The organism is Paracoccus sp. SSJ (assembly GCF_030234105.1).
Classification (GTDB): Bacteria; Pseudomonadota; Alphaproteobacteria; order Rhodobacterales; family Rhodobacteraceae; genus Paracoccus; species Paracoccus denitrificans.
Genome location: NZ_JASSPE010000011.1, coordinates 54,129 through 142,171, shown reverse-complemented (window position 1 = coordinate 142,171; position 88,043 = coordinate 54,129). Strand labels below are relative to the sequence as shown.

Genomic DNA, 88,043 nt, shown 5'->3' with positions numbered 1-88,043 from the left:
CGCGTCGTTATAGGATTTCCAGTTGGTCGTACGGTAGCGGGCAGGTTCGGGCTTGCTCATGGCAGGCTCTTAACCCACCGGATTCACGCCGTGAATCCCGGAAGCTCATGAGTTCTGCAACAACGCTCATCGGGAAGGACAAAAATTCCAAAAACGACTTCCAGCCCAAGGAAGATCGCGAAATGGAAAACCCACAGGAACGTGGTTTCACGAACGGGCAATCTGGGCCCATCGAACAGCGAAACACTCCATTCGCCCAGAAACGTCGCGATGAACGATGTCAGCAGGACCATCCAGATCGTATGGACGCTGCGAATGCCAAGCCGGCCGCCGAATTTCCCCGCAAGCGAGAAAAGCAGGAAATACAGGGCAAGGACGACCACCCCCATGGAAAATATTATCGAAACGGACTGCCATTTATCCAGTTCGGCATGGGCCCGATAGGGGCGCATCAAGACAAGCAGGACCATGCAGAAAATGGCAAAGATCTGGAACCTGCAATTCCTGACAATGGCGCGGATGAACAGGGGGCAAGGCGTTACGGACGAGCCGTTGCAAAACGTGACAACGGTTTTTGGGGATACCTCCATGTTCCTCTCCAATCATTAACAACTCACCGTCAACCTTGAACCTGGCAAGTTCTACCCAATACTATGTGGGCACAGGATACTGTCTGGTTAACACCCTGCGCGATTCCATCGCACTCAACCCTTGCGGTCGACAGTCATGCCGGATCGCTTTTTTCAGGTGGCGGTCGGCGGCCGGGCCCTTGCCTGGCTCTCCAACCGTTTCCGCAACTGGCGATCCGTCCTTGCCGACAGTTCAGGCATGAACTGCATCTTCGGACAGTGCCGCGATACGCGTATTGCCCACATCGCGCACGCCTATAGGTATGTGCAATCTCCCAGCCGAGGCGTGAGTCTTGAGCGTCCCGTTTGTTGTCACGAATCGCCATTCATGTGTCATGAAATGCGATTCGCAGCAATACTGCGCGGCCCGGGATCGCGCGCAGGTGGAGGCCGGGCAAGACGCGCGGAAGGTTCCCCGCCCCCGGGGCCTGCCGCCTTGGCCCGGCAACGGCGGTTGGCCCGGGCAGCCATCCCGGCTAAAACCCCCGCGCGACGGATTCGGAAAGGAAAGCGCGCATGTCCGCGACCGAGAAGATCGCCTTCGGCAGCATCGTCGTCGGCCTGATCGTGCTGGCGCTCAAGGCGCTGGCCTGGTGGCTGACCGGCTCGGTCGCGCTGCTTTCGGATGCGCTGGAAAGCACGGTGAACGTGGCCACCGCCGTCGCCGCGCTGATCGCCATCCGCGTCGCCGCCAAGCCCGCCGACAGGGACCATCCCTATGGCCATCACAAGGCGGAATTCTTCAGCGCCGTGCTGGAGGGGGTGATGATCATCGTCGCCGCGCTGCTGATCCTGCGCGAAGCCTGGCACGGTTTCCAGAACCCGCGCATGCTGGACGCGCCGCTGGAGGGGCTGCTGGTCAACGGCCTGGCCAGCGTGCTGAACGGGCTGTGGTGCTGGGTGCTGATCACCCGCGGCCGCCGGCTGAGATCGCCGGCGCTGGTCGCGGATGGGCGTCACCTGCTGTCGGACGTGATCTCGTCCGTGGGCGTGGTGGCCGGCGTGACGCTGGCGGTCGTGACCGGCTGGGCGGTGCTGGACCCTGCGCTGGCGGCGCTGGTCGCGCTCAACATCCTGTGGTCGGGCTGGAAGGTGATGGCCAGCTCGCTGTCGGGGCTGATGGACGAGGCGGTGTCCGAGGACACGCTGGCCGATATCCGCGCCACCATCTCGGACGCCGCCGCCGGCGCCATCGAGGCGCATGACCTGCGCACCCGCCATGCCGGGCCGCGCACCTTCATCGACTTCCACCTGGTGGTGGACGGCCAGACCACGGTCGATGCGGCCCACGACATCTGCGACCGGATCGAGCAGGCGCTGAAGCGCAAGCTGCCCGGCGCGCTGATCACCATCCATGTCGAGCCCGAGCACAAGGCCAAGCATTCGGGCGTGGTGGTGATCTAGCGCAGCCGCCGGCCCTCGGCGTCGAAGTGAAAGGCGCGGTTCGGCTCGAAGCCCAGTCCCACCACCTCGTCCACGGCATAGTCCTGCTCGCCGAACAGCCGCACGGTCAGAAGCCCGTGGTCGTCCGAGGAAAGATAGACCAGCGTCTCGCCGCCCAGCTTCTCGACATGGCTGACGCGGCCGCTGATCTGGCCGCCGCCGGGCACCAGATGCTCGGGGCGGATGCCCAGCCTGTCCGAGCGCAGGCCCAACTTGCCGGCATCGAGGAAATTCATCTGCGGGCTGCCGATGAAACCGGCGACGAAGGTGTTGTCCGGGTCGTTGTAGAGGTCCATCGGCCGGCCGACCTGCTCGACCACGCCGCCGCGCAGGACGACGATCTTGTCGGCAAGCGTCATCGCCTCGACCTGGTCGTGGGTGACGTAGATCATCGTCGCGCCCAATTCGCGATGCAGCCGGGCGATCTCGATGCGGGTCTGCACGCGCAGCGCGGCGTCAAGGTTCGACAGCGGCTCGTCGAACAGGAACAGCTTGGGCCGCCGCACGATGGCGCGGCCGATGGCGACGCGCTGGCGCTGGCCGCCCGACAGCTCGGCCGGGCGCCGCTCCAGCAGATGCGCCAGCGCCAGCATCTCGGCCGCCTTCTCGGTCGCCTGCAGGATCTGCGCCCGGGGCGTGCCGGCCTGCTTCAGCGCCAGCCCCATGTTGTCGCGCACGGTCAGGTGCGGGTAGAGCGCATAGCTCTGGAACACCATGGCGATCTCGCGCCGGGCCGGGGCCAGGTCGTTGACGCGCGCGCCGTCGATGGTCACGTCGCCCGAGGTCACGTCCTCGAGCCCGGCGATCATGCGCAGAAGCGTGGACTTGCCGCAACCCGAGGGACCGACGAAGACGCAGAACTCGCCATCCTCGACATTCAGGTCGACGCCCTTGATGACCTGGGTGGTGCCGAAGGACTTGGTGACTTGGTTAAGGGTCAGGGCTCCCATCGGGATCACTCCTTGTTGGCGTTCATGTCGATGGCCGTCATTTCACCGCGCCGGCGGTGATGCCGCGGATGAGCTGGCGCGAGAAGATCAGGTAGAGCACCAGCACCGGCAGGATGGCGAGGCTCAGCGCCGCCAGCACAGCGTTCCAGTTGGTGACGAACTGGCCGATGAAGACCTGGCTGCCCAGCGTGATGGTCTTGGTCGCCTCGCTGGGCGCCAGGATCAGCGGAAACCACAGGTCGTTCCAGATCGGGATCATGGTGAATACGGCAACGGTGGCCATGGCGGGGCGCACCAAGGGCAGGACCAGCCGGAAGAAGATGGTGTATTCCGAAAGCCCGTCGATGCGGCCGGCATTCTTCAGGTCGTCCGAGACGCCGCGCATGAATTCCGACAGGATGAACACCGCGAGCGGCAGCCCCTGCGCCGTATAGACCAGCACCAGCGCCGTCAGCGTATTCACCAGCCCCGATGCCACCATCATCTGCAGGATGGCGACGGTGCCCAGCCGGATCGGGATCATGATCCCCAGCGCGAGATACAGCCCCATCAGCATGTTGCCGCGAAAGCGGTATTCCGACAGGGCGAATGCCGCCATGGCGCCGAACAGCAGCACGAAGAACAGGCTGGCCACGGTCACGATCAGCGAGTTCTGGAAATAAAGGACGAAATCCCCCTGCGCCAGCACCGTGCGATAGCCGACCAGGTCGAAGCTTTCGGCCGTCGGCACGGCCAGCGGATCGGCGAATATCGCGCGGCGGTTCTTGAAGCTGTTGATGACCACGACGAAGACCGGGAACAGCGCGATCACCGTGTAAAGGATCAGCACGGCATGGGCGGCCAGGCTGCGTGCGGTGGAATGGCGGGCTTGGCTCATGGTCTCACCTCAGAACTGATAGCGGCGCAGCCGGCGCTGGATGGCGAACAGGTAGAAGCTGACACCCAGCAGGATGATGCCGAACATGGCGGTGGCGATGGTCGCGCCCATATGCGGATCGCCGATCTGCAACTGGAAGCCGAAGAAGGTGCGGTAAAGGAACGTCCCCAGGATGTCGGTCGAGAAATTCGGCCCCGCCAAGGCCCCTTGGGTGACGTAGATCAGGTCGAAGGCGTTGAAGTTGCCGACGAAGGTCAGGATCGAGATGATGCCGATCGAGGGCAGAATCAGCGGCAGCTTGATCTTCCAGAACTGCGACCAGCCGGTGACGCCGTCCATCTCGGCCGCCTCGATCACCTCGTCGGGGATCGACAGCAGCGCGGCATAGATCAGCATCATCGGGATGCCGACGAACTGCCAGACCGAGATCAGCGCCAGCGTGGTCAACGCCGTGCCTTCGCGGCCCAGCCAGGGCGCGAACAGCCCCTTCAGCCCGACGGCATCCAGCATCCCCGGCGCAATGCCCCAGATCGGCGACAGGATCAGCTTCCAGACGAAGCCGACGATGACGAAGGACAGGATGGTCGGGATGAAGATGGCGGTGCGATAAAACGCCGCCCCCCGCAGCCGCGGCGAGCTCAGCAGCGCCGCCAGCGCCACGCCGACCGGGTTCTGCACCAGCATGTGAACCAGGAAGAACCAGGCGTTGTTGCCCAGCGCGTTCCAGAAACTCGCCGACCAGCGCGGATCGCCGAACAGCGTGGCAAAGTTCCGCAGGCCCACGAAGACCCGCCCTTCCTCGCCCGTATTGAACAGCGACAGGTTCAGCGTCCCGAACAGCGGAACGATCATGATGGCGGTATAGACCAGCACCGCAGGCGCAAGAAACACCGCGATATGCCAGCGAAACGCTTTCCGCTGCGCCATGACGCCCTCCTTTTTCCGTTTGAAAAATACCCTCGGGGGGTGCGGGGGGCGGAAAGCCCCCCGCCATCGCCGGGCCGTCAGGCCCGGCCAGGCGTCACTTCTGCTGCGGCGCGTACCACGCGGCCAGGCCCTGTTGCAGCCTCTCGGCCGCGGCCTCGGGCGTCTCGGCGCCGGTGATCACGTTGGCCGAGGCGGTCCAGGTCTCGTTCTCCAGGTTCGGCGTGCCGCGCGACAGGATCTGGTAGGTCGAGCGGATGGTGGGCTCACAGGTCTCGCGCCAGCCGACGAATTCCCTGGCCAGCGGATCCTCCATCTCGACCGGGGCCGAGTTCAGCGAGAAGAAGCCCGGCAGCGCATTGGCGTAAAGCGAGGCGAATTCCGACGAGCCGACCCATTCCAGGAATTTCCGCGCCTCTTCCGGGTGCTTCGTCGCGGCATTCAGCCCCAGTGCGATGTCGGTATGGTCGCTGATATAGCAGGTGTCGCCCTCGGCCGGGACGGGGGGCGGAAAGGCGCCCATCTCGAAGGCGCCGCCGATCTGCGGGCCGAAGACGCCGATCTCCCACGAGCCAGCCGGATAGATCGCGGCGCGGCCCAGCGTGAACAGGTTCTGGCTGTCGGGATAGGTCTGCGCCTCGAACCCGTCGCCCAGGTAGTCCTTCCACTTCGCCAGTTGGCGGAAGGGCGCGACCCAGCCATCGTCGGTCAGGCTCGACGTGCCCTCGATCAGCGCCTTGCGGCCCTCCTCGCCATGCCAGTAGTTCGGGCCGATGTTCTGATAGCCCATGGTCGCGGCTTCCCACTGGTCGGCCGTGCCCATGGCCATCGGGATATAGGTGCCGTCTTCCTTGATCTTGTCGAGCAGCGCAAAGAACTCCGCCTCGGTCTTGGGCGGGGTCAGGCCCAGTTCGTCGAAGGCGGTCTTGTTGTAGATGAAGCCATGGATCACCGAGGCCATCGGCACGCAGAAGGTCTGGGCGCCGTCATCGGTCTGCCAGGCCGATTTGGCCACGTCCGAGAAATTGGCCATCGCCACCAGGTCGCTCAGATCGGCCAGCTTGCCCTTCTTGAACAGTTCCAGCGAGGCGTCGAAGGGCCGGCAGGTGATCAGGTCGCCGGCCGAGCCCGCATCCAGCTTGGAATTCAGCACCGCGTTGTATTCCGGCGGCGCCGAGGGCGCGAAATTGATCTTGATGCCGGGATTGGCGGCCTCGAAGGCCGGGATGATCTTTTCCTGCCAGATGGCGAGATCGTCGTTGCGCCAGCTCTCGATGGTCAGCGTGACGTCCTGGGCCCAGGCGGCGCCGGTCAGCAGGGTGCTGGTCAGCAGTGCCAGGCGGATGGTCTTGGTCATGGTCTTCTCCCTTCGGCATCGGGTCTCTCGCGGACCCTCTGGTTGAAATCAGATCAGCGGGGCCAGCAGGCCCCCGGTTTCGGCCAGCCGCGCCTCGGCCGTGTCAGACGCCATGCCGCGCGCGACCAGGATCGCGGGCTTGACCGCGCCGCCGGTGCGCGACAGCGCGACCTCGGCCTCGTCGCGGGTCACGCCCGCCACGGCGGCGACGATGCGGGCGGCGCGGTCCACCAGCTTGATGTTGTCGGCCACCAGGTTGACCATGTAGCCGTCATGGACATGGCCCAGCCGGATCGCGACCAGCACCGAGAGCATGTTCAGCGCCACCTTTTGCGCCGTGGCAGCCCCCATGCGGGTCGAGCCCGAGACGACCTCGGCCCCGGTCTCGATCAGCACTGGAATGTCGGCGCGTTCCAGCAGGGCCGAGCCCGCCACATTGGCAAAGCCGGCCACGGTCACGCCGCGCTCCTGCGCAGCCGTGGTGATCGCCAGCGCATAGGGCGTGCGCCCCGAGGCCGAGAGGCACAAGATCACATCCCCCGCCGCAAGCCCGGCCCGGTCCAGATCGGCCAGCGCCAGCGCCGGATCGTCCTCGACGCTGCCCTTCAGATGCAAAAGCGCCTCGGCCCCGCCGGCGAACATCATGGGCGTGCGTTCGGGCGCGATGCCGAAGGTGCCGGCCAGTTCCAGGCAATCCGCCAGCGCCATCAACCCCGAGGAACCGGCCCCGGCATAGCCGAGCTTGCCGCCCCGGCGCAGCGCAGCGCCGGCGGCCTCGGCCGCGCGCTCAAGCGCCGGCAGCGCGGCTTCCAGCGCGCCCAGCGCCGAGACCTGCGCCTGAAGCAGGATGCCCAGCACATCGCTGCCGGAGCGCGCGTGAAGCCCTGTCGATGCCGGATGCCTTGCCTCGGTGCCGGATGCGGTCATGTGATTCCCCCTGTTCCGTTGATAATGCCAAAACAATACCAATTGTAAAGACCCTTCTTGAAAATCTGCATAGAATGGCGTTTTCTGGGGATAATCAAAATACCCCTTCCCTTTTGGTATTGTTTTGGTATCGTCATCCCAAAGGAGTCGCCATGTCATATTTCCTGGGCATAGACGGAGGGGGGACCGGCTGTCGCGCCGCCATCGCGGATGGCGAGGGCCGGATCATCGGCCAGGGCGCGGCAGGGCCGGCCAATATCTCGGTCGAGACCGAGGGGGCCTGCGCCAATATCCTCGCCGCCGCCCGCGCCGCGCTCCAGGACGCCGGGCACGGCCATCTGGACGAGCTGACCGCGGTGCTGGGCCTTGCCGGCGCCAATGTCACCGCCGCCGCCCGCAGCCTTCGGGCCATGCTGCCCTTTCGCCGCACGCGCATCGTCACCGATGCGGTGACCGCCGCCACCGGCGCGCTGGGGGGCGGGGACGGCATCGTCGCCGCCATGGGCACCGGCTCGGTCTTTGCCGTCCAGATCGGCGGCGAGATGCGGCAATATGGCGGGCGCGGCTTCGTCTTGGGCGACGAGGGCAGCGGCGCGGTGCTGGGCCGGGCGCTGCTGGCCGAGGCCCTGCGCGCCGAGGACGGCTTCGCGCCGATGAGCCCGCTCTTGCAGGCGGTGCTGGACGAGTTGGGCGGGATCGAAGGGGTGATCTCATTCGGCTTTCGCGCCCGGCCCGCCGAATTCGCCGGTTTCGCGCCGCGCATCGTCACCGGCGACGATCCGGCGGCCGAGCGCATCTTTGCCGGTGCCGTCGCCGAAATCCGCGGCATGATCGACACGCTGCAAGCCGGTCGCGACCTGCCGGTGGTGTTCCTGGGCGGGCTGGGCACGCATTACGCCGCCCGCCTGCAAGGGCTGTGGCGGGTCCGGCCGCCCAAGGGCTCGGGCCTCGACGGGGCGCTGCACCTGGCCCGGCAGGAGGCGTGATGGGCGAGCTTTTCACACCCGAGGCTTTCGAGGAAACCGGCGGCGGACCGCTTTACCTGCAACTGCACCGGCTGATCGCCGAGGCCATCGCCTCGGGGCGGCTGCAACCCGGCGACAGCCTGCCGTCCGAGCGCGAACTGGCGGCGATGACCGGCCTGTCGCGCGTCACCGTGCGCAAGGGGGTGGCGGAACTGGTCGCCTCGGGGCAGTTGGTGCAAAAGCGCGGCTCGGGCACCTTCGTCGCGCCCCGGGTCGAAAAGCTGGAACAGGCGCTGTCGCTGCTGACCTCGTTCACCGAGGACATGGCCCGGCGCGGCCGCAGCGTCGAAAGCCGCTGGATCGCCCGCGGCCTGCACGCCCCCGCCCCGGAAGAGGTGATGGCGCTGGGGCTGGGCGTCGGCGAAAAGGTGGCGCGGCTGGAACGGGTGCGCAGTTCGGACGGGGTGCCGTTGGCCATCGAGCGCGCCTCGCTGTCGCAGGCCATCCTGCCCGATCCCGATTGTGTCACCGATTCGCTTTATGCGGTGCTGCAAGACCGCGGGCTGCGGCCGGTGCGGGCGGTGCAGCGCATTTCGGCCGCGAACCTGAACGCCAAGGACGCCGAGCTTCTGGGCGTCCCCCCCGGCGTGGCCGGGCTGCGGATCGAACGCATCTCCTACCTGCCCTCGGGCAAGGTGGTCGAGTTCACCCGCTCGCTCTATCGCGGCGATGCCTACGACTTCGCCGTGGAACTGAAACTTGCCCCGGAAGGCGAAAGGAACCCGTGATGAGCCAGACGCATATGGCGCGCGAAGTGGCCGAGATCCCCGAAGCCGCCGCCCGCTTCCTCGAACGCTCGCGCGACGCAGTGCTGGATGCCGCGGCCGCCCTGCGCCGCAAGGACCCCGACCTTGTGGTCACCGTGGCGCGCGGGTCGTCGGACCATGCCGCGACCTATCTGAAATACGCCATCGAGCTCGAGGCCGGGGTGCCGGTCGCCTCGGTCGGCCCCTCCATCGCCTCGATCTATCGCCGGCCCTTGCGGCTGGGCAAGGCGGCCTGCATCGGCATCTCGCAATCCGGCCGCAGCCCGGACGGGGTCGAGATGATGCGCGCCTCGGGCCAGGGCGGCGCGCTGTCGATCGCCATCACCAACGTCGAGGACAGCCCGATGGCGCAGGTCTCGGCCCATTGCCTGCCCTTGCAGGCGGGCGAGGAGAAAAGCGTGGCCGCGACCAAGACCTTCGTCTGCTCGGTGCTGGCCGGCCTGTCGCTGCTGGCGGAATGGCGCGAGGACCACGCCTTGCAGGATGCCGTCGCCGCCCTGCCCGATGCGTTCGGACAGGCCGTGGGGCTGGACTGGTCGCCCCTTTCGGCGCGGCTGGCGCGGGCATCCTCGGCCTTCGTGCTCGGCCGCGGCCCCAGCTTTGCCATCGCCTGCGAATCGGCGCTGAAGTTCAAGGAAACCTCGGGCATCCATGCCGAGGCCTATTCGGCCGCCGAGGTGCTGCACGGCCCCGCCGCCATCGTGCAGGCCGGCTTTCCGGTGCTGGCGCTGGGGATCGAGGACGCCGCCCTGCCGCAACTCAAGGCCACGGCCGAGCGGCTGGCGGCGCAGGGTGCGGATGTGTTCATCACCGGCACCGAGGTCGGCGGCGCGGTCACCCTGCCCTCGGTCCCCGGCCTGCATCCGCTGGTGGCGCCGCTGGTCACCATCGCCGGCTTCTACGCCTTCATCGAAGGGCTGGCGCGGCGGCGCGGCTTCGATCCCGACACGCCGCCGCATCTGCGCAAGGTGACGGAGACGGTGTGATGGCCGAGGTTCTGACCGGCGCGCGGATCTTCGACGGCGCGCGTTTCCTCGACGGCCATGCGCTGGTGATCGAGGCGGGCGAGATCGCCGCGATCCTGCCCGAGGCCGAGGCCCCGGCCAAGGGGCGGCGGGCGGTGCCGGGCATCCTGGCCCCGGCCTTTCTGGACTTGCAGGTGAATGGCGGCGGAGGGCTGATGCTGGACGGCACGACCGATCTGGACGGTCTGCGCCGCATCTGCGCCGCGCATCGCGCGCTTGGCACGGCGGGCGTGCTGCCGACGCTGATCACCGACACGCCAAAAGCCACCGCCCATGTCATCGCACTGGGGATCGCGGCGGCCGAAGCGCAGGTGCCGGGCTTTCTGGGCCTGCACCTTGAGGGGCCGCATCTGGATCCGCGTCGCAAGGGCGCACATGACCCGGCGCTGATCCGGCCGATGACCGACGAGGATCTGGCCCGGCTTTGCGACGCCGCCCGCCGGCTGCCGGCGCTGATGGTAACGCTGGCGCCCGAAGCGGCAAGCCCGCAGCAGATCGCCGCCCTTGCCGGGGCGGGCGCCGTGGTCAGCCTGGGCCACAGCGATTGCAGCCATGACGAGGCGCAGGCCGCCTTTGCCGCCGGCGCCCGCTGCGCCACGCATCTTTTCAATGCCATGAGCCAGATCGGCAACCGCGCGCCGGGGCTGGCCGGGGCGGTGCTGGCCGGCAAGCCGGGCGCCGGGCTGATCGCCGACGGCATCCATGTGCATCCGGCAGTGATGCGGCTGGCGCTGGGCGCACGGCCCGAGGGCATCTTCCTGGTCACCGATTGCATGGCCTTTGCCGGCACCGACCTGACCGAGATGGAACTGGGCGGCCGCAAGGTTCTGCGCCGCGACGGGCGGCTGACGCTGGCCGACGGCACCTTGGCCGGGGCCGACCTGACCCTGCCGCAGGCCATCGCCGTGCTGGTCCGTCAGGTCGGCATCGCGCCCGAACGCGCGCTGCGCATGGCCTCGGCCATCCCCGCGGCATTGCTGGGCTTGCAGGACCGATATGGCACGCTGGCCCCCGGCCGTCCCGCCGACCTGGTGCTGCTGGACGAGGACTTCGCCCTGCGCGAGCATCGGCTTTCGCCCTGAACGCCCGGAAATGCCGAGTGGAACGCACGGTCTTTTCCTTGTGCGCCGCTCGTGCCACACTCGGGCCGCGCGAAACCAAGGATGAGGCTCCGATGAACGCCCCCCTGCCCGAGGCGGTGAAGAAGTCCGTTCTGCTGAACGGACTGACCCCCGAGATGCGCGACAAGCTGCTGAAGGACGCCCAGCGCCGCAGCTATCGCGAGGGCGAGACCATCTTTTTGCAGGGCGATCCGGCGCGGGCGGTGTTCATCGTCCTGAACGGCTTCATCAAGCTGTCGCGGCTGACGCCGAACGGTTCCGAGGCGGTGGTGGCGATCCTGGGCCGCAACCGCAGCTTTGCCGAGGCGATGGTGCTGCGCGGCACGCCCTATCCGGTCTCGGCCGAGGCGATCTCGGACTGCACGGTCCTGCAGATCGACGGGGCGCGGCTGCGGCAGTTCCTGCTGGAAAACCAGGAATTCGCCATCGGGCTTCTGGCCTCGACCTTCGTGCATCTGCAAGGGCTGGTGGACCAGATCGAAAGGCTCAAGGCCCATACCGGAGTGCAGCGCGTGGCGCAGTTCCTGGCCGACCTCTCCGATGCCGTGGCCGGCCCGGCCGAGGTGCGCCTGCCCTATAACAAGCGGCTGATCGCAGGGCATCTGGGCATGCAGCCCGAAAGCCTGTCGCGCGCCTTTGCCCGGCTGCGCAAGCATGGGGTCGAGATCGAGGCCGACAAGGCCATGATCGCCGATATCGCCGAATTGCGCATGATGGCCATGGATTGATCCGGCCCTGCCGGGTGCATCCGAAAACAGCACCGGCAAGGCAGGTTCTCAACGACATTTCAGTCGATCCATGAACCACTGGTCGACCTGTCGCACGAGACGGTCCGAACCCAGCAAAAACCGCTGTTCGTCAAGACCGGGGTCCACAGCCGGACCCGGCTTGTCAGCCTGGGCTCCGGGCGGCGATCCGGCCCTCATATGACATGCAACCCCCAGATCAGCACCAGCCAGATCGTCAGCGGCACGACGAAGGCAGCCCACCAGCCTGATCCGCGCTCCAGATGCAGAAAGCCGCCCAGGATTGCGCGGGCCTTGAACAGCGCCACCGCCAGCAGCGCCGCCGCGGCGGCCGGGCCGGGAACGAAGGCCAGCGCCGTGGTCGCGCCGGTCAGGCCCAGCAGGATCAGCCAGATGCGCGTCAGATCCATCCCCTACCCCAGCAGATAGACGGGCGGCAGGAGCAGCACCCAGACCAGATCGACCATGTGCCAGAAGGCCGCGCCCGCCTGCACCTCTTCGGTGCGCAGCCGGATCGCCACCAGTGCCAGCACGCCGATGCCGAACAGGACATGCGCGGCGTGAAAGCCGGTCAGCAGGTAGTAGAAGGTGAAGAACGGATGACTCTCCATGCCCAGGCCGGCCCGCAGGTCGCCGGCATATTCGACCGCCTTCACCGCCAGGAAGCCCGCGCCCCCCAGCGCCGCCAGCGCCAGCCCGACGCGCGCCCCGCGCCGGTCGCCCCGGCGGCAGGCACGCTCGGCCCGGGCGGCAAAGAAGCCCGAGGTGACCAGGATCGCGGTGTTCAGCGCCGCCATCCAGCCATGCAACTGCGCCTGCGCCGCGGCAAAGCCCGCCGGGTCGGTCAGCCGCACCCCGGCCATGGCGGTGATGCCCGCGGCAAAGACCAGCAGTTCCGAGGCGATGAGCACCCACATGATCGGCTCGCCCGGCAGATCCTGGAGACGCATCACGCCACCAGTTGCCGATAGATCACCGGCAGCGCCGCCAGCAGCCGGTCGGGATGCGGGATCAGCGAAAAGCCGCCCTGGCCGAAGATGCGGGGAAACCAGCTTTTCGCGTCGCGATCCACGGTGATGCCATGCACGGCATGGCCGGCCCGTCGCGCCTCGCGCACCGCCATGGCGCTGTCCTCGATGCCGTGGCGGCCCTCGTAATGATCCAGGTCGTTGGGCTTGCCGTCGGTGATGACCAGAAGCAGCCGCCGGCTGCTGGCCTGCGCAGAAAGCCCGGCCGAGGCATGGCGGATGCCCGCGCCAAGCCGGGTATAGAAGCGCGGCCGCAGCCCGGCGATGCGCCGTTCGATCGCGGCACCCATCGGCTCGTCGAAATCCTTGCAGGCGCTGAGGAACACCCGGTCGCGTTTCAGCGAGGAAAAGGCGTTGATCGCGAAACGGTCCCCGCAGGCGTCCAGCCCCCAGGCCAGCGCCGCCAGCGCCTCGCGCTCGATCTCGATCACCGCCCGCCCCGTCACCGCGCTTTCGGTCGAGCGCGACACGTCGAGCAGGATCGACACTGCAAGGTTGCGCGCCAAGGGCCGGGACTGGCGCCAGATGCGGTCGCTGCCCTGGCCGGTGGCGCGCAGGTCGGCGGCGGCGCGGACGGTCAGTTCGGCATCCAGCTCGTCCCCGTCGCGGTGGCCGGTGGTGATGAGGCGACCGGGGCGCAGCGCCTCGAACTGGCGGCGCACGGCGCGAATGCGGGTTTGCGCGCGGGGATCCGGGGTCAGCGCCTCGTCATGTTCGGGCGCACGGTTTTCCAGCACGCGCACATGATGGGCAAGGTAGCGGCCGCGCCGCGCATCCCATTCGGGATAGGTGCGAATGCCGGCGACCGCCTCAAGATCCGCATCCTCGGGCGCAAGGTCGAGATGCAGGCGCAGGCGCGTCGCCGGTGCCTTGGACACCTGGCCAAGGCCCAGTTCTTCCTGGTCCTCGGCCGCCTTCTTCGCATCGTCCTGATCGTCATCGTCGACATGCCGGTTGAGGTTCATCAGGTCGGCCCAGCTCAGCAGGGCCTCGAACTTGTGCAGGATCAGGCTGTCGCGGCGCTGCGGCTGGTCGCTTTGGCGGCGGCGGGCGCGGAACATGCGGGCGTTGGCCGGATCGGCCGCAATGCCGTCGGGCGCATCGCCCGGTGCGGCGGCCAGCGTCGTTTCGGGCAGCGCCAGGTCGGGCCAAAGCGGCACCGGCCGCATCGGGCGATAGTCGCGGGGTGCCTTTACCTGCGGGTCGTCCAGCATCGCCAGCCAGTCGCGGGCCAGGGGCGGCAACGGCGCCGGATCGCCCAGCAGATGACGGGCCAGCGCCTCGACCACGGCCTCGGCCGGGGGCAGAGGGGCGACGGGACGCAAGGACAGCACCAGCTCGGCAAGGTCGTCGTAAAGCCCGGTCAGGCCCGGCGCATCCTGCAACGTGGCCTCGACGGCCCGCTGTGCCGCGCCCAGCCGTGCCAGGTCGCGGCACAGTGGGTCGCCCTGCGCCGGCGCCAGACTGCCATGCGCGGCGCAAGCCGCAAGCCACAGGAAAAGCGCCCCGTTCGCCTGCCGCGAGGGCAGCACCGACAGCCGTTCCGGCAGGCGCAGGATCTCGCCGTCGAAACTGGCATGCGGCACCGTCTCGGCCGGGGTGCCCAACCGGCGCAGCCAGCCGATGCGATGGTGCGACGCCTGGACGGCGGCGGGCCGGATCTCGACCGCCGCGCCGCCGCCCAGGGCCCGGAACAGCACCGCGAGCCGTCCCGAGACCTCGGAAAGCGCCACCGCCTGATCCTCGAACTCCTGCGGCGCGCCGAAGCTGCTGGCCCAGACGTGCCAGATCTTGCCGACGGTTTCCTCGGGCTCCCAGGGTTCCAGGTCCAGACCCATGGCGCTTCCCCTCAGCCGAAGATCGCGGCGGCAAGGTCGCGCAGACCGCGCTTGACCTCGGCATCGTCGGTCAGGGGCTCGATCATCGCCGCCTCGATGGCGCGGTCCAAGTTCATGCCGCGCCGGGTCAGGCTTGCGGCATAGACCACCAGCCGGGTCGAGACGCCCTCTTCCAGATCCTGGCCCTTGAGGCCGCGGATCTTGCCCGCCAGCCGCACCAGCCCCAGGGTACGGTCGCGGTCGAGCCCGCTTTCGCGGGCCACGATCTCGACCTCGCGCGCGGGTTCGGGAAAGTCGAACTCCATGGCCACGAAACGCTGCCGGGTCGAGGGTTTCAGCGTCTTGAGGATGTTCTGATAGCCGGGGTTGTAGGATGCCACCAGCATGAAGCCCGGTGCCGCCTCGATTTCCTCGCCGGTGCGGTCGATGGGCAGGATGCGGCGGTCGTCGGTCAGCGGGTGCAGCACCACGGTCACGTCCTTGCGCGCCTCGACCACCTCGTCGAGATAGCAGATCGCGCCCTCGCGCACCGCGCGGGTCAGGGGGCCGTCGGTCCAGACCGTCTCGCCGCCCTTGAGCAGATAGCGCCCGATCAGGTCGGCGGCCGACAGGTCGTCGTGGCAGGCCACGGTATAAAGCGGCCGGCCCAGCCGCGCCGCCATATGGGCGACGAAGCGGGTCTTGCCGCAGCCGGTCGGGCCTTTCAGCAGCACCGGCAGGTCGTTCGCGGCGGCAGCCTCGAAGACGGCGACCTCGTCGCCCTGCGGCAGGTAGAAGGGGGCGTCGACCGCCCCGTTCCCTTGGGTTTTCACATGCGCGTTCATGGCTTACTCCGCAGCCTCCAGATGACCGTCCTTGTGCGCCTGCACCGGGCCGGCCTTGACCACCTCGCGGCGCGGGAACAGCACGGCATAGATGAACAGCAGCGCCCCCAGCACGACGGCCACGCCCGAGCCGAAGCGCATCCAGTAGAACAGTGCCAGCCCGTCCTGCACGTCCATGAAGAACCCGCCCTCGACGCGTTGCAGATGGGTCTGCACCGTGCCGGCGAAGGTCAGCGTCACCGTCATGAACACCATGCCCGAGGACATCAGCCAGAACGAGGCCATGTTCAGCACCTGGTTGTAGGGGTCGCGGTTCTTCATCAGCGGCATGCAATAGGTCACCAGCGCCAGCACCAGGCAGACATAGGCGCCATAGAAGGCCAGGTGGCCGTGCGCGGCGGTGATCTGCGTGCCGTGGGTGTAGTAGTTCACCCCGTGCAGCGTGTGCAGGAAGCCCCAGACCCCGGCGCCGAAGAAGGCCAGCACGGTGCAGCCCAGGCTCCAGACCAGCGCGGCCTTGTTCGGATGGTCGCGCCGGCCCTTCCAGACCATGACGAAGGCGAATGACATCATGGCGAAGAAGGGCACGATCTCGAAGCTCGAGAAGATCGAGCCGATCCACTGCCAGTAAGCCGGCAGGCCGATCCAGTAGTAGTGGTGCCCGGTGCCCAGGATGCCCGAGAACAGCGCCGTGGCGACGATGACGTAAAGCCATTTCTCGACCACCTCGCGGTCCACGCCGGTCAGCTTGAGCATCAGGAAGGCGAGGATGGCGGCCATGATCAGCTCCCACACGCCCTCGACCCACAGATGGATGACCCACCACCAGTATTGCTTGTCGAGAACCAGGTTCGCCGGGTTGTAGAAGGCAAAGAGCCACAGCAGCACCAGGCCCCAAAGGCCCATCAGCAGCACGTTGGTCACCGCCGTCCGCCGCCCCTTCAGCGCGGTCATGCTGACGTTGTACATGAAGATCACCGCGGCGACGGCGATGCCGACCTTGACCCATTTCGGCTGTTCCAGGAACTCGCGCCCCTCCTTGCCCAGCAGCCAGTGGCCGTGGAACAGGTCGAACAGATAGGTCACGACCACGCCCGCCGTGCCAAGCACGAAGATGCCCAGCTGGATCCAGGCCAGCAGCGGCGAATGGATCTCGCGCTCGGCCTCTTCGGGCAGGATGTAGTAGGTCGCGCCGAAAAAGCCCAGGAGCAGCCAGACGACCAGGCTGTTGGTGTGCAGCATCCGGGCGATGTTGAAGGGCAGGAGCTCGGACAGGAAGTTCGGGCTGACATAGATCCAGCCCATGATCAGGCCGATCGTGACCTGCACGGCGAAAAGCACCATGGCCACAAGGAAATAGGCATAGGCGATGCGTTGCGAATGATATCTCATTGTCGTGTCCCCCTCAGCCCGCGTCGTTCGGTGGCCAGTTCTGGGTGTTGATCGTTCCCGTCCACAGCAGGAAGTCGCTCAGCGCCCGGAACTCCTCGTCCGTCAGATCGAAGCGGGGCATCTGCCGGCGGCCCTCGATCCCGGTGGGCATGGATTCCATCCAGCCCTTCAGCGTCTCGAAGGCCGAGTCGGGATCGTCCTGCACGCCCCAGCGTTTCATGACATTGCCAAGCTCGGGCGCGAAATAGGCGCCTTCGCCCAGAAGCGTGTGGCAGTCGATGCAGGCGTTGCGTTCCCATATATGCTTGCCCTCGACGACCGAGGGGGTGAGCTGGCTTTCATCCACGGCCTTGGTGCGGGCGTAGATATGGCTGTGCACGGTCAATGCGCCAAAGATCAGAATGAAGAATATGGACCCGCCATAGAAGACGTTCCGGGCCATGTTCTTGGTCATGATTTCGCTCATGACGCGGGTCCCCTATCTGTTATTTCCGATAAGACCTCACTGTCCGGCAAGCGCGAGTCGCTCATTGATGAAAGTCAAGCGAAGCAAAAGCTGGACATTTTGTCCGGAAATTCCGCGTCCTGCGCGGCGATCGCCAGCTCGATCCGGCAGCCCGGCAGACGTGCCAGCGCGGCGCAGGCGGCCTTGGGCGGCATCAGGCAAAGCGCGGTCGAAAGCCCGTCCGCCAGCGCCGCGCTGTCCGCACTGACCGAGATCGTGTCCCAAAGCGGTACCCCGCCGCCCGGTGCGACGATATGCGGCAGGCCATGCGGCCCGATCAGCGTGCCGCCGGGCGAAGATGTCGCCACCGCACGGTCGTGCAACCGGATGCGGCGGTGCTCGCACCCTGCGGCATCGGCCAGCCCCACGCGCCAGTCCCGCACGCCCAGCGCCCGGATCTCGCCCGCGTCGATCAGAAGCTCGGCCAGGTCGTGGCGCACGGCCGCCTCGGCCAGCCGGTCGGCGGCCCAGCCCTGCGCGAGGCCGTTGAAGGTCAGCGCCATGCCGGGACGGGTCAGCCGGACCTCGGCCTGCGACCAGTCGACCGCCTGCCAGCCTGCCAGGGCGCGGGCCGTGGCCTCGTCCTCGCCCCGCGCCCGCGCCAGCCACAGCGGCTGCACGGTCGGGTCGAATGCGCCGCCGGTGGCGCGGTGCAGCCGGTCGGACAGGGCCAGCAGCTCGATCATGCCGGCGGCGGGAAAACGCAGCCGCCCGTCGCGGTTCAGCCGCACGAGGTCCGAATCGCGATGCAGCGAGAACAGGTTCTCGACATGGGCCAGCAGCCGCGCCGCCTCGGCAAAGAAGCCGCGCGCCTGCACCGGGCTCGCGCCATGTAGCCGCAACGTGACATCGGCCCCCATGGCGCGGCCCTGCCATTCCTCGGTCGCGGCCCGTGCCGTGCCGGGCAGCGCGGCACAGGCGGTCAGCAGCAGGAAGCGGCGGCGGTTCATGGCGCATCTCCGGTCGGGGCGGCGCTGCGGGCGCGGCGCTTCAGCACCGGGCAGGTGCCAGGGTCGTTCATCACCACCTGGCAGCGCAGGCACAGCACGCATTCGTTGGGATTGATCCGGCCCAGGGGGTCGATGGCGCCGACAGTGCATTTCGTCTCGCACAGCCGGCATTCGCGGCCGCATTGCGGGCGGCGGCGCAGCCAGTCGAAGATCTTCAGCTTGGCCGGGATCGCCAGCCCCGCCCCCAGAGGGCACAGGTAGCGGCAATAGAACCGCTCGATGAACAATCCGCCCGCCAGCACCGCCAAGGCGAACAGCACGAAGGGCCAGGCGCGCAGGAAGCGCATCGAGATCACCGTCTTGAACGGCTCGACCTCGGCCAGGATCAGCGCCTGTTCCATGCTGTAGAAGCTGAGCGCGACGATGGCGACGAAAAGCGTGTATTTGATCACCCAGAGCCGTTCGTGCAGGGCCTGCGGCACGGCGATCTGCCGCACCCCCAGCCGCTGCGCAGCGGCATTGGCCAGCTCTTGCAGCGCGCCAAAGGGGCACAGCCAGCCGCAGAACACGCCGCGGCCCCAGAACAGCAGGCCCAAGGCGACGGCGGACCAGATCAGGAAGATGATCGGCTCGATCAGGAACGTCTCCCAGCGAAAGCCGGACAACAGCGCGTTCAGGAAGGCCACCACCTGCACCACCGAAAGCTGGCCGTTCAGCCCCCAGCCCAGCACCACCAGCGTCGTGGCCAGAAAGCCCAGCCGCACCCGCCGCCACAGCATCGGCCGGCGCACCAGCGCCTCTTGCCCGAACAGGATCAGCGCCAGCAGGAACAGCATGGCCGCGACCACGGCGATGCCGGGGATCTTCTTCAGCCAGAACTCCTGCCACAGCGGAACGGCGGGGGCCTCGGCGACGGCATAGGCTTCGGGCAGGCGGATGGTGGCGCGGATGGGCAGCGCGGCCTCGTCCCCCGCGGCAAGCGGCCGGGTCGCGGTCACCACCAGGTCGAAGGGCCGGCGCGGGTCGATGCCGCCGGCCAGGGGGTCGATGTTCAGCCGAAACAGGCTGATTTCCTTGAAGGCCGGCGCATCGGGCAGGGCAAGCTTCTCGACCATGACGAAATCGCCGTCGTCCGGTTCGATCCGCAACGCGCCCTGTTCGAAGGCGATGCGCTCGAACCGGCCCGAGCGGCGCCATTCCGTGCCGCGCGGGCTGTAAAGGCCGCGCGACAGCACCGCGACCAGCGCCTGACCGGGTTGCAGCGCGCCTGCCGCGGCGGTGAAGTCCTGCGCGCCCAACAGGTTGCGGCCGACGGTCGGCGGGTCGATCAGCCCGGCGTAAAGGTCCAGGAACGGCGCGTCCGAAGGCTCGACCGGCACCTTGGCACCCGCGAAGGCGCGCGCCGCATCGGCCATCGAGACCAACGCATGGCCGAATGCCCCCTCGGCCAGCAGATCGGCCCATGTCGCGGGGCGATAGCCGACCCGGTCGATGCCGCCGCCACCCAGCCCCTGCGCCTGCGCCAGCACCCGGGCGCTGCGCAGGATGCCGTCGCGGATCACCCCGGTCGAAACCGTGGCGCGCGAGATGACGTCGGGCAGCGCCCGGCCCGGCCCTTCGCCCTGCGACAGATCGACGCCGCGAAACCCGTCCACATAGGCGGCGATATGCGCTTCGGAAATGCCAAGGCTCAGCACCGGCTCGGTCTGGCGCACCAGTCTGGCGCCGGCGATCACGCCCTGCGGCGTGACCGCGACCAGCACGTCCAGCGGCTTGCCGGAATAGCCGGTGGTCGCCGCGATCTCCCAGGTCGAGCCGATCACGCCCAGCATCCGGCCGTCGCGGCTGACCCCCCAGCCCGGCACCGGCGTTTCGCGGCGGTCCAGCACCACCGGCCCGTCCGCGCCGAACAGCGCCCGCGCCAGTGCCGCATCGGGGGCGGCAAGCGGCTCGGGCCGCGCCGGCAGGGCCAGCAGGATCAGTGCCAGCAGCGCCAGCAGCAGGCAGCTAGGCGCATGAGAGGATTTTCCGGGCATTGCCATCCGCGTCCCAGGGTTCGTCCCGCTGATCGCGCAAATGCCGCACCTCGGCCTTAACAAAGGTCAAAGCCCCGCACACGGATTGCGCCCAGGAACGGCGTGAACGCGCGCCAGCAAATAGGAAAGCCAGATGAGACAAAGGACCCCATTCGCCAGACCCGGCCTACTGGCCTCGGCAGCCCTGGCCCTTGTCCTTGGGCCGCTTGCGGTCGCCGCACAGGAGCAGGCCGCCCCGCCAAAGGATCCTGCCGCCGCACTCGAGGATCACAAGACCAAGACGGACAACCGCTATGAGCCCTCGCTGGACAACCTTGCACAGCAGGACGTAGCGGCGCCAGGCGCGCCCGAGGGCATCCCGGCCCTGTCCGACGCCCAATACAACGAAGCCAACAAGATCTATTTCGAACGCTGCGCCGGTTGCCACGGCGTCCTGCGCAAGGGCGCGACCGGCAAGGCGCTGACCCCCGACCTGACCCGCGACCTGGGCTTCGACTACCTGCAAAGCTTCATCACCTACGGCTCGCCGGCGGGGATGCCGAACTGGGGCACCTCGGGCGAGTTGACCGCCGAGCAGGTCGACCTGATGGCGAACTACCTGCTTCTGGACCCGGCCGCGCCACCCGAATTCGGCATGAAGGAGATGCGCGAATCCTGGCAGGTCCATGTGGCGCCGGAAGACCGGCCGACCCAGCAGGAAAACGACTGGGATCTGGAAAACCTGTTCAGCGTCACGCTGCGCGACGCCGGCCAGATCGCGCTGATCGACGGCACCACCTATGAGATCAAGTCGGTCCTCGACACCGGCTATGCGGTGCATATCAGCCGCATGTCCGCCTCGGGCCGCTACCTGTTCGTCATCGGCCGCGACGGCAAGGTCAACATGATCGACCTGTGGATGAAGGAACCCGCCACCGTGGCCGAGATCAAGATCGGCTCGGAAGCGCGTTCCATCGAGACCTCGAAGATGGAGGGCTGGGAGGACAAATACGCCATTGCCGGCGCCTATTGGCCGCCGCAATACGTCATCATGGACGGCGAGACGCTGGAGCCGATGAAGATCCAGTCCACGCGCGGCATGATCTACGACGAGCAGGAATACCACCCCGAGCCGCGCGTGGCGGCGATCCTGGCCAGCCATTACCGGCCCGAGTTCATCGTGAACGTCAAGGAAACGGGCAAGATCCTGCTGGTCGACTACACCGACCTCAAGAACCTCAAGACCACCGAGATCGAGGCAGAACGCTTCCTGCACGACGGCGGCCTGGACGGCTCGCACCGCTACTTCATCACCGCCGCCAATGCCCGCAACAAGCTGGTGGTGATCGACACCAAGGAAGGCAAGCTGGTCGCGATCGAGGATACCGGCGGCCAGACCCCGCATCCGGGCCGCGGCGCGAACTTCGTCCACCCGACCTTCGGGCCGGTCTGGGCGACCTCGCACATGGGCGACGATTCGGTGGCGCTGATCGGCACCGATCCCGAGGGCCATCCCGACAATGCCTGGAAGATCCTGGACAGCTTCCCGGCGCTGGGCGGTGGCTCGCTCTTCATCAAGACGCATCCGAATTCGCAATATCTCTATGTCGACGCCACGCTGAACCCCGAGGCCGAGATCTCGGGCTCGGTCGCGGTCTTCGATACCAAGGCGATGACGGGCGACGGTTCGGACCCGGAGTTCAAGACGCTGCCGATCGCCGAATGGGCCGGCATCGCCGAGGGCCAGCCCCGCGTCGTGCAGGGCGAGTTCAACAAGGACGGCACCGAGGTCTGGTTCAGCGTCTGGAACGGCAAGGACCAGGAATCGGCGCTGGTCGTGGTGGACGACAAGACCCTGGAGTTGAAGCACGTCATCAAGGACGAGCGGCTGGTGACCCCCACCGGCAAGTTCAACGTCTACAACACCATGACCGACACCTATTGAGTCGAACGGTTGCAACCCAGGTGGGGGCGTTCGCGCCCCCGCCCCGGCAGTATTTCAATGGGGGTTCGGACATGGCCGGCAAGACGGTGACGAACGGGGCCGCGCAAGGAAAGGCCGCGCGCAGCGGCGCGGACGGCGCGGTGCGGGGCAAGGCGGGGATGGGCAGGGTCGATCTGATCGGCGCAGGCCCGGGCGACCCGGAATTGCTGACGCTGCGGGCTTTGCGGCTTTTGCAGCAGGCGGATGTGGTGGTGCATGACCGGCTGGTCTCGGACGAGGTGATGGCCTGCGTCCCTGCCCATGTCCGGCGCATCCCGGTGGGCAAGGCGGCGGGCTTCCATCCGGTGCCGCAGGAACAGATCAACGCCCTGCTGGTCGAGCTGGGCCTTTCCGGCCTGACCGTGGCGCGGCTCAAGGGCGGCGACCCGACGATCTTCGGCCGCGGCGGCGAGGAGTTCGAGGCCGTGACCCGAGCCGGCATCCCCTGCGACTATGTGCCCGGCATCACCGCGGCGCAGGGGGCGGCGATCTCGGCCCGCTTTCCGCTGACGCATCGCGGGCTCGCGACCGGGCTGCGCCACGTCACCGGCCATCGGGCGCGGGACGCGGCGCTGGATCTGGACTGGGCCTCGCTCGCCGATCCGCAGACCACGCTGGCCGTCTATATGGGCGCCGCGAACATGGCCGAGATCGCGCGCGAGCTGATCCGCCACGGCATGCCGGCCGACCTGCCGGTGCTGGCCGTGTCGCAGGCCAGCACCCCGCAAGAGCAGCGGCTGCACGCGACGCTTCAGGACATCGCCGCCGCCCTTGCGGGCAAGCCGCTGCCGGCGCCGGTGCTGTTCATCGTGGGCCATGTCGCGGCGATGGCCGAGGATTGCGCCCTGCCCCAAGAGCTTTACCGCCCGGAATGGCGGCTGGTGGCGCATGGCTAGGCTGGCGCTCCTGCTGGTGCTTCTGGCGGGGACCACGGTTGCGGGACCGCCCGATGCCGCGCGGCAGGACGAATTGCGCCATCTGGTGCGCCAGGATTGCGGCTCCTGCCACGGCTTGCGGATGACCGGCGGGCTGGGCCGCCCGATCACGGCGGCGGCACTGGCCGGGCGCGACGTCGAGGACCTGAGCGACGTGATCCTGGACGGCATGCCCGGCACCGCCATGCCCGGCTGGCGCCCGCTGCTGACCGAGGACGATGCGCGCTGGATCGCCGATTACCTTCTGAAGACGGAGACGGAATGATGTTCAAGGCAACTCTCGCCGCCCTCCTGCTGATCGCCGCCCCGGCGCTGGCCGACGAATTGCGCGGCACCGGCGACCTGGGCCTGATCGTCGAGCGCGAGGCGGGCTCGCTGCTGGTCGTGGACCGCAGCGAACGCGCAGCCCTCGGCCGGATCGAGGGCCTGGGCGATCTGTCCCATGCCAGCCTCGTCTATTCCCCCGACGAACGCTTCGCCTATGTCTTCGGCCGCGACGGCGGCTTGACCAAGGTGGACATCCTGACCCGTCAGGTGGTCCACCGCGTGGTGCAGGCCGGCAACTCCATCGGCGGCGCCATCTCGGACGACGGCCGGCTGGTCGCGGTCGCGAATTACGAGCCGGGCGGCGTCAAGGTCTTCGACGCCGAGACGCTGGAGCCAGTGGCGGACGTGCCGATGGGCTCGAAAACCGTGGGCATCGCCGATGCGCCGGGCTCGCGCTTCGTCGTCGCCACCTGGGACACGGGCGAGGTCTGGATCCTCGACCATTCCGCCGATCCCGCGCAGCCGGCGATCACCAGGCTGGAGGGCATCGGCGCCAACCCCTATGACGCGCTGCTGACCGGCGACGGGCGCCACTATATCGTCGGGCTTTTCGGCGAAAAGGGGCTGACGCAGGTCGATCTGTGGCAGGATCCGCCCAAGGTCACGCGCTTCCTGCCCGATTACGGCAAGGACCAGCCCGACCTGCCGGTCTACAAGATGCCGCATCTGCAGGGCTGGACGCTGGCCGACGGGGTCTTTGCCCTGCCCGCCGTGGGGCTGCACCAATTGCTTTGGGTCGATGCCGACGGGCTGGCCGAGATCGCCCGCACCGACCTGGCCGGCCAGCCGGTCTTTGCGCTGGCCCGTCCCGACAAGCGTGAGGTCTGGGTGAATTTCGCCCCGCCCGACAACGACAAGCTGCAGGTGGTCGATGTGCTGACCCATGAGGTCCTGGACACGCTGACCCCCGGCAAGGGCGTGCTGCACATGGAATTCGCCCCGCGCGGCCGCGAGGTCTGGCTGTCGGTCCGCGACGAGAACCGGATCGAGATCCGCGACACCCGCACCCGCGAGGTGCTGGGCGAGATCGAGGCGCGCGCGCCCTCGGGGATCTTCTTCACCGACCGCGCGCATCGGACGGGGCTATGACGATGGACGACCTGGACCTGCGCCTGCTCGACGGCTTCCAGCGCGACCTGCCGCTGGAGCCCCGGCCCTTTGCCGCCATGGCCACGCGCCTTGGCACCGGCGAAGCCGAGGTGATCGCCCGTCTCGTGCGCCTGCGCGACGAGGGTATCGTTTCGCGCATCGGCGCCACCTGCCGGCCGAACACCGCCGGCGCCTCGACGCTGGCCGCGCTGCGGGTGCCCGCCCCGCGCGTGGACAAGATCGCAGCGCTGGTCGGGGCCGAGCCGGGCGTCAACCACTCCTATCTGCGCGAGGGCGACTGGAACCTGTGGTTCGTCGCCACCGCCCCCGATGCGGCGGCGCTGGCCGAAAGCCTTGCCCGGATCGAGGCGGCGACGGGGCTTGCCGTGCTGTCCCTGCCGCTTGTGCGCGCCTTCAACATCGACCTGGGCTTTCCGCTGATCGGCCCGCGCCGCGCCATGGCATTGGACCGGCCCGCCGACCTGGATGCCCTGCGCCCACGCGACAAGGCGCTGATGCAGGCGCTTTCCTCCGGGCTGGCGCTGGTCCCGCGCCCCTTCGTCGCGCTGGGACAGGCGCTGCACCGCAGCGAGGCCGAGGTGATCTCGCGCATCCGCGCGCTGGCCGAGGCGCGCATCCTGACCCGCGTCGGCGTGATCGTGAAGCACCGCGCGCTTGGCTGGACCCAGAACGCCATGGTGGTCTGGCGCCTGCCCGAAGCGGCCGTCGAGGCGGCCGGCACCGCGCTGGCCGGGGTTCCCGGCGTGACGCTGTGCTATCAGCGCCGCTGCGTGCCCGGGTTGTGGGACTGGCCGCTGTTCTGCATGATCCACGCCCGCTCGCGCGCCGAGGCGATGGATGTGCTGACCCAAGCCCGCGCCTTGCCGGAGTTGCAGGAGGTCCCGCATCGCATCCTGTTTTCGACGCGTTGCTTTCGCCAGCGCGGCGCCACCATCGCCGAGGTAGCCGCATGAGACGCCAGACCCTGCCGCCCGAGGCGCTGGACGACACCGACCGCGCCATCCTGAACAACCTGCAAGAGGGGTTTCCGCTGACCCCCCGCCCCTTCGACGACGCCGGCGCGGCGCTCGGCCTGACCGGAACCGCACTGATCGGGCGGCTGGAACGGCTGCGCGAGATCGGCGCCATCACCCGCTTCGGCCCCTTCTACGACGCGGCGGCGATGGGCGGGGCCTTCTGCCTTTGCGCGCTCTCCGCGCCCGAGGCGGATTTCGACCGCATCGCCGATCTGGTCAACGCCCATCCCGAGGTCGCGCACAACTATGCTCGCGACCATGCGCTGAACATGTGGTTCGTGCTCGCCACCGCCACGCCCGAAGGCATCGCCGAGACCGCCCGGCGGATCGAGGCCGAGACCGGGCTGACCGTCTGGCGCTTTCCCAAACTGCGGGAATTCTTCATCGGCTTTAGGGTGGCGGCATGACGGCGCCGGACGATACCGACCGCCGGCTGATCGCCGCGACGCAAGCCGGGTTGCCGCTGGTCGAGGCGCCCTATGCCCGCATCGCCGCCGATCTGGGCCTGTCCGAGGCGCAGGTCATCGCCCGGCTGTCGGCCCTGAATGCGCAGGGCGTGATCCGCCGCATCGCCATCGCGCCCAATCATTACGCGCTGGGAATGACCGCGAATGGCATGAGCGTCTGGGACGTGGACGACGCGCAGGCGGAAGCCCTGGGCGAAAAGGTCGGCGCGCTGGATTTCGTGACGCATTGCTATCTGCGCCCGCGCGCGCCGGTCTGGCGCTACAACCTGTTCGCCATGCTGCACGGCCAAAGCCGGGCCGAGGTCGAGGAAAAGCGCGCGCAGGTCCGCACCCTGTTCGGCCCCGCCTGCCGGGCCGACGACATCCTCTATTCCACCCGGATCCTGAAAAAGACCGGCCTGCGCCTGAAGGACGGCTAAGAAAGGCAAAGCCATGTTCCGCCTGACCCAATATATGCAGCAGCTTCTGGACCCCTCGCCGCCGCGCCGCCGGACACGGCCGGGTACGGTCCGCCCGGTGGTAATCTGGAACCTGACGCGCAGCTGCAACCTGAAATGCCGCCATTGCTATACCGTCTCGGCCGACCGGCCGTTTCCGGGCGAGCTGACGCATGAGCAGGCCATGGCCGTGCTGCGCGACCTGTCGGATTTCCGTATCCCGGCCCTGATCCTGTCGGGGGGCGAGCCGATGTCGCGCTTCGACTTCTGGGAACTGGCCGAGGAGGCGCGGAGGCTCGATTTCCGCCACCTGTCGCTGTCCACCAACGGCACCAGGATCAATGCCCAGAACGTGGACCGGCTGGCCGGGCTGGGCTTCGACTATGTCGGCATCTCGCTGGATGGGATCGGCGCGGTGAACGACTGGTTCCGCGGCGTCGAGGGGGCCTTCGACCAGGCGCTGGCCGGCGTGCGGGCCTGCAAGGCGCAAGGCGTCAAGGTCGGCCTGCGCTTTACCATCACCGAGGGCAACGCCCATCACCTGCCCGCCATGCTGGACCTGTGCCGCGACGAGGGCGTGGACAAGTTCTATCTGTCGCATCTGGTCTATGCCGGCCGCGGCGACAAGCACCGGGGCGAGGATACCGAACATGCCCGCACCCGCCGCGCCATGGACCTGCTGATCGCCCGCGCCTGGGAGGCGGTGGAGCGGGCCGAACCGCTGGAGGTCGTGACCGGCAACAACGATGCCGATGCGGTCTATTTCCTGCGCTGGGCCGAGACGCGCTTTCCGCCGGCAGCCGTCGCCCATCTGCGCGCGCATCTGGAGGCGTGGGGCGGCAACTCCTCGGGCCTGGGCGTCGGCAATATCGACCCGCAGGGCAAGGTCCATCCCGACACCTACTGGTCGGACTACACGCTGGGCTCGGTCAAGGAGCGGCCGTTCTCGGCGATCTGGACCGGGGACGACCCGATCCTGGCCACGCTGCGCACCCGGCCGCGGCCGCTGAAGGGGCGCTGCGGCGCCTGCGCCTATCAGGCGGTCTGCGGCGGCAATACCCGCATCCGGGCGCTGCAACTGACCGGCGATCCATGGGCCGAGGATCCGGCCTGCTATCTCTCGGGCTCCGAGATCGGCGCAGAAGGTGCCGACCTGGACCGCCTTGCCGTCACGCCTTTCCGGGGAAAAAGCCATGATCCGGCCCACCGCTTTCTTTAGCCTGCTGCTCGCCCTGCCGCTGACGGCCCATGCCGACCCGGCCGCCGACTATGCCGAGCATTGCGCCGCCTGCCATGGCGAGGACCGCTTGGGCGGCACCGGCCCGGCGCTGATCCCCGAAACGCTGGGCCGGGTGCGAGGCATCGACACGGTGATCGCCCAGGGCCGGGTCTCGACCCAGATGGAGGGCTTTGCCGACCGGCTTTCGCCGGAATCCATCGCCGCACTGGTGGATTACGTCACCGCGCCGCTGGACCACCGCCCGGACTGGAGCGCCGAGCAGATCGCCGCCAGCCGCGAGATGAATCCCGACTACCAGTCGGCGGAAAAGCCGGTCTTTGCCGCCGATCCGCTGAATATCACGCTGGTGGTGGAGACGGGCGACCATCACGTCAGCGTGCTGGACGGCGACACGTTCGAGGTGCTGGCCCGCTTCGCCACCCCCTTTGCTGTGCATGGCGGGCCGAAATTCAGCCCCGACGGGCGCTTCGTCTACATCATGTCGCGCGACGGCTGGGTGCAGAAATACGATATCTGGTCGCTGGCCGAAGTCGGCCGCATCCGCGCCGCGCTGAACAGCCGCAACATCGCCATCAGCCCGGACGGCCAGCGCATCGCGGTGGCGAACTATCTGCCGGAAAGCCTGACCATCCTCGATTCGGACCTGAACCCGCTGCGACTGATCGCCACGCAGGTCGACGGCATCCCCAGCCGGGTCAGCGCCGTCTATCAGGCGCCGCAGCGCCACAGCTTCGTGCTGGCGCTGAAGGACGCGCCCGAGATCTGGGAGGTCGCGACGACCGACCTGTCCATCCGCCGCATCCCCATCGACGAGCCGCTGGACGATTTCTTCTTCTCGCCCGACTACCGGCAGTTGATCGGCGCCAACCGCGACGGCGACAAGGGCGTGGCAATCGACCTGGACGACGGGCACAAGGTGGCGGAACTGCCCCTGCCCGGCATGCCGCATCTGGGCTCGGGCATCACCTGGGAGAGAGACGGCCGCCGCGTCATGGCCACCCCGCATCTGGGCGAGGGCGTGCTTTCGGTCATCGACATGCAGGACTGGAGCCTGGTCAAGCAGATCAAGACGAGCGGCCCCGGCTTTTTCCTGCGCGGCCATGCCACCAGCCCCTATGTCTGGGCGGATGTGTTCTTTGGCCCGCACAAGGACGAGATGCACGTCATCGACAAGCAGACGCTCGAGATCGTCAAGACGCTCGCGCCCTTTCCCGGCCAGACATTCGCCCATAGCGAATTCACCCGCGACGGCAGCCATGTGCTGGTTTCGCTTTGGGAGGACGAGGGCGCTGTCGTGATCTATGATGCGAAAACGCTGGACGAGGTGAAGCGGCTGCCGATGCGCAAGCCTTCGGGGAAATACAATGTCTGGAACAAGATCACCTTCGAGGACGGAACCAGCCACTGACGGCTGGCCGGTCTGGAAACTGGCGCTGCTGTTCTATCCCTTCGCGGCGGCGGCGGTCTGGATCAACCTGTTCATGCTGTCGCTGCTGGCCAGCTGGATCGGCCTGCCGGTGCTGGCGCCCATCCGGGCGGCCGGTGCCGCGCTGGTGCTGGGCGTGCCGGCGGCCTGGGCCTCGGGCCGCTGGATCCGCGGCCTGATGGACCGCGCCCGGCCGCGCAACTGACCTCTTTCGCCGACCCAAAAGGCCCGTGCATTCCACCGGCACAAGGGCTGCGGACAGGTCGCTTCATATCATAATTAGAAATTATCATTCAAATTAAAATTTATAAATTACAATAATTCAGAAAGCTGTTAGAACCTGTCGCAAGAGGATATGCAGATTCGCAGGGGCCACACGCTGCGGTTGCATGACAGCCACATTCCGCACCCGGTATCTGCGTCGCCCCCGGTGACGCGACCCAGCAAAAGGAGAGCTATCATGGACGGAAACGATATCAGGAGCACCGGCAAATGCCCGGTGATGCATGGCGGTAACACCGCGATGGGCAGCTCGGTCACGGCCTGGTGGCCCAATGCGCTGAACCTCGACATCCTGCACCAGCACGACAGCAAGACCAATCCGCTGGGCCAGGACTTCAACTATAGCGAAGAGCTGAAAAAGCTGGACGTCGAGGCGCTGAAGGCCGACCTGCGCGCGCTGATGACCGACAGCCAGGACTGGTGGCCGGCCGATTGGGGCAGCTATGTCGGCATGTTCGCCCGCACCGCCTGGCACATGGCCGGTTCCTACCGGACCAGCGACGGCCGTGGCGGCGCCAATACCGGCAACCAGCGCTTTGCGCCGCTGAACAGCTGGCCGGACAACGTCAACACCGACAAGGGCCGCCGCCTGCTGTGGCCGATCAAGAAGAAATACGGCAACAAGATCTCCTGGGCCGACCTGATCGTGCTGGCCGGCACCGTCGCCTATGAAGCCGCGGGCCTCAAGACCTATGGCTTCGCCTTCGGCCGCGAAGATATCTGGCACCCTGAAAAGGACACCTACTGGGGCGAGGAAAAGGAATGGCTGGCCCCCAGCGACAGCCGCTATGGCGACGTGACCAAGGCCGAAACGCTGGCCAACCCGCTGGCCGCCGTGCAGATGGGCCTGATCTACGTCAATCCCGAGGGGGTGAACGGCAAGTCCGACCCGCAGGCCACCGCCTACCAGATGCGCGAGACCTTTGCCCGCATGGGCATGAACGATGAGGAAACCGTCGCGCTGACCGCCGGCGGCCACACCGTCGGCAAGTGCCACGGCAACGGCAATGTCACCGACCTCAGCCCCGATCCCGAGGCCGCCGGGCCGGAGTTCCAGGGCCTGGGCTGGATGAACACCAAGGGCCGCGGCATCGGGCGCAACACCATGGTCTCGGGCCTGGAAGGCGCCTGGACGACCCACCCGACGCAATGGGACAACGGCTTCTTCGAAATGCTGTTCAAGCATGAATGGACGCTGACCCACAGCCCGGCGGGCGCCTCGCAATGGGAACCGATCACCATTGCCGAAGAGGACAAGCCGGTCGATGTCGAGGATCCCTCGATCCGCCACATGCCGATGATGACCGATGCCGACATGGCGCTGAAGGTGGACCCGATCTATCGCGAGATCTCGCTGCGCTTCATGAACGACTTCGAGGCGTTCAGCGACGCCTTCGCCCGCGCCTGGTTCAAGCTGACCCATCGCGACATGGGGCCGAAAGCGCGCTACCTGGGCCCGGACGTCCCGGCCGAGGACCTGGTCTGGCAAGACCCGATCCCCGCCGGCCGCAGCGACTACGACGTGGCGGCGGTCAAGGCCCGGATCGCGGCTTCGGGGCTCAGCGCCTCGGATCTGGTCGCCACCGCCTGGGACAGCGCGCGGACCTATCGCGGCTCGGACCATCGCGGCGGCGCCAACGGCGCGCGCATCCGCCTGGCCCCGCAGAAGGACTGGGAAGGCAACGAGCCCCAGCGCCTGGCCCGCGTGCTGTCGGTGCTTGAACCCATCGCGGCCGAGACCGGCGCAAGCCTTGCCGACGTCATCGTGCTGGGCGGCAACCTGGGCGTGGAGCAGGCCGCGAAAGCCGCCGGCTTCGACATCGAGGTGCCCTTCGCACCGGGTCGCGGCGATTCGACGGCCGAGCAGACCGATGCCGCGTCCTTCGACGTGCTCGAACCGCTGGCCGACGGTTTCCGCAACTGGCAGAAGCAGGACTATGTCGTCAGCCCCGAAGAAATGCTGCTGGACCGCGCCCAGCTCATGGGCCTGACCGCCCCCGAGATGACCACGCTGGTCGGCGGGCTGCGGGTGATCGGCACCAACCATGGCGGCACCAAGCATGGCGTGTTCACCCAGCGCGAGGGCGCGCTGACGAACGACTTCTTCGTGACGCTGACCGACATGGCCAACAACTGGGTGCCGGTGGGCAACAACCTCTATGAGATCCGCGACCGCAAGACCGGGGCGACCAGATACACCGCGACCCGCGTGGACCTGGTGTTCGGCTCGAACTCGATCCTGCGCGCCTATGCCGAGGTCTATGCCCAGGACGACAATGCCGGGAAATTCGTGCGCGATTTCGTGGCAGCCTGGACCAAGGTGATGAACGCCGACCGCTTCGACCTGGCGGCCTGATCGGGTTTCCTGTCCCCGTGGGCGAGGGATCGCCCCGGGGAGACCAGTTGTGGTAACGATTGCTGCCCGTGGACCGGAAACGGTTCACGGGCGTTTTGCCGTCGGATGGCCCGCCTGCCGCGGGGCCGGCCGGGATCAGAGAAAGCTTTGCGGATCGATATCCACCGCCAGCCGCAGGTTGCTGGGCGGTTTGGGTGCCGACGCCAGCCATTCGGCGATCGCGCCCTGCACCGGCGCCTGGCGCGGCGCACGGATCAGCATCCGCACCCGATAGCGCGCGCGGATGCGGGCGATGGGTGCGGGGGCCGGGCCGAACAGCTCGGCGCCGATGGCGCGCAGGGGCTCGGCGCGGCGAGCCAGTTCGCGGGCGTAATCCTCGACCACCGGCTGGTCGGGATGCGACAGGATGATCCCCGCCAGCCGGCCAAAGGGCGGCATGCCCGCCGCCTGGCGCGCCGCGGCCTCGGCATCCCAGAACGCCTCGTCCTCGCCCGACAGGATGGCGCGGATCACCGGATGGTCGGGCTGATGGGTCTGGAGCAGCGCCAGCCCCCGCGCATCGCCGCCCTCGCGCCCGGCCCGTCCCGCCACCTGCCGCATCAGCTGGAAGCTGCGCTCGGCCGCGCGCAGGTCGGCGCCCTGCAGGCCAAGGTCGGCGTCGATCACGCCCACCAGCGTCAGGCGGGGGAAATTGTGCCCCTTGGCGACGATCTGCGTGCCGATGATGATGTCGGTGCTGCCCGCCCCGATCTCGGCGATCGCCTCTTTCAGCGCGCGGGCCGAATGGAACAGGTCCGAGGACAGGACCGTCGCCTTCGCCTCGGGGAACCGCTCGGCCACCTCCTCGGCCAGCCGCTCCACCCCCGGCCCGATGGCGGTCATCTTGCCCTCGACCCCGCAGCTTGGGCAGGCGTTCGGGATCGGCTTGGTCGCGCCGCATTGATGGCAGACCAGGCGGTTCTGGAAGCGATGCTCGACCATGCGAGCGTCGCAATGGTCGCAGCCGATCTGCTGGCCGCAGGCCCGGCAGGCAGTGATCGGCGCATAGCCGCGCCGGTTCAGGAACAACAGCGACTGCTCCCCGCGTTCCTTGCGCGCGCGGATCTCGGCGGCAAGGCGGGGACTGATCCAGCGGCCCTTCTCCATCTCCTGCTGGCGCAGGTCGATGGTGCCCATCTCGGGCAGGTCGGCCGTGCCATAGCGCGCCCGCAGGTCGAGGCGGCGGTATTTCCCCGATCCCGCATTCACCCAGCTTTCGACCGAGGGCGTGGCCGAGGCCAGCACCACCTGCGCAGCTTCGACGCTGGCGCGCAGCACCGCCATGTCGCGGGCGCTGTAATAGACCGCATCCTCCTGCTTGTAGCTGGAATCGTGTTCCTCATCGACGACGATCAGGCCCAGGTCGGCAAAGGGCAGGAACAGCGCCGAACGCGCGCCCACCACCAGCCCGACATGGTTTTGCGCCGCCATGGTCCACAGCCGCCGGCGTTCCGTGCGGGTGATGCCCGAATGCCATTCGCCGGGCCGGGCACCGAAGCGCGCCTCGACCCGGTCGAGGAACTCGGCCGACAGCGCGATCTCGGGCAGCAGCACCAGCGCCTGCCGACCCTGGCGCAGGCATTCCGCGACGGCCTCAAGATAAACCTCGGTCTTGCCCGAGCCGGTAACGCCGCGCAGCAACGTAGTGCCATAGGCGTGGCTCTTCAGCGCATCGCGCAGGGTCTCCGCCGCCTCGGCCTGATCCTCGGCCAGCGGCTTGCCCGGCAGGCCGGGGTCCAGTCGCGGATAGGGCACATCGCGCGGCGCCAGCACCTCGGCCAGCGTGCCGGCCTTGACCAGCCCCTGCACCACCGATGCGCTGACCCCGGCCAGCTGCGCCAGCTCGCCCGGCGCGAAACCGGCGCCGCCGTGATCCTCGATTACCCGCAGCACGGCGGCGCGGGCATCGGTCATGCGCGCGGGCGGCGGCCCCGCGCGATGGATGATGCGCCGGGCCGAGGGCGGCTGGTCCAGGTCCGGTGCCCGCGTCGCCATGCGCAAAAGCGACGGCAGCGGCGTCAGCGTGTATTCGCCCATGCGGATCAGGAACTCGATCATCCCCGGCGTCAGCGGCGGCGCGTCGATCAGCCGCGCCACCGGCCGCAGCCTCGCCGCATCGAAATCGCCGATCCCCGGCCCCCAGACCGCGCCCATCACCCGGCGCGGACCCAGCGGCACGACGACAAGCTGGCCCAGACGCACGCCCCCCTCGGGCGCAAGATAGTCGAGCACCCCGACCACCTCTTGCGTCAGCACCGCGATCCGCGCGCCATGGGGATAGAAAAGCGGCGGGGACATCTCAGAGCGGCAGCGAAGCCCAGCCGATCAGCAGCAGCAGCGGCCAGTTGCCGACCAGGAACGGACCGGCGGCCAGGGCCGGCAGCAGGGCGACGAGATCGGGCTGAAAGGCTTCCAAGGCATTTCTCCTGCAACGATGGCGGATAAACGTGCCCCCAGGGGCCCGCCACTAGTGGCATGGCGGCGCACCGCCCCGCAAGTCGGCGCCGCCATGCCGCGCGGCCCGGACTTCACGCGCCGGCTGTTATGCGCTAAACCCACGGCAAAACCGCAAGAAGGGCTTCCCCGCATGAAATTCTTTGTCGATACCGCCGACGTCGCCGCCATCCGCGAGCTGAACGACCTTGGAATGGTGGACGGCGTCACCACCAACCCGTCGCTGATCCTGAAATCGGGCCGCGACATCCTTGAGGTCACCAAGGAAATCTGCGACATCGTCGAGGGCCCGGTCAGCGCCGAAGTCGTCGCAAGCAAGGCCGAGGACATGATCCGCGAGGGCGAGCATCTGGTGAAGATCGCCCCGAACATCACCGTCAAGGTGCCGCTGACCTGGGACGGGCTCAGGGCCTGCAAGGTGCTGTCGTCGCAGGGACACAAGGTCAACGTGACGCTGTGCTTCTCGGCCGCGCAGGCGATCCTGGCCGCCAAGGCCGGCGCCACCTTCATCAGCCCCTTCATCGGCCGGCTCGACGACATCAACTTCGACGGCATGGAACTGATCGCCCAGATCCGCGAGATCTATGACAATTACGACTTCCAGACCCAGATCCTGGCGGCCTCGATCCGCTCGGTGAACCACATCACCGACGCCGCCCGCATCGGCGCCGACGTGATTACCGCGCCGCCCGCCGTCATCAAGGCGATGGCGAATCACGTGCTGACCGACAAGGGCCTGGAACAGTTCAACGCAGACTGGGCCAAGACCGGGCAGAAGATCGTCTGATGAGCCAGGAGCCCGCGGCCGAACTGACCGAGGAGATCCGCGCCCGGCTGCTTGCCCGGCCCGAGCTCATCCTCTCCGACCGCGACCTGATGCGCGCGCTGATCGGCGCGCGCGAGGCCGAGGTGGGCGAGAACGTCATCGACATCCGCGGCCGCGCCATGCAGGCGCTGGAATCGCGGCTCGACCGGCTGGAGGCCGCGCATGAATCGGTGATCTCGGCCGCCTATGACAACCAGTCGGGGATGAACACCATCCACCGCGCCGTGCTGTCCCTGCTGGAACCGATGGATTTCGAGGAGTTCCTGGAAAACCTCGACATCGCGGTCGCGCCGATCCTGCGGGTGGAAACCTTGCGGCTGGTGATGGAATCGGGCGGTGCGATACCCGAGCCGGAAGACGGCGGCCCGCTGGTGATCGCCCCCGCCGGCACGGTGGCCGGGCTGATCTCGGGCGGGCGGCGGATGCCGCGCGGCGACGACATCGTGCTGCGCCGCGCCGTGCCCGAGACCCTGCCCTTTCATGGCGAGGCCCGGGCCCCGATCCGCTCCGAGGCGCTCTTGCCCATCGACCTCGGCCCCGGCCGCTTCCCGGCGCTGCTGCTCATGGGTTCGGCCGATATCGGGCGCTTCAACCCCGCCCAGGGCACGGATCTCCTGCGCTTCTTCGGCCAGGCGTTCCGGCTGGTGCTGATTTCCTGGCTCAGGAAATGACCGGCGGGGCCGAGCTTTTGGCGCTGGCCCCGGCCATGGCCGACAATCTCGAGCGTTGGCTGGCCAGCGAGCGGGCGGCGCGCGACCGCTCGGACCACACGATCCGCGCCTATCAGGCCGACCTGCTGGCCTTCCTGACCTTCCTCGGCAGCTATCACGGCACGCCCGCCCTGCCCGCGACGCTGGCCGGGCTGACGCAGACCGACATGCGCGCCTTTGCCGCCGCCGAGCGCGGGCGGGGGCTTTCGGCCCGCTCGCTCGCGCGGAGGCTCTCGGCCACACGCAGCTTCATCCGCTGGATGTCGGACCGGCACGGCTTCGACGCTTCCAGGGCGCTCGCCTCGCGCGGGCCGAAATACACCCGCTCGCTGCCTCGCCCGCTGGCGCCGGAACAGGCGCAGGACGTGCTGGAAATCGCCGGCAGCACCCATCCCGAAGCCTGGATCGCGGCCCGCGACGCGGCGGTGCTGACGCTGCTCTGGGGCTGCGGGCTGCGCATCTCCGAGGCGCTGGGGCTGAACGGCGCCGACTGGCCGCTGCGCGAGGCGCTGACCATCCGCGGCAAGGGCGGGCGCGAAAGGCAGGTGCCGGTCCTGCCCATCGCGCGCGAGGCCATCGCCGATTACCTGCGCCTCTGCCCCTATCCGCTGCAAGCCAAGGCCCCGCTGTTTCGCGGCGCCCGCGGCGGCCGGCTCAGCCCGACGCTGATCTCGGGCGCGATGCGACAGGCGAGACAGGTGCTGGGCCTGCCGCCGACCGCGACCCCGCATGCGCTGCGCCACTCCTTCGCCACGCATCTGCTGGCCGCAGGGGGCGATCTGCGCACGATCCAGGAACTCCTGGGCCATGCCAGCTTGTCCACGACCCAGGTCTATACCGGCGTGGACGACGCCCACCTGCTGGCAGTCTATCGCGCCGCCCACCCCCGCGCCTGAGCGCCTTCACCGTTTCCCCAATACCCATGCGGCACCCATGCAGCCGCGCGACCGGCACAGGCCGCGCCAGCCTCTCGCCAAGGTTTCTTCGTTCCCCAAATACTCATGCGACCCCACCGCCCGGGCCGGCTTTACATTTCCCGCACGGCCCCGCAAAGGGGCGGCATGTTCGAACTCTCCCTCGACCTCGTGCTGCTGCTGGCCGGCGCCGCATTCGCCGCCGGCTTCGTCGATGCCATCGCCGGCGGAGGCGGGTTGATCACCGTCCCCGCCCTGATGCTGGCCGGCCTGCCCCCGGCGCAGGCGCTGGCCACCAACAAGGTGCAGGGCGTCTTCGGTGCGGCGACTGCGGCGATCTCCTATGCCCGGCGCGGGTTGGTGGACCTGCGCCAGCAGACCGGCGCGGCGGCGGTGGCATTCGCGGCCGGGCTTTGCGGCGCGCTGCTGGTGACATGGCTCCCGGCGCAGGTGTTGCGCTATGGCTTGCCGGTGGTGCTGATCGGCATCGCCGCGTTCTTCGCCCTGCGACCGGGACTGGACGATACCGACCGCGTGCGCCGCATCGCCCCCGCGGCCTTTACCGCCACGGTCGTTCCCATCGTCGCCTTTTACGACGGGCTGGTCGGGCCGGGCACGGGTTCCTTCTTCATGCTGGGCTTCGTCATGCTGGCGGGCTACGGCATCCTCAAGGCAACGGCGCATACGAAGCTGCTGAACTTCGCCTCGAACCTGGGCGGGCTGGTCGCCTTTGCCGCTGTGGGCAAGCCGCTCTGGCTGGTCGGCGCAGTCATGGCACTGGCGCAGATCGGCGGCGCCATGCTGGGCGCACGACTGGCGATGCGAACCGGAGCGCGGGTCATCAAGCCGCTGCTGGTCGTGACCTCGACCGCACTGGCACTGCGGCTGATCTGGCAGCTTCTGTAAAGGACGAAACCTGGCCCAAGCCGCAACGGCCGCGTCTCAGCTTGGAAAACCCCCGGCGCGGCGCAGCTCGCCCGTGGCCAGCCCGCGCCAGTTGCGCAAGGGTCCGGTCAGGTATTTCTGCACCACCGGATGGCCTTCCTCCAGCAGCCCCAGATGCACCATCAGCGCGGTGATCGCCGCTTCGGCACCGCGCGTGCCGCCATCCGCGACCTTCAGCGCGATCCCCAGCCCCCGCTCGGGAACGATGCCGACAAAGACCGCCTCGGCCCCGGTCTTGACCGCGGCGCGACCCTTCATGGCGCGCATCAGCTCGGTGCAGGCCCGCCCTTCGCCGGCGACCAGATCTGGATGGGCCAGCATCGCCTCGACCAGGCGCCGCTGCGCGCGGCCCCGCACCCCGGCCCCCGGCTGGGCGAAGCCGGCCATGGCATGGGACAGCCCCTCGATCGTGCAGGCGAAATTCGGCGCCGAGCAACCGTCGATGCCCCAGCCGGTGGCGGTCTCGCCGGTCACCTCCTCGAAGGCGCGGCGCACGGCGCGCTGCACGGGATGATCGATCTCGACATATTCCGGGCCGGCCTTCATGTGCCGCTTGAGCGTCAGGAAGCCGGCATGCTTGCCCGAGCAGTTGTTGTGGATCTGGCAGGGGTTTTCGTCCGAACAGGTCAGCCGCTTGCGCTCGGCCGGGTCGTTGGGCATATGCGCGCCGCAGCGCAGGTCCTCCTCATCCAGCCCCAGGCCGGACAGCCAGGCCGCGACCCGCTCGGTATGGATGCGGGCGCCGTTATGGCTGGCGCAGGCCAGCGCCAGATGCTCGCTTCCCAGCCCCGCCGCATCGGCCGCGCCGCTCTCGACCAGCGGCAGCGCCTGCACCATCTTGCAGGACGAGCGCGGATAGATCACCGCACCCGGATCGCCCCAGGCCTCGACGATGCCGTTCGCATCCGAAATCACCACATGGCCCAGATGGGTGCTCTCGCGCATGCCGCCACGCCACAATTCGATGAGTCTGGCTGCGGTCATGGTCGCTTTTCCTCTGACAATCGCGCGATTTTCCGCGAACGGGGGTTTTTCACGGCTTCCTTTTCGCATTATCTTGCCGCCAGATGGTTGAAAACACCACCGTCATCGGCAACAAGCCGGAACAAACCGGACCATGGCAGGAGGCCAGAGCATGTTGAAATTCGCGCCGCGCGCCGCAGCGGCAGCCGCCGCACTCGCGATCGCCGCGTCTTCGCCGGTCCTGGCCCAGGACTCGACGAATGTAGTCGGGACCGAGGGCGACTGGACCGTCTTCTCGGCGAACAGCCCCAAGGAATGCTGGGCCGTGTCGGCACCGAAATCCACCCAGAACCTTGACGCGAGCGGCAAGCCCAAGGAGGTGACGCGCGGCGACATCCGGCTTTATGTCGCCTATCGCCCCGGCCAGTCGGGCGAGGTCTCGTTCTCGGGCGGCTATCCCTTCGCCCCGGATTCGGCGGTCGAGGTGAATATCGGCGGCAACGTCTTCAAGCTGTTCACCGAGGGCGAAAGCGCCTGGACCGGCTCGCCGGCCGACGACGCCAAGCTGGTCTCGGCGCTGCGCGCGGGCTCTTCGGCCGTGATCACCGGCCGCTCGGCGCGGGGCACGGTGACCAAGGACACCTTCAGCCTGTCCGGCATCACCGCCGCGACCAACAAGGCGCAGGCCGCCTGCAAATAGGCCGCACCTGCCGGAACCGATACGAACAGGGGCGCGAGCCCCTGTTTTCTTTTGGGCCGTCTTGCCCTATATAGGCCCATTGCCCCCTCGCCCGGACATCCAGCCATGAACGCCGCCCCGATCACCCAGGACCTGCTGACCATCCCGCGCAAGCTGCCCGAGACGGCAGGCAGGAACCTCGTCGGCCTGACCCGCGAGCAGCTGCACGAGGCGCTGATCCAGGCCGGCACGCCGGAAAGGCAGGCCAGGATGCGCGTGGGCCAGATCTGGCAATGGATCTATCACTGGGGCGTGCGCGATTTCGCGCAGATGACCAACCTGGCCAAGGACTATCGCGCCCTGCTGGCGGAAAACTTCGAGATCGCGCTGCCCGAGATCGTCACCCGCCAGATCAGCGCCGACGGCACCCGCAAATACCTGCTGCGCATCAGCGGCGGGCACGAGGTCGAGACCGTCTATATCCCCGAGGAGAACCGCGGCACGCTTTGCATCTCGTCCCAGGTGGGTTGCACGCTGACCTGCTCGTTCTGCCACACCGGCACGCAGAAGCTGGTGCGCAACCTGACGGCGGGCGAGATCGTCGGCCAGGTCATGGTCGCCCGCGACGACCTGGGCGAATGGCCCAAGCCCGGCGCGCCCAAGGACGAGACGCGACTGGTCTCGAACGTGGTGCTGATGGGCATGGGCGAGCCGCTCTACAATTTCGACAATGTCCGCGACGCGATGAAGGTGGTGATGGACGGCGAGGGCATCAGCCTGTCGCGCCGCCGGATCACGCTGTCGACCAGCGGCATCGTCCCCGAGATCGCCAAGACCGCCGAGGAGATCGGCTGCCTTCTGGCCGTCAGCTTCCACGCCACCACCGACGAGACCCGCGACAAGCTGGTTCCGGTGAACCGCAAGTGGAACATCGAGACACTGCTCAATGCGCTGCGCGAATATCCGCGCCTGTCGAACTCGGAACGCATCACCTTCGAATATGTCATGCTGGACGGGGTGAACGACAGCGACGAGGATGCGCGGCGGCTGGTCCGGCTGATCCGCGGCATCCCAGCCAAGGTGAACCTGATCCCCTTCAACGAATGGCCCGGCTCGCCCTATCGCCGCTCCGGCTGGGAGCGGATCGAGGCTTTCGCCGACATCGTCCACAAGGCCGGCTATGCCTCGCCCATCCGCACCCCGCGCGGCGAGGACATCATGGCCGCCTGCGGCCAGCTGAAATCCGCGACCGAGCGCGGCCGCAAGACCGCCGCCCAGATCGCCGCCGAGGCCCGCGCCTGAGGCTTTTCTGCAGGTGCTTGCGGCTTGGTCGCATGAGTATTTGAAGAACGAAGAAGCGTGGACGCGCGCCGAATGAAGCTTCTTCGTTCCACAAATACTCATGCAACGGCGCCACAAGCGGCACGCTGCGCCTTCACGAATCCGCCAGAACCCGTGGCGACCTTGCCCCGCGCGCCCCGCAGTCGTAGAAGCGTCGCGACCCGCGAAAGAGGTGCCGCATGACCCGCCCGAAACCCGTCGTCCTTTGCATCCTCGATGGCTGGGGCATTTCCTCGCGCCCCGAGCAGAGCGCGCCCGACCAGGCCAGGACGCCGAATTTCGACCGCCTGATGCGCGGCTGCCCGCATGGGACGCTGGTGACCTTCGGCCCGGATGTCGGATTGCCCAAGGGCCAGATGGGCAATTCCGAGGTCGGCCACACCAATATCGGCGCCGGCCGCATCGTGGCCATGGACTTGGGCCAGATCGACTTGGCCATCGAGGACGGCAGCTTCTACGAAAACGCCGCGCTGGGTGAGTTCATCCGCAAGCTCAAGGCCAGCGGCGGCACGGCGCATCTGATGGGCGTCGTCTCGGACGGCGGCGTACATGGCCATATCCAGCATGTCATCGCCGCCGCGCGTGCGGTGACCGACAAGGGCGTGCCGGTGGTGATCCATGTCGTCACCGACGGCCGCGACGTCCCGCCGCAATCGGCGATGGGCTTCGTCACCGAACTTCTGGGCGAATTGCCCGAGGCCGCGCGTATCGGCACCGTCGTCGGCCGCTATTACGCCATGGACCGCGACAACCGCTGGGAGCGCGTCGCCCGCGCCTATGCCGCCATGGTTCGCGCCGAAGGGCTGCCCGCCCCGGATGCGGCGCAGGCGGTGGCCGACGCCTATGCCCGCGGCGAGACCGACGAGTTCATCCAGCCCACCGTGGTCGAGGGCTATGCCGGCGCGAAGGATGGCGACGGCTTCTTCTGCCTCAATTTCCGCGCCGACCGCGCGCGCGAAATCCTGGCCGCCATCGGCCAGCCGGATTTCTCTGCCTTCGACACCGGCAGGCGGCCGGAATGGGCGGCGCTTCTGGGCATGGTCGATTACTCGACCAGCCATGACGAATACATGCAGGCCGCCTATCCCAAGCGGCAGGTGGTCAACACGCTGGGCGCCTGGGTCGCCGCCAGGGGCCTGCGCCAGTTCCGCCTGGCCGAGACCGAGAAATACCCGCATGTCACCTTCTTCCTGAACGGCGGCAAGGAGACCCCGGAAGAGGGCGAGGATCGCTTCATGCCGGCCAGCCCCAAGGTCGCCACCTATGACCTGGCGCCGGAGATGGCCGCGCCCGAGGTCAGCGCAAAACTGGTCGAGGCCATCGAGGCGGGCTACGACCTGATCGTGGTGAACTATGCCAACCCCGACATGGTCGGGCATACCGGCAGCCTGCCCGCCGCCATCCGCGCCTGCGAGGCGGTGGACAAGGGGCTGGGCATGATGCTGGAGGCATTGGAAAAGGCCGGCGGCGCCGCGGTGGTCATCGCCGATCACGGCAATTGCGAAACCACCATCGACCCCGAGACCGGCGGGCCGCATACCGCCCACACCACCAACCCGGTGCCGGTGATCGTCTTCGGCGGGCCCGAGGGTGCCAAGCTGCGCAACGGCCGGCTGGCCGATGTGGCGCCGACGGTGCTGGACCTGATGGGGCTGGACCTGCCGCCCGAAATGACCGGCACCTCGCTGATCGGGCGCGCATGAAACCCAGGCTGCTCCTGCCGGTGCTGGTGGCCTTTGCCATCGGCTCGATGGCCCCGGCCCAGCCGGCAGCGCCCGCGCAGGACGATTCGTCGCTGGGCCAGGCCGCGCAGGAGGCTGCCAGGGCCGCCGACATGCTGCGCGAGGCGGTGGGCCAGCTGGACGAGGCGCTGACCGAGGACGATCAGGTCGCCTCGCTGACCCGGATGATCCGTGCCTATGAACAGGGCATGGCGGCGCTGCGCGAAGGGCTGCGCCGCGCCGGCATCCGCGAGCAGGAGATCCGCGCCGAATTCGACGCCCGGCGCGAGCGGCTGGGCCGGGTGCTGGGGGTGATGACCTCGATGCAGAAATCGCCCGAGACCATGTTGCTCCTGCATCCCTCGGGGCCGGAATCCTCGGCCCGGGCGGGGATGATCCTGTCCTCGGTCGCGCCGGGGCTCGAAACCGAGGCGCGGGAGATGCAGCAGAAGCTGGAGGAGATCCGCACCGTGCGCGCGATCCAGCTGAGCGCGGCGAATACGCTGGCGCAGGGGCTGGACCAAGTGCAGGAGGCGCGGCGCCTGCTGGCCTCGGCGGTGACCGACCGCTCCAGCCTGCCGGTGCGTTTCGGCGAAGACCCGAAGGAGTTGACCGCGCTGGTGCAATCGGCCGACACGCTGGACGCCTTTGCCTCGGGCATCGTCGGCATGGAGCAGGATGTCGGCCCGCCCATGGCCGATTTCGAGGGCGCGCAGGGCAGCCTGGCGCTGCCGGTGCTGGGCCGCGTGCTGCGCCGCTATGACGAACCCGATGCCGCGGGGGTGCGCCGGCCGGGAATGGTGATCGCCACCTCGCCCGCCGCGCTGGTCACCACGCCCTGGCCGGCGACGATCCGCTATCGCGGCCCGCTGCTCGATTACGGCAATGTGATGATCGTTGAGCCCGCGCGCGGGTATCTGATGATATTTGCCGGACTGGCGCAGGTCTTCGGCGAGACGGGCGACGTGCTGGCCCTGGGCGAGCCGGTCGGGCTGATGGGCGGGCAGGAGCCGCCGGCGCAGGAGTTCGGCGCCGAGTTCGTCGCCAATGCCGCAGCCGGAGGCGGTGCTGGACAGACCGAGACACTCTATGTTGAACTCCGCAAGGGCAAGGAAACACTGGACCCGGCAGAATGGTTCGTGATGAATCCCATTGTCGGAGAGGCCACGGACGGGACAGGCCGCAACGCAACCGGGCAGGACGGAACTGAATGAAACATTATCTTCTGGCAGGGGCGATCGGCACGCTTGCGGGCATCACCGTCGCCACCCAATTCGCCGGCCCCTTGGTCGCGCAGGAAACGGGCAAGAACGCCTCGGTCTACGAACAGCTGGACCTGTTCGGCAACGTGTTCGAGCGCGTGCGCGCCGATTACGTCGAGCAGGTGGACGACAAGAAGCTGATCGAGGCGGCGATCAACGGCATGCTGACCTCGCTTGACCCGCACAGCTCGTTCCTGTCGGCCAAGGATTACGACGACATGCAGACCCAGACCCGCGGCAGCTTCGGCGGGCTGGGGATCGAGGTCGGGCAAGAGGACGGGCTGGTCAAGGTGATCTCGCCCATCGACGACACGCCCGCCGCCGAGGCCGGCGTGAAGGCCGGCGACTACATCACCCATGTGAACGGCGAATCGCTGATGGGCCTGACGCTGGACGAGGCGGTCGAGAAGATGCGCGGCCCGGTCGGCTCGGAAATCAAGATCACCATCCTGCGCGAGGGCGAGAAAGAGCCCTTCGACCTGACCATCACCCGCGACACGATCAAGCTGACCGTGGTCAAGACCCGGATCGAGGGTCATGCCGTGGTGCTGCGGATCTCCACCTTCAACGACGAAACCATGCAGACGCTGAAGACCGAGATGGCCAAGGCGATCAAGGACGCGGGCGGCATCGACAAGGTGACGGGCTTCGTGGTGGACCTGCGCAACAACCCGGGCGGGCTGTTGAACCAGGCCATCGAGGTGTCGGACGCCTTCCTCGACAAGGGCGAGATCGTCTCGACCCGCGGCCGCAAGCCCGAGGAAAGCGAACGCTGGAACGCCAAGACCGGCGATCTGGCGCAGGGCAAGCCGATGGTGGTGCTGATCAACGGCGGTTCTGCCTCGGCATCCGAGATCGTCACCGGCGCGTTGCAGGACCACCGCCGCGCCATCGTCGTCGGCACCAAGAGCTTCGGCAAGGGCTCGGTCCAGACGGTGATGCCGGTCACCTCCGACAGCGCCATCCGGCTGACCACGGCGCGCTATTACACGCCCTCGGGCCGCTCGATCCAGTCTCTGGGCATCCAGCCCGACATCATCGTCGAGCAGCCCACGCCGAAGCCGCAGGAGGAGGACGAGGCCGGCAAGCCCCGGACCGAATCGAAATTCCTGAACTCCGAGGCCGATCTGCGCGGCGCGCTGAACAACGATTCGATCAGCGACGAAGAGCGCAAGCAGATCGAGGAGGAGGCCAAGCAGGTCGAGGCCACCGCCAAGCTGCGCGAAGAGGATTATCAGCTGGCCTATGCCGTGGACATCCTCAAGGGCCTGGCGGCGGTGGATTACCACGCCCAGGCGGTGCCGGAGGCCGCGAAACCCGCCAATACCGGCGAGGACGCGGCCCAGGGGGCGCAGGCGGAATGAGCGCGGATCTGCTGGGCCCCTCGGGCCTGCCTTACCGGCCTTGCGCCGGGGTGGTGCTGATCAACCCGGTGGGGCTGGTCTTTGCCGGGCAGCGCATCGACAATCCCGGCCCGGCCTGGCAGATGCCGCAAGGCGGCATCGACCGGGGCGAAAGCCCGCGCGAGGCGGCCCTGCGCGAACTGGTCGAGGAGACCGGCGTCACCCCCGACCTGGTCGATGTGCTGGCCGAGACGCCCGGCTGGGTGACCTATGACCTGCCGCCGGAACTGCTGGGCAAGGTCTGGAAGGGACGCTATGGTGGCCAGAAGCAGAAATGGTTCGCCATGCGCTTCCTGGGCGAGGATTCGGCAGTGCGGATCGCCACCGAGCACCCGGAATTCGAGCGTTGGCAATGGATGCGGGCGGCGGATCTGATCGACGGCATCGTGCCCTTCAAGCGCGATGTCTATGCCCGGGTTCTGAGCGATTTCCGCGAGATCCTGGCCTGAACGGCCGACGCCGCGCCTCGTGGCACGGGCGGAATGGGTATTTGGAAAACGGAAAGAGAGGCGGGGCGGCTATCGGGCCGCCCCCTTGTCTTAGCCGCGCAGCATGGCCAGCAGGCGGGTATCGGCATAGCCGTCGGGCGTCACGCCGCGCGAGCGCTGGAAGGCCCGGATCGCCTCGGTCGACTGGCTGCCCAGCTTGCCGTCCACCCCGCCGGTATCGAAGCCGCGCGCCATCAGCAGGCGCTGGATCTCGGCCTTTTCGTTGTTCGACAGCGTGCGATCGCCGCGCGGCCAGTTGCCCTGGATGCCGCGGCGGCCGGCGATGGCCTCGCCCAGATAGGCGACGGCCAGGGCATAGCTGTCGGAGGCGTTGTATTTCAGGATGGCGCGGAAGTTGTCGGTGATGAGGAAGGCCGGACCCCGCGCCCCCGCCGGGGCCAGGATGGAGCCCGAAGGCACCGGCGCGCCGCTGATCGTGCGCACCCCCATCGCCGCCCATTGGCTGCCTGAATGCTGCACCGACTTGCCGGACCGGTTGAAGTCGAAGCCCGGCGGCAGGATCACCTCGGCTCCCCAGGGCTGGCCGGGGCGCCAGCCGTTCTGGCGCAGGTAGCTGGCGGTCGAGGCCAGTGCATCGGTCGGATCGTTCGACCAGATGTCGCGGCGGCCGTCGCCGTTGAAGTCCACGGCATGGCTGAGGAAGGACGACGGCATGAATTGCGTATGCCCCATGGCCCCGGCCCAACTGCCGACCATATGGGCGCTGTCCACATCGCCGGACTGGATGATGCGCAGCGCCGCCACCAGCTCGCCGGCAAAGAATTCGCCGCGGCGGCCGTCATAGGCCAGCGTCGCCAGCGCCGGCACGATCCGGGTGTTGCCGCGATTGGCGCCGAAATTCGATTCCATGCCCCAGACCGCCAGCACGATCTCGCGCGGGACGCCGTAGCGCGCCTCGATGGCCGAGAGCGTGCCGGCATATTGCGCGGCCTTGGCGCGACCGGTTGCCCCGCGCGTGCCGATGGCACCGTCGAGGTATTCCCAGATCGGCTTGGTGAATTCGCTTTGCTTGCGGTCCAGCGCGACGATGCTGGGCTGGTAGTGCGCCCCGGCCATGGCGCTGTCGAACGTGCCGGGCGAGACGCCGGCCGCCAGTGCGCGCGGGCGGAAGCTTTGCACCCAGTTCTGGAAGCCCGCCTCGGAGCCCTGCCCGCCCGCCGTGGGCAATCCGCCGAAATTGCCGCCGCCGACGGCGCCCGGCGTGTGGTTCAGCGACACGCCGCAGCCTGCCAGGGCGATGGTCAGCACGGCCGAGGTCGCGATGCGGGAAATGCGTCTGGTCATTCTGCCTGTCCGTTCCGTTGCTCGTTTTGGGCTTTTGTTCTGGTTGCAGCCAGTCTAGCCCAGCATGGCGCGGCTGGATAGGGGCGGATCAGCCGTCCTCATCACCGTAAAGCGGCTCCATCTGGGCAACGATCACCGCGTTCTCCTCCAGCGCGCGGTCCATCAGGGCGCGCTCTTCCTCGGGGATCTCGTGGCCCTCGGCCAGCCGCTCGTCGATGCTGCCATGGCCGGTGACCTCGATGGGCGCAAGGCCGGCCTGCTTCAGGATGGCGACGGTTTCGCGCACCGCCTCTTCCTCGTCCTTGCCCGAGGCATAGCAGACCAGCGCCGCGCCGGTAGCGCCGTGGGGCAGGCCGTCATCGGCCGCGCGGCCGACTTCGACCAGAAGCGTATAGACCTGTTGCATGGCTTTCCCTTCGCCGCGATTTGGCGTCATATCGCCCGAAACGGACGGAGGTGACAATGAGCAAGAGCTTGCGCCGCGTGCAATCGGCGCTGGAGGCCGCGGGCCTCGCCGCACTGATCCGCGAGACCGACGACAGCGCGCGCACCGCCGAGGGCGCAGCGGCGGCGGTCGGCTGCGCGGTCGACCAGATCGCCAAGTCGATCATCTTTCGCGGCGAGGAATCCGGCCATGTCGTGCTGTTCCTGACCGCGGGCGGCAATCGCGTCGATCCGGCCAAGGCGACCGGGGTGGCGGGGCAGCGGTTAGGCAAGGCCGATGCGGACCTGATCCGGGCCGAGACTGGCTTTGCCATCGGCGGCGTCGCGCCGGTCGGGCATCTGCGCCCGATCGAGGCCTGGCTGGACCCGCGCCTGCTGGAATTCGACACGGTCTGGGCGGCGGCAGGCACCCCGCACCATGTCTTTGCCATCGCGCCCAGCGATCTGATTCGCATTACCGGCGCCCGCCAGGCGGATTTCACCGCCTGAACCGCCGGGCGGCAAAAGGGGCGGGAAAACCCGCCCCGGCTTCGCTATCCTGCCACTGCCCGGTAAAGCCAGATCAGCACCACCGCGCCGATCAGCCCGGCCACGCCCTGCGCCAGCCAACTGCCCGCCTGCGCATTCAGCCCGACGAGGCCCAGGAGCGCATTGCCGACCACCGCACCGACGATGCCGAGGATGACATTGAGGAAAATCCCCGTATCGGCCTTCATGATGCTGCTGGCGATCCAGCCCGCCAACCCGCCGACGACGATCGCGGCCAGCCAACCCAAACCCTGCATGTGAACCCTCCGATTGCAAGACGACATGCGGGGTGAACGCGCAAACGCGCCTTCGGTTCACGGCCGCATCACGCCCAGCTGCGCTGATGCGGCCATGCAACGGTTCAGTCGCGCAAAAGCTCGTTGATCGAGGTCTTGGAACGGGTCTGCGCATCGACGCGCTTGACGATCACCGCACAATACAGGTTCACACCGTTCTTCGAGGGCATCGAGCCGGCGACGACCACCGAACCCGCCGGAACCTCGCCATACATGACCTCGCCGGTCTCGCGGTCCACGATCTTGGTCGATTTTCCGATGAAGACGCCCATGCCCAGGACCGAGCCCTCGCGCACGATGCAGCCCTCGACCACCTCGGAACGGGCGCCGATGAAGCAATTGTCCTCGATGATGGTCGGGCCGGCCTGCATCGGCTCCAGCACGCCGCCGATGCCGACACCGCCCGACAGGTGCACGTTCTTGCCGATCTGCGCGCAAGAGCCGACGGTGGCCCAGGTATCAACCATGGTGCCCTCGTCGACATAGGCGCCCAGGTTCACGAAGCTGGGCATCAGCACCACGCCCTTGGCGATATAGGCCGAGCGGCGCACGACGCAGTTCGGCACGGCACGAAAGCCGGCGGCCTGCCATTGCGCCTCGCCCCAATGGGCGAACTTGCTGTCCACCTTGTCCCACCAGGTGCCGCCTTGCGGCCCGCCCATGTGGACCTCCATGTCCTTGAGGCGAAAGCCCAGCAGCACGGCCTTTTTCGCCCATTGGTTCACATGCCAGTCGCTGCCGCGCTTTTCGGCGACGCGCAGCACACCCTTGTCCAGCGCCTCCAGCGTGGCCTCGACGGCATCGCGCACCTCGCCCCTGGTGGCGGGGGTGATCTGGTCGCGGATCTCCCAGGCGGATTCGATGGCGGCTTCAAGGGCGTCATTCGACATGGTCTGGCCTCTCTCGGGTGGAAACTCTTGCCCAAGGGCTATAAGCCGAGGGGTGCGGCCGCGCAATGCGGCGGTTTCTGCCAGAGGATCGGATGACGGAACTTGACGAGCGCAGCCACCCGTTTCGCGACAGCCATCAGGACGTGGAGGCGGCGCGGACCATCCCCGACACGGCCCAGACGCGCGCGCCGGCCTATCGGCTGGCCTTTACCGATTCCGAATTCCTGCTGCGCGAGGAACTGCGCCCGGTGCGGTTGCAGCTCGAACTGCTGAAGCCGCAGATGATCATGGATGCGCGAGGCATCCGCTCGACCGTGGTGATGTTCGGCGGCGCCCGCATCCCCTCGCCCGACCGGCGCGAGGGCGCGCGCACGCCGGCGCTGGCCGCCCTGTCGCATTACTATGACGAGGCCCGGCGCTTTGCCCGGCTGATGACCGAACGCAGTCTGAAAAGCTATGGCGCCGAGGACGTGATCTGCACCGGCGGCGGTCCGGGGGTGATGGAGGCCGGCAACCTGGGCGCGCACGAAGCCGGGGGCGCCTCGATCGGCCTGTCCATCGTGCTGCCGCATGAACAGACGCCGAACGCCTATGTGACGCCGGACCTGTGCTTCAATTTCCACTATTTCGCCATTCGCAAGATGCATTTCCTGATGCGGGCCAAGGCGGTTACGGTCTTTCCGGGCGGCTTCGGCACCATGGACGAGATGTTCGAGGCGCTGACCCTGATCCAGACCGGCCGCATGAGGCGCATCCCCTTCATCCTGTTCGGGCCGGAATTCTGGCACAAGGTCATCAACTGGGAGGCGCTGGCCGAGGCCGGCACGATCAGCCCCGAAGATCTGGAGCTGATCAGCTTCGTCGAAAGCGCCGACGAGGCGGTCGAGATCATCGATAATTGGGTCGTACCCTGCCCCTGAGCGGGGCAGGCGCCGTTCTGGTGAGCGGGGCGAGGCGGCTCTGGACGAAGCTCCGGCCCCAGCCATTCCCCGCTCTGCCCATGCGCGGCGGTGTTTTGCGGATGCTTTTTCCGGCCATCGCCTTTTCGGAACCCCGGCCACGGCCGGGCAGGCTGGCCAAGGGCGTTCCATCGGCCCCGGCAACCCTGTCATCGGCGCCGAGCACATATTTGACCGGGTCATTTCGGCCACCAGGCGATGAAATCGCCCGCGACGATATTCGAGGACTGGTCACCGCCCTGCCGATCCGTCGCCGCCATGGCCTGCTGCGCCTGGGCGGCGCCGTAGCGATAGGTTGCATATGACAGCTCGGGCCGCATCTCGGGTTCGGGCTGGTCCTCGACCGCTTGAATCACGATGGTTCCCAGCTTCAGCGCGCGCTGGAACGCTTCGTCCTCGCCATAGATCGCGGTAAGGAACCTGATCACCCGGGCGCGAAACACGGCGCGATCCTGCGGACCATCGGGGTTGCTGGCCGTTCCCGGCATGCCCTCCCGCTCCGGCGTTGGGGGAGATTCTGCCCGCCGCGAATGGTCGACGCCCTCGCGGCCAAGCTGCATGTCCTTGTCGACCGCGTCTGCCTGCCCGACCGGAGGCACCTCGGGCCGGGCGCGGGCAAGGGTGGGACCGACGACCTCGACCTCTTGTGCCGCATGGGTGGCCGCGGGGCCGGTCCGGCTATGGATATGGTGAACGACTGGAATCATGGCGCACCCGGCGACTCGCGATCTGGATGCGCCCATCATAGCGGATGCCGGGCGGATTTCACCGCTCCCGCGCCGGATTTTTCCTTAAAATTTTAATAAATTTAATGGCTTGTCATTCCCGATGATAGGGGTTGCCGGCCAGGATGGTGGTGGCGCGATAGATCTGTTCGGCCAGCATGACCCGGACCAGCATATGCGGCCAGACCATGCGGCCGAAGCTGATCGCCAGATCGGCCCCGTCGCGCAGGCCGGGGTCGATGCCGTCCGCGCCGCCGATCACGAAGGCGACATCCCGCGCCTGATCGCGCCAGCCGGCGATCCGGGCCGCGAATTCGGGTGAGCTGAGCATCTGGCCGCGCTCGTCCAGCACCACCAGCGCGGCGCCCTGGGGAATAGCCCTGGCCAGCAGCGCCGCCTCGGCCACCATGCCGCCGCCACGCTTGTCCTCGACCTCGGCCAGCGTCACGGGCGGCAGGCCCAAGGCGCGGCCCGCCTTGGCGTGGCGGTCCAGATAATCGGCGATCAGCTTCGCCTCGGGGCCCTGCCGCAGCCGCCCGACCGCGGCAATGACCATGCGCATGGATCAGTTGCGGGGCGAGCCGGGCTGGTCGGCCGCATGTTCGGCGCGCAGCCGGTCAAGCGCGGCCGAACGCAGCGCGTCGGCGGGCATCCACATCTTTTCCAGCTGATAGAACTCGCGGACCTCGGGGCGGAAGACATGGACGATCACGTCGTCGGTGTCGATCAGCACCCAATCGCCGGTTTCCTTGCCCTCGATCCGGGCCGAGCGGCCGGTCTGCTCCTTCAGGCGCTCGACCAGCTTTTCGGCGATCGAGGCCACCTGGCGCGCGTTCCGGCCCGAGGCGATCACCATGTGATCGGCCATGGCCGAGCGGCCGCGCAGGTCGATGGTCACGACATCTTCGGCCTTGTCGTCGTCAAGAGAGGCAAGAATGCGGTCCAGTAGCTGATCGCTCGTCAGCCCGGATTCCGCGGTGGTCGCAGCCGGCGCAGAGGCCGGCGAGACGGTATTGGACAGGGTTCATCCTCCGGTCATCACGCCGATCTCCCCCGGCGCAGGGGCCTTATCAATGTAGCACGGAATCGCGCCCGCTCAATGCAGGCGCAGCGGATTTCTGGCCGCACCCCCCGCCGGACAGGCGGAAACCGGCAGATTTCCCCAGGGATCGGCGCATCTGACCTGCCCTTCGGCCCAGGCCAGATGCCGGCTTTCGACGCCCGCCATCTGCCGCGCCTGCTTGAGCGGCGTGTCGGCCACATGCACCGCCAGCGCGAAAACGGCCACGCAGATCAGCGGGATGGCCCGCAGGATGATGCGAATCAGCATGATCGGTCCCTTTCCTGTCCCTTGCACAGAAAATAGGGACCATTTCTCAACTTGGAATTAACAGAGCCGTGTGACGATATTGAATATGACGTGAAATCGACCTATTACTGCTGGCATGCGAGGATTCGTCTATTTCGACATTCATGACCGCGCCCGCCTGCCCGGCCGGTTCTACGGCGAAAGCCTGTCCGTCACCGCCCGACTTTGACGGGAACGGGCGCCTGCGCGCGCCCTGCCGCATGTTGCGGCGCCCCCTCCGCCCTTTCCCAGCTAGTCTTCCAGAAAAGAGACAGCCATGACCGGCAACACGAACGCGGGCGCGCCCCGCACCCTCTACGACAAGATCTTCGACGCCCATGTGGTCGAGCGTTCCGACGACGACACCTGCATCCTCTATATCGACCGGCACCTGGTGCATGAGGTGACTTCGCCCCAGGCATTCGAGGGGCTGCGCATGGCCGGGCGCAAGGTGCGCCGTCCCGACCAGACCATCGCGGTGCCGGACCACAACGTGCCGACCACGCCCGACCGCGTGAACGGCATCGAGAACCCCGAGGGCCGCATCCAGGTCGCCGAACTGGACAAGAACGCCCGCGAATTCGGGCTGAACTACTATCCGATGTCGGACATCCGGCAGGGCATCGTGCATATCGTCGGCCCCGAACAGGGCTGGACCCTGCCCGGCATGACCGTGGTCTGCGGCGACAGCCATACCGCGACGCATGGCGCCTTCGGCGCATTGGCGCACGGCATCGGCACCTCGGAAGTGGAACACGTCCTGGCCACCCAGACGCTGATCCAGAAGAAGTCCAGGAACATGAAGGTCGAGATCACCGGCAAGCTGCGCCCGGGCGTGACCGCCAAGGACATCACCCTGTCGGTGATCGGCGCGACCGGCACCGCCGGCGGCACCGGCTATGTCATCGAATATTGCGGCGAGGCGATCCGCGACCTGTCGATGGAAGGCCGCATGACCGTCTGCAACATGGCGATCGAGGGCGGCGCCCGCGCCGGCCTGATCGCCCCCGACGAAAAGACCTTCGAATACGTCAAGGGCCGCCCCCACGCCCCGAAGGGCGCCGCATGGGAGGCCGCGCTGGCCTGGTGGAAGACGCTGTTCAGCGACGAGGGCGCGCATTGGGACAAGGTCGTCACCATCCGCGGCGAGGATATCGCCCCGGTGGTGACCTGGGGCACCTCGCCCGAGGACGTGCTGCCGATCACCGGCAAGGTTCCCGCCCCCGAGGATTTCGAGGGCGGCAAGGTCGAGGCCGCGCGCCGCAGCCTGGACTACATGGGCCTGAAGCCCGGCACGCCGCTGAACGAGATCAGGATCGACGCGGTCTTCATCGGGTCCTGCACCAACGGCCGGATCGAGGACCTGCGCGCCGCTGCCGGGATCCTCAAGGGCCATAAGCTGGCGCCGGGCGTGCGCGGCATGGTCGTGCCCGGCTCGGGCCTCGTGCGCATGCAGGCCGAGGAAGAGGGTCTGGACAAGATCTTCATCGACGCGGGCTTCGAATGGCGCCTGGCCGGCTGCTCGATGTGCCTGGGCATGAACCCCGACCAGCTGGCACCGGGCGAACGCTGCGCCGCGACCTCGAACCGCAATTTCGAGGGGCGGATGGGCCGTGGCGGCCGCACGCATCTGATGTCGCCGGTGATGGCGGCGGCTGCGGGCATCAAGGGCCACCTGACCGACGTGCGCGAGTTGCTGGCGGAAACCGTCTGATGCTTGGGGCGGGGTCCTCAGCGGCCCCGCCGCCGCAGCAGCAGCAAGGCGTTGATCGCGATCAGCAGCAGCCCGGCATTCTCGAACCAGAAGTTGTACTTGATGTTCGCGAATTCGGCGTTGATGAGCCTGTCCACATGATGAAAACTCACCGCGCGCACCAGCACGAAACCGCAAAGCACGACCAGCCCCAGCAGGGCAAGGCCGTTGCGGCGCCTGTGCCCGCGCAGGGCCTTCGTCGTCCAGGACAGCACGATCACCATGCCCAGCACCATCCCGGCGATGAAGGCCAGTTGCACCAGCTGACGCTTGTCATACCAGCCTTGCGCCCGGGCCATGCAGCGCCCGGTGACGATCAGCGCGGTTTGCAGGTCCAGTTGCTTGTTCAGCGCCAGAAAGGCCATCAGCCCGGCGATCGCCAGCCACAGTCCGCGCGCCGCGCCGGCCGGACGGCAGTGCAGCACCTTTACCGCCAGGAACAGGCAGACAAGATACGAGAGCACCGTCAGCCAGCCGGTGATCTCGGGGTCGCCGATCTGCGGCGTCCAGTCGCGCGCGATGCAGGCGCGCAGGGCGGCGAAGCTCGAAAACCCGAAAAGCATCAGCAAGACCCGCATGGCCATGGCGCAAGGCGCCGCTCGGGTCTCGGTTAACGGGCGCGCGCGCGCCAAGTCAATTCTGCGAGGATCAAGACATGGACAAGTTCACCACACTGACCGGAATCGCGGCACCCATGCCGCTGGTCAACATCGACACCGACATGATCATCCCGAAACAGTTCCTGAAGACGATCCATCGCTCGGGTCTGGGCAAGAACCTGTTCGACGAGATGCGCTACAATCCCGACGGCTCCGAGATCCCCGATTTCGTGCTGAACCAGCCGGCCTACCGGGAATCGCAGATTATCGTCGCCGGCGACAATTTCGGCTGTGGTTCGTCGCGCGAGCACGCGCCCTGGGCCCTGCTGGATTTCGGCATCCGCTGCGTGATCTCCACCAGTTTCGCCGACATCTTCTACAACAACTGCTTCAAGAACGGCATCCTGCCCATCGTCATGCCGCAAGAGGTCGTGGACCTGCTGATGGAGGACGCGAAGAAGGGCGCCAACGCCCGCATGACCGTCGATCTGGAAAACCTGACCGTGACCACCTCGGACGGGCAGAGCTTCCCCTTCGAGCTGGACCCGTTCCGCCGCCACTGCCTGCTGAACGGGCTGGACGATATCGGCCTGACCATGGAGAAGGCAGGCGCCATCGACACCTATGAGGCGCAGATGGCCCAGAGCCGGCCTTGGGTGTAAGGGCGCTTGCCGGGGCGGCGCTGCTTGCCGCCCTTGGCCTTGCCGCCCATGCCGATCCCCTGCGGATCGCCACCTACAGCCCCGACCTGTCGCGCGACGGGCCGGGGCTTTTGTTGCGCGACCTCGGCCGCAAGGATGCGCAGATCGAGGCGGCGATCCGGGTCGTCGCCGAGACCCGGCCCGACATCCTGCTGCTGACCAAATTCGACTGGGATTACGAGGGTCGCGCGCTGGACGCCTTTGCCGCAAGGCTGGCCGAGGCCGGGCTGGACTATCCGCACCGTTTCGCCGCCCGGCCCAATTCCGGCATGGCGACCGGGCTGGACCTGAACGCCGACGGGCGGCTGGGCACGGCCGACGATGCGCAGGGCTTCGGCACATTCTCGGGCCAAGGCGGCATGGCGATCCTGTCGCGCCACCCCATCGGGCCGGTGACGGATCACACGGATTTCCTGTGGCGCGACCTGCCCGGCCACCTGATGCCGCCACTGCCCGAGGATGTCGTGGCGATCCGCCGCCTGTCCTCGACCGCGCATTGGGACGCGGTGGTCACGGTCGCGGATCGGCCGCTGCATCTGCTGGGCATGTCCGCGACGCCGCCGGTCTTCGACGGGCCCGAGGACCTGAACGGCCGGCGCAACCATGACGAACTGGCCTTCTGGCTGCATCACCTGCCCGACGGCCCCTTCGTGCTGGCCGGCAACCTGAACCTCGATCCCATGGACAGCGAGGGCCGGCCCGAGGCGCTGGCCCGGATCATGGCGCATGTCACAGACCCCCTGCCCCGCAGCCCCGGCGGCGCGGCGGCAAGGGGCGGCGTCAACGACGGCCACAAGGGCGATCCGGCGCTGGATACCGGCGACTGGCCGGACGACAAGCCGCCGGGCAACCTGCGCGTCGATTACGTCCTGTCGGCCAAGGGGCTGAAGGTGCTGGGCTCGGGCGTGCTCTGGCCGGCCGACGGACCGCTGGCCGAGGCAGCGCTGGCGGCTTCGGCGCATCGGCTGGTCTGGGTCGACCTGGACTGGCCGCCCGCCCCCTAGGTCTCCGCCCCCCCGATTCCGCTTGCTGCCCGCACGACATCGCGGGTAACATATGCGTGTATCGGTGCCCCTTTCGGGGCCAAAAGGGAATGCGGTGCCGTCTCCGGCGTCTTGGGGACCAAATCCGCAGCCGCCCCCGCGACTGTAGGCGGAGAGCGGACGCCCATCGTGCCACTGGCCATCCGGCCGGGAAGGCGGGCGTCAGCCGTGACCCGCGAGCCAGGAGACCTGCCGATGCGTGAAACCGCAATGTCGTCGGGTTGGACGACCAAAGGAAAGGGTCGCAGATGACCGCAAAACCCATGACCGCCGCCGGCGCCAGCCGCGCCTCGGTGCTGTTTCCTGCCGTGGGCGCATTCGCCATCGGCTTCGGGCTGATCTTCATGTCCGGGCTGGTGCAGGCCGAGACCCTGCATGACGCCGCCCATGACGTGCGTCACGCGACCGGCTTCCCCTGTCACTGACATGTTCTCGCGCATTCTGACCAGCGGATTGATCGCTGGCGCTGTAACGGGGCTGATTGCCGCCCTGTTGCAGCTTTGGTTCGTGCAGCCCGTGCTGCTGCATGCCGAGCTGTACGAATCCGGCCAACTGGCGCATTTCGGTGCCGAAACCGTCAGCGCGCATCAGGATCCGGGACCGTTCGAATGGACCCGCAACATGCTTTCGGTCCTGTTCACCATGATGGTCTATGCCGGCTACGGGCTGATGCTGGTGGCGCTGATGGCGGTTTCCGAATCGCAGGGCAATGCGGTCACCGCGCGGCAGGGGCTGCTTTGGGGGCTTGCGGGCTACCTGACCATGCAGCTTGCCCCCGCCTTCGGTCTTGCCCCCGAGGTGCCGGGCGTCGCCGCCGCCGATGTGCAGGTCCGCGCCATCTGGTGGCTGGGCACGGCGCTGGCCACTGGGCTTGCGCTGTGGCTGATCGCCTTTGGCAAGGGCTGGGCGGCCTGGGGCGTGGCGGTCGTGCTGATCCTGGCGCCGCATGTGATCGGCGCGCCGCAGCCCGACAGCTATGCCGGCCCGGTCCCGCCCGAGCTTTCGGCCGAGTTCGCCGGCCGCGCGCTGGGTGCCGGCGCCATGGCCTGGGTGCTTCTGGGCCTGCTGGCCGGCTGGTTCTGGCAGCGCGAAAGCCAAAGCGCGCCGGTTCCGCAAGCCGCCTGATCCGGGCCGCAACCCTTACGGCCGGGCGTGCATTCCGCGCCCGGCCTTTCCATGAAACGGGGAAAAGACATGGATCGCTCGATCCCGATGCTGCTGATCGGCCTGATCTTCGGCGGCGGCATGGGCTTTGTCATCGCCGCCGCCAACGGCATCACGCTGGACGGCCACGATCATGGCGCGCATGGCCATGGCGTGCAGGCCGCGGCGCATGACCACGGCCCTCCCATCGACCTGCCCGCCGGCAGCGCCACCGCCTCGGCCCGGCTGGAGCCCGACAGCACCGCAGGCTGGAACCTGTTCGTCGAAGCGCAGGGCTTCTGCTTTGCCCCCGAACATGCCGGGCTGGCCGATCGCAGCGGCGAGGGCCATGCGCATCTCTATCGCAACGGCACAAAGATCGCCCGGCTTTACGGCCCGGCCCATCACCTCGACATGCTCGTGCCCGGCGACCGGCTGCGGGTCGAATTGAACTCGAACGACCACCGCCCGCTGACCGTCGCCGGCCATCCGCTCGCCGTCGAGCTGACCGTGCCCGACCGCCCCATCGGCATCCGCGCCGGGGCCGAGGGCCTGCCCGACAGCGCCATCTGCGCGGCGCCGTAATGGAGTTCGGCGCTGAGGACCGGGCCGCACTGGAGCGCATCCTGCGATGGCGCCGCGACGTGCGGCATTTCCGCGACGACCCGATCCCCGAGCCGCTGCTGGACGAATTGCACGCGGCGATGGAACTGTCGCCCTCGGTCGGCAATGCCCGGCCCTGGCAGGTGATCCGGGTCGAAAGTCCGGCCCTGCGGGCCAAGATCCGCGCCGATTTCCTGCGCTGCAATGCCCAGGCCGCAGGCCGCTACCAGGGCCGGCAGCGGCAGGAATACGATGCGCTGAAGCTCGCCGGCCTGGACCATGCACCTGTCTGGCTGGCCGTCTTTACCCAGATCGACCCGTCCGAGGGCCACGGCCTGGGCCGCGCCACCATGCCGCAGACCCTGCGGCAGTCGACGGCCATGGCGATCCATGCGCTGTGGCTGGCGGCGCGGGTGCGCAACCTGGGCCTTGGCATGGTCTCGATCCTCGACCCCGCGCGGATCACGGCGCTGCTGCAAGCGCCGCAGGACTGGGAATTCTCGGCACTCATCTGCCTCGGCTGGCCCGAGTTCGCCGACGACACGCCGCTGCTGCACCGCACCGGCTGGCAGGAAAACATCGCGCGGGACTGGCAGCGGCGCTGAGCGCTACATCTTCTCGCCCGGCAGGCGGCTGGCCTGCCTGACCCAGTCGGCGAATTGTTTCTCGTCGAACGGTCCCTCGGGGATATGCAGGTAGCGCACCTCCGGCTGCTTCGAGGCGACCCGCGGCATCGGTTCAAGCTGCGTGCCGCGAAAGAAGCCGACCTTGATGTATTTCGTCATGCAATGGAAGCTGAGGAACCAGTGCCCCTCCTCGACCCCGTAAAGGGGCGAGTTCCATTTCACCGCCTTCTTCACCCCCGGCACGGCGCGGGTGATGATCTCGTCCAGTTTCCGGCCGATCCCCTGCTTCCAGCCCGGCATGGCGGCGATATAGGCGCGGACCGGCGCCTCGCCATAGCCCTTGGGGATCTGCGGATTGCCGCCCGAAAGCAGCTTCGGCTTGTCCTGCGATTTCTCCATGCTCCTAGAACTCCACGCCCGGCTGGGCCTTGATCCCGTCGCGGAACGGGTGCTTGACCTGCTCCATCTCGGTCACAAGATCGGCCAGCGCGATAAGTTCCGGCTTGGCGTTGCGCCCGGTCAGCACGACATGGGTCATCGGCGGCTTTTCGTCGCGCAGGAAGGCCAGCACCTCGTCCAGGTCCAGGTAGTCATAGCGCAGTGCGATGTTGATCTCGTCCAGCAGCACCATGCGGATCGAGGGATCGCGGATCAGCTCCTTGGCCTTTTCCCAGCCGGCGCGGGCGGCGGCGATGTCGCGCTCGCGATCCTGGGTTTCCCATGTAAAGCCCTCGCCCATGGCATGAAACTGGCACAACTCGCCGAAATGCGTGGTCAGCAACCGCCGCTCGCCGGTATCCCACGCGCCCTTGATGAACTGGACCACCGCGCAGGGCATGCCATGGGCGATGCAGCGCAGGATCATGCCGAAGCCCGACGAGGACTTGCCCTTGCCCTTGCCGGTATGGACGATGACCAGGCCCTTTTCGCCCTGCTTTTCCTGCATCATCCTGTCGCGGGCGGCCTTGATCCGGGCCATCTTCTCGGCGTGGCGGGTGTTGTCGTCGGCCTGCATCGGGCACTCCTTCGCTTGACAAGTCGGGACCGGGCGCGCACAGACATGGGGCGCTGGTTCCTGTCCTATGACAGGCTAAGAGGGAATGCGACAGGCAACCGCCTGAAAGCAGCCGCCCCCGCGACCGTGACCGGAAAGGTCGCCCCTCTGCCACTGGCGAAAGCCGGGAAGGCGGGGCGGCCGTGGGCCCAGGCCCGAATCCGCAAGCCGGGAGACCTGCCGGTGCAGAAGAATTGACCGGCGGACGGGGTGTTCCCGCTGGGGCTTGGGGCATTTGCGCCCCTGCGCCCTGCCGCCATAACGGATGAAGGGCGCATGACAGTCACGCTGCATGTCTGCATCACCTGCCGCGCCGGCCAGCCCGTCCCCGAGGGCGAGCCCGTGCCCGGCGCGCGGCTGCACGACGCACTGACCGCCGAAGGCCCACCCGAGGGCGTGCGCATCGTCCCGGTCGAATGCCTGTCCGCCTGCGCCAACGGCGCCGCCATCGCGCTGTCGGCGCCGGGCCGCTGGACCTATGTCTATGGCCGGATGGAGGCCGGGGACGCCCCCGAGATCCTGGCCGGCGCCGCGGCTTACGCCCAGGCCCCCGACGGCATCGTGCCCTGGCGCGAGCGCGTCACGATTTTCCGCAAGCGCAGCCTCGCGCGCATTCCCCCGATTGGATGAGAGATGAGCGACCTGACCAAGACCCCCGTGACCGTCATCACCGGCTTTCTCGGCGCCGGCAAGACCACGCTGATCCGTCACCTGATGTCGCAGCCGCAGGGCAAGCGGCTGGCGGTGCTGGTCAATGAATTCGGGACCATGGGCGTCGATGGCGAGATCCTGAAATCCTGCGCCGACGAGAACTGCCCGGCCGAGAACATCATGGAGCTGTCGAACGGCTGCATCTGCTGCACCGTCGCCGACGATTTCATCCCGACGCTGGAGCGGCTGATGGCGATGCCCGTCAAGCCCGATCACATCCTGATCGAGACCTCGGGCCTTGCGCTGCCCAAGCCGCTGCTGAAGGCCTTCGACTGGCCGGCGATCCGCTCGCGCATCACCGTTGACGGGGTGATCGCGCTGGCCGATGCCGAGGCCGTGGCCGCCGGCCGCTTCGCCCCCGACGAGGCCGCCGTCGAGGCGCAGCGCGCAACTGATCCCAGCCTGGACCACGAGACGCCGCTTTCCGAGGTCTTCGAGGACCAGATCGCCTGCGCCGACATCGTGCTGCTGTCCAAGGCCGACCTGGCCGGCGAGAACGGGCTGGCCGCCGCCCGCGCGGTGATCGAGGCCGAGGCCCCGCGCAAGCTGCCGATCCTGCCGCTGACCGATGGGGTGATCGACCCGCGCGTGATCCTGGGCCTGGGTGCGGCGGCCGAGGACGACCTTGCCGCCCGCCCCAGCCATCACGACGGCGCCGACGATCACGAGCATGACGATTTCGACTCGGTGGTGATCGAACTGGCCGAGATCGCCGATCCCAGCGACCTTGCCGCCCGCATCGAGCGGCTGGCGCGCGAGCAGAACATCCTGCGCGTCAAGGGCCATGTCGCCGTCGCCGGCAAGCCCATGCGCCTGTTGGTGCAGGCGGTGGGCGAACGGGTGCGCCATCAATACGACCGGCCCTGGGGCGACGGCCCCCGCGCCTCGCGCCTCGTGGTGATCGCCGAGCATGACGACATCGACGAGGCCGCGATCCGGGCGGTCCTGGCCGCGTAAGCCATGCATGTCGTCTTTCGCGAAAGCCGTGGGCTTGAGGAAACCGAGGTCCCGACCGACCCCGGCCAAAGCCCCGCCGACCTGGTCGTGCTGTCCTATTCGGACAGCGACCTGGGCGCTTTCGCGGCAGGCTGGCACAGGGCTGGCGAGGGCCTGCCCGCGCTGCGGCTGTGCAACCTCTCGGCGCTGCGGCATCCGGTTTCCGTCGATCAATATTGCGAGGCCACGCTTTCCGGCGCCCGCGCCGTGCTGGTCCGGCTGATCGGCGGCGAGCCCTATTGGCCTTACGGCACAGCCAGCCTGCAGGATCTGGCGCGCAGGCGGGGCATCGCACTGGCCTTCCTGCCGGCGGACGGTCGGCCCGATCCGACGCTGGACCGTTTCTCGACCTTGCCGGTGCCGGTGCTGCGCCGGCTGGCGGCGCTTTGCGACGAAGGCGGCGCGGTCGCGGCGCAGATGGCACTGGCGGAACTGGCGCAGGCGGCAGGACTGCCCGCCGCCCCGGTCCATGGCGAGGCCGCGATCCCGCAATGGGGTTTCTACGATCCCGACGCAGGCGTGACCGCAGGCCCCACGCCGGGCGAGGCCCCGGTGCTGGTCAGCTTCTATCGCAGCTACCTGACCGCGGCCGACCTTGCGCCGGTGGATGCGATGATCCGGGCCCTGCGCGGGGCGGGCTTTGCCGCGACCGGGGTGTTCGCGCCCTCGCTCAAGGCACCGGGCTTTGCCGCTTGGCTGGCGCCGCATCTGTCCGGCCTTGCGGCGGTGGTGAACCTGACCGCCTTTTCCGCGCGCGACGATGCGGGCGCCACGCCCTTCGACGGCACGGATTGCCCCGTGTTCCAGGTGGCGCTGTCCACCGCGCCCCGCGCCCTGTGGGCAGCCGAGGACCGGGGGCTTTCCGCCGCCGACCTGGCCATGCATGTCGTGCTGCCCGAGGTCGATGGCCGCATCTTCCTGGGCGCCGTCAGCTTCAAGCAACCGCAGGTCCGCGACCCGGCGCTGGAGTTCTCGCGCCTGATCCACGCCCCGGACATGGGCCGCATCAACGCGGCGGTGGCGCGGATCAAGGCATGGCACCGGCTGCGGCAAGCGTCGCGACGCGCCGTCGTGCTCTCCACCTATCCCGGCAAGGCGCATCAACTGGCCCATGCGGTGGGGCTGGACGCGTTGGCATCATGCGGCGCAATCCTTGGCATCCCGCATGACGACTTGGGCCGCCGACTGACGGTCGAGCGAATCCACTGGCCGCTCTCGGACTACCGCGAGGCGCTGACCCGCCTGCCCCAACGCCTGCAAGACGACCTGCGCGCGGCATGGGGCGAACCGCCGCCCGACGGCTTCCGCTTCGCCGCCATCCGCCACGGCGCCGACCTGATCGCCCTGCAACCCGAACGCGGCGAGGCAAAGACCCGCGCCGACGATTACCACGACCTGACGCGCACCCCGCGCCACGAATATGTCGCGTTCTACCTCTGGCTGCGGACCCAGGCGGACGCCATGATCCACATGGGCGCGCATGGCACGCTGGAATGGCTGCCGGGGAAATCCGTAGCCCTGTCCGGGGAATGCTGGCCCGAGGCGCTGCTGGACGACCTGCCGGTGATCTATCCCTTCATCGTCAACGATCCCGGCGAGGCCGCGCAGGCCAAGCGCCGGCTTTCGGCCGTGACGCTGGGCCACCTGCCGCCGCCGCTCGTGGACTCGGGCGTCCCCGAAAACCTGACGCATCTGGAACGGCTGCTGGACGAATATTCCACCGCCGACGGGCTGGACCCCCGTCGCCGCGACCGGCTGATCCTCGCCATCCGCGACGAGGCCCGCGCCGCCGGGGTCGAGGCCGATCTTGGCCTGCCCCCCGACGCGGCACCGGCCGAGGCGATCCCGCTGATCGACCGTTTCCTTTGCGATCTCAAGGACAGCCGCTTCGGCGATGGGCTGCACGTCTATGGCACCGGCCCCTGCGGCAAGGCCGAACGCGACGGGCTGGCCGGTGCGCTCGCCGGCAAGCGGGTGGCGCCCGGCCCCTCGGGCTCGCCGGCGCGCGGGCGGCAGGACGTGCTGCCGACCGGGCGCAACCTCTTTGCCGTCGATCCGCGCGCCGTGCCCTCGCGCGCCGCCCACGCGCAAGGGGTGAAGCTGGCCGAGGAACTGTTGCGCCGCCACTTGCAGGACCATGGCGACTGGCCCAAGGGGCTGGTCGTGGACCTGTGGGGCAGCGCCACCATGCGCACGGCAGGCGAGGAATTCGCCATGGCGCTGCATCTGGCCGGTCTCAGCCCGCGCTGGGATGCCGCCTCGGGCCGCGTCGCGGGCATCGAGATCCTGCCTTTGGCCGAACTGGGCCGACCACGGATCGACGTGACGCTGAGGGTCTCGGGGCTCTTTCGCGACATCTTCCCCGGCCTCGCGCAACTCTTCGAAACTGGTGCCGAGGCGCTGGCCGCCCGCGACGAGGCGCCCGGGGACAACCCCTATCGCAGCCGCGCCCCTCGCGTCTTCGGCCCCAAGCCCGGCCTCTACGGCCTTGGCATCGCCGAACTGGCCGAGACCTTCACGGATGCGGCGCGGCAGGCGGCGGGCGAGGCATGGCTTGCCGCCTCGTCCCACGCCATCGGCGCCGATGGCCGGATCAGCCATCAGCCGCAGGCGATCCGCGACCGCCTGGCCGGGGCCGATGCCTTCGTCCATGCGCAGGACCTGCCGGAATCAGACCTGCTGCTGGCCGGCGACTATGCCGCGCACGAGGCGGGCTTCGCCGCCGCCATGGCGCGGATCGGCGCAGCCGCACCCGCGCTTTACCACCTGGACGCGACCCGGCCCGACCAGCCCCGCGCCCGTAGCGTGACCGAGGAAATCGCCCGCGTCACCCGCGCCCGCGCCGCCAATCCGGCCTGGGCCGACGGCATGATGCGGCACGGCTTCCGCGGCGCGGCCGAGATCGCGGCGACGCTCGATCACATGGCCGCATTCGCCAATCTGGCGGGCGTGGTGCCCGGTCACCTGTTCGATCTCTATCACGACGCGACGCTGGGCCGGCCCGAGGTCGTGGCCTTCATGGAACGCGAGAATCCGCAGGCACTCGCCGCCATGCGCGCCATGTTCGCGCAGCTGCTGGAATCGGGTCTCTGGGCCACGCGGCGCAACTCGGTGCTGGCCGAGGCGGCGCCATGAGCTACGAGGTCAAGGGCTGGTGTCCCGGCGCATTGCGACCGATGGCCTCGGGCGACGGGCTGGTCCTGCGCATCCGGGCCCGGAACGGCAGGCTGATGCCCGATCAGGCGCAGGCCATAGCGGACCTCTCCTGGAGCCATGGCAACGGGCTGATGGACCTGACCAGCCGCGCCAACCTGCAGTTGCGCGGACTGACCCCCGCCGGCCATGCGGCAAGCGTTGCGATTCTGGCCAGGCTCGGCCTGATCGACCGCGACGCCTGGGCCGAGGCGCGGCGCAACGTGATCCTGTCGCCCTTTGCCCCCGTGGGCAGCGCGGCCTGGCAACTGGCCGAGGCCATCGCCCGGGCGATGACCGAGCCGGAGGCGCCGCAGGTGCCCGGCAAGTTCGGTTTTGCCGTCGATACCGACCCGCCGGTGCTGGCGCAGACGCCCTCGGACATCAGGCTGCGCCCGCAGGGCCAAGAATGGCTGATCGTGCCGGATGGCGGCGACTGGGCGCTGGCGGCCAAGGACACGCACGAGGCCGCTGCTCGCGCCGTCGATCTGGCACGCTGGTTCATGCAAGGCGGCGTGCGGGACGGGCGCGGGCGGATGCGCGACTACCTGCGCCGCGCTCCCGCCCTGCCCCACGGCGCCCTGCCGCTGGCATCCTTTCCGTTTTCCAAATACCCATGCGACGGCGCCACCGAAGCCGCCTGTGCCGATCCGCCCGGACCCGGCCCGGCGCCGAACGGCTGGCTGCTGGGCTTTGCCTTCGGCCAGATCACCGCCGCCCAATTGGCCAGGGCGGCCGCACTTGGCCCGCTACGCCTGACCCCATGGCGCGCGCTGCTGATCGAGGGTGCGGCCCGCCCCCGCATCGACGGCGCCATTCTCAAGCCCGACGACCCGCTCTTGCGGATCCATGCCTGCACCGGCGCCCCCGGCTGCCCACAGGCGTGGGCCGATGTCCGCGCGCTGGCCCGCAGCCTGGCGCCGCGCCTCGCACCCGGCCAAAGCCTGCATGTCAGCGGCTGCGCCAAGGGCTGCGCATATCGGGGCGCGGCCTCGGCGACGCTGGTCGCCACCACGCCCGGCCGCTTCGACCTGATCCGAAACGGCGGCACGCGCGATCCCGTCACGCTGGCGGGGCTTGCGCCGGACCGCATTCCGCTCTGACCCCGCCCTTGCAAGATAGCCGCAGAAATCCCAGGAAACCCCGATGCTGCACCAATACGAAACCGACGGCGCCCGGATCTATGCGCAGTCCTTCGCCACCATCCGGGCCGAAGCGGACCTCGCCCGGTTCGCCGCCGAGGAAGAGCCGGTCGTCGTGCGCATGATCCATGCCGCCGGACTGGTGGGGTTGGAGCGCGACGTAGCCTTCTCGGCCGGCATGGCCGTGGCGGCACGCAAGGCGCTCGAGGACGGCGCGCCGATCCTTTGCGACGCCCGCATGGTCAGCGAGGGCGTCACCCGCGCCCGCCTGCCCGCCGCGAACCGCGTCATCTGCACGCTGAACGACCCGCGCGTGCCCGACCTCGCCGCACAGATGGGCAACACGCGCAGCGCCGCAGCGCTGGAGCTGTGGCGCGACGATCTGGAGGGCGCCGTGGTCGCCATCGGCAATGCGCCCACCGCGCTCTTTCACCTGCTGAACATGCTCAGGGACCCGGCCTGCCCGCGCCCGGCCGCGATCATCGGCTGCCCGGTGGGCTTCGTCGGCGCGGCGGAATCCAAGGCGGCGCTGATGGACGACCTGCCCGCGCCGGCGCTGATCGTGCGCGGGCGGCTGGGCGGCTCGGCCATCACCGTGGCCGCCGTCAACGCGCTCGCCAGCCGAAAGGAATAGCCATGGCCCCCCAAACCGGAAAGATCATCTGCGCGGGCCTCGGCCCCGGCGATCCCGACCTGATTTCGGTCCGTGCCGACCGCGCCATCCGCGGCGCGCGGCAGATCGCCTATTTCCGCAAGAAGGGCCGGGCCGGGCAGGCCCGCCGCATCGTGGCCGAGATGCTGGCGCCGGACGTGGTCGAACACGCGATGGAATATCCGGTCACCACCGAGATCCCCTTCGACAGCCCGGAATACAACCGGCTGCTTGCGGCCTTCTACGACGATTGGACGGCGCGGCTGGCGCGGCTGGCCGCCGACAGCGACGTGGTGGTGCTGTGCGAAGGCGACCCGCTGTTCTACGGCTCGTTCATGCATCTGCATGCGCGGCTGCAAGGCATCGTCCCGGTCGAGATCATCCCCGGCATCCCCGGCATGACCGGCTGCTGGAACGCCATCGGCCAGCCGATGACCTGGGGCGACGACGCCATGACGGTGCTGATGGGCACCCTGCCCGAGGCCGAGCTTGCCCGTCACATCCGCGCCGCCGATGCGGTGGTGGTGATGAAGACCGGCCGCAACCTGCCCAAGATCGCCCGTGCGATGGCGACCGCCGGGCGCATGTCCGACGCCTGGCTGGTCGAGCGCGGCACCATGCCGAACCAGCGCGTGACGCCGCTCGCGCAGGCCGATCTGCAGGCCTGCCCGTATTTCGCCACCGTGCTGGTGCATGGCAACGGCCGCCGCCCGCTGTCCGATTCCGCCGCGGATGCCGCGGAATGAGCGGCTGGGTCGCGGTGGCCGGCCTGGGGCCGGGCGCGGAGGATCTGGTCACGCCCGAGGTCAGGGCGGCGCTGGCCGAGGCCACCGATGTCGTCGGCTACATCCCCTATGTCGCCCGCGTCGCACCGCGTCCGGGGCTGGCGCTGCACCCCTCGGACAACCGCGTCGAGTTGGAGCGCGCGCGCCTTGCGCTGGACCTGGCGGCGCGGGGGCGGCGGGTCGTGGTGGTCTCTTCGGGCGATCCGGGGGTCTTTGCCATGGCCTCGGCGCTCTTCGAGGCGCTGGAGGGGTGCGAGAATACCCCCGACATCCGCATCCTGCCCGGCATCACCGCCATGCTGGCCGCAAGCGCCCGGCTGGGCGCGCCTCTGGGCCATGATTTCTGCGCCATCAACCTTTCGGACAACCTCAAGCCCTGGGCGCTGATCGAAAAGCGCCTGCGGCTGGCGGCCGAGGCCGATTTCGCCATGGCCTTCTACAATCCGCGCTCCAAGGCCCGGCCCGAGGGCTTTGCCCGCGTGCTCGAGATCCTGCGCGAGGCTTGCGGTCCCGACCGGCTGATCTCGTTCGCGCGCGCCGTCTCGACCCCGGACGAGGCGCTGAGCACCGTCACCCTGGCCGAGGCCCGCCCCGAGATGGCCGACATGCGCACCGTGGTCATCCTGGGCAACAGCGCCACCCGCCGGGCCGGCGCCTGGGTCTATACGCCGCGATCCGTGCCATGAAGCCAGGCCATCACCTCGGCCGGCGCAGCGACGACGCGGCGCAGCGGCAGCACGGGACGGTCGATCATCACGACCGGCAGGCCCAGTTCGCGCGCGGCGACGATCTTCGCCTGGGCGGCATGGCCCCCGGCATTCTTGGCGACGACGTGGGCGATGTCGTGGCGCCGCATCAGCGCGATGTCGCCCGCGACGGTGAACGGCCCGCGCGAGACGATCAGCGTGGCGTCGCGCAGGGGATGCGCCGCCACCTCGGCGAAACGCAGCATCCAGATGTGGTTCAGCCCCACGAAGGGTTGCAGGTTCTGCCGCCCGATGGCCAGGAACACCGCCGAACCGTCGCCGGGCAGCGCGCGGGCGGCGGCCTCGTAATCGGCGACGTGGATCCAGCGGTCGCCCGGCGCGGCAACCCAGGGCGGGCGCTCCAGCGCGATCAGCGCCGTGCCGGTCGCACAGCAGGCGGCGACGGCATTGCGGCTCATGCCCTCGGCAAAGGGGTGGGTGGCGTCGACGACATGGCTGATGCGCTCGGCCCGCAGGTAATCCGCCAGCCCCTCGGAGCCGCCGAAGCCGCCGATGCGGATCGGCAGCGGCTGCGCCACCGGGTTGGCGGTGCGGCCGGCATAGGAATAGACTGCGTCCAGCCCGGCCTCGGCCAGCGCGCGGGCCATGGCCCCCGCCTCGGTGGTGCCGCCCAGCAGAAGGATGCGCGTCATGGCTGATCCCTGGCTTTCCATCATCGGTATTCAGGAGGATGGCCTTGCCGGCCTGCCGCCTGCAAGCCGCGATGCGCTGGATCGGGCGGAAATCGTCTTCGGCGCCCCCCGGCATCTGGAACTGGCGGGGATCGGGGGGCAGCGGGGCCGGGCATGGCCGGTGCCTTTCGGTCTTGATCCGCTGCTGGCCTTGCGGGGGGAAAGCGTGGCGGCGCTGGTTTCGGGCGATCCGTTCTGGCATGGCGCCGGCGGCAGCATCGCCGCCGTGCTGCAAACGGGCGAATGGCGGGCCTTTCCCGCGCCCGGCACCTTTTCGCTGGCCGCCGCAAGGCTGGGCTGGCGGCTGGAGGAGACCGCCTGCCTCGGCCTGCATGCCGCGCCCTTTGCCCGGCTGCGTCCGGTGATGGCGCGGGGAGCGCGGGCGATCTGCCTGCTGCGCGACGGCGCCGCCCCCGCCCAGCTTGCCGAATGGCTGGTCGCGCAGGGGCTGGGCCCGACGCGCATGGTGGTGATGGAGGCGCTTGGCGGCCCGCGCGAACGCATCCGCGAGGCACGGGCGCAGGGTTTCGCGCTGGACTGCATCGCGCCGGTCGCGGTGGCGCTGGACGGGGCGGACCTGCCATCGGGCGCCGGCCTGCCGCGCGGCTTCGGCCTGCCCGACGACAGCTTCGCCCATGACGGCCAGATCACCCGTCGCGCCATCCGGGCGGTGACGCTGGCGGCACTTGGCCCGCGGACGGGAGAGATGCTGTGGGACATCGGCGGCGGCTCGGGCTCGGTCAGCGTCGAGTGGTGCCTGAACGGCGGCCGGGCGGTGACGCTGGAGCCCCGCACCGACCGCATCGCCAATATCGCCGCGAATATCAAGGCGTTCGGGCTGGCGGATCGGATGCGCGCCGTCCAAGGCGCGGCACCCGATTTCCTCCACGATCTTCCGGCACCCGATGCGATCTTTATCGGCGGCGGCGCTTCGGCGACGCTGATCGACGCCCTGCCCCCCGCCCGTCTGGTCGCGAACGCGGTGACGCTGGAGACCGAGGCGCTGCTGATCGGCCTGCACGCGCAACGCGGCGGCAGCCTGACCCGCATCGCGCTGGAGGAAGCCGCCCCGTTGGGCCGGATGCGCGGCTGGACCCCGGCGCGCAGCGTGACGCAATGGAGCTGGCCATGAGGGTCGCGGGCATCGGCTTTCGGCAGGCGGCAAGCCTTGCCTCGCTGGCCGACGCGCTGGCCCGCGCGGGCCGGGCCGAGGCGCTGGCGACCAGCCCCGCCAAGGCACAGGCCCCGGCAATCCTGGCACTGGCCGCGCAAACCGGCCTGCCGCTGATCGCGGTCGAGGTCGCCGGCATCGCCACCCCCACGCAATCGCCGCGTATCCTCGCGCGGCACGGCACCGGCTCGCTGGCCGAAGCCGCCGCCCTGGCAGCACTCGGCACCGGCGCGCGCATCGTCGCGGCCCGCGTAACCTCGCAAGACGGGATGGCCACCGCCGCCATCGCAGAAGGAGACCCCGCATGACCGTCCATTTCATCGGCGCCGGCCCGGGCGCGGCCGACCTGATCACCCTGCGCGGCCGCGACCTGATCGCGTCCTGCCCGGTCTGCCTTTATGCCGGCTCGCTGGTGCCGCAGGCGCTGCTGGGCCATTGCCCACCCGGCGCGCGGATCGTGAACACCGCGCCCATGGACCTCGACCAGATCGTCGCCGAGATCGCCGCCGCGCATCAGGCGGGCCATGACGTGGCGCGGCTGCATTCGGGCGACCTGTCGGTCTGGTCGGCCATGGGCGAGCAGCTCCGCCGGCTGCGCGAGCTGGGCATCCCCTATGACGTGACGCCCGGCGTGCCGTCATTCGCCGCCGCCGCCGCCGCGCTGGGGGCCGAACTGACCCTGCCGGGCGTGGCGCAATCGGTGGTGCTGACCCGCACCTCGGGCCGCGCATCGGCCATGCCCGAGGGCGAGACGCTTGCCAATTTCGCCGCCACCGGCGCCACGCTGGCGATCCACCTGTCGGTGCATGTGCTGGACCGCGTGCAAGCGGAACTGGTCCCGCATTACGGCGCCGATTGCCCGGTCGCCGTGGTGTTCCGCGCCAGCTGGCCCGACCAGCGCATCCACCGCGTCACGCTGGGCACTCTGGACCCCGCCATCGGCGAGGGCGAGCGCACGGCGCTGATTCTGGTCGGCCGGGCGCTGGCGGCGGAGGGTTTCGACGAAAGCCGCCTCTATGCCGGCGACTACGACCGCCGCTTTCGCCCCGTCGGCACCGCACCGAGGTTCCCGGAATGAAAGGGCTAGTCGTCAGTGCCCCCGCCTCGGGCAACGGCAAGACCACGGTCACGCTGGGGCTGATCGCGGCCTTGCGGACGCGCGGGCTGGTGGTGCAGCCGTTCAAAAGCGGGCCGGACTATATCGACCCCGCCTTTCACCGCGCGGCGGCGGGACGCGAGTCCTTCAACCTCGACAGCTGGGCCATGGACCGGGCGCAGATCGCGCATCTGATCGGCGCGGCCGGGGGTGCGGACATTGCGCTGGCCGAGGGCTCGATGGGGCTTTTCGACGGCGTGGCGCGTGCGGGCGGTTGCGGCAACGGCGCCAGCGCCGACATCGCCGCGCTGACCGGCTGGCCGGTGGTGCTGGTCATGGATTGCAAGGGGCAGGCGCAATCCGCCGGTGCCGTGGCACTGGGGTTCCGCGAGATGCGCCGCGACGTGCATCTGGCGGGGGTGGTGCTGAACCGCGTCGCCTCGCCCCGGCACGAAACCCTGATGCGGCACGCGCTGGACCAGCTTGCGATCCCGGTGCTGGGCGTGCTGCCGCGCGAAGCCGGGATCGAGCTGCCCGAGCGGCATCTGGGACTGGTGCAGGCACAGGAACACGCCGCGCTGGAGGCGCTGCTCGCGGCTGCGGGCGAGGCGGCGGCGCGGCACCTGGACCTGGATGCCATCATCGCGGCGGCCGCGGGCGGGATCGCGGCCCAGCCCTTTCGCCCGCTGCCGCCGCCGGCCGAACGTGTCGCGCTGGCGCAGGACGACGCGTTTTCCTTTGTCTATCCGCATCTGGTCGCCGGATGGCAGGCGGCGGGGGCGACGATCCTGCCGTTCTCGCCCCTGGCCGATCAGGCGCCGGACGACAGCGCCGGGGCCTGCTGGCTGCCGGGCGGCTATCCCGAACTGCATGCGGGCCGACTGGCTTCGGCCGGCCGCTTCCGCGCCGGGCTGCGGCGTTTTGCCGAGACCCGCCCGGTGCATGGCGAATGCGGCGGCTACATGGCGATGGGCGCCGGGCTGGTCGATGCCCAGGGCACGCGCCACGAAATGGCCGGGCTGCTGGGGCTGGAGACCAGCTATGAAAAGCGCCGGATGCATCTGGGCTATCGCCGCGCCGAACCGCTCGCCGGGCTTTACGCCCCTGCGCTGGCCGGGCACGAGTTCCATTACGCCACCATCCTGGCCCAGCCCGACGAGCCGCTGGCCCGCGTCACCGATGCCAATGGCGATGCGGTGCCCGAGACCGGCTCGCGCCGCGGCCACGCCACCGGCACCTTCTTCCACCTGATCGGAGAGGCGCCATGATCGAGCTTGCGCTGATCGGCATCGGCACCGGCAGCCCCGGCCACCTTACGTGCGAGGGCATCGCCGCAATGGCGGATGCCGACCTGATCCTGATCCCCGCCAAGGGCGAGGACAAGGCCGACCTGGCCGATCTGCGCCGGGCGCTTTGCCAGCAGGTGCTGGCCAGCCCACCGCCGCTGGCCGTCTTCGACATGCCCGCGCGCGAGGCGGCGGACGGCTATCGGCAGGGCGTCGAGGCATGGCACGACGCCATCGCCGAACGCTGGGAACAGGTGATCCGCGCCCATGGCGCCATCCGCCCGGCACTGCTGGTCTGGGGCGACCCCTCGCTTTACGACAGCACACTGCGCATCGCGGAACGGGTGGCGCGCCGCCTGCCGCTGAACCTGCGCGTGATCCCCGGCATCACCGCGATCCAGGCACTTTGCGCCGCCCATGCCATCCCGCTGAATGCGGTTGCCGCGCCGGTGCTGATCACCACCGGCCGCCGGATCCGCGACCACGGCTGGCCCGGGACGGTGGACCGGCTGGTCGTGATGCTGGACGGCGAATGCTCGTTCCAAAGCCTGGATGCCGAGGGGCTGCATATCTGGTGGGGCGCTTTTCTGGGCATGCCGAACCAGATCCTGATCCGGGGGCCGCTGCCCGAGGTCGCAGGGCATATCCTGGAGACCCGCGCCCGCGCGCGGGCCCAGCACGGCTGGATCATGGACATCTACCTGCTCGAACGATGCCGGTCACACTGACCCTGCCGCCGGGCCCCGATGCCGACGCGCTGGCCGGGGTGCTGCGCAGGCTTGGCCCCGACATCGCCCTGCGCCGTGCCGCGCTGCGGGCGCGCGATGCCCGGCCGGTATTGATGGCGCTGCAGGCGCCGGGGCGCGGCGCCTATCTGTTCCACGACCTGCACCCCGGGGATGCTGCCGATATCGCGGCGACGATCCGTGCCTATCTGGCGGCGCCGGACGGCTGGATCATGGACGCCCGGCCCTGCGGCCGACTGCGCTTTTGCCTGAAACTGCGCATCCCGGTGCCCTGAAAAATCCGCCGTCCACGCCGCGCGGAGGGAGGAGACGCGGCATGAACGGCGGTCACTGCCATGAAGACCCCGTGCGGCCCGGGGTAACGGGGGATGCAGCCCCGTCCACCCCAGCTTGCGCTTGCCGCGCGGCATGGCGCAAGCGCCGCGGCCCCGCACGACCGGAAAGAAAGCGATCCTGCCCGGATCGCAGTCATGCGGGCAGGCCGGCCGCGGAAAAAACGGCGCTTTCGCGAACAGAAAATCCCCGCCGGGCCAGCGACTTTCACGAAAATGGCATCGCCGCATGCGTTGGCAGATCGGGCGGGCTGTGCAACTCTGCTCCGGCGCGAGCCCGATTGCAGCCATATGCCACATGAAAGGAACGACGACATGCGCCTGATTCTCACTGCCGCCGCCCTGGCTGCGGTTCCGCTGGCCAGCCTGGCCCAGGATGATCCGGTCAAGCAGGCCATCGACGCCCGCCACGGCTTTTACCAGATGCTGGCCATCAACATGGGCACGCTCTCGGGGATGGCCAAGGGCGATGTCGCCTATGACGAGGCCGCGGCCAGCCGCGCCGCCGCCAATATCGAGGCGCTGACGCAATACGACCTGCCAAGCCTGTTCATCGAGGGCAGCAGCTCCGCCGATGCCCAGGACAGCGCGGCCAAGCCCGACATCTGGTCCAATCCCGAGGATTTCGGCACGAAGTTCGCCGGGCTGGGCGAGGCGGCGACCGGCGCCTCGGATGCGGTCAAGGGTGGTGCCGGAGAGGTCGGCGCGGTGGTTCAGAAGCTGGGCGGCGCCTGCAAGGCCTGTCACGACGACTATCGCGAAAAGAGCTGATGAAAGGCCCCGTCCGCGAGGTCCGGCTGTGGGACCCGCTGCTGCGCGGATTCCACTGGTTGCTGGCCTTTTTCGTGATCCTGGGATGGTGCCTCGGCCAGTTCGGGCCTGCCAAGATGACGCTGCATTTCTGGTGCGGCTATGTCGTGGCGGGGCTTTTGCTGTTCCGGCTGGTCTGGGGTTTTTTCGGCCCGGCCCCGGCGCGGTTCTCGCATTTCCTGCGGGGACCGGGGGCGATAGCGGGCTATATGCGGGGGATGTTCCTGCGCGAGCCCAGCTATTGGCCCGGCCACAACCCGCTGGGGGCGCTGTCGGTCATCGCCATGCTGGCGGTGCTGGCGGCGCAGGTGACCACCGGCCTGATCTCGGACCCCGACGACTATATCAACGTCGGCCCGCTGGCCTCCTACGTCAGCGGCGCCACGCGCTCCAAGGCGGTGGGCTGGCACAATCTGGGCGCCAACCTGATCCTGGTCCTTGTGCTGCTGCATATCGCGGTGATCCTGTTCTATCGCTTCTGGAAGCGCGAGAATCTGGTGCAGCCGATGATTACCGGACGCAAACAGGTTCGTGAGGAATAGGCCGCGGAATTGATCGAATCGCCCCCGCGTGTCAGGCTGGGCCATGCCGGGCCTGCGTTCTGGCCTGTCCGGCATGCCTGAACCGCACGAAGGAGCCGATGATGATCAGCAAGACCGTCGCCCTTGCCCTGGCGTTTTCGATGGCCGCCATCCCCGCGCTTGCGGACTGCCCCGGCCACAAGAAGGTCTCCAGCGACCAGACGGCGGCAACCACGCCGACCGAAAGCCCGGCCCCCGCGCCGAGCGTGAACAGCTAGCGCAAAGGGCGGGACCCGCGCCCCGCCCTTTCTCAGTTGAACCTGTTGTCGCGCGGGAAGCCGCGCGGCGCCATGTAGCCTGCGCCCGCCCGCTTGCCGAGCCATTCGGTCAGGTCCGGCTCGCTGCGCGTCCGGCCGCCGGTTTCCTGCCAGCGCAGCCCTTCGGCCAGGGTGATGCAGATGGCATCCGACAGCCCGCCATCCTTGTATTTCTGCAAGCGCACGCCCTTGCCGCGCGCCATTTCCGGCAGTTCTGATAACGGAAAGACCAGCAGCTTGCGGTTCTGGCCGACCACCGCGACATGATCGCCGGTGACGCGGCGGCACAGCGCCGCCTCGCCGTTCAGCACCTGCTTGCCGGCGCGGGTCTGCGCCAGGATGTCGGCCCCGGCAACGACGAACCCGTCCCCGGCCTTCGAGGCGACCAGATATCGCTCGCCGTCGCGCCAGGGGAACATGTCGATCACGGCGGCATCGTTGGGCAGGTCGATCATCAGCCGCAGCGGCTCGCCCATGCCGCGCCCGCCGGGCAGGTTGTTCGCCGGCAGGGTATAGAAGCGGCCGTTGGCGGCAAAGACCATCAGCTTGTCGGTGGTCTCGGCATGCAGCGCCATGAACGGACCGTCGCCGTCCTTGAACTTGACCTCGGCATCCAGCGGCTGGTGGCCCTTCATGGCGCGGATCCAGCCCATCTTCGACAGGATGACGGTGATCGGCTCGCGCTCGATCATGGCGTCCATGTCGATCTCGGCCACCTCGCCGGCCTCGCCGATCTCGGTGCGGCGCTGGCCGCCGGGGGCAGACTTGCCGAATTTCGCCCGGGTCTCGCGCAGTTCCTCGGCGATCCTGGCCCATTGCGCGCCCTCGTCGGCCAGCATGGCCGCCAGGCCCTCGCGCTCGCGGGTCAGGTTCTCGTGTTCGGCGCGCAGTTCGATTTCCTCAAGCCGGCGCAGCGCACGCAGGCGCATGTTCAGGATCGCCTCGACCTGCACGTCGGACAGCTTGAACTCGGCGATCATGACCGCCTTCGGATCGTCCTCGTGCCGGATGATCTCGATGACGCGGTCGAGGTTCAGGAAGGCGATCATATAGCCCTCCAGCACCTCCAGCCGGGCCGCGATCTTGTCGAGCCGGTGGTTCGAGCGCCGCACCAGCACCTCGCGCCGGTGGTCCAGGAAAGCGCGCAGCACCTCTTTCAGCGAGCAGACCTTGGGCACGCGGCCGTCGATCAGCACGTTCATGTTCAACCCGAAGCGCACCTCCAGGTCGCTCACCCGGAACAGCGCCGCCATCAGCTGCTCGGCATCGACGGCGCGGGTGCGCGGCTCCAGCACGATGCGGATGTCCTCGGCCGATTCGTCGCGCACATCGGCCAGGATCGGCACCTTCTTCAACTGGATGACCTCGGCCAGCCGCTCGATCAGCTTGGATTTCTGCACCTGATAGGGGATCTCGGTGACGACGATCTGCCACTGGCCGCGGCCCAGATCCTCGACCGACCAGCGCGCCCGCAGCCGCAGGCTGCCACGGCCGGTCCGGTAAGCCTCGGCAATGGTTTCGCGCGATTCGACCAGCACGCCGCCGGTCGGGAAATCCGGCCCCGGCACGATCGAGACCAGCGTGTCGTCGCGGGCATCCGGCGCCTTGATCAGATGCAGGCAGGCGTCGATCACCTCGTGCAGGTTGTGCGGCGGCACGTTGGTCGCCATGCCGACCGCGATGCCCGAGGCGCCGTTGCACAAAAGGTTCGGAAAGGCGGCGGGCAGCACGATGGGTTCTTCCAGCGTGCCGTCGTAGTTCGGGCGGAAATCGACCGCGTTCTCGGCCAGCCCCTCCATCAGCGCCTCGGCGGCCGCGGTCAGGCGGGCCTCGGTATAGCGGCTGGCGGCGGGGTTGTCGCCGTCGATATTGCCGAAATTGCCCTGCCCGTCCACCAGCGGATAGCGCATGGCAAAGGGCTGGGCCAAACGCGCCATGGCGTCGTAGATCGCGGCATCGCCATGCGGGTGATAGTTGCCCATCACGTCGCCGCTGATCTTGGCCGATTTGCGGAAGGCCCCCGTAGGCGAAAGCCTGAGTTCGCGCATGGCGAACAGGATGCGGCGATGCACCGGCTTCAGCCCGTCGCGCGCATCCGGCAGCGCCCGGTTCATGATGGTGGAAAGCGCATAGGTCAGATACCGCTCGCCGATGGCGCGCGACAGCGGCTCGGACGTGGTCTGATCCTGGCTCGGATCGGGCGGGGTCGGATCTGGAACATTCGGATCGTCTGACATGTTCCGGTGAATAGGCCCGCACGCCGCGCCGGTCCAGCCGGAAATGCGCGGCTTGCGCAAGGCCCGGCCTTGGCGCAGAACCCCGGCGGCAAGGAGGCGCGCATGAAGACCGTTCTGATCACCGGCTGTTCCTCGGGCATCGGGCTGGACGCGGCGCGGCACATGCGGGCGCGCGGCTGGCGCGTCATCGCCACCTGCCGCAAGCCCGAGGATATCGAGGCCCGCCGCGCCGAGGGCTTCGACACGCTGCACCTGGAACTGGGCTGCGAGGACAGCGTGGCGCGCTGCGCCGAATCCGCGCTGGCCCTGGGGCGCATCGACGCGCTGGTGAACAACGCCGCCTTCGCCATCCCCGGCGCCGCCGAGGACCTGCCGCGCGGCGCATTGCGCGCGATCTTCGAGGCGAATCTGTTCGGCACCCATGACCTGACCCGCCGGCTGATCCCGCATTTCCGCGAGCATGGCGGACGGGTGGTGAACATCAGCTCGGTCCTGGGCCTTGTCGGCATCCCCTGGCGCGGCGCCTATGTCGCGACGAAATTCGCGCTGGAAGGGCTGACCGACGTGCTGCGCGTCGAGATGGCCGATACCGGGGTGCAGTTCATCCTGATCGAGCCCGGCCCCATCGGCACCAGGATCCGCCAGAACTCGATCCCGCATTTCGAGCGCTGGATCGACTGGCAAGCCAGCCCGCGCGCCGGGCAATACCGCCGCACGCTGCTGAAACGCCTCTACGAGCCGGCCGCGAAGAAGGACCGTTTCGAACTGCCGCCCTCGGCCGTCAGCACCCGGATCGCGCAGGCGCTGGAAAGCCCAAGGCCCCGCCCGCGCTATTACGTCACCACGCCGACCCATGTCTCGGGCATCGGGCGGCGGCTTCTTTCCACGCGCGCTCTGGACTGGTTCGCGCGCCGCAGCTAGGCTTCGCGCCGAAAGGGCCCGCCCATGCATGACAAACCGCTTTTCTACCTGCTCGCGATCTGCTGCCTTGTCGTGGTGGTGATCCTGGCCACCGGCATCGGCGGTTTCGCCAAGGGCGGCGAGTTCAACCGCAAGCACGGCAACCGCATGATGCGCTGGCGCATCATCGCCCAGGCCATCGCCATCGCGGTCTTCCTGCTTTATCTCTGGGTAAGGAGCGGCTGATGGTCGTGCTGAACAAGATCTACACCCGCACCGGCGACAAGGGCGAGACGGCGCTGTCGAACGGCGAGCGCGTGCCCAAGCATTCCCTGAGGGTCGAGGCCTATGGCACCGTGGACGAGCTGAACGCCACGCTGGGCCTCGCCCGCCTGCATGCCACGGACGAGATCGCGGCGCGCATCGCGGTGATCCAGAACGATCTTTTCGACCTTGGCGCCGACCTGTCGCGCCCGCGCATGGTCGAGGATGCCGAGGCGCCCTATCCGGTGCTGCGCATCATCGACGCCCAGGTCGAGCGGCTGGAGACCGAGATCGACGCGATGAACGCCGACCTCGCCCCCCTGCGCAGCTTCATCCTGCCGGGGGGCTCGGCGCTCGCGGCGCATCTGCACCTGTCGCGCACCGTGGCGCGGCGGGCCGAGCGCGCCGCCGTGGCGCTTTCCGCGGCCGAGGATGCCAATCCGGCCGCCGTGAAATATCTCAACCGCCTTTCGGACTGGCTGTTCGTGGCGGGGCGCGTCGCCAATGAAAACGGCGCGCAGGATATCCTGTGGGTGCCAGGAGCCAGCCGTTAGCGACAACATGACGGAATGGAAATGTTACGACGCGTTACGGTCGTTTTTTCCCTGTCATTGCCGCCGATGGCCCGCTAACAAACCCTCCGAACAGGTGACGCAACCAAAGGGGAGAGGCCGATGAAGGTTCTCGTGCCAGTCAAGCGCGTGATCGACTACAACGTGAAGGCGCGTGTGAAGTCTGACGGTTCTGGAGTTGATCTTGCGAATGTGAAGATGTCGATGAACCCGTTCGACGAGATCGCGGTCGAGGAGGCGATCCGTCTGAAGGAGAAGGGTCAGGCCGAGGAGGTGATCGCGGTCAGCATCGGCGTCAAGCAGGCGGCCGAGACGCTGCGCACCGCGCTGGCCATGGGCGCCGACCGGGCGATCCTGGTGGTGGCCGCGGACGACGTGCAGCAGGACATCGAGCCGCTGGCGGTGGCGAAGATCCTCGCCGCGGTGGCCAAGGCCGAAGGCACCGAACTCATCATCGCCGGCAAGCAGGCCATCGACAACGACATGAACGCCACCGGCCAGATGCTGGCGGCGATCCTGGGCTGGGCCCAGGCGACCTTCGCCAGCAAGGTCGAGATCGAAGGGGCCAAGGCCAAGGTCACCCGCGAGGTCGATGGCGGCCTCCAGACCATCGCGGTCGCCCTGCCGGCGGTGGTCACCGCCGACCTGCGGCTGAACGAACCGCGCTATGCCTCGCTGCCGAACATCATGAAGGCGAAGAAGAAGCCGCTGGAGGAAAAGACCGCCGGCGACTACGGCGTCGACGTCGCGCCGCGGCTGGAGGTGGTCTCGGTGCGCGAGCCCGAGGGCCGCAAGGCCGGCATCAAGGTCGGCTCGGTGGACGAGCTGGTGGGCAAGCTGAAAGAAGCGGGGGTGATCTGATGGCTGTTCTGCTGCTTGGGGAAGTCACGAATGGCGAGCTGAACCGCGATGCGACGGCGAAGGCGGTGCAGGCGGTCAAGGCGCTTGGCGATGTGACGGTGCTCTGCGCCGGCGCCTCGGCGAAAGCGGCCGCCGAGGAGGCCGCGAAGATCGCCGGCGTCGCGAAGGTGCTGGTCGCAGAAGACGCCCTCTACGGCCACCGCCTGGCCGAACCGACCGCGGCGCTGATCGTGGGCCTGGCCGGCGATTACGACCACATTGCCGCGCCGGCGACCACGGACGCCAAGAACGTGATGCCGCGGGTTGCGGCGCTTCTGGACGTGATGGTGCTGTCGGACGTCTCGGCCATCATCGACGCGGACACGTTCGAGCGTCCGATCTATGCCGGCAACGCCATCCAGGTGGTGAAGTCGAAGGACGCGAAGAAGGTCTTCACCATCCGCACGGCAAGCTTCGACGCGGCGGGCGAGGGCGGTTCGGCCACCGTAGCGGACACCGCCGCTGCCGCCGATCCGGGCCTGTCAGCCTGGGTTGCCGACGAGGTGGCCGAGAGCGACCGCCCCGAGCTGACCTCGGCGAAACGCGTGGTCTCGGGCGGCCGGGGCCTGGGCTCGAAGGAGAGCTTCGCGATCATCGAAGAGCTGGCCGACAAGCTCGGCGCCGCGGTGGGCGCCTCGCGCGCGGCGGTGGACAGTGGCTACGCCCCGAACGACTGGCAGGTGGGCCAGACCGGCAAGGTCGTCGCCCCCGAGCTTTATGTCGCGGTCGGCATCTCCGGCGCCATCCAGCACCTTGCGGGGATGAAGGACAGCAAGGTGATCGTTGCGATCAACAAGGACGAGGAGGCGCCGATCTTCCAGATCGCCGATTACGGCCTCGTCGGCGACCTGTTCTCCGTCGTGCCGGAGCTGACAGGGAAGCTCTGAGCGCTTTCTCCGTTTTCCAAATACTCCGGGGGAGCGCCCCTGAGGCCCCGTCAAGGGGCCGCAGGGGCGCGGGGGCAGAGCCCCCATCCCTGCAAAAACCGTTTGAAAACCGCCCGTTTCCATAACGGGCGGTTTTTGCATTGAACGTCCAAGGCGCTTACGCCTATCGTCCTGCCTGACCGACGAAAGGATGGGTTCATGGCGATTCAATCGGTGGGCGTGATCGGCGCCGGACAGATGGGCAATGGCATCGCGCATGTCTTTGCCCTGGCGGGTTATGACGTGCTCATGACCGACATCTCGCGCGAGGCGCTGGACAAGGCCGTGGCGCAGATCGACCACAACCTGGAACGCCAGGTCAGCCGCGGCAAGGTCTCGGCCGAGGACAAGGCCGCGGCGATGCGGCGCATCACCACCACCATGACGCTTTCCGACCTGGGCAAGACCGACCTGATCATCGAGGCCGCCACCGAGCGCGAAACCGTCAAGCAGGCGATCTTCGAGGATCTGCTGCCGCATCTGAAGCCCGAGACCATCCTGACCTCGAACACCTCGTCGATCTCGATCACCCGCCTTGCCAGCCGCACCGACCGGCCCGAGCGCTTCATGGGCTTCCACTTCATGAACCCGGTCCCGGTCATGCAGCTGGTCGAACTGATCCGCGGCATCGCCACCAACGAGGAGACCTACAAGGCCCTGGTCGAAGTGGTCGAAAAGATCGGCAAGACCTCGGCCAGCGCCGAGGATTTCCCGGCCTTCATCGTCAACCGCATCCTGATGCCGATGATCAACGAGGCGGTCTATACGCTTTACGAGGGCGTCGGCTCGGTCAAGTCCATCGACCAGTCCATGAAGCTGGGCGCCAACCACCCGATGGGGCCGCTGGAACTGGCGGATTTCATCGGCCTCGACACCTGCCTGGCGATCATGAACGTGCTGCACGAGGGGCTGGCGGACACGAAATACCGGCCCTGCCCGCTCTTGGTGAAATATGTCGAGGCAGGCTGGCTGGGCCGCAAGACCGGGCGTGGGTTCTACGACTATTCGGGCGAGGAACCGGTGCCGACGCGATAGGGGCTCCGCCCCCGCCCTGAACGCCCCTCGACGGGGCGCTCAGGGCGTCCCCGGAGTATTTTCAGAACAGAGAAATCAAGACTTCCTGCCGATCCTGGGCTCGGTCCCGGCAAGGATGCGGGCGATGTTCGTGCGATGGCGGATGAAGATCAGCACGGCCATGAACGCCGTCACCGCCGCCATGCGCGCGCCATCCAACCAGAGGGCAAGGCAGGGCGTCAGCGCAGCGGCCACCAGCGCCGAAAGCGACGAGATCCGGCCGGCCAGCGCCGCCAGCAACCAGATCCCGCAGGCGATCAGGCCCAGCCGCCAGTCCAGCGCCAGCAGCGTGCCAAGGAAGGTCGCGACCCCCTTGCCGCCCCGAAAGCCCAGCCAGACCGGGAACAGGTGGCCCAGGAAGGCCGCCGCGCCCGCGGCCAGGGCGGCGTCAGGACCGGCGAGCCAGCGCGCCAGCAGCACGGCGATGGCGCCCTTGCCGCTGTCCAGCAGCAGCGTCGCCAGCGCGGCCGGCTTGTTGCCGGTGCGCAGCACGTTCGTCGCACCGATATTGCCCGAGCCGATTCGGCGCAGGTCGCCCAGGCCCAGCGCACGGGTGATGACGATGCCGAAGGGCACCGAGCCCAGCAGGTAGCCGATCACGGCCCAGAGGATCAGGCTCATGCATCCTCTCCGAAGACGCGGCGGCCGGCGACCCAGGTGCCCAGCACCCGCCCTTCCATCCGCGCACCGTCGAAGGGCGTGTTCTTCGACTTGGACAACAGCGTGAAGCGGTCCAGCACGAAGGGCGCGTCGGGATCGAACAGCACCAGATCGGCCGGAGCGCCCGCCGAGAGCCGCCCGCCCGGCAGTCCCAGCCGCCGCGCCGGATTGAGCGACATCGCCCGCCAAAGCTGCGGCAGGCTCAGCCCGCCCTGATGGTAAAGCCGCATCGCCGCCGGCAGCAGGGTTTGCAGCCCCACCGCGCCCGGCGCCGCCTCGGCAAAGGGCAGGCGCTTGCTTTCCTCGTCCTGCGGGGTGTGGAAGCTGGCGACCACGTCGATCAGCCCCTCGGCCACCGCCTCGACCATGGCCAGCCGGTCCTCCTCGGAGCGCAAGGGCGGGGTGAAGCGGAAGAAGGTGCGATAGCCGCCCACGTCGTATTCGTTGAGCGTCAGGTGATGGATCGAGATGCCGGCAGTCGCGTCCAGCCCGGCCTCGCGCGCGCGGCGCAGCGCCGGCAGGCTGGCCGCGACGGTGATCTGGTCGGCATGGTAGCGGGCGCCGGTCATCGCCACCAGCGCCAGGTCGCGGTCGAGCCCCATCACCTCGGCCATGGGCGAAACCGCGGGCAGGCCGTAGAGCGAGGCGAACTTGCCGCCGGTCGCCGCCGTACCTTTCGACAGGCCCGGCTCCTGCGGATGGCCGACGATCAGCGCGCCAAGGCCGCGGGCATAGGTCATGCAGCGCGACAGGAGCCGGGTGTCGGAAACCACCCGCACCCCGTCGGTGAAGGCCACGGCGCCGGCATCCTGCAGAAAGCCCATCTCGACCATCTCGCGCCCCTCGCGGGCGCGGGTCAGCGCCGCCATGTGGCGGATGTTCACCGGCGCATCGGCCGCACGGCGGGTGGCGAATTCCAGCGATTCCGGGGCATCGATCGGCGGCATCGTGTCCGGCCGCGCGATCACCGTGGTCACGCCGCCCGCCGCCGCCGCCAGCCCGGCGCTGCGGAAGCTTTCCTTGTGCCGCTCGCCCGGCTCGCCGATCTTGACGCCCCAGTCGATCAGGCCGGGGGCAAGGCATCTGCCGCCGCAGTCGATCAGTTCGGCGCCTTGCGGGGCGTCGGCACCAACGGTCTCGATCCGGCCGTCGCGGACGGTCAGCGTGGCGTCCTCGACCGATTGCGTCTCGGGGTCGATCAGGCGGGCGTTCTGGAAGTGCAGGATCATGCCATCATCTCCGCCGCCTTGGCGCCGCGTTCGGCCCGCAGGTTGCGCGCCAGCAGGTCCATCGCCGCCATGCGCACCGCGACCCCCATTTCCACCTGGTCCTGGATGACGCTGCGGTTGATGTCGTCGGCGATGGTGCCGTCGATCTCCACCCCGCGGTTCATCGGCCCCGGATGCATGACGATGGCATCGGGCGCGGCCAGCGCCAGCTTTTCCGCGTCCAGGCCCCAGCGGTGGTAATATTCCCGCTCGGACGGGATGAAGCCGCCGTCCATCCGCTCTTTCTGCAAGCGCAGCATCATCACCACATCGGCGCCCTTCAGCCCCTCGCGCATGTCCTCATGGATCTCGCAGCCCCAGTCGCGCGCGCCCGAGGGCATCAGCGTCGCCGGCCCGACCAGCCGCAAGCGGTTCTCCATCTTGCCCAGCAGGATCAGGTTCGAGCGCGCCACCCGGCTATGCGCGATGTCGCCGCAGATCGCCACGGTCAGCCGGTGCAGCCGGCCCTTGGCGCGTCGGATGGTCAGCGCGTCCAAGAGCGCCTGCGTCGGATGCTCGTGCCTGCCGTCGCCCGCGTTCAGGACCGCGCAATTCACCTTTTGCGCCAGCAGGTCCACCGCGCCCGATTGCGGATGACGCACCACCAGCAGGTCGGGATGCATGGCGTTCAGCGTCAGCGCGGTGTCGATCAGCGTCTCGCCCTTTTTCACCGAACTGGTCTGCATCGCCATGTTCATCACATCGGCGCCCAGCCGCTTGCCTGCCAGCTCGAAGCTGGACTGCGTGCGGGTCGAGTTCTCGAAGAACATGTTGATCTGCGTCATCCCCGCCAAGGCATCGGAATGCTTCACCGTGCGGCGGTTCAGATCGACATAGGTCTCGGCCAGGTCGAGAAGCGTGGTGATTTCGGGGGGGGCGAGCGGCTCGATCCCCAGAAGATGGCGGGCACGGAACATGGCTTGATCCCCAAGGTCGCGGTCGCGCCTTCTATGGCAAATGGCGGGCCGGGCGGCAAGCAGCCCCTTGCCTTGACGCGGATTTTGCCGCATCGCCAGATCATGCGTGAACAGATCGGCCTTGTCAGCTTCGTCTCCTCGGGTCCGGGCGACCCCGAGCTTCTGACCCTGCGCGCCGCCCGGCTGCTGGCCGAGGCGGATGTGGTGCTTTACGACGACCTGGCCTCGGGGCCGGTGCTCGAGCAGGCCGGGCCGCAGGCGCAGCTGATCGGCGTCGGCAAGCGCGCCGGGCGTCCCTCGGCCAAGCAGGAACATGTCAACGCGCTCCTGGTGGAACACGCCCGGGCGGGCAAGCATGTGGTGCGGCTGAAATCCGGCGATTCCGGCATCTTCGGCCGGCTGGAAGAGGAGTTGTCGGCGCTGCGGGCTCACGGCATCCCGTTCCAGATCGTGCCCGGCGTGCCCTCGGCCATGGCCGCCGCCGCCGTCGCCGGCCTGCCGCTGACCCGGCGCCAGACCGCGCGGCGGCTGCAATTCGTCACCGGCGCCGACGTGACCGGCGGGCTGCCCGAGGACCAGAACTGGGCCGCCCTGGCCGATCCGCGCGCCACCACCGTCGTCTTCATGGGCCAGCGCACCTTCCCGCAGATGGCGGCATTGCTGGTCGAAAACGGCCTGCCCCCGGATACGCCGGCATTGCTGGCCGAGGCGGTCGGCCATCCGCACCAGCGCCTGATCCGCACCACCGTCGCCCGCCTCGCCGAGCAGCTTGCCACCGAGGGTCCCAGCCCGCATCCGGCGCTGATCCTCTACGGCCCGCTGGCCGAGGGGAACTGAGCCCGGCAGTTTCTCCGTTCTGCAAATACTCAATATTGCGCCCGCGCGCCCAGGGACTATGCTGGCCGCGAGAGAGGACCGCCATGCTGGGTTTCGTGACCGTTCAGGACAATGCGCCGGGTGCCGGCGACCGGCTGCTGACCGCCGCGGCCGAGCGGCTGGCCGCCGCCGGGATGCGGCTGGCGGGCGCGGTGCAGATCAATACCGAACCTGTGCCGGGGGGCGATTGCGACATGGACCTGCGCATTCTCGGCGATGACGGGCCGCTGGTGCGCATCACCCAGTCGCTCGGCCCGGGGGCGCAGGCCTGCCGGCTGGATACCGGCGCGCTGGCCCAGGCCGTCGCGCGCACCGAATCGGTGCTGGACCGCGGGGCCGAGCTGCTGATCGTCAACAAGTTCGGCAAGCAGGAATGTTTCGGACGCGGCTTTCGCGAAACCATCGCCCGCGCGCTCGCCGCAGGCATCCCGGTTCTGGTGCATGTCCCCGACGAACAGCTGCCCGCCTTTCGCGAATTCGCCGGCGAACTGGCCGAAGAGCTGCCGCCCGAGCAGATCGAGGACTGGTGCCGCGCCCGGCTGACCAGTTCGGCAGCCTGACCATGCAGATCGACGCACGCGGCCTTCTGTGCCCTCTGCCGGTGCTGCGGCTGCGCAAGCGGCTGATGGCGCTGCCGCGGGGCACGCGGGTCACGCTGCTGGCCACCGACCCCGCCGCGGTGATCGACGTGCCGCATTTCTGCGCCGAATCCGGCCATCGCCTGGTCGGCAGCCGCGAAATCGCGCCGGGCGAGACCGAATACGTCGTCGAACGCGGCCCCGCCTGCGCCATCGCCGCGGACTGATGCTGGCGATCTTTCTAAAGACCTTGCCGTTCTTTCTCGTCATCGGCACGGGCTGGCTGGCGGGGCGCACGCGCTTTTTCCCGCCCGAGGCGACCGGCTGGCTGACGAAATTCGTCTTCTACTTCGCGCTGTCGGCCATGCTGTTCCGCTTTGCCGCGACGCTGGATGTGGCAAGCCTCTTCGACCCGGCCTTCGTCATGGCCTATCTTTGCGGCTCGGCCGCGCTTTGGGCCCTGGGTTTCGCGGTGGCGCGCTGGCGCCACCAGCCGCTGGTCACCGCGGCAATGGAGGCGCATACGGCAATGACCGGCAATACCGGCTTCCTGGGCGTGCCGATGCTGGTCGTGCTGCTGGGCGAACGCGCCATCGGCCCGGTGCTGATGGTGCTGACCATCGACATGGTGGTGTTCTCGACGCTGATCACCCTGATCGTCACCGCGGCAAGGCAGGGGCGGGTACGGCTGGCGACGCTGTGGCCCCTGCTGCGCGGCATCGTCTCGAACCCGATGATCGTCTCGATGCTGGCGGGACTGGCCTGGGCCGGGCTGCACCTGCCGATGCCGGGGCCGCTGGACGAATTCCTGGCGCTCTTGGGCGCCTCGGCCACGCCGGGGGCGCTGTTCGCCATCGGCGCCAGCCTGGCCGGACGCGCGGCCGAGCGCATGGGCCCGGCGCTTTGGCTCAGCCTCGCCAAGCTGGTGCTGCACCCGCTGGCGGTGGGCATCGCCGCGCTGGCGGTATTCGGGGTCGAGCCCTATGCGGCGGGCGTGATGATCGCCGCCGCCAGCCTGCCGGTCGCGGGCAACGTCTATATCCTCGCGCAATATTTCGGCACCGCCGTGCAGCGCGTCTCGGCCGCCATCCTGATCTCGACCGCGGCGAGCATCGCCACGGTTCCCGTCGTCATTCACTGGATCACGAAAGGCTAGACCATGCGCGACATTTCGCAGTTGAACCTGACCCACCTGCTCTTCGACATGGACGGGGACGGCATCGCCACCGTCACCCTGAACCGCGCCGCCAAGCGCAACGCCCTGAATGCCGAGACCATCGAGGAACTGGTCGCGGTCTTTTCCGCCCTGCCCGCCTCGGGCGCCCGTGCCGTGGTGCTGCGCGCCGAGGGGCCGCATTTCTGCGCCGGGCTGGACCTGGTCGAGCACGGGCGCGAGGAACGCAGCCCTGCCGAGTTCATGCGCATCTGCCTGCGCTGGCACGAGGCGTTCAACAAGATCGAATATGGCGGCATTCCGGTCATCGCCGCGCTCAAGGGCGCGGTGGTGGGCGGCGGGCTGGAACTGGCCTCGTCGGTCCATATCCGGGTGATGGACGAGACCACCTATTTCGGCCTGCCCGAGGGGCAGCGCGGGCTGTTCACCGGCGGCGGCGCCACGATCCGCGTGCCCCGGCTGATCGGGCAGGCGCGCATGATGGACATGATGCTGACCGGCCGGCTGTATTCCGGGGACGAGGCGGTGCAGGTCGGGCTGGCGCAATACCGCGTGGCCGACAGCGAGGCGCAGGCCTACGACCTTGCCCGCCGGGTGGCGCAGAACACGCCCCTGTCGAATTTCGCGGTCTGCTCGGCGATCTCGCATATGCAGAACATGTCGGGGCTGGACGCCGCCTATGCCGAGGCCATGGTCGCCGGCATCGTCAACACCCAGGACGCCGCCAGGGGAAGGCTGGACAGCTTTGCCCAGGGCACGGCGCAAAAGATCAAGCCGGGCGAGGCAGGCTGACCCCGCCGCCGCAAGGTTTCGGCCG

General features: G+C 68.5%; 95 protein-coding genes and 2 riboswitches. Of the genes, 64 read left to right on the top strand and 31 right to left on the bottom strand.

Going from position 1 to position 88,043, the window contains the following annotated elements; translation table 11 throughout:
* Both QPR87_RS13905 and QPR87_RS13900 read left to right on the top strand, forming a co-directional pair.
* The coding region (locus QPR87_RS13905; protein ID WP_285049898.1) for a hypothetical protein at window positions 1-629 on the top strand (629 nt) is incomplete at its 5' end.
* Window positions 630-1,145: 516 nt separating this feature from the next.
* Complete coding sequence (locus tag QPR87_RS13900; protein ID WP_011748748.1) at window positions 1,146-2,033, top strand: cation diffusion facilitator family transporter; 888 nt, start codon at window positions 1,146-1,148, stop codon at window positions 2,031-2,033.
* Here QPR87_RS13900 and QPR87_RS13895 read toward each other — a convergent pair.
* The 5 genes from QPR87_RS13895 to QPR87_RS13875 form a co-directional block, all read right to left on the bottom strand.
* Window positions 2,030-3,022 (bottom strand): ABC transporter ATP-binding protein, encoded by a 993-nt coding sequence (locus QPR87_RS13895; protein ID WP_011748749.1) that lies wholly within the window; start codon window positions 3,020-3,022, stop codon window positions 2,030-2,032. The genes QPR87_RS13900 and QPR87_RS13895 overlap by 4 nt on opposite strands.
* 37 nt (window positions 3,023-3,059) lie before the next feature.
* A complete protein-coding gene (locus QPR87_RS13890) occupies window positions 3,060-3,899 on the bottom strand; it encodes a carbohydrate ABC transporter permease (protein WP_011748750.1) in 840 nt (279 codons plus the stop codon).
* A 9-nt stretch (window positions 3,900-3,908) separates the two neighbouring features.
* Window positions 3,909-4,826, bottom strand: a complete 918-nt coding sequence (locus QPR87_RS13885) for a carbohydrate ABC transporter permease (RefSeq protein WP_011748751.1) — start codon at window positions 4,824-4,826, stop codon at window positions 3,909-3,911.
* A 94-nt stretch (window positions 4,827-4,920) separates the two neighbouring features.
* A complete protein-coding gene (locus tag QPR87_RS13880; protein WP_285049897.1) occupies window positions 4,921-6,180 on the bottom strand; it encodes an ABC transporter substrate-binding protein in 1,260 nt (419 codons plus the stop codon).
* A gap of 48 nt (window positions 6,181-6,228) precedes the next feature.
* The gene (locus QPR87_RS13875; protein WP_285049896.1) at window positions 6,229-7,107 is read right to left on the bottom strand and encodes an N-acetylmuramic acid 6-phosphate etherase; all 879 of its coding nucleotides are present in this window, start codon (window positions 7,105-7,107) and stop codon (window positions 6,229-6,231) included.
* 152 nt (window positions 7,108-7,259) lie between these two features.
* Here QPR87_RS13875 and QPR87_RS13870 point away from each other — a divergent pair, with 152 nt between their 5' ends.
* The 5 genes from QPR87_RS13870 (at window position 7,260) to QPR87_RS13850 (ending at window position 11,773) form a co-directional block, all read left to right on the top strand.
* Complete coding sequence (locus QPR87_RS13870) at window positions 7,260-8,093, top strand: glucosamine kinase nucleotide-binding domain-containing protein (RefSeq protein ID WP_011748754.1); 834 nt, start codon at window positions 7,260-7,262, stop codon at window positions 8,091-8,093.
* On the top strand, window positions 8,093-8,860 hold the full coding sequence (locus tag QPR87_RS13865) for a GntR family transcriptional regulator (protein WP_011748755.1): 768 nt from the start codon (window positions 8,093-8,095) through the stop codon (window positions 8,858-8,860). Before QPR87_RS13870 ends, QPR87_RS13865 begins: the two co-directional genes overlap by 1 nt.
* Window positions 8,860-9,885, top strand: a complete 1,026-nt coding sequence (locus QPR87_RS13860) for an SIS domain-containing protein (RefSeq protein WP_011748756.1) — start codon at window positions 8,860-8,862, stop codon at window positions 9,883-9,885. Before QPR87_RS13865 ends, QPR87_RS13860 begins: the two co-directional genes overlap by 1 nt.
* A complete protein-coding gene (nagA, locus tag QPR87_RS13855) occupies window positions 9,885-11,006 on the top strand; it encodes an N-acetylglucosamine-6-phosphate deacetylase (RefSeq protein WP_285049895.1) in 1,122 nt (373 codons plus the stop codon). Before QPR87_RS13860 ends, nagA begins: the two co-directional genes overlap by 1 nt.
* Window positions 11,007-11,098: 92 nt before the next feature.
* Window positions 11,099-11,773: a Crp/Fnr family transcriptional regulator gene (locus QPR87_RS13850; protein ID WP_041530276.1), complete on the top strand. Its 675-nt coding sequence runs from the start codon at window positions 11,099-11,101 to the stop codon at window positions 11,771-11,773.
* 194 nt (window positions 11,774-11,967) lie between these two features.
* Here the strand turns inward: QPR87_RS13850 and QPR87_RS13845 are convergent, their stop codons facing one another.
* The 8 genes from QPR87_RS13845 to QPR87_RS13810 all read right to left on the bottom strand — a co-directional run bounded on the left by QPR87_RS13845 (window position 11,968) and on the right by QPR87_RS13810 (window position 20,364).
* On the bottom strand, window positions 11,968-12,201 hold the full coding sequence (locus tag QPR87_RS13845; protein ID WP_104491461.1) for a cytochrome C oxidase subunit IV family protein: 234 nt from the start codon (window positions 12,199-12,201) through the stop codon (window positions 11,968-11,970).
* Between the two features lie 3 nt (window positions 12,202-12,204).
* Window positions 12,205-12,741, bottom strand: a complete 537-nt coding sequence (locus QPR87_RS13840) for a cytochrome c oxidase subunit 3 (protein ID WP_011748760.1) — start codon at window positions 12,739-12,741, stop codon at window positions 12,205-12,207.
* Entirely contained in the window at window positions 12,741-14,657 is a 1,917-nt protein-coding gene (locus QPR87_RS13835; RefSeq protein ID WP_285049894.1) for a nitric oxide reductase activation protein NorD, read from the bottom strand. The genes QPR87_RS13840 and QPR87_RS13835 overlap by 1 nt, the downstream gene beginning before the upstream one ends.
* Window positions 14,658-14,668: 11 nt before the next feature.
* Window positions 14,669-15,481, bottom strand: coding sequence for a CbbQ/NirQ/NorQ/GpvN family protein (locus QPR87_RS13830; protein ID WP_011748762.1), 813 nt, complete (start codon window positions 15,479-15,481; stop codon window positions 14,669-14,671).
* Window positions 15,482-15,484: 3 nt separating this feature from the next.
* The gene (locus QPR87_RS13825) at window positions 15,485-16,873 is read right to left on the bottom strand and encodes a cbb3-type cytochrome c oxidase subunit I (protein WP_285049893.1); all 1,389 of its coding nucleotides are present in this window, start codon (window positions 16,871-16,873) and stop codon (window positions 15,485-15,487) included.
* 13 nt (window positions 16,874-16,886) lie between these two features.
* Window positions 16,887-17,339 (bottom strand): c-type cytochrome, encoded by a 453-nt coding sequence (locus tag QPR87_RS13820; protein WP_011748764.1) that lies wholly within the window; start codon window positions 17,337-17,339, stop codon window positions 16,887-16,889.
* Between the two features lie 74 nt (window positions 17,340-17,413).
* On the bottom strand, window positions 17,414-18,328 hold the full coding sequence (locus QPR87_RS13815) for an FAD:protein FMN transferase (protein WP_285049892.1): 915 nt from the start codon (window positions 18,326-18,328) through the stop codon (window positions 17,414-17,416).
* Window positions 18,325-20,364: a NosR/NirI family protein gene (locus tag QPR87_RS13810; RefSeq protein WP_285049891.1), complete on the bottom strand. Its 2,040-nt coding sequence runs from the start codon at window positions 20,362-20,364 to the stop codon at window positions 18,325-18,327. Before QPR87_RS13810 ends, QPR87_RS13815 begins: the two co-directional genes overlap by 4 nt.
* A 133-nt stretch (window positions 20,365-20,497) precedes the next feature.
* Between QPR87_RS13810 and QPR87_RS13805 the strand changes: the two genes are divergently transcribed.
* The 11 genes from QPR87_RS13805 to katG all read left to right on the top strand — a co-directional run bounded on the left by QPR87_RS13805 (window position 20,498) and on the right by katG (window position 31,923).
* The gene (locus QPR87_RS13805; RefSeq protein ID WP_104491459.1) at window positions 20,498-22,288 is read left to right on the top strand and encodes a nitrite reductase; all 1,791 of its coding nucleotides are present in this window, start codon (window positions 20,498-20,500) and stop codon (window positions 22,286-22,288) included.
* 71 nt (window positions 22,289-22,359) lie between these two features.
* Complete coding sequence (gene cobA, locus QPR87_RS13800) at window positions 22,360-23,223, top strand: uroporphyrinogen-III C-methyltransferase (RefSeq protein ID WP_285049890.1); 864 nt, start codon at window positions 22,360-22,362, stop codon at window positions 23,221-23,223.
* On the top strand, window positions 23,216-23,527 hold the full coding sequence (locus QPR87_RS13795) for a c-type cytochrome (protein WP_285049889.1): 312 nt from the start codon (window positions 23,216-23,218) through the stop codon (window positions 23,525-23,527). Before cobA (QPR87_RS13800) ends, QPR87_RS13795 begins: the two co-directional genes overlap by 8 nt.
* On the top strand, window positions 23,524-24,678 hold the full coding sequence (locus QPR87_RS13790) for a cytochrome D1 domain-containing protein (RefSeq protein ID WP_011748770.1): 1,155 nt from the start codon (window positions 23,524-23,526) through the stop codon (window positions 24,676-24,678). The genes QPR87_RS13795 and QPR87_RS13790 overlap by 4 nt, the downstream gene beginning before the upstream one ends.
* 2 nt (window positions 24,679-24,680) lie before the next feature.
* Window positions 24,681-25,652: a siroheme decarboxylase subunit beta gene (ahbB, locus tag QPR87_RS13785; protein WP_285049899.1), complete on the top strand. Its 972-nt coding sequence runs from the start codon at window positions 24,681-24,683 to the stop codon at window positions 25,650-25,652.
* Window positions 25,649-26,122: an Lrp/AsnC family transcriptional regulator gene (locus tag QPR87_RS13780; protein ID WP_230999470.1), complete on the top strand. Its 474-nt coding sequence runs from the start codon at window positions 25,649-25,651 to the stop codon at window positions 26,120-26,122. The genes ahbB (QPR87_RS13785) and QPR87_RS13780 overlap by 4 nt, the downstream gene beginning before the upstream one ends.
* Entirely contained in the window at window positions 26,119-26,601 is a 483-nt protein-coding gene (gene ahbB, locus QPR87_RS13775; RefSeq protein WP_285049888.1) for a siroheme decarboxylase subunit beta, read from the top strand. Before QPR87_RS13780 ends, ahbB (QPR87_RS13775) begins: the two co-directional genes overlap by 4 nt.
* A gap of 13 nt (window positions 26,602-26,614) precedes the next feature.
* Window positions 26,615-27,838 (top strand): heme d1 biosynthesis radical SAM protein NirJ, encoded by a 1,224-nt coding sequence (gene nirJ, locus QPR87_RS13770; protein WP_104491453.1) that lies wholly within the window; start codon window positions 26,615-26,617, stop codon window positions 27,836-27,838.
* Window positions 27,813-29,267, top strand: a complete 1,455-nt coding sequence (locus tag QPR87_RS13765) for a nitrite reductase (RefSeq protein ID WP_285049887.1) — start codon at window positions 27,813-27,815, stop codon at window positions 29,265-29,267. The genes nirJ and QPR87_RS13765 overlap by 26 nt, the downstream gene beginning before the upstream one ends.
* Window positions 29,224-29,490 (top strand): hypothetical protein, encoded by a 267-nt coding sequence (locus QPR87_RS13760; RefSeq protein ID WP_011748776.1) that lies wholly within the window; start codon window positions 29,224-29,226, stop codon window positions 29,488-29,490. Before QPR87_RS13765 ends, QPR87_RS13760 begins: the two co-directional genes overlap by 44 nt.
* A 255-nt stretch (window positions 29,491-29,745) precedes the next feature.
* Window positions 29,746-31,923 carry a catalase/peroxidase HPI gene (katG, locus tag QPR87_RS13755; RefSeq protein ID WP_285049886.1) on the top strand — a complete coding sequence of 726 codons (2,178 nt, stop codon included), beginning with the start codon at window positions 29,746-29,748 and terminating at the stop codon, window positions 31,921-31,923.
* 135 nt (window positions 31,924-32,058) lie between these two features.
* Here the strand turns inward: katG and QPR87_RS13750 are convergent, their stop codons facing one another.
* The gene (locus QPR87_RS13750) at window positions 32,059-34,260 is read right to left on the bottom strand and encodes a primosomal protein N' (RefSeq protein WP_285049885.1); all 2,202 of its coding nucleotides are present in this window, start codon (window positions 34,258-34,260) and stop codon (window positions 32,059-32,061) included.
* Window positions 34,261-34,549: 289 nt separating this feature from the next.
* Here QPR87_RS13750 and fsa point away from each other — a divergent pair, with 289 nt between their 5' ends.
* The 4 genes from fsa to QPR87_RS13730 all read left to right on the top strand — a co-directional run bounded on the left by fsa (window position 34,550) and on the right by QPR87_RS13730 (window position 37,772).
* Window positions 34,550-35,203 carry a fructose-6-phosphate aldolase gene (gene fsa / locus QPR87_RS13745; RefSeq protein ID WP_104491449.1) on the top strand — a complete coding sequence of 218 codons (654 nt, stop codon included), beginning with the start codon at window positions 34,550-34,552 and terminating at the stop codon, window positions 35,201-35,203.
* Window positions 35,203-35,913 carry a DUF484 family protein gene (locus tag QPR87_RS13740; RefSeq protein ID WP_011748780.1) on the top strand — a complete coding sequence of 237 codons (711 nt, stop codon included), beginning with the start codon at window positions 35,203-35,205 and terminating at the stop codon, window positions 35,911-35,913. The genes fsa and QPR87_RS13740 overlap by 1 nt, the downstream gene beginning before the upstream one ends.
* On the top strand, window positions 35,910-36,848 hold the full coding sequence (locus QPR87_RS13735) for a tyrosine recombinase XerC (protein WP_285049884.1): 939 nt from the start codon (window positions 35,910-35,912) through the stop codon (window positions 36,846-36,848). Before QPR87_RS13740 ends, QPR87_RS13735 begins: the two co-directional genes overlap by 4 nt.
* A 165-nt stretch (window positions 36,849-37,013) precedes the next feature.
* Entirely contained in the window at window positions 37,014-37,772 is a 759-nt protein-coding gene (locus QPR87_RS13730) for a TSUP family transporter (protein WP_285049883.1), read from the top strand.
* A 36-nt stretch (window positions 37,773-37,808) separates the two neighbouring features.
* On the opposite strand, the gene QPR87_RS13725 is transcribed toward QPR87_RS13730, so the two are convergent.
* The gene (locus tag QPR87_RS13725) at window positions 37,809-38,795 is read right to left on the bottom strand and encodes an asparaginase (protein ID WP_011748783.1); all 987 of its coding nucleotides are present in this window, start codon (window positions 38,793-38,795) and stop codon (window positions 37,809-37,811) included.
* Window positions 38,796-38,946: 151 nt separating this feature from the next.
* Here QPR87_RS13725 and QPR87_RS13720 point away from each other — a divergent pair, with 151 nt between their 5' ends.
* The 6 genes from QPR87_RS13720 to QPR87_RS13695 all read left to right on the top strand — a co-directional run bounded on the left by QPR87_RS13720 (window position 38,947) and on the right by QPR87_RS13695 (window position 45,629).
* A complete protein-coding gene (locus tag QPR87_RS13720; RefSeq protein ID WP_011748784.1) occupies window positions 38,947-39,474 on the top strand; it encodes an invasion associated locus B family protein in 528 nt (175 codons plus the stop codon).
* A gap of 105 nt (window positions 39,475-39,579) precedes the next feature.
* On the top strand, window positions 39,580-40,755 hold the full coding sequence (gene rlmN / locus QPR87_RS13715) for a dual-specificity RNA methyltransferase RlmN (protein WP_011748785.1): 1,176 nt from the start codon (window positions 39,580-39,582) through the stop codon (window positions 40,753-40,755).
* Between the two features lie 218 nt (window positions 40,756-40,973).
* Entirely contained in the window at window positions 40,974-42,497 is a 1,524-nt protein-coding gene (gpmI, locus tag QPR87_RS13710; protein WP_285049882.1) for a 2,3-bisphosphoglycerate-independent phosphoglycerate mutase, read from the top strand.
* Complete coding sequence (locus tag QPR87_RS13705) at window positions 42,494-43,729, top strand: murein hydrolase activator EnvC family protein (protein ID WP_285049881.1); 1,236 nt, start codon at window positions 42,494-42,496, stop codon at window positions 43,727-43,729. The genes gpmI and QPR87_RS13705 overlap by 4 nt, the downstream gene beginning before the upstream one ends.
* Window positions 43,726-45,141 carry a S41 family peptidase gene (locus QPR87_RS13700; RefSeq protein WP_285049880.1) on the top strand — a complete coding sequence of 472 codons (1,416 nt, stop codon included), beginning with the start codon at window positions 43,726-43,728 and terminating at the stop codon, window positions 45,139-45,141. The genes QPR87_RS13705 and QPR87_RS13700 overlap by 4 nt, the downstream gene beginning before the upstream one ends.
* Window positions 45,138-45,629 (top strand): RNA pyrophosphohydrolase, encoded by a 492-nt coding sequence (locus tag QPR87_RS13695; RefSeq protein ID WP_011748789.1) that lies wholly within the window; start codon window positions 45,138-45,140, stop codon window positions 45,627-45,629. Before QPR87_RS13700 ends, QPR87_RS13695 begins: the two co-directional genes overlap by 4 nt.
* Before the next feature lie 90 nt (window positions 45,630-45,719).
* Here QPR87_RS13695 and QPR87_RS13690 read toward each other — a convergent pair whose 3' ends face one another.
* Both QPR87_RS13690 and QPR87_RS13685 read right to left on the bottom strand, forming a co-directional pair.
* Window positions 45,720-46,973 (bottom strand): lytic murein transglycosylase, encoded by a 1,254-nt coding sequence (locus QPR87_RS13690; RefSeq protein ID WP_285049879.1) that lies wholly within the window; start codon window positions 46,971-46,973, stop codon window positions 45,720-45,722.
* A gap of 88 nt (window positions 46,974-47,061) precedes the next feature.
* Entirely contained in the window at window positions 47,062-47,379 is a 318-nt protein-coding gene (locus tag QPR87_RS13685) for a DUF8846 family protein (protein ID WP_285049878.1), read from the bottom strand.
* Window positions 47,380-47,435: 56 nt separating this feature from the next.
* Between QPR87_RS13685 and QPR87_RS13680 the strand changes: the two genes are divergently transcribed.
* On the top strand, window positions 47,436-47,906 hold the full coding sequence (locus QPR87_RS13680) for a YbaK/EbsC family protein (protein ID WP_285049877.1): 471 nt from the start codon (window positions 47,436-47,438) through the stop codon (window positions 47,904-47,906).
* Between the two features lie 44 nt (window positions 47,907-47,950).
* Here the strand turns inward: QPR87_RS13680 and QPR87_RS13675 are convergent, their stop codons facing one another.
* Window positions 47,951-48,202, bottom strand: coding sequence for a GlsB/YeaQ/YmgE family stress response membrane protein (locus tag QPR87_RS13675; protein ID WP_011748793.1), 252 nt, complete (start codon window positions 48,200-48,202; stop codon window positions 47,951-47,953).
* 104 nt (window positions 48,203-48,306) lie between these two features.
* The gene (gene dapD / locus QPR87_RS13670; protein ID WP_011748794.1) at window positions 48,307-49,131 is read right to left on the bottom strand and encodes a 2,3,4,5-tetrahydropyridine-2,6-dicarboxylate N-succinyltransferase; all 825 of its coding nucleotides are present in this window, start codon (window positions 49,129-49,131) and stop codon (window positions 48,307-48,309) included.
* Between the two features lie 92 nt (window positions 49,132-49,223).
* On the opposite strand from dapD, the gene QPR87_RS13665 reads away from it, so the two are divergent.
* Window positions 49,224-50,051, top strand: coding sequence for an LOG family protein (locus QPR87_RS13665; RefSeq protein WP_041529973.1), 828 nt, complete (start codon window positions 49,224-49,226; stop codon window positions 50,049-50,051).
* A gap of 218 nt (window positions 50,052-50,269) precedes the next feature.
* Here QPR87_RS13665 and QPR87_RS13660 read toward each other — a convergent pair whose 3' ends face one another.
* The 4 genes from QPR87_RS13660 to QPR87_RS13645 all read right to left on the bottom strand — a co-directional run bounded on the left by QPR87_RS13660 (window position 50,270) and on the right by QPR87_RS13645 (window position 52,145).
* A complete protein-coding gene (locus QPR87_RS13660) occupies window positions 50,270-50,797 on the bottom strand; it encodes a hypothetical protein (protein ID WP_285049876.1) in 528 nt (175 codons plus the stop codon).
* 112 nt (window positions 50,798-50,909) lie between these two features.
* Window positions 50,910-51,377 (bottom strand): 23S rRNA (pseudouridine(1915)-N(3))-methyltransferase RlmH, encoded by a 468-nt coding sequence (gene rlmH, locus QPR87_RS13655; RefSeq protein ID WP_011748797.1) that lies wholly within the window; start codon window positions 51,375-51,377, stop codon window positions 50,910-50,912.
* 3 nt (window positions 51,378-51,380) lie between these two features.
* Complete coding sequence (rsfS, locus tag QPR87_RS13650; RefSeq protein ID WP_086000147.1) at window positions 51,381-51,779, bottom strand: ribosome silencing factor; 399 nt, start codon at window positions 51,777-51,779, stop codon at window positions 51,381-51,383.
* A 132-nt stretch (window positions 51,780-51,911) separates the two neighbouring features.
* Entirely contained in the window at window positions 51,912-52,145 is a 234-nt protein-coding gene (locus QPR87_RS13645) for a hypothetical protein (protein ID WP_011748799.1), read from the bottom strand.
* 295 nt (window positions 52,146-52,440) lie between these two features.
* Here QPR87_RS13645 and leuC point away from each other — a divergent pair, with 295 nt between their 5' ends.
* Window positions 52,441-53,877, top strand: coding sequence for a 3-isopropylmalate dehydratase large subunit (gene leuC / locus QPR87_RS13640; protein WP_285049875.1), 1,437 nt, complete (start codon window positions 52,441-52,443; stop codon window positions 53,875-53,877).
* 17 nt (window positions 53,878-53,894) lie between these two features.
* Here leuC and QPR87_RS13635 read toward each other — a convergent pair whose 3' ends face one another.
* Window positions 53,895-54,500 (bottom strand): hypothetical protein, encoded by a 606-nt coding sequence (locus tag QPR87_RS13635; RefSeq protein ID WP_285049874.1) that lies wholly within the window; start codon window positions 54,498-54,500, stop codon window positions 53,895-53,897.
* A gap of 71 nt (window positions 54,501-54,571) precedes the next feature.
* Between QPR87_RS13635 and leuD the strand changes: the two genes are divergently transcribed.
* The 6 genes from leuD (at window position 54,572) to bluB (ending at window position 58,610) form a co-directional block, all read left to right on the top strand.
* Window positions 54,572-55,177 (top strand): 3-isopropylmalate dehydratase small subunit, encoded by a 606-nt coding sequence (gene leuD, locus QPR87_RS13630; protein ID WP_104491439.1) that lies wholly within the window; start codon window positions 54,572-54,574, stop codon window positions 55,175-55,177.
* Window positions 55,168-56,220, top strand: a complete 1,053-nt coding sequence (locus QPR87_RS13625) for an endonuclease/exonuclease/phosphatase family protein (protein ID WP_285049873.1) — start codon at window positions 55,168-55,170, stop codon at window positions 56,218-56,220. The genes leuD and QPR87_RS13625 overlap by 10 nt, the downstream gene beginning before the upstream one ends.
* Window positions 56,221-56,265: 45 nt before the next feature.
* Window positions 56,266-56,470, top strand: a riboswitch (cobalamin riboswitch).
* A 37-nt stretch (window positions 56,471-56,507) separates the two neighbouring features.
* Window positions 56,508-56,684, top strand: coding sequence for a CbtB domain-containing protein (locus QPR87_RS13620; protein ID WP_285049872.1), 177 nt, complete (start codon window positions 56,508-56,510; stop codon window positions 56,682-56,684).
* Between the two features lies 1 nt (window position 56,685).
* On the top strand, window positions 56,686-57,384 hold the full coding sequence (locus QPR87_RS13615; protein WP_285049871.1) for a CbtA family protein: 699 nt from the start codon (window positions 56,686-56,688) through the stop codon (window positions 57,382-57,384).
* Between the two features lie 69 nt (window positions 57,385-57,453).
* Complete coding sequence (locus QPR87_RS13610; protein ID WP_285049870.1) at window positions 57,454-57,987, top strand: hypothetical protein; 534 nt, start codon at window positions 57,454-57,456, stop codon at window positions 57,985-57,987.
* Complete coding sequence (bluB, locus tag QPR87_RS13605) at window positions 57,987-58,610, top strand: 5,6-dimethylbenzimidazole synthase (RefSeq protein WP_285049869.1); 624 nt, start codon at window positions 57,987-57,989, stop codon at window positions 58,608-58,610. Before QPR87_RS13610 ends, bluB begins: the two co-directional genes overlap by 1 nt.
* 3 nt (window positions 58,611-58,613) lie before the next feature.
* Here bluB and QPR87_RS13600 read toward each other — a convergent pair whose 3' ends face one another.
* Window positions 58,614-59,030, bottom strand: coding sequence for a DUF1801 domain-containing protein (locus tag QPR87_RS13600; RefSeq protein ID WP_285049868.1), 417 nt, complete (start codon window positions 59,028-59,030; stop codon window positions 58,614-58,616).
* A 4-nt stretch (window positions 59,031-59,034) separates the two neighbouring features.
* Entirely contained in the window at window positions 59,035-59,646 is a 612-nt protein-coding gene (gene cobO / locus QPR87_RS13595; RefSeq protein WP_230999487.1) for a cob(I)yrinic acid a,c-diamide adenosyltransferase, read from the bottom strand.
* 37 nt (window positions 59,647-59,683) lie between these two features.
* Window positions 59,684-59,884, top strand: a riboswitch (cobalamin riboswitch).
* Window positions 59,885-59,961: 77 nt separating this feature from the next.
* On the opposite strand from cobO, the gene QPR87_RS13590 reads away from it, so the two are divergent.
* Genes QPR87_RS13590 through cobJ form a run of 7 tightly spaced genes read left to right on the top strand, consistent with a single transcriptional unit; the run spans window position 59,962 to window position 67,849 of the window.
* Window positions 59,962-60,315 (top strand): DUF1636 family protein, encoded by a 354-nt coding sequence (locus tag QPR87_RS13590; protein WP_011748810.1) that lies wholly within the window; start codon window positions 59,962-59,964, stop codon window positions 60,313-60,315.
* Between the two features lie 3 nt (window positions 60,316-60,318).
* Window positions 60,319-61,353 carry a cobalamin biosynthesis protein CobW gene (gene cobW, locus QPR87_RS13585; protein WP_011748811.1) on the top strand — a complete coding sequence of 345 codons (1,035 nt, stop codon included), beginning with the start codon at window positions 60,319-60,321 and terminating at the stop codon, window positions 61,351-61,353.
* 3 nt (window positions 61,354-61,356) lie between these two features.
* Complete coding sequence (cobN, locus tag QPR87_RS13580) at window positions 61,357-64,527, top strand: cobaltochelatase subunit CobN (RefSeq protein ID WP_285049867.1); 3,171 nt, start codon at window positions 61,357-61,359, stop codon at window positions 64,525-64,527.
* A complete protein-coding gene (locus tag QPR87_RS13575; protein ID WP_285049866.1) occupies window positions 64,524-65,687 on the top strand; it encodes a ferredoxin-like domain-containing protein in 1,164 nt (387 codons plus the stop codon). The genes cobN and QPR87_RS13575 overlap by 4 nt, the downstream gene beginning before the upstream one ends.
* Before the next feature lie 43 nt (window positions 65,688-65,730).
* Window positions 65,731-66,360: a precorrin-8X methylmutase gene (locus QPR87_RS13570; RefSeq protein WP_285049865.1), complete on the top strand. Its 630-nt coding sequence runs from the start codon at window positions 65,731-65,733 to the stop codon at window positions 66,358-66,360.
* 2 nt (window positions 66,361-66,362) lie between these two features.
* Window positions 66,363-67,124, top strand: a complete 762-nt coding sequence (locus QPR87_RS13565) for a precorrin-2 C(20)-methyltransferase (protein ID WP_285049864.1) — start codon at window positions 66,363-66,365, stop codon at window positions 67,122-67,124.
* The gene (gene cobJ, locus QPR87_RS13560) at window positions 67,121-67,849 is read left to right on the top strand and encodes a precorrin-3B C(17)-methyltransferase (protein ID WP_230999490.1); all 729 of its coding nucleotides are present in this window, start codon (window positions 67,121-67,123) and stop codon (window positions 67,847-67,849) included. Before QPR87_RS13565 ends, cobJ begins: the two co-directional genes overlap by 4 nt.
* Here cobJ and QPR87_RS13555 read toward each other — a convergent pair.
* The gene (locus QPR87_RS13555) at window positions 67,825-68,562 is read right to left on the bottom strand and encodes a cobalt-precorrin-6A reductase (RefSeq protein ID WP_285049863.1); all 738 of its coding nucleotides are present in this window, start codon (window positions 68,560-68,562) and stop codon (window positions 67,825-67,827) included. The two genes, cobJ and QPR87_RS13555, sit on opposite strands and share 25 nt — an antisense overlap.
* Here QPR87_RS13555 and cbiE point away from each other — a divergent pair.
* The 9 genes from cbiE to QPR87_RS13510 all read left to right on the top strand — a co-directional run bounded on the left by cbiE (window position 68,561) and on the right by QPR87_RS13510 (window position 74,841).
* On the top strand, window positions 68,561-69,733 hold the full coding sequence (cbiE, locus tag QPR87_RS13550; RefSeq protein WP_285049862.1) for a precorrin-6y C5,15-methyltransferase (decarboxylating) subunit CbiE: 1,173 nt from the start codon (window positions 68,561-68,563) through the stop codon (window positions 69,731-69,733). The genes QPR87_RS13555 and cbiE overlap by 2 nt on opposite strands.
* A complete protein-coding gene (locus QPR87_RS13545; protein WP_285049861.1) occupies window positions 69,730-70,080 on the top strand; it encodes a cobalamin biosynthesis protein in 351 nt (116 codons plus the stop codon). Before cbiE ends, QPR87_RS13545 begins: the two co-directional genes overlap by 4 nt.
* Complete coding sequence (gene cobM, locus QPR87_RS13540; protein WP_285049860.1) at window positions 70,077-70,850, top strand: precorrin-4 C(11)-methyltransferase; 774 nt, start codon at window positions 70,077-70,079, stop codon at window positions 70,848-70,850. The genes QPR87_RS13545 and cobM overlap by 4 nt, the downstream gene beginning before the upstream one ends.
* A complete protein-coding gene (locus QPR87_RS13535) occupies window positions 70,847-72,136 on the top strand; it encodes a cobyrinic acid a,c-diamide synthase CobB (protein ID WP_285049859.1) in 1,290 nt (429 codons plus the stop codon). The genes cobM and QPR87_RS13535 overlap by 4 nt, the downstream gene beginning before the upstream one ends.
* Window positions 72,133-72,882, top strand: a complete 750-nt coding sequence (cobF, locus tag QPR87_RS13530) for a precorrin-6A synthase (deacetylating) (protein ID WP_285049858.1) — start codon at window positions 72,133-72,135, stop codon at window positions 72,880-72,882. Before QPR87_RS13535 ends, cobF begins: the two co-directional genes overlap by 4 nt.
* Window positions 72,867-73,175, top strand: a complete 309-nt coding sequence (locus tag QPR87_RS13525; protein WP_285049857.1) for a DUF1636 family protein — start codon at window positions 72,867-72,869, stop codon at window positions 73,173-73,175. Before cobF ends, QPR87_RS13525 begins: the two co-directional genes overlap by 16 nt.
* 372 nt (window positions 73,176-73,547) lie before the next feature.
* Window positions 73,548-74,003, top strand: coding sequence for a c-type cytochrome (locus QPR87_RS13520; protein ID WP_199766612.1), 456 nt, complete (start codon window positions 73,548-73,550; stop codon window positions 74,001-74,003).
* Window positions 74,003-74,584, top strand: coding sequence for a cytochrome b/b6 domain-containing protein (locus tag QPR87_RS13515; protein WP_011748825.1), 582 nt, complete (start codon window positions 74,003-74,005; stop codon window positions 74,582-74,584). The genes QPR87_RS13520 and QPR87_RS13515 overlap by 1 nt, the downstream gene beginning before the upstream one ends.
* 101 nt (window positions 74,585-74,685) lie before the next feature.
* Window positions 74,686-74,841 carry a hypothetical protein gene (locus QPR87_RS13510; protein WP_155984334.1) on the top strand — a complete coding sequence of 52 codons (156 nt, stop codon included), beginning with the start codon at window positions 74,686-74,688 and terminating at the stop codon, window positions 74,839-74,841.
* Between the two features lie 32 nt (window positions 74,842-74,873).
* Here QPR87_RS13510 and parC read toward each other — a convergent pair whose 3' ends face one another.
* Window positions 74,874-77,117, bottom strand: a complete 2,244-nt coding sequence (gene parC / locus QPR87_RS13505) for a DNA topoisomerase IV subunit A (protein WP_104491423.1) — start codon at window positions 77,115-77,117, stop codon at window positions 74,874-74,876.
* Window positions 77,118-77,219: 102 nt separating this feature from the next.
* Between parC and QPR87_RS13500 the strand changes: the two genes are divergently transcribed.
* The 6 genes from QPR87_RS13500 (at window position 77,220) to QPR87_RS13475 (ending at window position 81,714) form a co-directional block, all read left to right on the top strand.
* The gene (locus tag QPR87_RS13500) at window positions 77,220-78,038 is read left to right on the top strand and encodes an SDR family NAD(P)-dependent oxidoreductase (RefSeq protein ID WP_230999498.1); all 819 of its coding nucleotides are present in this window, start codon (window positions 77,220-77,222) and stop codon (window positions 78,036-78,038) included.
* A 24-nt stretch (window positions 78,039-78,062) separates the two neighbouring features.
* Entirely contained in the window at window positions 78,063-78,263 is a 201-nt protein-coding gene (locus QPR87_RS13495) for a twin transmembrane helix small protein (RefSeq protein ID WP_104491422.1), read from the top strand.
* On the top strand, window positions 78,263-78,835 hold the full coding sequence (locus QPR87_RS13490; protein WP_011748829.1) for a cob(I)yrinic acid a,c-diamide adenosyltransferase: 573 nt from the start codon (window positions 78,263-78,265) through the stop codon (window positions 78,833-78,835). The genes QPR87_RS13495 and QPR87_RS13490 overlap by 1 nt, the downstream gene beginning before the upstream one ends.
* Window positions 78,836-78,955: 120 nt before the next feature.
* Window positions 78,956-79,714 carry an electron transfer flavoprotein subunit beta/FixA family protein gene (locus QPR87_RS13485; protein WP_285049856.1) on the top strand — a complete coding sequence of 253 codons (759 nt, stop codon included), beginning with the start codon at window positions 78,956-78,958 and terminating at the stop codon, window positions 79,712-79,714.
* On the top strand, window positions 79,714-80,640 hold the full coding sequence (locus QPR87_RS13480) for an electron transfer flavoprotein subunit alpha/FixB family protein (RefSeq protein ID WP_285049855.1): 927 nt from the start codon (window positions 79,714-79,716) through the stop codon (window positions 80,638-80,640). Before QPR87_RS13485 ends, QPR87_RS13480 begins: the two co-directional genes overlap by 1 nt.
* A 198-nt stretch (window positions 80,641-80,838) precedes the next feature.
* Window positions 80,839-81,714, top strand: coding sequence for a 3-hydroxybutyryl-CoA dehydrogenase (locus tag QPR87_RS13475; RefSeq protein WP_011748832.1), 876 nt, complete (start codon window positions 80,839-80,841; stop codon window positions 81,712-81,714).
* 75 nt (window positions 81,715-81,789) lie between these two features.
* Here QPR87_RS13475 and plsY read toward each other — a convergent pair whose 3' ends face one another.
* Genes plsY through QPR87_RS13460 form a run of 3 tightly spaced genes read right to left on the bottom strand, consistent with a single transcriptional unit; the run spans window position 81,790 to window position 84,598 of the window.
* The gene (gene plsY / locus QPR87_RS13470) at window positions 81,790-82,374 is read right to left on the bottom strand and encodes a glycerol-3-phosphate 1-O-acyltransferase PlsY (RefSeq protein ID WP_285049854.1); all 585 of its coding nucleotides are present in this window, start codon (window positions 82,372-82,374) and stop codon (window positions 81,790-81,792) included.
* Window positions 82,371-83,642, bottom strand: coding sequence for a dihydroorotase (pyrC, locus tag QPR87_RS13465; RefSeq protein WP_285049853.1), 1,272 nt, complete (start codon window positions 83,640-83,642; stop codon window positions 82,371-82,373). The genes plsY and pyrC overlap by 4 nt, the downstream gene beginning before the upstream one ends.
* Window positions 83,639-84,598, bottom strand: a complete 960-nt coding sequence (locus QPR87_RS13460; RefSeq protein WP_011748835.1) for an aspartate carbamoyltransferase catalytic subunit — start codon at window positions 84,596-84,598, stop codon at window positions 83,639-83,641. The genes pyrC and QPR87_RS13460 overlap by 4 nt, the downstream gene beginning before the upstream one ends.
* A 102-nt stretch (window positions 84,599-84,700) precedes the next feature.
* On the opposite strand from QPR87_RS13460, the gene cobA (QPR87_RS13455) reads away from it, so the two are divergent.
* From cobA (QPR87_RS13455) to QPR87_RS13435, 5 genes are all read left to right on the top strand, one after another.
* Window positions 84,701-85,435 (top strand): uroporphyrinogen-III C-methyltransferase, encoded by a 735-nt coding sequence (gene cobA, locus QPR87_RS13455; RefSeq protein WP_011748836.1) that lies wholly within the window; start codon window positions 84,701-84,703, stop codon window positions 85,433-85,435.
* A gap of 83 nt (window positions 85,436-85,518) precedes the next feature.
* Window positions 85,519-86,034, top strand: a complete 516-nt coding sequence (locus QPR87_RS13450) for a DUF2478 domain-containing protein (RefSeq protein WP_011748837.1) — start codon at window positions 85,519-85,521, stop codon at window positions 86,032-86,034.
* Between the two features lie 2 nt (window positions 86,035-86,036).
* Window positions 86,037-86,279 (top strand): sulfurtransferase TusA family protein, encoded by a 243-nt coding sequence (locus QPR87_RS13445; protein WP_011748838.1) that lies wholly within the window; start codon window positions 86,037-86,039, stop codon window positions 86,277-86,279.
* Window positions 86,279-87,208, top strand: a complete 930-nt coding sequence (locus QPR87_RS13440) for an AEC family transporter (protein WP_285049852.1) — start codon at window positions 86,279-86,281, stop codon at window positions 87,206-87,208. Before QPR87_RS13445 ends, QPR87_RS13440 begins: the two co-directional genes overlap by 1 nt.
* Window positions 87,209-87,211: 3 nt before the next feature.
* The gene (locus QPR87_RS13435; protein WP_011748840.1) at window positions 87,212-88,018 is read left to right on the top strand and encodes a crotonase/enoyl-CoA hydratase family protein; all 807 of its coding nucleotides are present in this window, start codon (window positions 87,212-87,214) and stop codon (window positions 88,016-88,018) included.
* Window positions 88,019-88,043: the final 25 nt, after the last annotated feature.

Coding starts and splice junctions, on each gene's coding strand:
- QPR87_RS13900 (WP_011748748.1), top strand. CDS start 1,146: ATGTCCGCGACCGAGAAGATCGCCTTCGGCAGCATCGTCGTCGGCCTG.
- QPR87_RS13895 (WP_011748749.1), bottom strand. CDS start 3,022: ATGGGAGCCCTGACCCTTAACCAAGTCACCAAGTCCTTCGGCACCACC.
- QPR87_RS13890 (WP_011748750.1), bottom strand. CDS start 3,899: ATGAGCCAAGCCCGCCATTCCACCGCACGCAGCCTGGCCGCCCATGCC.
- QPR87_RS13885 (WP_011748751.1), bottom strand. CDS start 4,826: ATGGCGCAGCGGAAAGCGTTTCGCTGGCATATCGCGGTGTTTCTTGCG.
- QPR87_RS13880 (WP_285049897.1), bottom strand. CDS start 6,180: ATGACCAAGACCATCCGCCTGGCACTGCTGACCAGCACCCTGCTGACC.
- QPR87_RS13875 (WP_285049896.1), bottom strand. CDS start 7,107: ATGACCGCATCCGGCACCGAGGCAAGGCATCCGGCATCGACAGGGCTT.
- QPR87_RS13870 (WP_011748754.1), top strand. CDS start 7,260: ATGTCATATTTCCTGGGCATAGACGGAGGGGGGACCGGCTGTCGCGCC.
- QPR87_RS13865 (WP_011748755.1), top strand. CDS start 8,093: ATGGGCGAGCTTTTCACACCCGAGGCTTTCGAGGAAACCGGCGGCGGA.
- QPR87_RS13860 (WP_011748756.1), top strand. CDS start 8,860: ATGAGCCAGACGCATATGGCGCGCGAAGTGGCCGAGATCCCCGAAGCC.
- nagA (WP_285049895.1), top strand. CDS start 9,885: ATGGCCGAGGTTCTGACCGGCGCGCGGATCTTCGACGGCGCGCGTTTC.
- QPR87_RS13850 (WP_041530276.1), top strand. CDS start 11,099: ATGAACGCCCCCCTGCCCGAGGCGGTGAAGAAGTCCGTTCTGCTGAAC.
- QPR87_RS13845 (WP_104491461.1), bottom strand. CDS start 12,201: ATGGATCTGACGCGCATCTGGCTGATCCTGCTGGGCCTGACCGGCGCG.
- QPR87_RS13840 (WP_011748760.1), bottom strand. CDS start 12,741: ATGCGTCTCCAGGATCTGCCGGGCGAGCCGATCATGTGGGTGCTCATC.
- QPR87_RS13835 (WP_285049894.1), bottom strand. CDS start 14,657: ATGGGTCTGGACCTGGAACCCTGGGAGCCCGAGGAAACCGTCGGCAAG.
- QPR87_RS13830 (WP_011748762.1), bottom strand. CDS start 15,481: ATGAACGCGCATGTGAAAACCCAAGGGAACGGGGCGGTCGACGCCCCC.
- QPR87_RS13825 (WP_285049893.1), bottom strand. CDS start 16,873: ATGAGATATCATTCGCAACGCATCGCCTATGCCTATTTCCTTGTGGCC.
- QPR87_RS13820 (WP_011748764.1), bottom strand. CDS start 17,339: ATGAGCGAAATCATGACCAAGAACATGGCCCGGAACGTCTTCTATGGC.
- QPR87_RS13815 (WP_285049892.1), bottom strand. CDS start 18,328: ATGAACCGCCGCCGCTTCCTGCTGCTGACCGCCTGTGCCGCGCTGCCC.
- QPR87_RS13810 (WP_285049891.1), bottom strand. CDS start 20,364: ATGCCCGGAAAATCCTCTCATGCGCCTAGCTGCCTGCTGCTGGCGCTG.
- QPR87_RS13805 (WP_104491459.1), top strand. CDS start 20,498: ATGAGACAAAGGACCCCATTCGCCAGACCCGGCCTACTGGCCTCGGCA.
- cobA (WP_285049890.1), top strand. CDS start 22,360: ATGGCCGGCAAGACGGTGACGAACGGGGCCGCGCAAGGAAAGGCCGCG.
- QPR87_RS13795 (WP_285049889.1), top strand. CDS start 23,216: ATGGCTAGGCTGGCGCTCCTGCTGGTGCTTCTGGCGGGGACCACGGTT.
- QPR87_RS13790 (WP_011748770.1), top strand. CDS start 23,524: ATGATGTTCAAGGCAACTCTCGCCGCCCTCCTGCTGATCGCCGCCCCG.
- ahbB (WP_285049899.1), top strand. CDS start 24,681: ATGGACGACCTGGACCTGCGCCTGCTCGACGGCTTCCAGCGCGACCTG.
- QPR87_RS13780 (WP_230999470.1), top strand. CDS start 25,649: ATGAGACGCCAGACCCTGCCGCCCGAGGCGCTGGACGACACCGACCGC.
- ahbB (WP_285049888.1), top strand. CDS start 26,119: ATGACGGCGCCGGACGATACCGACCGCCGGCTGATCGCCGCGACGCAA.
- nirJ (WP_104491453.1), top strand. CDS start 26,615: ATGTTCCGCCTGACCCAATATATGCAGCAGCTTCTGGACCCCTCGCCG.
- QPR87_RS13765 (WP_285049887.1), top strand. CDS start 27,813: ATGATCCGGCCCACCGCTTTCTTTAGCCTGCTGCTCGCCCTGCCGCTG.
- QPR87_RS13760 (WP_011748776.1), top strand. CDS start 29,224: ATGTCTGGAACAAGATCACCTTCGAGGACGGAACCAGCCACTGACGGC.
- katG (WP_285049886.1), top strand. CDS start 29,746: ATGGACGGAAACGATATCAGGAGCACCGGCAAATGCCCGGTGATGCAT.
- QPR87_RS13750 (WP_285049885.1), bottom strand. CDS start 34,260: ATGTCCCCGCCGCTTTTCTATCCCCATGGCGCGCGGATCGCGGTGCTG.
- fsa (WP_104491449.1), top strand. CDS start 34,550: ATGAAATTCTTTGTCGATACCGCCGACGTCGCCGCCATCCGCGAGCTG.
- QPR87_RS13740 (WP_011748780.1), top strand. CDS start 35,203: ATGAGCCAGGAGCCCGCGGCCGAACTGACCGAGGAGATCCGCGCCCGG.
- QPR87_RS13735 (WP_285049884.1), top strand. CDS start 35,910: ATGACCGGCGGGGCCGAGCTTTTGGCGCTGGCCCCGGCCATGGCCGAC.
- QPR87_RS13730 (WP_285049883.1), top strand. CDS start 37,014: ATGTTCGAACTCTCCCTCGACCTCGTGCTGCTGCTGGCCGGCGCCGCA.
- QPR87_RS13725 (WP_011748783.1), bottom strand. CDS start 38,795: ATGACCGCAGCCAGACTCATCGAATTGTGGCGTGGCGGCATGCGCGAG.
- QPR87_RS13720 (WP_011748784.1), top strand. CDS start 38,947: ATGTTGAAATTCGCGCCGCGCGCCGCAGCGGCAGCCGCCGCACTCGCG.
- rlmN (WP_011748785.1), top strand. CDS start 39,580: ATGAACGCCGCCCCGATCACCCAGGACCTGCTGACCATCCCGCGCAAG.
- gpmI (WP_285049882.1), top strand. CDS start 40,974: ATGACCCGCCCGAAACCCGTCGTCCTTTGCATCCTCGATGGCTGGGGC.
- QPR87_RS13705 (WP_285049881.1), top strand. CDS start 42,494: ATGAAACCCAGGCTGCTCCTGCCGGTGCTGGTGGCCTTTGCCATCGGC.
- QPR87_RS13700 (WP_285049880.1), top strand. CDS start 43,726: ATGAAACATTATCTTCTGGCAGGGGCGATCGGCACGCTTGCGGGCATC.
- QPR87_RS13695 (WP_011748789.1), top strand. CDS start 45,138: ATGAGCGCGGATCTGCTGGGCCCCTCGGGCCTGCCTTACCGGCCTTGC.
- QPR87_RS13690 (WP_285049879.1), bottom strand. CDS start 46,973: ATGACCAGACGCATTTCCCGCATCGCGACCTCGGCCGTGCTGACCATC.
- QPR87_RS13685 (WP_285049878.1), bottom strand. CDS start 47,379: ATGCAACAGGTCTATACGCTTCTGGTCGAAGTCGGCCGCGCGGCCGAT.
- QPR87_RS13680 (WP_285049877.1), top strand. CDS start 47,436: ATGAGCAAGAGCTTGCGCCGCGTGCAATCGGCGCTGGAGGCCGCGGGC.
- QPR87_RS13675 (WP_011748793.1), bottom strand. CDS start 48,202: ATGCAGGGTTTGGGTTGGCTGGCCGCGATCGTCGTCGGCGGGTTGGCG.
- dapD (WP_011748794.1), bottom strand. CDS start 49,131: ATGTCGAATGACGCCCTTGAAGCCGCCATCGAATCCGCCTGGGAGATC.
- QPR87_RS13665 (WP_041529973.1), top strand. CDS start 49,224: ATGACGGAACTTGACGAGCGCAGCCACCCGTTTCGCGACAGCCATCAG.
- QPR87_RS13660 (WP_285049876.1), bottom strand. CDS start 50,797: ATGATTCCAGTCGTTCACCATATCCATAGCCGGACCGGCCCCGCGGCC.
- rlmH (WP_011748797.1), bottom strand. CDS start 51,377: ATGCGCATGGTCATTGCCGCGGTCGGGCGGCTGCGGCAGGGCCCCGAG.
- QPR87_RS13645 (WP_011748799.1), bottom strand. CDS start 52,145: ATGCTGATTCGCATCATCCTGCGGGCCATCCCGCTGATCTGCGTGGCC.
- leuC (WP_285049875.1), top strand. CDS start 52,441: ATGACCGGCAACACGAACGCGGGCGCGCCCCGCACCCTCTACGACAAG.
- QPR87_RS13635 (WP_285049874.1), bottom strand. CDS start 54,500: ATGGCCATGCGGGTCTTGCTGATGCTTTTCGGGTTTTCGAGCTTCGCC.
- leuD (WP_104491439.1), top strand. CDS start 54,572: ATGGACAAGTTCACCACACTGACCGGAATCGCGGCACCCATGCCGCTG.
- QPR87_RS13620 (WP_285049872.1), top strand. CDS start 56,508: ATGACCGCAAAACCCATGACCGCCGCCGGCGCCAGCCGCGCCTCGGTG.
- QPR87_RS13615 (WP_285049871.1), top strand. CDS start 56,686: ATGTTCTCGCGCATTCTGACCAGCGGATTGATCGCTGGCGCTGTAACG.
- QPR87_RS13610 (WP_285049870.1), top strand. CDS start 57,454: ATGGATCGCTCGATCCCGATGCTGCTGATCGGCCTGATCTTCGGCGGC.
- bluB (WP_285049869.1), top strand. CDS start 57,987: ATGGAGTTCGGCGCTGAGGACCGGGCCGCACTGGAGCGCATCCTGCGA.
- QPR87_RS13600 (WP_285049868.1), bottom strand. CDS start 59,030: ATGGAGAAATCGCAGGACAAGCCGAAGCTGCTTTCGGGCGGCAATCCG.
- cobO (WP_230999487.1), bottom strand. CDS start 59,646: ATGCAGGCCGACGACAACACCCGCCACGCCGAGAAGATGGCCCGGATC.
- QPR87_RS13590 (WP_011748810.1), top strand. CDS start 59,962: ATGACAGTCACGCTGCATGTCTGCATCACCTGCCGCGCCGGCCAGCCC.
- cobW (WP_011748811.1), top strand. CDS start 60,319: ATGAGCGACCTGACCAAGACCCCCGTGACCGTCATCACCGGCTTTCTC.
- cobN (WP_285049867.1), top strand. CDS start 61,357: ATGCATGTCGTCTTTCGCGAAAGCCGTGGGCTTGAGGAAACCGAGGTC.
- QPR87_RS13575 (WP_285049866.1), top strand. CDS start 64,524: ATGAGCTACGAGGTCAAGGGCTGGTGTCCCGGCGCATTGCGACCGATG.
- QPR87_RS13570 (WP_285049865.1), top strand. CDS start 65,731: ATGCTGCACCAATACGAAACCGACGGCGCCCGGATCTATGCGCAGTCC.
- QPR87_RS13565 (WP_285049864.1), top strand. CDS start 66,363: ATGGCCCCCCAAACCGGAAAGATCATCTGCGCGGGCCTCGGCCCCGGC.
- cobJ (WP_230999490.1), top strand. CDS start 67,121: ATGAGCGGCTGGGTCGCGGTGGCCGGCCTGGGGCCGGGCGCGGAGGAT.
- cbiE (WP_285049862.1), top strand. CDS start 68,561: ATGGCTGATCCCTGGCTTTCCATCATCGGTATTCAGGAGGATGGCCTT.
- QPR87_RS13555 (WP_285049863.1), bottom strand. CDS start 68,562: ATGACGCGCATCCTTCTGCTGGGCGGCACCACCGAGGCGGGGGCCATG.
- QPR87_RS13545 (WP_285049861.1), top strand. CDS start 69,730: ATGAGGGTCGCGGGCATCGGCTTTCGGCAGGCGGCAAGCCTTGCCTCG.
- cobM (WP_285049860.1), top strand. CDS start 70,077: ATGACCGTCCATTTCATCGGCGCCGGCCCGGGCGCGGCCGACCTGATC.
- QPR87_RS13535 (WP_285049859.1), top strand. CDS start 70,847: ATGAAAGGGCTAGTCGTCAGTGCCCCCGCCTCGGGCAACGGCAAGACC.
- cobF (WP_285049858.1), top strand. CDS start 72,133: ATGATCGAGCTTGCGCTGATCGGCATCGGCACCGGCAGCCCCGGCCAC.
- QPR87_RS13525 (WP_285049857.1), top strand. CDS start 72,867: ATGCCGGTCACACTGACCCTGCCGCCGGGCCCCGATGCCGACGCGCTG.
- QPR87_RS13520 (WP_199766612.1), top strand. CDS start 73,548: ATGCGCCTGATTCTCACTGCCGCCGCCCTGGCTGCGGTTCCGCTGGCC.
- QPR87_RS13515 (WP_011748825.1), top strand. CDS start 74,003: ATGAAAGGCCCCGTCCGCGAGGTCCGGCTGTGGGACCCGCTGCTGCGC.
- QPR87_RS13510 (WP_155984334.1), top strand. CDS start 74,686: ATGATCAGCAAGACCGTCGCCCTTGCCCTGGCGTTTTCGATGGCCGCC.
- parC (WP_104491423.1), bottom strand. CDS start 77,117: ATGTCAGACGATCCGAATGTTCCAGATCCGACCCCGCCCGATCCGAGC.
- QPR87_RS13500 (WP_230999498.1), top strand. CDS start 77,220: ATGAAGACCGTTCTGATCACCGGCTGTTCCTCGGGCATCGGGCTGGAC.
- QPR87_RS13495 (WP_104491422.1), top strand. CDS start 78,063: ATGCATGACAAACCGCTTTTCTACCTGCTCGCGATCTGCTGCCTTGTC.
- QPR87_RS13490 (WP_011748829.1), top strand. CDS start 78,263: ATGGTCGTGCTGAACAAGATCTACACCCGCACCGGCGACAAGGGCGAG.
- QPR87_RS13485 (WP_285049856.1), top strand. CDS start 78,956: ATGAAGGTTCTCGTGCCAGTCAAGCGCGTGATCGACTACAACGTGAAG.
- QPR87_RS13480 (WP_285049855.1), top strand. CDS start 79,714: ATGGCTGTTCTGCTGCTTGGGGAAGTCACGAATGGCGAGCTGAACCGC.
- QPR87_RS13475 (WP_011748832.1), top strand. CDS start 80,839: ATGGCGATTCAATCGGTGGGCGTGATCGGCGCCGGACAGATGGGCAAT.
- plsY (WP_285049854.1), bottom strand. CDS start 82,374: ATGAGCCTGATCCTCTGGGCCGTGATCGGCTACCTGCTGGGCTCGGTG.
- pyrC (WP_285049853.1), bottom strand. CDS start 83,642: ATGATCCTGCACTTCCAGAACGCCCGCCTGATCGACCCCGAGACGCAA.
- QPR87_RS13460 (WP_011748835.1), bottom strand. CDS start 84,598: ATGTTCCGTGCCCGCCATCTTCTGGGGATCGAGCCGCTCGCCCCCCCC.
- cobA (WP_011748836.1), top strand. CDS start 84,701: ATGCGTGAACAGATCGGCCTTGTCAGCTTCGTCTCCTCGGGTCCGGGC.
- QPR87_RS13450 (WP_011748837.1), top strand. CDS start 85,519: ATGCTGGGTTTCGTGACCGTTCAGGACAATGCGCCGGGTGCCGGCGAC.
- QPR87_RS13445 (WP_011748838.1), top strand. CDS start 86,037: ATGCAGATCGACGCACGCGGCCTTCTGTGCCCTCTGCCGGTGCTGCGG.
- QPR87_RS13440 (WP_285049852.1), top strand. CDS start 86,279: ATGCTGGCGATCTTTCTAAAGACCTTGCCGTTCTTTCTCGTCATCGGC.
- QPR87_RS13435 (WP_011748840.1), top strand. CDS start 87,212: ATGCGCGACATTTCGCAGTTGAACCTGACCCACCTGCTCTTCGACATG.